Origin of the sequence: Vibrio sp. MMG023 (assembly GCF_021654215.1) — a bacterium.
GTDB lineage: Bacteria > Pseudomonadota > Gammaproteobacteria > Enterobacterales > Vibrionaceae > Vibrio > Vibrio jasicida.
In genome coordinates, this window is the sequence record NZ_JAKFZP010000007.1 from 115,343 (window position 1) to 230,215 (window position 114,873).

Consider the following 114,873-nt stretch of genomic DNA (forward strand, 5'->3'; position numbering starts at 1 on the left):
GACCCGGGGTAAGTTCTGCATCCAGTAAAAATGCTTGGTACAACCAAGATTCCAAGTTGTCATTTACTGCCCATCGAATAGGTTGTTGAAGATGACAAAGCTTCATTCCAGGTCTTTGCTTTTGTAGCCAATCGACAAACTTAAGCGTGAAGCCACGGCCACAACCTTCATAACCATGAATGGTGGTTGAGAACACGAGACGATGATATTGCTCAGTAATCTGCTTAAGCATAGGAACCGGAATCGCAGCAGCTTCATCAACCAACAACAAATCACACTCAGGTAAAGTAGAGAGTAATTCATCCGGTGCGATGAACTGAATGTAGCCCTGCCCCGCTTCTAATCGGTCTTTCTTAACGCGCTCTGCTGTTGATAGCAATCTGAGCGAGTGCTGATAAATAGGTTCAACCGCTTTGATGCTTGGCGCTGTGACGAGAATTCGTAATGGCTTTTGCTCTAGGAGCTGCGCGCACGCAATACCTAACGCACTGGTTTTTCCTCGACCACGATCGGCGGTTAATACTAAAGGACGTTTGCGATGCCCTGTCACCACTTTTTCGATAAAAGAAACCGCTTCAGTTTGCTCACTATACTGTTGTGCTTTTTCCGCTTGGATGAAATCTGGCAACGGAGGTAATGGTAAATTCTCCTTAATAACGGTGAGTTGTTGCCATTGCGTTTGCAGCCACAGTTCGGCGTCATCCGCGTCTTGGTCTCTATTGGCAACCACAATCAATAGCCCACCGCCGACGAGTGCACCAAGAGCCGAGGTAAAACTGTTGGCGTCAAACTCTTTTCTCGCGTCAAACAGCAGCACGTCACATTCACGGCCGAGCAACATATTACCTTGCTTTGCATTTACGCAGAGGGCATTTTCTAGTTGCCAATCCCCAACACAGAACCACGTTTGATTTTGTTGCTTTTGATGAAAGTCGGTAATCAAGGCATTTTGCCAATCGGCATCACCATAAATCACCACGCCATTGCGTTGAAAGGCTTTGTAAGATTGGAGCTGAAGCTGAGAAAGGAATTCAGGTTGTGCGGGCATTACGTATATCCAAGCATTAAACTGACGCCATATTATCACATCTCGATTCATGGAGACTTTGCCAAATTGCAGACATAAAAAAACCGCCCGGAGGCGGTTTCAAACAAGAACAGTTTTACTTCATTTTGCTCTCAACGAAAGCAAGAATTTCTTCCATCAAGCTGTCGTCAACTTTCTTCAAGTTAAGAGCTAGGTTGTTACCTTTACGGCTGTAGCTTGCACGACCTTTAACTAGATCAACTTTTTCCGCTTTCTTAGCTGGCTTCGCTGGTGCAAGTTCTGCAATCCAACTTTCAATGCTCTCTGTCACTTCTTTAGTAAGACGAGCCACACCTTGAGCTGTACTGCGCTGCCACAAATAACCTTCCGACGTACGACACTTATCCAACAAGTTTTGTTGTTGTTCGCCGTTCAATGTCGAGAACTGCTTATGCAGCTTAACAATCGTTGGACGACCTAAATCACCAACATTCGGGTAAGCTTGCAGAAGTTCAAGCGGAAGTGCCGCAGCTTTTAATGCGCCACTCACCAATGCTTCACTGCACTGGAACATTTTTGCTAGTGCTTTTTGGTCTTCAGCTTCGCCACTTTCAAGCTTCGCCTGCATCTCTTTACCTTTTTCGTATAGAGACAGTGGCTTGTGCGCGTTTGCAACATCAGAAAGGAATTTCGCGTGGTCCGTGTTGATGCCGTCACCAACGTAAACCAAGAAATCCTGTCCTGCTAAGATACAAGACATACGACGGCGGCTACCGTCCAATACTTCAATCTTGCCATCTTCAGTGCGACGACCAACCGCTGGATATTGTTGACCACGTTCTTTCAACGTCACCAACACATCCGATAAAGCGTGTTCGTTTAGGAAAGATTGCTCACGAGCGTTCTCTGCAAATACGCTAGTGTCTGTCGCCACTTTATCCGCAGGAATGCGCACCAATTCAAACTGAACGGTGTTCTCGCCTGCGACAGCAAGTTCGATAGTTTGTGCTTTGTCTTTTGCCGCCGTTTGCGCTTCTTGAGGTGTCGCAACACGACGTTTATTGGTTTTACCAAATAATTTCGCGTTTAATTCAGACGTTTTCAATGCCATTTATTCATTACCCCTGATTCAATGACGGCCAGTTAGAGTGCAGTACGCGCTCTAGTTCTAGTGCACTCTTATGTACCGCATCTTGTGCAGTAGCGAGCGTTTTCTTACCACCTTCGAAGTCGCCTACGGTCAAATCAAACACTGTGCTGTAGGTGTCAGCACACGTTTCGAATGCACGACTACGAGGAATAGTGGCCATCATAACTTGGTCACCTAGAAGATAGTTCATTTCAGTTAAAACAGAAACTTGCTTCTTGTTGTCGTCTTCGAACATGGTTGGCATCAGACGAACAAACTCAAGACCGTTCCAATCTTCTGGGAACATCTCATAAACCGTTGGAAGGTGTTGGAAGAAGTTTACTGTTGAAGCCCAGTCAAGACGCTTCGCTGCACAAGGAATCAATAGCGCATTTGATGCGTACATTGCGTTCCATACTAGCGGGTCAACGTGTGGACCGGTATCAATCATAATCACGTCGAAGTCATTCGCAATCTTGTCAATCAACTGCTCTTTCAACAGACGAACGATGTCTAGCGATGGGTCCTCAGAGAGTGTTTGCCATGCTTCTGCGTTGAACATTGCGTCTTCTGGGAAAGCAGAAATCGACTTCAAGTTCGGGTATTGCGTCGGTAGCAGTACGTTCTTATGTAGGAATTCTCGATCGATTTCCACACCATCTGGCACGTTACCAAGCATGATATCAACCGCAGAGTAAATGTTGTCATGTTCTGCCACACTGATTTGTGGATTTAAGAACAAACGTAATGAACCTTGAGGGTCAAGGTCAATCAAACAAATGCGGTAACGATTATCTAAGTTTAGTGCTAGGCATGCCGCCAAATGAACCGCAGTCATTGATTTACCCGTACCACCCTTTTGGTTCTGTACGTTGATAATCCACGGTTTATTTTCTGAATTCTTTTTACGCTCATGGAATTTTGGCACTTCTGCCGCGTCCATTAGCATGTGCGCTTCATCTAAAGTGATTGAATAATGGTTAGCATTATTCTTAGTAAATTGATGGCCGTCTGCCTCCATTTTACCAATAGCTTCATCCAGCTTACGACGAGTTAAACCAGAGCGGGTTTCCATCATCGCTTTAGACATTGGTGGGAAGTAATTGTCACTTCGCTCTTCCAAAACAATCTCAATACGGTCAGCTTGAACCTGCTGGGTCAGTTCCGCTAACTCCTGGAGATTTTCAATCGTTTTTTCTCTTTTCATGCCAAATTCCGTTGGAAGGATATCTGATTTTAATTGTACAGCACTAGCATTCTAAAACAACAAAAAGGTGAACAAACATTTTGAATAACCATCACATAAAAAAACACTCATAAACGCCACTTTTATGATTCTCCCATGAAAACATCACAAAATTTAATCAAATACTTGCCAATAAAGAGATTCAAACTCGACGAAATTAAAAATGTTACATCGTCACGTATTTACAATGTAAATCTAGCATTTATCTCGGAACGATTATAAAACAGCCCTAAATTACGGGCACTGTGAGATCAATCAGGTATTGGAGTGTTTATGTGGCTTTAAGTCAAAAGAGTTCTTCCCAACTAACCCTTGATCATGCGTCCAGTGCTATTTTTTGTAGGGAATGAGGTTTCTATTGGAAGAATGATCAAGGACTGTACATGATCATTCTTCCGAGGTAAGCATCAAAACTGAAAGCATGATCAAGGAAACCATGCTTCTATTTACATATCGGGCTAATTTTTCAATCAGATCAATTTATCGGAAAAATGATCAAGAACGTTTTTAACACGGAAGCATGTATTTTTCCCTCTAATTTACGGAAGAATGTAGATAGACTGGGGGATAGAGAGAAAACCAGAGCGTAAAAGCCGGAACGATGAATTAAAGCATCATGTAAAATGTAGACAAGACAATCATGATCATGCTTCCGTTGATTTCATCTTAAGCCCTGTTAAGTAGCGAGATTCAACCAAAATGGTGGAGTTTTCATCAATTGAATAATTTCCGCGCGATATTGAGAGCAGAACGATGAAAATCTTCTCTCTTGATCATCGATCCGACGTTAATATGAAGACAAGTAAGCAATAACACACGATGAGTTTTCCAAGTGAAGCCCTAGCTTCTGTGGATAAGTTGTATAAACATCATGATCATCGTTTCAGCCCTATTTTGATCATCTTTTCATAAACTTAATGATCATGCTTACGGAGAGTTGTGATCATGCTTTCCGACTTTCGATGATCATACTTTCGATAGTTACATGATCATAGTTCCGAAACGGTGATTGAAAATATCTAAATTAAACAGCAACTTACGACGCTAAAAATGTCCAGATCATTAGATCATATAATCAATTAAGATCAGATTAATCAAAAAGATCAGTTATTTAAAAACAAAGATTTTTTCTTTATTTATGATCTGTTTTTCTTTATTCTTCGGAACCATAGCGAAACTACGGCTAGTGTGATCTGGATCTAAAATGACGGCTGATGAAAAAATTCTGATTAAAGCGCCAAGAAGCCATAAGGATGGGCACCTTTTTGAGGTACACGAATCTTCTGCAGATTGGGTAGAACAATACCAACATTTCAAAGGGGTAACCAAAAGCATCTTAGAGCTGCTTAATCTTATTTCACTGCGTGGATTCAGCAGCAAAGATGGATTAGTTTCAACAACAGAAATTGTTGGTGCTACCGACGGTCAACTTACGCGTGCTGCATTACAGCAACGTTTACGAGCAGCGGTGAATATTGGTTTATTTACGCAAACACCAGTCCGTTTTGAAGAAGGCCTTGCTGGTAAAACCATGCTGCATAAGTTCGTAAACCCGAACCAATTAATTTCGGCATTGGGAGCCACCAGCCTGGTGACAGAAAAGGTTCGTCAAAGCGAGAAGCAAAAGCGTTCCAAAGCGTTAGCACAAACACAAGTGAACAAACGCTTGCTCAATGAGCACGGTCTTAACACACCTCCAATGATGAAAGATGAAGCGGATCAATTCATCGTATCACCGACCAATTGGGCAGGGATCATTGACCAAGCCCTCGCACCACCTCGTACTCGTAAGAGTTATCAGAAATCGATGGTATCGATCTCTGGCACCAAAGCCGTGATTGAAACGCGATCTTCTAAAAACATCATGACCGTTGATGATCTGATGACCTTGTTTGCGTTGTTTACGCTTACAGTTCAATACCATGATCATCACAAAGATCAGTACCACATGGATGCAGCGCATGTCCCTAACAAGACGCCGTTGTACATTACCGATATTCTGTCGTTGCGTGGCAAAAAAGACAGTGGGCCTGCTCGAGATTCTATTCGTGACAGTATTGATCGCATTGAATTTACCGATTTCCAGTTGCATGAACTGACTGGCCGTTGGCTGAGTGAGAACATGCCTGAAGGGTTTAAGAGTGATCGTTTCCGGTTTATCGCTCGAACCATTACTGCCTCGGAAGAAGCGCCTACAGAAGGTCTGGATGGTGAGATTCGAATCAAACCTAATCTTTATATCTTGGTTTGGGAGCCTTCGTTCTACGAAGAATTGCTCACTCGTGATTACTTCTTCCTATTCCCGCCAGAAATTCTGAAGCAGCATACGCTGGTATTCCAGATGTACTCATTCTTCCGTAGTCGCCTAGTACGTAAGCATACTGATTGCATGCTGTTGAGCGAGTTAAACCAGAAATTGGCACGTAATATCGAATGGCGCCGATTCTCAATGGATTTGATCCGCGAGTTGAAGCGTTTGTCAGACGGCAAGGGGACGGAAGATCTTTTTGTCGTCAATCTTTGGGGCTATCACCTAACGATCGAAACGATGATCGAGAACGGTAAGGTGATGGATTACCAAATCGACATCAAATGTGATGTCGAAGAGGTCTTGCGTTACTCACGAGCACGTACAACCAACGCTGGTAAGCGCAATATGGCGCCTACACTGCCAAATCCACTTCGCAATGAGATGGTGACAAGGCAGCAGCTAGACGAGCTCTCAGGCATCATAGACGGCGAATTTGAGCCTATTCAGCGTAAAGCACCGTCCCCTCGTGGCAATTTAGGCCGTCGAGTGAAGCAGAAAAAGCACTTGGTTGAGATCAATGCTGACGAGATCACCATTACTCTATCCAAATATACCTCTCCAGAGGCTCTAGAACGCAGTGTAACGGCTTTGTCAGCCATGACAGGGCATTCGTATGCCTCAATCAAAGAAGAGTGTTCTGACTTCATTGAGAAGCTTGATTTCTTGAGAGTAGGGGATGCTCCTCTGCCATACGAGACACTGAGTAAGACGGTGGAGCTGTTCAACAGCCAAAATAATATAAAGCATTTGACCATTGAACGTTTGATTGCGGGCTTGGCCGTTCGTCGGAAGGTATGTCGTCAGATTTTTGATGGGCACATGGACGAGATGGTATTCAGAGCACTTGATGAAATGGCCATTTAACATGTGTTGTGTCGATGCTTTTTAAGTAATAAGCATGACCAATTGATTCAGAATGTAACAATGAATTGCACTGATGGAAATCAGACTTAACTCTTACAAATCACTGACATTGATGATCGAATGGCGGACTAAGATTTATCCCGAATAGACAACCTTTTGTCCTTTCTGATGATTAATAGATTGGCTCATATTGTTACATTCATTCTGAATAGACTTCGCGAGTTTCTCCTCAAGAAACTCGCTTTTTTTTATCTAAAATTCCGCTCAAAACCTAATTTATAGTCATCAACACCTTGATCATTCTTCCGAATTAATGACGTAAGCCTTGATCATGCGTCCTTGATTCATTCCAATTCAACGATCGCATCAACGCTACATGCGACTCTATCAAGCAATTCGCTTGTTGTTGCCATTCGCTTTGATCTTGTTGCTGATTGCAAAATTCCAACGCTAATACCGTTAAATGTTGTAAGCGTTTTAAGCTCCAATCTTTAATCAGAATGTCTGTCATTGGTTGACATGCTGCTTGTTCGAGCTTGGCACTCGTGTATTGCAAGGTCTGATAGGCTTTTTGATGGTTTTGATACCTGGCATATTGAAATACTCTTAAGCAGCCATCGAGCCAACAAGCGATCGCTTTGCTCTGCTCGTCAGTCAATTCAGGACCAAACACTGATTCCGGTGCCTGATACAGGATCGCTTCCAATCTTTCAACTTGATCATGCTTCCGGTTTTCGTACCAATCCGAAATAAGATCTTGCCAAGTATTCAAGTCCATTAAGCTGCCTTAGTCCATTGTTTTACAAAGTGGTTTGGTCCAATTTGATCAAAGTCTTCTACCACAATACTGCTGCGGTTTCGGATCTCATCTGCATTTACTGAATAGTTTGGTTCACTTTCCACGAGATTGCCAAATGGCAGATCAGGATCTGGTACCGCAGAGATCAATAACTTAGTGTATGGATGCTGCGGATTTTTCAAGATCGCTTGCGTGTCACCCCACTCAACAATCTGGCCCTTATACATCACGGCGGTTTCTTCGGCGATGTAATGAGCGGTTGCCAGATCGTGGGTGATGTACAAGAAACCGATGCCCAAGTCTTGTTTCATTCGCTGCATCAGGTTTAACACGCCCAGACGAATTGAAACGTCCAACATTGATGTTGGTTCATCGGCAAGAATGATTTGGGAGCCTACTGCCAATGCGCGCGCCAAGTTAACGCGCTGACGTTGTCCACCACTCAGTTCATGTGGGAACTTATTTAATGTTTCTTCTGGTAGCTCCACTAGATCCAAGAGTTCGAGTAGTTTGCCCGGGATCTCTTTATCGTTTTTAACTTGCTTATGAATCTTAAGTGGGCGAGTCAGGTGATGACGAATCGTGTGGGTTGGGTTCAAAGAGCCAAATGGGTCCTGGAACACCATTTGTACCTTGCTGCGATAGTCCTGAATTTCTGCGCGAGCGGTAATATCGTTGATGTTTTTTCCATTAAAAAGGATTTCACCATCGCTGGCCGGATACACCTTGGTAATTAATCGCGCACAGGTGCTTTTACCGCAACCTGATTCGCCAACCAGCGCGAGAGTTTTGCCTGCATAAAGGTCAAAGCTCACGCCTTGAAGCGCACGGAAGGTTTCTTCTTTCGCGAAACCACCACCGACTTTAAATTCTTTGATCACGTTTTTCATTTGGATGATTGGTTCGCTCATGATAACGCTCCTTCAGTGGCTGACTCTTTATGCACGTCGTGGATATTCGGGAATGAAGCCCATAGTTTTTGAGTGTAAGAATGCTGAGGGTTATTGCGAATTTCGTATGAACTGTTTACTTCGACAATCTTACCGTGACGCATGATGGCTATGCGATCGCACAACTGGCTCATGAGTGCCAAATCGTGAGTGATAAACAGCACAGAGAAACCGAACTCATCACGCAGTTGATAGATTTGCTGTAAGATTTCACGCTGTACTACGACATCAAGCGCTGTGGTTGGCTCATCCATGATGATCATCTTTGGGTTGAGAGAAAGGGCGATGGCAATCACCAAACGTTGGCGCATGCCCCCGGAGAACTGGTGTGGGTACTCGCCAAGTCGATCGCAGGGAATGTTGACCAAGTCGAGCAACTTTTCTGCGCGGTCCTTGGCTTGTTCATTGGTCATGCCTTTGTGATGGCGCAGTACGTCGGCAAATTGCTCCTGAATGGTTAATACTGGATTGAGGGAGTTCATGGCACTTTGGAACACCATCGCAATCTCGCTCCAACGCAGTGTGTTTAACTCACTGTCGGATAGACTCAGAATATCTTTGCCTTCAAATAGAATTTGGCCTCCTGAGATAAACGCTGGCGGCTTGTGTAAACGGTTGATAGAGAAAGCAATGGTACTTTTACCACAGCCAGACTCTCCAGCGAGGCCAAATATCTCGCCTTTGCCAATATCGAAGCTTACCGATTTCACTGCGTTAAAGTCGCCGTGATCGGTGATGTAGTCCACACATAAGTCTCTGATCTGGATGACCGGATCAGAGTGGTATGCCTGAATCAGGTTTATGTCACTCATAAAAACACCTTACCAATACAAAAGATAATTATTATCATTATCAGGTGTGCGAGTTTTACGAAAGACAGAACCGTCTAATAAGTGAAGTGACTCGAAAGTTGAGTGTAATAAAAAGAATTTTTTCGGTTATAGAAGTGTGAAGAATCACGGGAAAAATGAGAGCTGGATCAGCTCACTTTTCGTAGGGGGAATTCTTCAAATTTAATCGCTAAAACTGTGGTTTGCAAAAACTAAATGATGAATCTATTAACGAGTTGATGAAAGGTCGGGAGGGGTCACATTTCCCCACTGTTTTTCTTACCTCTGCATTGGGGGTTTGCTATAGATTACCCATCGAAAACATGGTGTGTTCGGAGGAAATATGTCCATTAATTCTATCGACCATGAAGAGATGAGCAACATCGCTCACAAATGGGAACTCCCAGAAGAAGAATCCGTTGTGAGACCTGAGAAAATCGTGAAGTCAGCAGAAGCAAGACGACGCATTGAAGCACTTCGTGAAATCCGTGAAAGCGGTTTGAGCATCGAAGAAGCAAGGGAACTTGGCTTGATTCACTAATTCTCGCACTACGGTAATACCAATCATGGGGTAGTCATAAGACTGCCCTTTTCATTTTTTGTTTTACAACCAATTGTTTGACTTTCTCCTACAGCGTTACTAAAGATTATATCAATAGCAATATGCTTTTTGTTGACTATTAAAACAGCAACGTCAGGAGTACGATTATGGTTGATCAGATCCTTTTCTATGAGCCCGATGAATCTCACGGCTTTCTTTCTAATTTCTGTCATGCCCCGATTCAAGTCTCAGCTCAATCTTGGCCCACCAGCGAACACTACTACCAAGCCCAAAAGTTCAACGACCTCAAACTGCAAAGTAAAATCCAATCAGCGAAGACGCCTGATGAAGCTTTCGCCCTCAGTCGTCAATATCAACACTTCGTGCGTGAAGACTGGGAGGACGACAAACTCTCTGTGATGGCGTTTGTTGTGCGTGAGAAGTTTTTGCAAAACCCTCAGCTTGCCCAACAGCTGATGCAGACAGGAAACGCCTGTCTTACCGAACATTCGCACAAAGATGCCTTCTGGGGCGATGGCGGTGATGGCTCTGGTGAAAACCATTTAGGGGAGATTCTGATGAACGTACGTGCTGAACTAAAACATGTAGAGCCATATAGTCTGGTTCGCTTTGTCGATAAAGCCAAACTGCCAACTCAATGGGGCACGTTTATCATGCATGGTTTTATCGAGAACGCGACAGGAAAAGAACATCTCGCCTTGGTGTATGGCGACCCTGCAAACACTAAAGCGCCGCTGATTCGCCTGCATTCAGAATGCTTAACTGGTGATGCGCTGTTCAGTACGCGTTGTGATTGCGGCTTCCAGCTTAACCGTGCATTGCAAAACATTGTCGAAGAAGGCTGCGGTGTGCTGCTTTATCTGCGCCAAGAGGGTAGGGGGATTGGCTTAATCAACAAGATTCGTGCGTATCACTTGCAAGACGAAGGCGCAGACACGGTCGAAGCAAATGAGCGTCTTGGCTTTGCCGCAGATATGCGTGACTACGCGTTTTGCAAAGGGATGCTGGAGCATCTTGGAATCGATGAAGTACGTTTGATGACCAACAACCCACGTAAGCTTGCAGCGCTGACGAAGGTGAACATCAACGTGATAGAAAGAGTGCCACTGCAAGAGGGCAATAACCCAAACAACCAACACTACTTACAAACCAAAGCCAATAAGCTCGGCCACATGTTCGATCCCAAATTTGTCGAACAAGATTAATCACAGAGAAGATATAAAAATGAAACCGCCAGCTTCGATAAGCTGGCGGCTTTTCATTGTTGGTTAGATATGAGCGGTTAGATGTATTTTTTGATGATGTTGTCGATTTGACCCGAACTTTTGAGCTCTGCTAGGCGCTTATTGATGAAGCTCTGTACTTCCGGCTTCATGTTCGGAGAGAAGGCTAGATAGATAGAGTAATCTGGGATCACATTACTAAAAGATTGGATCTGGAAATCGCTCATCGGAAGCTCTAAACGTTTGATGTTGTATACCACCCGCGATTCCATTTCAACAAATGCGGTATCGCCAGGGGTTCTTTGCAGAACTCGATACGCTGCATCGTAATCTTTGACGCGCATTTCATTCACGGTGCCGTTATCAAAAAACGGGCTGAGGTTTGGGTAATCAAAGCCGAGTAGAAGTACGATTGAGCGGCCTTGCATGTGCTCCATATCGCTGAATTTAAATGGTGCTTTACTGCTGGAAACCAATACATGTTTTACAGTGTAAATAGGTTGCTCTGACAAATTTTCTGATTGTACCTTGCCCCAATTTGGGCTGCCGTAAGTCACCCAATTCTCTTCTCCGCCCGCTTCCAAAACGGAGATCATGCGTTTAAACGGATAAGTATGGTATTTCACTTCATAATTGGACTCGGCAAAAATTTCACTGACGATATCCGTCACAATTCCGGAATGCTGTTCACCCTGTTGTTCTATTTGAAATGGTCTGGCTTGTTCAGAAATCACGTAGTAGTTCACTTCACTTGCCATACTGTGCGTGCTTAGGGCTATGAAACTAAAGCCCAATGTCCGTAAGAGTCCTTTCATCCTAACCTCGATTATTGTCGTGACCAGACTATATTTATAGTAGCGCAAGATTAAGGGAGTGATTTCATATGGAAAAAAAAGAGCGAACTCAACGTCGGTTTAGCATCGGCAACCAGCTTATGTTGGCGATTTTTGCGTTGAGTTTTATCTTTACCGTGATTATCTCTTCTTTGAGTTTGTATCGTGATTTCAATGATGACCTTGCTCGTTTAGATATGGAGTTGAAGCAGGTTGAAACCAGCTACTTGTCTGGTTTTTCTGCCAGCTTATGGGTGGAAGATCGAGAGCTATTATTGACACAGGCTGAAGGGGCGATGCGTTTACCTTCGGTCGACTATTTACTCATTGCTACGCCGGATGAAGTGATCGTGGAATTAGGATCGCCATTAGGATCCGACAGTATCAAGCGCCAGTGGCCATTACAGTATGACATGGGCGTCAAAACTTATGATCTTGCAGAGGTTACGGTGCAATCGGATCTGAGTCCGATCTACCAAGGATTATGGCAAACTTTCTTTTTCCTTGTGATCGCCGAGGCGATCAAGATCTTCTTGCTCATTCTTGGGGTGCTTTGGGTTACCTTTCGTTTGATGGTGAAACCATTGCAATTACTCTCTGGAGCGGTGAGCGATTTCAGTGGCGGGCATGTGCCAAGCAAATTGCAACTGCCTCAGCGTTGGTTCTTTGATGAAGTAGGGTTACTAGAACACAAATATAATCGAAGCGTTGAACGAGTTCGTGAACACCAAAGTGAAATTGAAGACGCACGTGAAAAAGCCGAAGTGGCCAATCGCAAGAAGAGTGAATTCCTTGCCACAATGAGTCACGAAATACGTACGCCGATGAACGGTATCATTGGAGTTGCATCATTACTCGGTGATACTAAGTTAGATGATCAGCAGCACGAATATGTCGACATCATCAACAGTTCATCCGGCTCACTAATGGTGATCATCGATGATATTCTTGATTTCTCCAAGATTGAAGCGGGTAAGATCGAACTCGAAGCGGCGACCTACAATCTGCTGCAGTTGCTTAATGAAGTAGGCAGCTTGCACACAGTAAAAGCACAGCAAAAGCATTTACAGTTAGTGTGCGATATTGATCCGCAATTGCCGTCTGAGGTGGAAGGGGATGTTGGCCGACTGAAGCAAGTCTTGAGTAACTTACTCAGCAACGCCGTGAAATTTACAGAACGAGGCCACGTGAAACTAATGGTTTCCCTTGTGAGCAAAGAAGATAAGCTCGCACAAGTGCACTTTCGAGTTGTGGACTCTGGGATCGGTATCGCCAAAGAAAACCAGCAAGCGGTGTTTGAGAAGTTTCAGCAAGCAGATGGCAGCACCACACGTAAATATGGCGGCACTGGATTAGGATTAGCCATTTGTGCGAAGTTAGTTGAAGTGATGGGAGGGCAAATTCGTCTCACGAGTGAGCCCGGACTTGGTAGTTGTTTTGAGTTCACCATCCCTTTGATTGTCGTCAGTGATAAGCCTATCTCTCCGAGCACGCCCAACATTCCCAATATTCTCGATTTTCCGAACGGAGAAAGTAAAACGCAGAGCGTGCCTTTCTCCCCAAGAGATGAAAGTAAACCTTGGATACTAGTGGTCGAAGATACGGCTGTGAATCAGAAAGTTGTACGCATCATGTTGGAAAAATTGGGTATGCAAGTCAGTGTGGCTGAGCACGGTGAAGAAGCGTTAGAACTATGCGAAGCAAACCATTTTGATCTCATTCTCATGGACTGTCAGATGCCCGTCATGGATGGCTTTATTGCCACAGAAAATATTAGACAGATGAGCGAATGGGGCAAACAAGTGCCAATCATTGCTTTGAGTGCGAATGTCATCAAAGAAGACCAAAAACGTTGTTTTGATGTCGGAATGAATGAATTCGTCTCTAAGCCTGTGACGAAGGAGCGGTTGCAGCAAATTTTTGAGCAGCACTTACCACAAGAGCTGCAAACTCGGGATAAACCTAAAGAAGCAACTTGAAATTGATCAAGATAAGCGCGTTTCTATTCTTAAATGGTAATTCTGTATGTTATAGTGCGCGGCTAGTATTTAAAGTACCTTGAGGCTGTGAATGTCGTTCAATCTATCCTTGTTGCCGCCTGACGAGAAAAATAAAATCGAACTTGATAAACAAGCGTCGTTTTTAGTTTGGAAACTCAAAGAGGCCAAATCTGGTCCTGAGGCGATAGAAGAACAATTGTCTAAGATTAACGACGCTGGCGAAAAAGTGTTTTTTCAACAGGCAGTCGATAAGTACAAACGAGTAATGGGTGTCGCGTAAAGCGAATCGTGGCGGTAAATGAAATTACTGCGGCGGAAGAGGTGACCTCCCCATTCCTTTGCAGGGCGAAATGGAAAAAGTTTCGCTTTTTGCTAAAATCCTTCGCATTAAATTTGAATTTAGAGAGACATCCCGATGGGAAGAAGTTTTGAAGTGCGCAAAGCCTCTATGGCGAAAACTGCAGGCGCAAAAATTAAAGTTTATTCCAAATACGGTAAAGAAATTTACATGTGCGCTAAAAACGGTGGCGGTGATCCAGACATGAACTTGTCTCTGAAGCACCTGATCAGTAAAGCGAAAAGAGACCAAGTACCTGCACACGTTATCGATAAAGCGATCGATAAAGCGAACGGCGGTGGCGGTGAAGATTACGCACCAGCACGTTACGAAGGTTTTGGCCCTGGCGGCACAAGTGTGATTGTTGACTGTCTAACAGACAACGGTAACCGTACTTTCCAAGACGTTCGCCAATGTTTCGTTAAAACAGGCGCGAAGATCGGTGTTGAAGGTTCAGTTTCTCACATGTTCGATCACCAAGCAGTATTCCAGTTCAAAGGCGAAGATGATGAAGTCATTCTTGAAACGCTAATGATGGACGACGTTGATGTTACTGACGTTGAACTAGAAGACGGCGTGATCACTGTATTTGCTCCTCATACAGAGTTCTTCAAAACGAAAACTGCACTTAACGCAGCATTCCCAGATCTCGTGATCGACGTTGAAGAAATCACATTCGTTCCGCAAACTCACACGCCAGTCGCGGGTGAAGATGCAGAGAAATTCCAGAAGTTCCTAGACCTTCTAGATGACTGTGACGACGTTCAACAGGTATACCACAACGGCGAACTATAATTCGGTTCTCCAGTTGTAAAAAAGGCTTCCCAGAGGGAAGCCTTTTTTGATCGTGTTGTTTGTCTTTTCTATTGTGACTAGCGTTTAGGAGTTTCGGTACTTGGAATAACACAGCGACATGATCACGCCAAAACAGATGCCTTGAGTCAGCATCGCCGTACCACCGTAGCTAAAGAACGGCAGTGGACTGCCCATTACTGGTAACAAGCCACTTACCATGCCGGTGTTGATGAAGGCATAGAGGAAGAAGCTCATCGCCAATGCGCCACTCACTAAGCGACTGAAGAAATGCTCAGATTGGCACGCCAGCAGCATCACACGTGCCGTAATGAACAAATACAGCGCTAACAACACCACACAACCAATAAAGCCCCATTCTTCTGCGTAGGTCGAGAAGATGAAGTCAGTATGGCTTTCAGGGATAAAGCCTAGTGTACCTTGAGTGGCATTCATCCAGCCTTTACCTTTCATGCCGCCAGAACCAATCGCAATCAATGATTGGATGATTTGGTAGCCTGAACCCAATGGATCCGATTCAGGGTGCAAGAACTGCGTTACACGGCTTTTTTGATACGCTTCCATCACAAAGAACCAAAGTATTGGTGCCAGCGTTAGAATACTCACCAAAAAGCCGCCAATTATCTTCCAGCTCATGCCAGCAAAGAACAGTACAAACAACGCGTAGATCACCGTGAAGATAGCACCGTCCAAGTCTGGTTGTAAGGCAATCAAGCCCGCAGGCACAAAGGTGATCAGCAAACAGAAAGCAATTTTGCGAATGTCTGGTCGGCCACCTTCTAGATGCAGCATCCACGCGATCATAATGGGGATGGAGAGCTTGATCAGCTCAGAGGGTTGAAAGCGGAAGAAGCCAATATCAAGCCAGCGCTGTGAGCCATTGGTGCTATCACCAAACAGGGCAACGGCAGCCAAGAGCGAAACCGCAACCAGATACAAATAAGGCGCTGAACGTTGATAACTGGACGCAGGAATCGACGACATGACCAAAATACACACCAGCGTCAAACCGCATCGAGCGAGGTGCTTAAATAGCATAGCTTCATTAAATCCACTGGCACTCCAGAGAGTGAGTGAACTCAATAGCATGATCGGAATGATCGCCATCAGCAATGGCAAATCAATCCTAGGGAAGAAACGCTTGTTCATCTTCTACAACCTAAAAACGCCCCAACGCGGGGCGAAAACAACCAGAACTCTGCGAGCTCAAACTATTCCGATGCTAAGAATCCAATTTGGAAATAACAGACACCACGCAAAGGTGTGCAAGAGAGGAGTGTGCGACGCCGCCTGTTATGGGTAAGCTGACTTGGAAAGTCGTGGGAAGGATAAATACACCAGGCTGAGGTTTTGCGCCACATTTTTTATAAGATTGAAATGGAAATTGGTACAGACAGCGCAATGAAATGAGCAAAATTGGAAGGGAATCGCCTTAAGTATTGGGTACTTAAGGCGATGGCACGCTTAGGCTTGAGCTTTTTCTGGTTTGTGCGTGAAATGGTACAACGCCCACAGCACAAACAAAGTCACGGTAAGCTCCCAAGCTCGGAGGAAGGTGCTCTCCAAGCCCAGTTCATTGCTGGTCATGTACAGCTGAATCGGCAACATGGTCGCTAATAACGCGTCGGCATGGACGTCTTTGGCTGGGCCTTTCGCTTTTGCCATTGATGCGGTGATCATAAAGGCAAGCAGACCCAATACGATGGTGTAGTAACCGAACGTGGATTGATGCCCAGCCATCAGTAAGGTGAACACTACAGCCAATGCACAGCCGCCCACCTGAGTTTGAAAACGGCGGTCAACCACGTCGATAAAGCTTTTGTGTGTGGTTTGTGTGGCTGCGGCAATCACTGGCACCAAACAAAACGTTGCCGAGATGATGTCGACAATCATCAAGAACGCCACACCAAGACCAATCAATGCGAGTGAAATCGCTCGGTTCTCAAACGTAACAGGTTCTTCTTCAAATGCTGGTGGCTTGCCGCCACGTTCAACAGGGAACAGAGTCACCATGGCTTTTGCGACGACCATGGTAATCAGCATCGATAGCAGGATTTCATGAATGCGCATTGGCATGTCCATGGTGGTGTGCTGAGCAAACACCACAATCAGAATCCAGTTGAAGGTTGGCATTAGCATCTGACCTTTCTTCGGCGGTGTGGTCGCTCTGCGGCGCATAAAGTCGAAGAAGAACAAGCTAATGGTCCACACCACAAACGGATGTTGTGAAAACACTTCAGTTACCACCAATGCTGTACTTGCTGCTAATAACGTAGGTAGCAAGGTGCGAAGCAGGCCAAGCCAAGAATAGTCTTTGTTCTTGGTCATGATGATGGTTGGGTACAGCGCCAGATAAACCGGAGAATCAAGATTCAGCAGTTTGCCCAGCACCATACAAATCGTCACAGTAAGGGCAACGCGCAGTGCTTCATTGCGCTCAGAACGACTTTGAAACAGGTTTTCGAAGGTCCACATGGTTCACCCCCTAGTAGATGTAGCGGAACATCGCCACCAAGTGAATCCAAGCCGAGCCAATGACGTCCATAACAGGATTGCCGCTTTCAACGATCACACTCGCTCGTGAACCAGAAATCATTGAAGGATCCAATTCGTTAACTGTAATGCGAGTACGCACTTTCTGTTGCTCACGGATCCAACGAGTATCATTGGTCACGCTAGAAAGCTGTCCATTAGCATTGTTGGTATCGTAAATCGCACGCTCTTGGCTGCTGACTTCACCAGTAAATACTTTGCCCGGTAGGGCATCGAAGGACACCAACACTTCGCGACCATTAGTTAGCTTATCAATGCCTTTTTCGTTGAAGTCTGCACTGATCCACGCATGAGCTTCGTCCACCAGCATCAAAGACGCTGTGCCTTGTGTGATGTAGCTGCCTGATTGCAGTTGCAAGTTCGTTACCACACCTTCAGTTTGCGCCACGATTTGGGTGTGGCTTAAATCCAGCTCTGCACTGGCAAGTTTTGCTTCTGCTAGTTCAATAGCCGCTGTGCGGTCTTGAGTAGAAAGCTCTGCCTCAATGCGTTTTACTTCCGCGTTCGCCGCTTCCACCGCGCTGCTGGCGACTTGTGTATTGGTGATCGCGTCATCAAGCTCTTGCTCGGTTGCCAGCCCTTTATTGCGTAGTTTCTGGTTACGCGTCAGTTTTTGCTTCGCGTTGTGGTATTCGAATTCGCGTTGACTTTGGGTTTGTTTCGCTGCTGCCAATTGTTGCCATTTCGCGGAATCTGATTCACGTGCTTGGCGCAGTTCGGCTTTCGCTTGTGCCACTTTCAATTGGTAGCTGCTGGCATCGATAGCAAACAGTGGCTGACCTTTTTCAACCAATTCGCCGTTATTCACCATCACATCTGTGATCACGCCAGATACCTCCGGCGCAATGGTTGCGACATTGCGATGCAGTGTCGCTTGGGTGGTGAAAGGGGAAACATTATCTGAGGTGACTAAAAAAGCGGAGAACAAAGCTGCCGCTGAAAAAACAGTGTATATCGCGTATTTATAAAAATTTTCTTTCACGTCTGTACCTAGTATTCATTCGTTATTAAGCGCCGCGTTCACGGCATATTCGGGTCTCTTTTCTACGTGGGCTAGGTTATACTCATCTAAAATTGGAAAAAATAGCCAATGGAAGAAGTATGAATTCCATATTTGGAAACGTTGATGATCTGTACCTGTTTTGCTCAGTGGTTGAGCAAGGTTCTCTGCTCGCGGCAGCGAAAAAGCTCGAACTGCCGGTCTCTACTATGTCTCGTCGTTTATCGGCGCTGGAAGCACGTCTAGGATTGAGATTGCTGGAGAAGAAAGGCCGTGAGTTGGTGGCAACCGAGACAGGCTTACAGGCGTTTGATCAGCTCAGCAGTGCGATGGCGCAGATTGAATCCGGCATCTTGCAGCTCAACCAGCAAAGCCAACAAGTCGAAGGGCGAATTCGATTGGTGATGCCAAGTCGCTTCTACAATGACTTGGTCGACAAGGTGGTGGAGGATTACATCAAAACCTACCCAAAAGTGACCATTGATCTGCTGCTTAGCCAAGTGAATTCGATTCCAGAAACCGATCGCGATCTGGTGGTGACATTCGAATTGGACGGGTTAGACGACATGATCGCTCGCCCGTTGTTTAAAGCGGAGCATGCCTTTTTTGTTAGCCCTGAGTACTTAGTGCAAGCGGGCGGTAGCATTGAAAGCTTAGAGGATTTAGCTAAGCAAGATTGGGTCGCCAGTACGCACACCACGCAAGTGCCTATCTACCAACAAGACAAGTTGGTAGACATGCTCAACTGCAAGCCGCGCTTAGTGGTCAATGATATAACCGCAGTGATCAAAGCAGTGGAAAACGGCTTGGGGATCGCTTCGATTCCGATTCGTCATGTGAAACCTGAGCTGAATCTGGTGCAGGTCGCGCAGTCCTACAGCCGTGGGGATCGTCAAGCCTATTTGGTTTATCGTCAGCGCAACTACCAGCCTAAGGCGCTCAGCTTAATGATTGAGGCGATATTGCAGGCTGCCGAAACGCAAAACCATTCATCCTTTCTCAATACCATTCACTCCGCATAACTGCCATTGGTCGCATGCAAAAGCAGCGTGCGATCTTCTCCCTTAATCTGAAACCATCAAATCACGTTCAACTAAGGACAGTACATGATGGTTTCTCAATCTCGCTCAATCAAAGCTCTTAAACTGGCAAGTATGTTTATCGCCGCATTTGCACTCAGCAGCAATCTGGCTCTGGCTAACCCAAGCGAGCGCACACTCAGTCAATTCAACCAAGCGGCGCAGGGTGACTCTGGCTTAGTTGATACCGTTTACGGCGAATTATCTAAACAACTCGAAGAGCAGGGCGCAACGCCAGTGACCTTGGTGTATTTAGGCAGTGCTGAGACGTTGCAAGGTCGTGAAGCGTTTATGCCTTGGAACAAGATGAAGTTCACCGAGCGCGGTCTTGCCACAATCCAAAAAGGTTTGGATTTAATGGCGAATCAGCCAGTACCACTGCAAGAGCAGCAACGCTTACAAGGTTTGCCGGAATACCAGCTAGCTACCGCCATGGCAGCCACTACGTTTACCTCTCTGCCAGACATGTTCAATCACTTTGAGCGTGGCTACGAGCTGTACCTTTCTCTGCTCGATGAACCGAGTTTTAGCCAACAACCTTTCGCGGCTACTTCGTGGATTTACCGTTATGCCATTGAAGCGGCACTGCGCGCTGAAGATGTTCAACAAGCCAAAACATGGTTAGCGCAAATGGAACAATTGGGCGACAGCAATCTAGAAACGCAAACCGCGAAAGCGTTGCTAGCGAAATATTAGGGAGGCGCCATGATCGTATTTAATCAACTTAGCCGTGATTACGCCCTTGGTAGCCAAACGGTACGTGCATTGCGAGACGTATCTGGTGAAGTGTTTGCCGGCGAAATGGTGGCGCTGTGCGGACCGTCGGGCTCAGGCAAAAGCACCTTACTTAACGTGCTTGGCATGCTGGATACTCAATACCAAGGTCAGGTGACATTTGCAGGCAGCCCATACCCAACCGGACAAATGCAGGCTGCGAAAATGCGTCGTGAAAAGCTTGGCTTTGTGTTCCAAAAATTCAATCTTGTGCCTGTGATGACAGCGTTAGAGAACGTGGCGTATCCGCTGCATCTCAACGGCTTTTCAAAAGCAGAGCAAACCGAGCTCGCCACACAAATGCTAGAACACGTTGGTTTGGGCGAGTTTATTCATCACATGCCCGATAACCTATCAGGCGGTCAGCAGCAGCGAGTGGCAATTGCGCGCGCTTTAGTGCACAAACCGGCGTTGGTGATTGCTGATGAGCCAACCGCAAGTCTTGATAGCCAAACTGCCAACAAGGTCATCGATATTATGAAAGGGCTCGGACACGAGCTTGGTACTACTTTTATCGTCGCCACTCACGACCCTCGCATGGCATCCCGTTGTGACCGCACCATTGAGTTGGTGGACGGCAAGATTACCCAAACGCACGCAAGTGTGGAGGAGGTTTCATGGGCAAGCTAATTCCAGTTTCCGTTCGCCTTGCTTGGTTGAACCTGCAACGCAATCGCCGCCGCAGTTTGTTGTCGATGCTGATCATCGCCATTGCCGTGTTTGCGTTAACCAGTGCGGGTGGTTTTGGTCTGTATACCTACGACAGTTTGAAAGAATCGACAGCGCGTGACACGGGGCATCTGACGTTAACCACACCGGGTTACTTCGCCAAAGAAGAAGAGATGCCACTGAGTAACGGTTTAACTCACGCCGACGATATCACCAAGCAATTGATAGGCATAAACGAAGTGCGAGGCGTGCAGCCACGAGTTGAGTTCAGCGGTTTGATTTCCAACGGTAACAAATCATCGATCTTTATCGGCATTGGCGTGAACGAACGCGAATTCGATATGAAAGGGCCGTTTTTGGATGTGCGTGAAGGGCAGACGCTGTCCAACATTCATGCATCGCGTTATGACCCTGCAGAGCCAGAAGTGATGCTCGGCGTTGATTTGGCGAACAACCTAAGCGTGCACGTTGGCGATTGGATTACCTTGCTGGCGACCACTACCGACGGTGCATTGAACGCGTATGACTTCAAAGTTCGTGGCATCTATTCAACAGGCGTACCAGAGCTTGATAAACGCCAGTTGTACGTGCACATCAACAGCGCGCAATCGTTGTTGGGCTCAGACAAAGTCAGCGCGTTATCGGTCTTCCTGTTCGACACCAGTTTAACGAGCCAAGTCGAGCAACAAGTGGCTTCGGTTCTGAGTAAGCAAAAACAGAACTTTGGTGACCAAGATATTGAGATTACGCCTTGGCAAGAACGTGCGTTCTTCTATCTCAAAGTGAAAGATTTGTACGACCGCATCTTCGGCATCATGGGCGCAGTAATGGCGTTGGTGGTCTTTGTCGCGCTGTTCAACACCATGACCATGTCGGTCACCGAGCGTACACGTGAAATAGGCACCTTGTCGGCACTTGGGAGCTACCCTCGCGAAATCATTGCTGGGTTCTTGCGCGAAGCAGGGTTACTCGCGGTGATTGGCAGTTTAATCGGCGCTTTGTTTACGGCACTAGTCACCATTTTACTGATGGTCGTGGATGTGCAAATGCCGCCACCGCCAGGACGCACAGAAGGTTACCCATTGACGATTTACTTCTCTTGGGAGCTGGTAGCTGTCGCAGGATTCGCAGTATTGATGATTTGTTTGGTTGCGGCGTTTTTCTCGGCACGCAAAGGGGTGAACAAGCCAATTACGGAGGCACTGATTTATGTTTAATTTCAAATCACTATTACCAATTGCACTGCTGACGGTAAGCGGCGTTGCAAGCATGAATGTCAGTGCAAATGAAACAGCGCTAGATGCACAGCAAGTTGCGCAATTGATTGAAAAAGCCGACAGCTACCGCTTGCAAGATGATTCCTCCAAAGTGGTGTCACTGGTGCGCTTATATCAAGACCAAGAGTTAGATAAAACCCGCCTTTACCATGTGTACACGCGTCCAAATCGTGAATCGTTGGTGGTGTTCAAATCGGCAGTCGAAGCTGGGCAAAAGATGCTGATGATGGGCGACAACTACTGGCTGCAAATGCCAAAGAGCCGCCGTCCGATTCGCATTACGCCGATGCAGAAGCTTCTTGGTGAAGCGTCTATCGGCGACATCTCAACCCTGACTTGGAGCCAAGATTATCAAGGTGAATGGAGAGCGACAGAAACTGTTTCGGTGAACGGAGAAAGTGTCGCGGCTTATCACCTTGCGTTAACCGCGAAAACCAAAGGGGCGAGCTATCAGAAGATCGACTTGTGGTTGTCTGAGCAAGATGCGTTTCCAATCAAAGCTGATCTTTACTTGCGCTCGGGCAAACTCGCCAAGCAAGCGCAATACGGACGTGCAAGCGACAACGGTGAAGACTACGTCAGTGAGATGACCTTGCTTGATAGCATTCAGCCGAGCAAAAAAACCGTTATCGAGTACCAAGAAATCGTGCCTTGGCAACTGGATAACAAGTTCTACAACCCAAGCTATCTGCCTAAAGCCAATACGACTCAGCTTTAGTCTGAGCTTCGTAAATAGAACCATGAAAACGAGCAAGGAAGTCACATGAAATCGCGCCAGCCTAACCTTAACAAAAGCACCAGTTTGTTGATTGCTGCCTCATTGTGTGTGGGCGCGTCAGCCCCTGCTTTTGCTAATGACGAACTGAGTTTTGAGTGGGATTGGGTTGTCAGTTACGAAACTGCCAAGCAACGGGATAGCGCATTTATGCAGGCGCAGGGCAGTTCTCGCGATTCACTTAATGCGCTACTGGATGTGCAGGTGAACTATCAAAACTTCAGTGGCTTGTTTGCTCTGTATAGCCAAGGTTTGTACCTCAACCAACAAGGAGAGAGTGACTGGTGGAGTGAAGCTGATAACCAATTGCTGATTCGAGAGCTTGCTTGGCTAGGGGAGTGGCAAGTCGGTGATACCACTCTTGATGTGAGTTTGGGTAAGTTACGCGTGGATTGGGGCGTGGGTTATGGCTACCGACCTTTGGATCTGTTTAAGCCTTATCGACAAAATCCTGTTGGCATAGTCGCAGAAGAGGGCGCGGGTGTGTTTTCACTTTCACACTACGATATGGCCGGCGAATGGACCGTCATTGCGACCGATTCAAGCTGGGGGCAACAAGACCAAAGTGCACTTGATCAAGCCGCAGAGCAACAAGGTGTTGGTATTCGTCGTTATGCGCTGGTGGGTGACACAGAATATCAGCTGATTGGTTATTACGATGATGTTCGTCGAGGTTTGCTCGGAGCCAGTACCATTGCCGTGTGGGATGAATCCATCGCCATGCACGGTTCCATGCTGTGGCAAAAACAAAGTGTCGGCTATCAGTTTCAGCAGGGTGATCTTTACCAACCCGTTTCGGTTGAGGAGCAGGGCAGTGCATTCCAAGCCTTAGTTGGGGTGAATTGGGCAAACCAAGCCGGACATAACGTGATTGCTGAATATTGGTACGACAGCCGAGCATGGTCGAAAAGCGAATGGCAACAAGCAATAGAGCGTGGTGAATTACTCTCTCAGATCCTTGATCCTAACAACTCTTTGTTGGCTAGCAGCGCTCTACTTGCGACAAGCTACGCCCAAGGGTTTCAGCATGCCAATATCGTTCAGCATAACGTAATGCTGCACTGGAGTTGGGATGTGGAAGCGTGGGCTGCATGGAACGGTAAAGCGGATATGGGCTGGTTAAGCGATATAACACCCACATTGGATGTGATGTTGTCGCCGCAAGATGGTGGTGTGATTGTCACGCAGTGGCTTAACTACCAATGGATTGATACTGGCGATCAAAGTGTAGAAGTGGAAGTTGCCGCACGCTTTTTAACCGGAGACGACCAATCTGCTTACGCACAAATCAATGATAAGCATATGATTGTATTTAACATCAAAGGGAAGTTCTAAATGTGTTCAGCAAAATCAGTGGTGAAAAGTGGATGGTCGCGTAGCTTATTAGTGACCACGGCATTTTGTCTCTTTATCGCAGCAATGACGCTTTCTGTTTGGGGTGGCTCATTTTACGTTCATGTTATGGTGAGTTTTGGATTTGGCTATTCGGCTATCTTCTTCTCATGGCTTGTCGACCGCCTGTTTCCTACCATTCCTCGTTTGGCGGAAGTGGCTATCTCGCTGACGGCTTGCTTATTGTTCGGTGTGGTAAACGCCCAGTTTTGGCTCGAAGAATATTTCGGCATCTCAGGTATGCTATCGGTTGGACTCATGGGGTTGTTATTCAGTGCCATGTGCTTTTTCTATTTCTACTCACGCGAGCAACATGCAATCGCTCAACGAGAGTTGGAAGCCATCAAACGCGAGAAAGCAGAGCAAGATCGTGCGCTGTTGCTGAGTCAGCTTAAGCAGATGCAAAGCCAGATTGAGCCGCATTTCTTATTCAATACCTTGGCAAATATCAGTGCGCTCATGTCGCAAGATGTTGATAAAGCTAAGCTGATGCTAGAACAGTTAACCGCGCTGCTGCGTGCAACGCTCAAAAGCTCACGTGAAGAGCAAACTACCATAGACAATGAAACGGCGTTAATTGAGGCTTACTTAGGCATCCAGCAAACCCGTTTAGGTGACCGACTCAGTTACAAGATTGAGGTAGAAGAGGGGCTAGGTAGAAGCGAGTTACCGCCGATGATGCTTCAACCCTTAATCGAAAACGCCATCATCCATGGTATTGAGCCGAAGCGAGAAGGCGGTGAAGTCCGTTTGCTGATTAAGCGCGAACAACAGAACTTGCTGATTGAAGTCAGAGACACAGGTGTTGGCTTAAATCACGTGAGTGGGCACATGGGGTCAGGCGTCGGTTTAAGTAATCTCAAGCAGCGAGTTGAAGCTTTGTTCGCCGGGCAAGGAGAGGTTTCTATCAGTGAGTCTGCTCAGGGTGGCGTATGTGTTCGCCTGAGCTGGCCAATGGAATCGTAATCAAGGAAGAAAGGAATGAATACAGGGTTTACTGCCATTATTGCTGATGATGAACCGCTATTGAGGCGTCATCTTGATAAAAGCCTAGCTGAAGTGTGGCCAGAGCTAGAGGTGATAGCCAAAGTCGCGGATGGTGAACAAGCGTTGCAAGTCATTGAGCAAAACCAACCTGACATTGCGTTTCTTGATATTCGTATGCCAGTTCTGGATGGCATGACACTAGCGCAAAAACTCAATCAACTCGCCAATCCACCTTTGATTGTGTTTGTCACTGCGTACGATGATTACGCCATCAAAGCCTTTGAACAAAATGCCGCCGATTATTTGCTCAAGCCTATCTCGGATGAGCGCCTGCTGACGACGTGTGAAAGAGTGAAAGCACGCCTTGCTAAGCGAGAGCAAGAAAGCAGTAATGTGCAGATGAGCAGCCTGTTAGAACAGTTACAACAATTATCCGCGCCACAAACGCCGCAATATCTTCAGTGGATCAAAGCGACGCAAGGGGAAGATATTCATCTGATTGCCACGTCTGATGTGTTGTATTTCAAAGCGGAAGAAAAATACGTTTCTGTGTATGCACAACAAGGACAAGGCAAAGTGCAGGAGTATTTGATTCGTACATCGTTGAAAGAGTTGATAGGGCAGCTTAACCCAGAACAGTTCTGGCAAGTGCACCGTTCAAGCGTGGTGCAAGTGTGCAAAATTAACAAAATAAACAAAGACTTTGCTGGAAGGATGTTTGTTCACGTTGGAGAAAACAAGCTCCCTGTGAGCCGTGCATCTCAAAGTTTGTTCAAAGGGATGTAATCGCTAGAACTGCTCACTCTTTACACTGTAAACTCGCTGCTCATTTTTTCAGCAACAAAAACAAAAAGCGCCTAGGTCATAAGACGTTAGGCGCTTTTGTCGTTTTATAGCGACGATTTCTCCGAAGAGGTGAATGGGTTTATTCGCTGACCGTCACTTTCTCAATAATGATTGGATCGCATGGCACATCATCGTGACCAAGCTTAGAGGTCGTTTTTACTTTCGCGATGCGATTTACGACATCCATACCCGCGGTCACTTTACCAAACACTGCGTAGCCCCAGCCTAGGTTGGTGGTTGCGGTGTGGTCTAGGAAATCATTGTCTTCCAAGTTAATGAAGAACTGTGCCGTTGCAGAGTGCGGTGCATCGGTACGTGCCATTGCGATAGTGCCAACAAGGTTCTTTAGACCACGGTTTGCTTCGTTCGCGATCGGTGCGCGCGTTAGCTTTTCTGCCATGTCTTCTGTATGACCGCCACCTTGAATCATAAAGCCATCGATAACGCGGTGGAAAATGGTGCCGTTGTAGAAGCCATCTTCACAGTATTTTTTGAAGTTCTTTGAGCTAACTGGCGCTCGTTCTAGATTCAGTTCAATCTCGATATCACCGAAATTGGTGGTCATAATAATCATCTGGTTTGCCCTTGTGGGTGCTAAGTTGGCGGCATTATAGCTAAGACTTCTGAGGATAGCAGAAATAAAAACAGCGACGTTTGGCGTCGCTGTTTGCATGTTGAGTGCTTGAGGAAAGCTCTAGACCGTAAAGCGACCGACCAAGTCGTACAGCTCGTTAGCTTTGTGGTTGAGGTTGCCACTGCCTGTGCGGTTTTGGTTGGCAAGGTGTGCCGATTGGCTGCTTTGTTGAGAGATGACTTCGATGCGTTGTGAAATCTCTTGCCCAACTTGGCTTTGCTCTTCAGTTGCCGTTGCGATCAGGGTGTTCATGTCCATGATGTTAGCAATTGCGGCTTGGATTTCTTGCAGTGCGGCAGAGGCAGCTCGTGCTTCCTCAACCGTTGCTTCACCACGCGCTTGGCTTGAACCCATGGCTTTCACTGCCGCATCCGAACCAGACTTCAATTGCTCAATCATTTGGTGAATTTCGCCAGTGCTGTCTTGAGTGCGACTCGCCAGTTTACGGACCTCATCGGCAACGACTGCGAAGCCGCGACCTTGTTCGCCTGCACGGGCTGCTTCAATGGCTGCGTTCAGTGCCAATAGGTTGGTTTGCTCGGCAATGTCTTGAATCACTTCTAGCGAAGAAGAAATGTTTTGTACATCGCTCTCTAAACGAGAAATCACCGTGCTGGCTTCCGATACTTCTAGCGCGAGCGCTTCGACGGAGTTCGCTGCGGAATCAACAATGTGTTTCGCTTGCTGTGAATTTTCATCGGCGTCTTTGGCGGATTGCGCCGCTTGGTTAGCGTTGCTGGAAATCTCGTGCGCCGTTGCTGTCATCTCGGTCATTGCCGCAGCGACCTGTTCGGTTTCTTCACGTTGACCTGAAGCCAACTCGTCCACTTGCGATGCTCGCTGTGACATGTCGTTGGTCTCTGAAACCACTTCTTGCCCGACATGGCTAACGCTCTTGATGATGCCTTGCAGGCTTTCAACGAAGATATTGAAGTTACGGCTCAACTGAGTGAACTCCGGCACGCTTGATTCTTCCATCCGCGCGGTTAAGTCTGCATCGCCTTGCGCGAAAGAGTGAATTGAGGTATCAAACTGCTCAATAGGCTTCATGATGCTGCGGTTAACAAACACCGCGAAGACCGCTACGATAGCTGCAATCGAGACACAGAACAGAGCAATTGCCGTCAGTGTGGTGTTGAGGGCCTGATGCGCGGCTTCTTCCATGTTTGCCACAATGGCGTCGATATCGTCAGTGTAGAAACCCGTTCCCAACATCAAATCCCATTCAGGAATAAAGACCGAGTAGCTCAATTTTGGTAGCGCTTCGTTCTGACCGAGTTTCGGGAAATAATAAGTCGTGAACGCACCTGTTTTGGAATTTTTGATCAAATCCTGAATCAGGTAATTGCCTTTCTTGTCCTGCAAGTTATAGAAGTTCTCTCCGATGCCTTTGGTGTTTTTACCCACCACGACACGCACGCCTTTTGAATCGTAACCGAAGATGTAGCCGGATTGGCCAAACTCCAACTGTTTCAAGATAGGCAGTGCTTCTTCAAGCGAGGCATTTTGAGCGAGTAGTGGCTCGACGGCGGAGCGCGCCATTTGGACGTAGTTTTTGAGCTCGGCTTTTTTCATCTCCATCATTTGACTTCGAGTCTGCTCAATCTCGTGTTCGTTGTAGGCTGTGGTTTGTAGATAGGTGAACCACATCATGCCTATTGCCATGGTTAGAATTGGAATTATTGAAAGGATATATAGTCGTTTTCTGATCGTCAGATTCATAGAGACGTCCTTCTCTCGGCGCAGCGTTACAAGTGACAAGCTGAATAAGCTTGCCTGATAAAATTATTAATACTTATTGTTGTAATGCTTAGAGATTAACCGAGTTAATCAATCAGAAGTACAGGAAGTTTATAAATTTAGACTAAGGTCGTAGCATTTTTAAGCAGGATCACAATTAACGTGAACACGAACCGTTATTGCAGCGGGAAGTGCCCGTTAACCAGTAGGAGACGCGGTAGCGGTTTTTGGCAAATTTGAGGTAAAGCCAGTCCGCCACAGATTTGATAATGCGCCAACGCAGCGGTGCATACAACCAACCGCGACCGACCAGTTGCCATGCACGATGAGTCACGTCCAACCCAAGCAGCAGCTCACCCTTATCGTTGAGTGCGTGCAAAATGGTGTTGGCTTGCTCCGGATCGATCTGCGGATAAGCGGCGAACGCCTCGCTGTAGATGTCGACGGTTTTGATGTGCTGCTTGGCATCGCGTTGTTTTAGCGCCTTCATCTCTTTGGCGCACAAGGGACAAGTGCCATCGTAAAATACGGTCAGTTTGGTCATGATTGAGCTCATTATTGGCGGTTCTTATCCCTTTTACGCGATTATTTTTCTTTTAGTTCATTGTCTTGCAAGTAATGCAGCCAATTATCACGGATGTTGCCGTAATTGAATTGGCAGAACTCTTTACGATCGCGTAAGTAATCTTTTTCTACCTCATCTAACAAGGCTTTATATCGCTCTGGATTGCTGCCGTAAACTAGACACAGGGTAGAGAAGTAGCGCTGCAGATCGAAACTGTGCTCGTCAATGTACTCGCCAAAATCGTAGTAGTCCGGTCTGTCGTCGGATTCGAATGCGAACATGTCTGCAGCACTGATCGCCACATCGGCACCTTCATCAACGTAGTCAATCAACAAAATGGTCGCGAAGTTATCGACCGCATCTTCCTCTTTACCCAGTACCGGAATGTTTTGATCGGCAATGTAAGCGTGTCCGGCTTCGTGCAATAGCGTGTGCAGCAAAGTATCGAGCGCGCCCGTTTTCGGTGATTTACCGTAACGTTCTTGGTATTTGTTGTTGGTGAAGTAGTTGAATGATTCCAGATAGAAGGTGTAGGGAATATGGATGGTGTGGGTTTCTGGATCGTAAAGTGGACCGTCTTCGCCACCGTAGGTCAGTATTAGTGGGTTATCAAACGGGAAGTAATCATCAGAAAGCTGGACAAAGATGTCGTTCACTTCACTGCTTTCAATCACTTGCGCAGCAAAGCGATCATCGGCAGTTTCCGCTGGGAGGTATTCGATTTTAATGTTTTCGCTCGCAGACGTTGTGGCAGCAAACAACAGCAGAGAGGCAAAGGCAGAGTGACTTTTCATTTTCGGAATCTTGTTATTTGTTTGGTTTGCTTGAAAATTATACATAGTTTTTATAGTGTGCGCGCTGGAGGGCACATTCATGAACAATCCATTATTACTGCAACCCCGCATCCAATAGGCGTCGTTGACTGAGAACGCAGCAACAACGACACGAGAAATCGTTCCGTGGCATACATTTACTCTATTAAGGTAATTGCCATGAAAAAACATTGGTCCAAATTTCAGTACCTGCACCAAGTGGTGCAAAACCAAAACATCCACATCAAAGGCACCCACAGTTATTACAGCGATTGTTGGGATAACGGCTTTGAAGATTCGGTCGTGCGTTATCTGCATGGCGATGAAATCAGTAAAGCGTGGCAGCCGAGGTGGGAAGTCGATCAGCTCTACATCGGTGATTACGTTTGTATCGCGGCTGAAGCGGTGATTTTGATGGGCGGCAACCACAATCACAGGACGGACTGGTTCTGTCTGTATCCGTTTCTTGATGACATTGAGCAATCTTACCAAGGCAAAGGCGATACCGTTATTGGTGATGCGGCTTGGATTGGTATGCGCGCGATGATCATGCCTGGTGTCAAAATTGGGGAAGGTGCAGTCATCGCGGCAAACAGTGTGGTGACTAGAGATATCCCGCCTTATACCGTGGTGGCAGGATCGCCCGCAAAACCCATCAAGCTTCGCTTTGAGCAAGACACCATCGATAAGCTGCTCGCGCTGCAAATCTACACGTGGGATGAAGATAAGTTTGAGGCGCTTCGCTCTTTCGTCTGTAACAATGATATAGAGCAGTTAATCATTGCAGAAGAAAAGTATAAAAGTGGCGAATAGCACTGAAATGAGGAAAATTTTCAGCGATATGTTATAATCTCGCTCCGTTGTAACGAGAACACTTGTTGCAAGCTTGAGAATTTCCTTGGATTCGGCTCGTTTTAATCATCATGAGTCAGAGTTATTGAACTACGATAGGATACAAGCAAACCCAGATGTTAGAGCGCCACCACGGCGCTCTATTCGTTATAACGGTAAGGAACTTTGCCCAATAGTGAGGATGACTTTCTGTTTAAGTAAGGGAGCCCGATAGCGGTTCAGAAAGTCTCTCTCGGACAATACTCACAACACTATATGTCCATCCACATCAAGCAGTCATTTTTGCTTTGAATGTGAACCGGATAAGAAGGAGCTTAATCGGCTCCTTTTACATTTTAGGGCTTGCGAATAGCGCATAAATCAGAACATCGCTTAACGACCGTCCCTTAAACTAGCCTAAGGCGCATTTAACACAACCTTTTGAGTATTTTCGAAAAAATATAGCGAGAAAATTTGCTATTGAGCGAAGGTTAAACTAACACTCAATCATTACGGAGGATGAAGAGAACAATAATAAGAGGCGATATGAATCATTTGATATCTGTAGGTGCACTGGAGTCCTTTTTGGTTGCGATCAGTGTGCTTTTTTTGGGGCATTTCATTAATGCTAAGCTACCGATCTTAAAGAAATTCAACATACCTGAGCCGATTGTAGGGGGCTTGATAGTCGCCTGCGCCATTACTGCTCTTCATTTCAACGGTATCGATCTGGAATTCGATTTGCCGTTGCAGAATACATTTATGCTGATGTTCTTTGCTACTGTTGGTTTAGCAGCAAACTACACTCAGTTGATGAAAGGGGGCGCGAAGGTCTTTATCTTCTTAGCGGTCGCGTCGTTCTACATCATCATACAAAACGGTGTCGGTGTTTCATTAGCGGCGGCATTGGGTTTAGATCCGCTGATGGGGCTTATCGCAGGTTCGATTACTCTTTCAGGTGGCCACGGCACAGGTGCGGCATGGTCACAAACGTTCCAAGACGTGTATGGATTAAATAACGTGTTGGAAATCGCGATGGCGTCAGCAACATTCGGTTTGATCATCGGTGGTATCATCGGTAGTCCGGTTGCTCAGCGATTGATCGAAAAGAACAAGATCGAATCTGAGTATGGTCCTGGGGGCAGAGATGCCAAAACCCACGAAAAATTCCCAGAATTGGTGACGTACAACGAATACGAAGAAGACAAAGTAACCGCGAAAAAAGTGGTTGAGAAATTGTTCTTCCTATTGATCTGTGTGACAGGCGCTAAGTACGTAGAGCAATGGGTGAGCACTTACGATATTCAATGGCTGATGATTCCAGACTTCGTCTACGCATTGTTCATTGGTGTGATCATCACTAACTTCTTGGAAGTAACTAAAGTCCGTAAGTTAGATACAGAAACGGTCGATATGCTAGGTACGGTATCGTTGTCTCTGTTCTTGGCAATGGCATTGATGAGCCTGAAACTGTGGAACATTTTCGACCTAGCGATCCCATTCTTGGTGATTCTGGGCGTGCAGTCGGTGATTCTGGCTATCTTTACCTACTACGTAACATTCAAGGTGATGGGTAGTAACTATGATGCAGCGGTTATCTCTGGTGGTCACTGTGGTTTTGGTTTGGGGGCAACCCCAACAGCGGTAATGAACATGGGTTCTATCGTTAACCGCTTTGGTCCATCACCACAAGCTTTCATGGTTGTACCGATTGTTGGTGCCTTCTTCATCGACATCGTTAACTTGATCATTCTGCAAGGCTACATTTCGTTCCTTGGCTAGATTGATAAAAAATACTTATAGAGGCCACAGTTTATCTGTGGCCTTTTTTTATATTTATTGATGATGTGAACGGGTGGAATAAAAAATTTTTCTATGTAAATATCTGAATAATAAGGAAATAACCAAATATACCTATTGGTAGGTAGATAAAGTTGTTGACGTGAAAATAATATGATCTTAGAGTAACAACCACTGACGAGGAGCTGGTTCCCAAACCACCTCCTTTTTTAATAAAAACACTACCTACTTACTAGTAGGTAGGTTAATGAGAGAAAGGAAACGTATTATGTTCAACACATCTTCAATTGCACTTATCGTAGGCGGCTCATCAGGTATGGGTAAAGCGACAGCAGAGCGACTTCTTAAAGCTGGTGTATCCGTCATGATTCTTTCGCACGATAAAAACAACCTTGCTGAAGCAAAGCAGGATTTAGAAAGTGTGACCAAAGGCCAGGTAGAAACCGCTCAAGTTGATCTGTATGACCCAAGTGCAGTGAAAAGCTTTATCGAACAATTGAATGCTGAAAAACGTCATATTGGTTACTTGGTTAATGCTGCTGGCTTCTTTAAACCGGTCGATTTCCTTGACCACTCAGAGCGTGATTACGACCTACAACTAGACATGAACCGGTCGTTTTTCTTCATCACTCAGGCTGTGGCGAAAAATATGAAACAGCACGGCGGCGGTGCGATCGTAAATATCGGTTCTATGTGGGCTCACCAAGCAATTAAAGCAACGCCATCATCAGCGTACTCAATGCAAAAAGCGGGTCTTCATGCTCTGACGAAAAACCTAGCAATTGAACTTGGTGATCACGGCGTACGCGTAAATGCTGTAGCACCAGCTGTTGTGATGTCGACGATTTACAAGTCATTTATCGCGGAAGAAGAAATCGAATCAGCACTACAAGGCTTCAATGATTTCCACCCGATTGGCCGTATCGGTTCAACAGAAGATGTGGCAGACGCGATTGAGTACTTACTGTCAGACAAATCGTCTTGGGTAACTGGCACAGTGCTTAATGTCGACGGCGGTGTAATGGCTGGCCGTAACTAACATCACTAAACGTGCGAATTGGGGCCTTTCACTCCATCCCTAAAGGCCCCAATTAAAAATTCAGTAGTAAACACGACATCAAATAATAACAAGGACATATCATGGATAACTCACCACTAAACGGCATTAAACTCGATGACCTAGCGGCTTACACTCAAGTGATCACTGAAGACGCAACGCAGGCGATCTCTGAATACGGCATTGTTGCTGAATGGAAAGGCGGCGTTCACAGTGAAATCCGTACTTTGAATCAAAAGGTTGGCGGAAAAGAAATCGTAAAAGACTTCAGCTTTGAAGTTGGTGAGCCAGAAGAGTTATTGGGCAACAATGCATACCCAACACCTCAAGATTACCTATTGGGCGGCATGGCTGGTTGCATGATGGTGGGTTTTGTTGCGGGTGCGAGTGCTCGTGGTATCAAGCTAGACGCTGTGAAGCTAACCATCAAAGGTGCCCTGGATTTACGTGGCTTCCTAAATGTGAGCGAAGAAGCGCCGGTTGGCTTTGATGAAATCCAATTTCAATTTGAAGTAAAAGGTGAGGGGACTCAGGCTGATTATGACGAAGTCATTGCGAGCGTACAGCAGTTCTCTCCAAACTATCGCACCATTAGCGATGCGGTCAAAGTTTCAGCCATCGTTGCATAACTAAAATATTAATCAAAATCACGCACGCTTTTTCACTGCTTTGAGCCTATATTTCGATATAGGCTCTTTTTTTATTAAGCAGTACCGAGTACAAATTATTGCGCTGATACGCAGTCTTTGACCTTCAATCGATTTTTGTTGTCTCGGTTGGTAATCACTTGTTGATGGTCGTCAATCGTGCCCAGATTTTTCGCCAAACGATCATACAAGACAACATTGACCGTTGCCGCCAAGTTCATGCAGCCATTGGTGGGAACATACACTACGTGGTCAGCCTTATCGACAACCTCTTGCGGCAGTGAGCCATCTTCTGGGCCAAAAATATACACCGCGTTTTCTGGGTGAGTAAAAAGAGGCAACGCCGTAGCGCCAACTGCCAACTCAACACACACCACTTTCACGTCTTCAGCAAGGTGAGCGGTGAGATCGTCCATTTCGATCAAATTGATCCGTTCGTGCATGTTCTTCGTGTCGGTTCGGAATTTTACTGCACGATTATAGCGAGTACCGTTATAACGAACTTGTGTGGCGTCATAACAACCTGCTGCGCGCATTACCGCTCCCACATTGGTTGGATCTTTCGGGTTATACAGTCCAAGAATGACCGTTGACTGTGCTGTCATTGCTGTTGTTCTACTTAATGGTTTCAAGATAAGAGCTTGATGCTCGTTGAGCGTGGGATTATGGACTTAACCCGCCAGAAGTACTATCACAATATTTTTTTAGAAGTAGAAGTAGAAGTAGAAGTAGAAGTAAAACTAAGGGACGAGTGGGTTACGGGGAGCAACAACCTCCCCATAAATGAATGGATAGAGCAATTTAACGAGCGGCAAGCTTTTCGATAACACTCTCTGCTGCTTCTAATGCGCCCTCAATAAATCCACCGAACTCTTGTGCTGATTCTGTTCCCGCAAAGTACATGCCCTGTTGGCTTAATTGCTCCAGTGATGCGTTGAGCCCATAACGCGGGTGATGAGTTGGCATGGTGTGATCCTTTTCAACCGCCGTGTATGCCTCTTTCGACCAGTCGAGCAGTTTTACTTCAGTGACGTTATACGCCTCGGGGCCAAAGAGTCTCGCTAGTTGCTCAACTGCCATGGTTTTCAATTTGGTGGCGCCTAGCTGTGCGCGATCTTGAGCATCGTAACCGATAAAACCGAACAGGGCGGCATGGCCATTTTCAGCACTGGCGTCATGAATTTCCACCAATGGACCAACTTGGCTGTTTGCGTAACCAGACAATCCGTTTTCACGCCAGAAAGGTCGGTCATAAATGGCGAAGAATTTCGCGTGAGCGGCCATCCATGTGGGCGTTTTTTCCAGCGCATTTAACGCTGTTGTTGGAAGGGTGGGCGTCAAGCGGATGTTATTGGCAATCAAACGATGAGGGAGAGCGAAGATGATGTTCTCACTCTCTAAGGTCAGCCGCTCTGCTTGGTGGATAACATCGACGCTATATCCTTGGCTTTCAGTATGACTCACTGCGTGCACTTGATGCTCATATTTGATGTTTTCTGGGTTGAGTAACTTTGCTACTCCTGCTACCAATTGCGCCATGCCACCCGATACTCTCATGGATTGAGGAGAAGAAAAGAATTGATTCGACACTTGACGAATACCAGCCTGCCCGGCTTGTTCGATTAACATATCGCCAGTTTCGTACTGTTCTACGATCGGAAGCGATAAGTTGTCGACAAGCCTCATGACACGATGATTCATCTTGGGCCAAAACCAAGATGGGCCGAGGTCAAATTGGTCGTGTTGACTGTTTGCTGCCAAGCTCGCAGAAGAAAGAATTCGACCTCCGAGTCTGCTTCTCGCCTCAAGTAGCAAGTAGTTATGCCCCGCTTTTTCTAGGTACGCTGCGGTGTAGAGACCGCTCAAACCGCCTCCGATAATAATAAAATCGTATTTCATTGTTTGCCTTTAATGTTAGTTATCTACTGGTAGGTAGGTTAAGTCTTTTTTGAAAAAGAAACAATACCTACCGGTAGGTAGACAGGTTTGTGAGGGCATGCTATCTTTTGCAAAAATGTTTAAGGTGGAAGCCACATGAAAGAACTTAGCCCGACGGCTGCAAAGATTGCCGACCTTGCTGAAAGCTACATACAAAGCCGAGGTTTTAATGGTTTTAGCTTTCGCGACATCCAAAATGAGCTGGGTATTAAGACCGCGAGTATTCATTACCATTTTAAAACCAAGCAAGACTTGGCTGAAGCGGTGTTTGAACGCTATCTCGCAAACTACGAAGCGGCGTTAATTCAGATCGAGAGCCAACCAAGCAGTGCTGAGGAAAAAATTGAAGCGCTGGCTGATATTTTTATTGGTGTACGCGAGCAAGATAAGTTGTGTTTGTGTGGTATGTACGCTTCTGACTTTTACTCTTTGGCAGATGGCCTAGAAGGGCTGCTGTCGCGTTTTGTGCAAACGAATGAGCAATGGCTACAAAAAATCATTGATCAGGGTGTAGAGAACGGAGAGTTCGACTTACGAGTGGAATCAGCCCAAGTTGCAAGGCTAATCTTTGTTGCACTGGAAGGCAGTATGTTACTTTCTCAGTTTAAAGATGCCGATTACATTCGCAGCGTGAAGGCGAGTTGTCTCGCACTCCTTAAACGCTAAGATTATTCATAATACTGCCCGCGATAAGCGCGGGTATTATTTTAAATTTAACAGCTATCTACTAGTAGGTATGTAATGATTAAAGACAAAAGAACGCTAGAGATGAACGGCATTGATGCTGCAGGCACAGAACAATTTGAACGGATTCTCGAAGATATGTTGACCTTTCTTCCCAGTGCAATGAGCGATCTCGATCAACTGCTACTGCTCTATCCGGACTTTATGATGGGATGGATTTTTAAGGCGTACAGCCATGCGAGTGATGGGCGTCGTTCTACTTTACCCATCCTGGCTAAAATGGTTACGCAGTTGGATCAGTTCGCGCAATCGGCCACCAAGCGTGAAGCGCTGCACATGCATGCGTTGAAACAATGGAGCCAAAGCAATCTGAAGGGGGCTCTGGATACATGGCAACATATTCTGAGTCTTTGGCCTTTGGATATCATTGCCTACCGCCAATTTACAGGGCAAACATTTTGGTTTGGCCAAAAGCAACGGGCACTGCACGTTTCTTTGCAAGTCTTACCCTATTGGGATGAGCAGACGCCAGGATATTGGATGTTTGCTACTGCTCATGCCTTTGCACTCGAAGAGGCGGGGGAATATGAATTGGCAGAAGCGTTTGCGCGCCAGACGTTAGGGTTGAACCACCAAGATCTAATCGCCAAGCATACGATGGCTCATATTTTTGAGATGCAAGGCGAGGCGAAAGAGGGCATTGAGTTCTTACAAGATCATGCGAATACGTTTTCAAATCACAATGCGTTTCGCGGCCATCTTTGGTGGCACCTTGCGTTGTTCCATCTTGAGCAAGGCAATATTGATGGCGCCTTGGTTTTGTTTGATCAGTACATCTACCCTGCAGAGTCTTCGATATACCTTGATATCCAAAACGCAGCTTCGTTATTGGCTCGCTTGGAGTTCATGGGAGCTGATGTTGGAGAACGTTGGCATCGATTGAGTGCCGGAGCACTAGAGATTTCTGCCGACAGCACTATCATGTTTACTGAAATTCACAATGCCATGGTGTTAGCGAAAACCGATCATCATGACCAGTTAGATGCCAATATAACGCAAATTATCAGTTCGCCACTACAAACTCAGGAAGTGGAGTTTATGACAGGCAGCAAGTTGATGCAGGCCATCAAGGCGTACCACAGTTCGAACTACCGTCATTGCATTGAGTTGATTAACCAGGTGAGAGATTTGCACAGCAAGCTGGGGGGAAGTCACGCGCAGCAAGACGTCATTTCACAATACCTGCTGATGGCCCATGCGCATATACAACAGTGGGACCAAGTGGCGTGTCTGTTGAAAAATCGCTATATCGCAAGAGCACAAGCGCTGCCAGCAGAACAGATAAAGCGAGAGTTGGCTCAGTTCGATGAAGTGAAAAACATCGACACTCTGCTGCCTAGTTTAGTCAAAGTGGTTTAGCGCAAATGCTGCCTGGGTGCGGAAATAAAATAGGTGCGGAAATAAAATGGGTTCGGAAATAAAAAAGCGAGGACAGTACCTCGCTTTTGATGGGTTTGTTTTGCTTGTGCTTGTTAGTTCACGGTGCGGCTGAACTTGATGCTAGCTGTCCAAGCAAGCACACCAATGAAAGCGTAAACCCCAACGTTCATCCAACCTGCATCTGGAATCGCGCTGAACGGGTTTGGCGCAAGAATCGCGTGCAGTGGTAGATAGAAAATCGCTGAGAAGAAATCATCCAGACCATAGAAGTTGAACATCGCAATCGGCATCCAGCGTAGCGCGTAAATACCAATCAAGATAACCAACAGTGGTGAGTTCACTTTCTGTGAGATTGCCATTGCAGTCAGTGCAAGCGGCAATAACAACACGCCAGCCACCACCATTCGAAGCAAGAATTCAATCCAGTTCAGCAGCACGAAGCCCAATGATGCTTGGCGATACAACAACGCCAGCTGGTGGTCCGTTGAAACATTCAACATCCACAGCATAAAGTCGGCAGCGAAAACCAATACCGAACACACTAACGGAATCACCAATAAACCAAACGTCAGCTTCACCAGATGGGTTTTCACGTCACTGACAGGCATACTGCGCCAAAACATGATACTGCCCTCTGAGCGCTCTTTACGCAGCGTTCTTGGGAAGTATTGAGTGCCAAGCAAGATAGACAACAAACCAATGCCACCTGTGATCAGCATGTTGACGTCATCGCCTAGCTCTTTGTGGATGTCACTGACATCACCGCCAAAGCTCATTTGGAAGAACATATTGTGTTGCAGTGTCGAGCTGCTCATTAAGCTGACGAACAGCAGCACGCCACAGGCAAACATAAATAACGGCACGCGTGTAACCAACGGGTTCTCTAGCCATTCTTTACGCAACATCGCGACAATCGATTTCATTATGCTGCCTCCTTCTGCAATGCCAAGAACAGATCCGCAAGCTTGACGCCATACACATCACCCAGCCCAGCAACTTGCTCTGCGTATTGGGAAGACAGCAACCATTTAGTCGTGCCTAAGCCCTTTTGTGATGACAGTGGTTTCAGCACTTCGATTTGTGCGCGATGCTCATCACTGGCATCGAGAATGAAGTAATCTTCGCTGATGCTGTCCATTGAGGTTTGCAGAACAGGTCGACCGTGTTTAAGAATTAGCACGTCCGTCAGTAGGTGTTCGATTTCCGATACTTCATGGCTCGCTATGATCAGCACACGCTCGCCATCGTGGAACCATTCCAGCAAATGACGGTAGAAGGTATCGCGATAAACCAAATCTAAGCCAAGCGTTGGCTCGTCCAGAATCAGAATCTGTGTATTGGTCGCGATGACAACGGCCAAGAGCAATTGCACCTTCATGCCTTTGGATAGGGATTTGATGCGCGCGCGCGGCTTGATGTCGGTTTGACGCAGCATGCTATCGGCTTTGCTGCGATTAAAACCTGGGTGTACGCCCTCGGTGTAATCGAGCAGCTGAGTAACCGTCATCCAGTTTGGCAACACGTTCACATCCGAGATGTAAGACAAGCTTTGCATGATTTTGTCGCGTTGCATGATTGGCTCAAAGCCGTTGATGCGAATGGTGCCCTGATATTCGTGTGCACCGAGTAGGGCGTTAATGAGAGTCGATTTACCCGCACCGTTATGACCTAGCAAGCCAAGCACTTGACCCGCTTGTAGATCAAAGCTCACGTCATGCAGCGCTTCACCCTGCTGACGATATTGCTTGGAGACGTGTTTTACACTGACTAATGCGCTCATTGGTCACCTTCAATATGTGTTTGGATTTGTTGGATAAATTCATCAAGTGACATATCCAGACGTTGTAGTGTGCCGGCGATCTGCGGAATTTGTTGTTCAAGGAAACGGGCTTTTTCATCAGCAAGCAGCTGTTTTTTTGCTCCTTGGGCGACAAACATGCCTTGCCCACGTTTCTTCTCAATCAATCCTTCATCAACCAATAACTGATAGCCCTTCATGACCGTCAGGTGGTTGATCTTCATATCCGCAGAGACACTGCGTACCGAAGGCAAAGCTTCGCCTTCTTGCCAGATGCCTTGCAATATTTGCTGGGTGATCTGGTCAGCCAACTGACGGAAAATCGGTTGGCGATCATGCCAATGCGTCATGATTGGTTTCCTTGGCTGAATTGGTGTTATATATATGTATAACACCTTGGCACTGGGATAGAAAGCACCAATCTTCTAGCGCCGTTTTCTCAATTACTTTTGTCGATGGAAATTCGACAAAGTTTGCACCAGAGTTTCACGCAAAATTTGCACGCAATCGCATACGTTTTTGCCCTCAAAAACTGGCAAAAAATTGTTCACTTCTCATAAGTTGAGAAGAGCGAAAAAAAACAGAAAATTGCGCCACAAAACTTGGTGAAAAAGTGTGTTTTTTCATTGAGTGAGAATTGGGTGAATATCCGAGCTATTGCTTTCTTATTTAATGAGAATTGAGTGGGTTTGGACCCTAGAAAACCACACGTTCAGTAGGCACTCTGACCTGCCTAAATACCGCTCAGCCGGCGAGTTGTTACTCAAAGGATGAGAAAAAGGAGGCAAAGAGGTTTTATGAATCAGGTCATTTCTGTCGGTCCACAAGAGTCGTTTCTCGTCGCTATTTGTGTGTTGTTCTTGGGACAATTCGTTAACGCTAAATTACCGATCTTAAAGAAATTCAATATTCCCGAGCCAATCGTGGGTGGTTTGATTGTAGCTTGTGCGATCACCGCGATGCATTTCAATGGCGTGGATTTAGTTTTCGATTTACCGCTGCAAAACACTTTCATGTTGATGTTCTTCGCCACTGTTGGTTTGGCTGCGAACTACACCCAGTTGATTAAAGGCGGCGCTAAGGTGTTTATCTTCTTAGCCGTGGCATCGGTGTACATTCTTATTCAAAACGCGGTAGGTGTCTCTTTGGCAACCGCGCTTGGCTTAGACCCGCTAATGGGCTTGATTGCAGGTTCGATTACGCTGTCTGGCGGTCATGGTACGGGTGCAGCATGGTCGCAAACCTTCCAAGATATGTATGGCTTACACAACGTACTAGAAGTGGCAATGGCATCCGCTACCTTTGGTTTGGTGATTGGTGGCATCATCGGCAGCCCAGTAGCGCAGCGTTTAATAGATAAGCACAACCTTGAATCTGAATACGGGCGTACTAACCAGACTCACGAGCGTTTTCCTGAATTGGTGACTTACAACGAGCACGAAGAAGACCGAGTGACCGCGAAGAAAGTGGTTGAGAGCTTGTCGATCATCCTGCTGTGTGTCACAGGTGCTGGCTACTTAGAAGGTTGGGTGAGCAGCTTTGGCATCAAATGGTTGATGATTCCAGACTTCGTTTACGCGCTGTTTATTGGTGTGGTGATCACCAACATCATGGAAGTGACCAAAGTACGCAAAGTGGATGTTGAGACGGTCGATATTCTTGGTACGGTTTCGCTGTCTCTGTTCTTAGCTATGGCGCTAATGAGCCTAAAATTGTGGAACATCTTCGACTTAGCAATCCCGTTCCTCATCATTCTGGCAGTGCAATCGGTGATTCTGGCGGTCTTCGCTTACTACGTAACATTCCGTGTGATGGGCAGCAACTACGATGCCGCAGTCATCGCAAGTGGTCACTGTGGCTTTGGTCTGGGCGCAACCCCAACGGCAGTAATGAACATGGGCTCTATCGTTAACCGCTTCGGTCCATCACCACAAGCCTTTATGGTGGTGCCTATCGTTGGCGCGTTCTTTATCGACATCGTCAACCTAGTGATTCTGCAAGGCTGTATTTCATTTATCAAGTAACCGGCCTCGCTTCACAAAACAAAAGCCAGTCCCGAGAGACTGGCTTTTTTGATCGGCTTAGAGTAATAGGCATCAACAATTTAGATTACTGGAATGAGCTATGTCCTTTAAATTTATCAATGACTAATATTCGGTTTGTTGAGGACGCTACTGATGCGAAATCGTCGGACATTTATCATCAGTAATTTCCTTTTCTCCTTATAAGACTCTAGCTAATTGCCCGTCGCATCCATCATCGCGACGGGCTTTTTTTATTCCTGCCAAACGGACGTTGCGACGGAATTACAAGAACGCTTTGTATGGCAGTTCTGGTTCGTTTTTGAAGATGTCGCTAAAGCCACGGAAGTGTTGGTAGTGCATGCGACCTTTATCGGTAGGGAAGGTGTATTTGCCCCCGACTTGCCAGAAGAACGGTGCGAACTTGTATTGCAGACGGTCTTTCTTCATGTTCCACAGCACTTCGATTTCGCGTGGGTCGTTTTGGAAGTTCGCCCAAATATCGTGGTGGAATGGCATCACGACATCACAATTCAACGATTCTGCTGCGCGTAGGATGTCAGAAGATGTCATCTTGTCAGTCACGCCGCGTGGGTTTTCACCGAATGACAACAGTGCCACGTCGATTTGGTATTCGTTGCCGTGCGCTGCGTAGTAGTTTGAGTAGTGCGAGTCACCAGAGTGATAAACCGAACCGCCTGAAGTTTCAATCAGGTAGTTCACCGCGCGTTTGTCCATGCCGTCGAGGATTTCTTTATCGTAAGATGAAGTGCCCTCTGGCAGCGTGACAAGTGCAGTACGGTCGAATGAATCCAGTACGCGGATCTTCATGTCGTCGACCTCAAGTACATCACCCACTTTCGCGACAACACAACGCTCTTCTGGCACGCCCCAGCCCATCCATAAATCGACACACGCTTGTGGACCGATGAACTTCACGTGGTCACCACAGTTTTGCAGTACCGCCGCCGCGACGTTAACGTCGATATGGTCAGCATGGTCATGGGATGCCATCACAGCGTCGATCTCTTTGATAGCAAATGGGTCAAGCGGGAAGATAGCGGTACGTAGGTTTGGTTGCAGCGCTTCGACACCGCCCATACGCATCATTTGGTGCTGGTTCTTCATGAACGCGTTCTTTTGCGTCTTTTTGCCCGTACCACACCAGAAGTCGATAGAGATGTTGGTGTTGCCCTCACTCTTCAACCAGATACCTGTACAACCTAGCCACCACATCGAGAATGTATTTGGTTCTACCACCGTATTTTCGATCTCTTCGTTTAACCAAGTACCCCACTCAGGGAATGTATTTAGGATCCAAGATTCACGAGTGATTTCATTTACTTTACTCATAGCAACACCTTTTTGTTTCACAATTTTTATTAAATTTGGGATGTAGGGAGCCGAGCGCCTTAATTTGTGGTTAAGGCACTGAGCTGAATTATTTTTATTTATTTGAGAAAGAGGCTAGGGCGCGTTAGACCAGAATGACCTGTGTCCCTTTTGCTTCTATCGCTTTGATGACCTCTGGGTTGGCGTTTTTGCCAGTGATCAGAATGTCGATTTTCTCGGTAGGACAGAACAACATGCCCGTTCTGTGACCCACTTTGGAGCTGTCTACCACGACGACGAGCTTGTCGATTTGCTCAAGCATTTGCTGCTCTGCCACTGCAGTTAACATGTCGGCTTTGTAGAGTCCGGCTTCGGTTAACCCTTTACCCGAGGTGAACATCCAATTGCCTGCGTAACTGCCAAGCGAGTTGGGCGCCGGATTTAAGAACAGTTTTTGTGAACGGTTGTATTGACCGCCAATGATGATCACATCGTCATGGTCTTCATTGATCAGGTAGCTTGCCAATGGGAAGTAGTTGGTGACGATCTGCACGTCTTGCCCACACAACTTCTGCCCAAGTAGGAAAGCGGTCGAACCGCAGTTAATGACCACGCTGTCGCCAGGCTGACAAAGCTCAGCGGCTTGCATCGCAATCAAGGATTTTTCTTCGTAATACTCAGTGCTGTTGATGTTCAGCGGTGACCATTTTTTCTTTTCTGCTTCGACGCGTTCTGCGCCGTTGCGTACTTTGCGTAGTTTGCCTAGCTCATCCAGCTTAGAGATATCACGGCGAGCCGTAGCTGGAGAGACGTTAAAGCTCTCAATAATGTGTGAGACGTTAATCGTCTGATTTTCTTCTAGTAAAGACAGAATGCCATTGTGTCTTTGTACTTCATTCATACCCATCACCCTATTTGATTCAAATTCACCGAAATGTGTATCTAGTGATTATTTGGTGATTACTTGTGATTTGTTTTGATTCTATTAATCACGCTCTTGATTGTCAAATTCAAGACTGATGAAAATCTGAACCTCATCACAAGAATTTATAAGTTATTGTATTTATTGATAATTTAATTTTCGTGTGTGATCCACTTACCATTTGTAGGGTTTTTTGGAGGGCAAAATTGATAAATATCAAAATAATCACAAATGAGCATTGCGTGATTACTTTTGATTGTTAGAGTTTGTTTCGTGAGCAAAAACTGAGTAGATTCTACGACATCAGATGGAATCACTCTGACCTACATACGATTACAAATAAAAAACACTCTAGGGGTAAAGATATGGAGTTCTTGTACGACATCTTCTATATTTTTTACAGCCAAGTTATGACCAAAGCCCCACTACTGCTGGGTTTGGTAACATGCATTGGCTATTGGTTGCTGAGAAGAGACGCCACCACCATCATTAAAGGTTCCATCAAAACGATCGTGGGTTTCATGCTGGTTCAAGTGGGTGCGGGCACCCTAGTTGCTGGCTTCAAACCTGTGATCTCCAAACTTTCCGAATACCACGGGCTAACCGGCTCGGTCATTGACCCTTACACCTCCATGATGTCTACCATGGAAGCGATGGGCGACAACTACTCTTGGGTGGGTTACGCCGTTCTATTGGCATTAGGTATCAACATCCTCTTGGTACTGTTCCGCCGCTACACGGGTATCCGCACCATCATGCTGACTGGTCACATCATGTTCCAGCAAGCAGGTCTGATTGCCGTGTTCTACTTTGTGCTTGGCGCAAGCATGTGGGAAACCATCATTTACTCTGCGGTGTTAATGGCGCTGTACTGGGGTATCTCCTCCAACATCATGTTCAAGCCAACTGAAGAAGTCACCGGCGGGGCGGGCTTCTCTATTGGTCACCAACAACAGGTCGCGTCTTGGATTGCAACAAAAGTAGCGCCAAAACTGGGTGATAAGAACGACAGCGTTGACCACCTAGAATTGCCTAAATGGCTACACATCTTCCACGACAGCATCGCAGCAACAGCGATCGTGATGACGGTGTTCTTCGGCATTATTCTGCTTTCATTCGGTCTTGATAACCTTCAAGAAATGGCGGGCACCACACACTGGACTATCTACATCTTAGAAACGGGTTTGAAATTCGCTGTGGCGATTCAGGTGATTGTTGCCGGTGTACGTATGTTCGTTGCTGAGCTGTCTGAAGCGTTCAAAGGCATCTCTGAGCGCGTGATTCCAAACGCGGTATTGGCGATTGACTGTGCGGCTATCTACGCATTCTCTCCAAACGCAATGGTATTTGGTTTCATGTGGGGTGCGCTTGGTCAATTCGCGGCAGTACTGGCAATGCTGGCATTCGATGCGCCAATCATGATCATCCCTGGCTTCATCCCAATGTTCTTCTCTAATGCGACCATCGGCGTATTTGCTAACCACTTCGGTGGCTGGAAAGCGGTGATGAAGATCTGTTTCGTGATGGGCATCATCGAGGTACTAGGTTCTGCTTGGGCTATCCACCTATTTAGCCAACACGGCACAGAATTCAACGGCTGGATGGGCATGGCTGACTGGGCGCTTGTATTCCCACCAATCATGCAGGGTCTGTCTGCATCGAAAATGTTCTTCTTCGTTCTTGTTGGTCTGTCTCTGGTTTACATGTTCTTCGCTTCTCGCAAGCTACGTGCTGAAGAGGACGCGCAAGGCACAGTAGAAATCAGTGAAGAACCAGAAGTGATTGAAGCGGTAGAGCAAGCAATCAAAGCGAGTGACGGTCTGCGCCCAGTAAGCATCCTAGCGGTATGTGGTAACGGTCAAGGTTCATCGATGATGATGAAAATGAAGATCGGCAAATACCTAGAGAAGAAAGGCATTCCTCACGTGATGGACTCATGCGCAGTGTCGGACTACAAGTCGAAGCTCGCGAGCACGGACATCATCGTATCGTCGAAGCACCTGTCTGCAGAGATGGAACCAGGCGAAGGCAAGTTTGTACTCGGGGTGCAAAACATGCTTAACCCTAACTCCTTCGGGGACGAGCTACTCGACATCATCAATAAAAACTTTGTACCAGCAAAATAAAAAAGCATGACCAAATATCTCTCAATGAAGAGATAAGAAACCAATAACAAACAGCGGATAACAACAGTGGTGCCGGGCTTCAAAAAGCCAAAGTCACGGCACCCAAACTGGAGATAGAACAATGGGATTAAAACAATCACTGATCGACAACAACTCAATCAAACTGCAAGCGCAGGCGTCGAATTGGCGTGAAGCTATCAAGATTGGTACGGACATGTTGATTGCCTCTGGTGCGATTCAGCCTTCTTACCACGACGCCATCATCAGCAGCGTGGAAGAGTTAGGCCCTTACATCTGCATCGCGCCTAACTTGGGACTGCCACACGCACGCCCAGAAAACGGCGTGATTCGTACTGCTTTCGCACTGGTTACGCTAGAAGAGCCAATCTACTTTGAAGGCGAAGACGAGCCAGTTGATGTGCTAATCACGCTAGCGGGCAGCTCTTCCGACGAGCACATGGAAGGTCTGATGGAAGTGACCCAAGTGTTGGATGATGAAGACAGTGAAACGGGCGTGGATTTGGACAAGCTTCGCCGTTGCCGCAGCAAAACCGATGTATTCAACGTGATTGATGAAGCTCTGGCTGTCACAGCCTAAGGAGAAATCATGTACAGCGAACTGAAACAACGTGTGCTCGACGCCAACCTCAAACTGCCGAAATACGGCTTAGTGACCTTCACTTGGGGCAACGTGTCTGAGATTGACCGCGAGCGCGGCGTGATTGCGATTAAACCGTCGGGAGTGGAATACGATGGTATGCGCGCTGAGCACATTGTGGTGGTCGATTTAGACGGCAATGTGGTGGAAGGCAACATGAATCCATCCAGCGATACCGCGACCCACATTGAGATCTACAAAGCGTTCCCACAAGTGGGCGGCGTGGTGCATACCCACTCACGCAGCGCAACGATTTGGGCGCAAGCGGGGATTGATATTCCGGCACTGGGCACGACTCATGCCGACTACTTCTACGGCGACATTCCGTGTACTCGTAAGCTTTCACAACGCGAAATTGCCGAAGAGTACGAGAAGAACACTGGCTTAGTGATAGTGGAAGAGTTTCGTCAACGCCGCATCGACCCAATGGCTGTGCCAAGCGTGATTGTAGCAGGGCATGCGCCTTTCTCTTGGGGAACCAACGCTGACGATGCCGTACACAACGCAGTGGTATTGGAAGAGATTTCTGCCATGGCATTAGCAACGCGTTCACTCAACAGCGGCATCAAGATCCAACCTGAGCTTTCAGACAAACACTACCTGCGTAAGCACGGTGAAAACGCCTACTACGGGCAGAGGTAACGACATGTACAAAGTGCTTGCTTTAGATTTAGACGGAACCGTCCTCACTGATGACCACAGCATTCACCCTGAGGTGAAAAAAGCGATTCAAGAAGCGCAGCAGAAGTGTCACGTGGTGATTGTCACCGGACGCCATCACACCGCGGCACGCCCGTATTACGATGAGTTGGGTCTTACCACGCCTATCATCTGCTGCAACGGCACTTATGTTTATGACTACCACAATGACCGAGTGCTCAAGCACAACTCCATTGATAAGGAAGACGCGCTAACGTTCATCGCCTTGGCGAAGGAGTTTCAGGTCAAGATGGTGATGTACGTAACCGATGCCATGACGTACTCAAACTACAACCCAATTCACTACATGGAAGCGTTGGAAAAGTGGGCGAAAACCGCGCCAGAGCACCTTCAACCGAAGATCTACAAAATCGACTCGTTCAGCGAAGAAGTGCGCAATACCGAGTTCGTGTGGAAATTCGTGGTGGAAGGTTTACCAAGCTCGGTAGAACGCTTGATTGAAAACCCATGGGTGAAAGAGAAATTTAACGGCGAACGCTCGTGGTCGAATCGCATCGACTTCGCAGCAAAAGGCAACAGCAAAGGCTTAAGACTGGCGGAATACGTTTCTGAGCTGGGTTATCACCCGAATCATGTCATTGCCGTGGGCGATAACCACAATGATATTTCCATGCTCCGTTACGCCGGATTAGGCGTTGCCATGAATAACGCAGACGAGACGGTATGCTCAAGCGCCCGTTTGGTGTGCGAAACCGATAACAATAACGACGGCTTAGCTCGCCTGATACGTGAAAAAATTCAAGGATAAGCATCATGACCAAACCAATGATTCAAATCGCTCTAGACCAAACTAACCTAACTGACGCCGTGGCGGTTGCAAGCAATGTACACAGCTACGTTGATGTGATTGAAGTGGGCACCATTCTCGCGTTTGCAGAAGGGATGAATGCGGTCTCGACGTTACGTAAGAACCATCCAGACCACATTCTGGTTTGCGATATGAAAACCACCGATGGCGGCGCGATTTTGTCTCGCATGGCGTTTGAAGCAGGCGCTGACTGGATTACGGTTTCAGCCGCAGCGCATATTGCGACCATCGAAGCGTGTAAGAAAGTCGCGGATGAGTTTAGCGGCGAAATCCAAATCGAAATCTACGGCAACTGGACGATGGAAGATGCGCAAGCGTGGGTGGATCTCGGTATCACTCAAGCGATTTACCACCGTTCTCGCGATGCAGAGTTGGCAGGGATTGGCTGGACAGATGCTGACATCAACAAGATGCGTCAACTCTCTGAGCTAGGTATCGAGCTCTCTATCACGGGCGGTATCGTGCCAGAAGACATCTACCTGTTCGAAGGCATCAAAGCGAAAACCTTTATCGCTGGTCGTGCATTGGCGGGCGACAAAGGGCAAGAAACCGCAGAAGCATTAAAAGCGCAAATCGACCGTTACTGGAACTAGGGGGCGACATGTATCAGAACCTACAACGTCATCGTGTTGGCTTGTATGAGAAAGCGTTGCCGAACGAGTTGAGCTGGGAAGAAAAGCTCAGCGTGACCAAAGAATTAGGCTTCGACTTTCTTGAGATCTCGGTGGATGAATCAGACGAGCGCCGCAGCCGCTTAGATTGGGATGACGAGACGATTTATGCCCTGCGTCACCAGTGTGAACGCTACGGCATGCCATTGCAGTCAATGTGTTTGAGCGCGCACCGAAAGTTCCCGTTTGGCTCGGCTGATCCGAAGATCCGAGAGCAAGCCGTGCTGCACATGGAAAAGGCGATCGCATTGGCGTACAAACTTGGCGTCCGTACTATTCAATTAGCTGGCTACGATGTGTATTACGAGCCAGCAAACCGTGCCACGCATTTGCGTTTTATTGAAGGTATGAAGGAAGCTGCGAAACTGGCTGAGCGCGCAGGAGTGATGCTTGCTGTTGAAATCATGGACACTGATTACCTCAACTCATTGAGTAAGTTTGAGGTGCTCAATCGCGAAGTAAATTCGCCGTATTTCACCGCTTATCCAGACGTGGGCAATATCTCGGGTTGGAACTATGACGTGTGTACTGAGCTGAAATTGAGTAAGCCACACATTACCCAAATCCACCTTAAAGACACCTATCGCGTGACGCCAGAATACAAAGGTCAGTTCCGCGATCTCGTGATTGGCGATGGTGAAGTGAACTTCGATGCCATCTTCCGCACACTCAAAGAGACAGACTGCGTCGTGCCACTGGTGATTGAGATGTGGGCGCAAGATGAACATTGGCGTGCGCACATTCAAACCGCCCAACAGCGCTTAAATCAAGCGTGTGATCATGCGGAATTACCAAGGTTGTTTGCCGCATAATTCTCTCTTAACTGTATAAACAGTTATACCCAAGTAACCTCGAGATGCGTGGTTCAGCGAAAGTGACTTGGTTTGCAGACGCGGCAACGATTTGAAGATCTAGTGGTTCTAAATCAAAAATCGTTAACAAAGTATGGAAGCCAAGGCAATTCGCCCTTCGGGAACGAGTCACGGAAACAATTTCTTCGTCAAACGACTTGGAAATAGCTGTCTATTACGCTGCTTCGTTTTCCTTGAACTTGAGTCAGTGACTCGTTCTGAATCCTGCATCTTGAAGTCACTTGGGTATATATGCTCCGGTGCTCGTTATTGGGCACCGTTTTCCCATCGTGGGAACGTGCAGTTTTTAACCCTCGTGAAAACTGCACTCTTTCGTTTCATTGATTGACTTACCATCAGGGTTGGCGCAAAGTTGCGCTTTGTCGTTATGAAACCCCGTTAATCTGAATGAAATTACTCCATCTGCAACTTTTCTGGTACGAAAAACATCACACCCTATTGGAGATGGAAGACCTACCAATTCTCACCCTAGCTCAAGAACAAGAACTGCGTGAGTGGGCGAAAACACGCCGCAAAATCCTCAGCTACGAAGTGCATCAACAACCTTGGGTAAAAGTGAACGTCGACGGTTTCTCATCGATTTTAGAGCTCAAACCAAATGGCACGTTGGTGGAAAAAGACTTGTTCAGTGAGCGTGGTTTACAGGGCTTATGGAAGGTCAGCGACGGCTTCTTGTTCATCAAAGTCATCAGCGGTGAATTCATCGTCGAATACCAAATTGTTGGTCATACAGAAAACAATGTGCACAGTGGTATCGAGTACATCAATGGCAAAATCAGCACCTACAGCAAATTTGCCAAACTCGCGAATAATTAAGCCGATTCAATTCGATGTAGAGAAAGGAGCCAAAGTGCTCCTTTTTTGTTGTGGATAGAAAATCCCAACTATTCTTACTTCAAGCAATGAAATCAATGCGTTAATATCCAAGTCATTACCTTATTTCAAACAGTAGCAGGAGGCATGAATCGTGTCTGAAAAAATATCGACGTCGGCGCTGGCAAAAATGCGTCAGATAGAAGCCAAGCTGCTGTTTGCTGATCTGAAACGTGCAGGCTACATCGTTCGCCAAGACGAGAAATGGATTTTGACCGAAGAGGGCGCCAAGTTCGGCGGTGAGTATGTCGATCACCCTAAATTCGGGCAATTTATTGTTTGGCCGACCAACTTGCACATCGAGCTTGCTGCAACGTCTGGTAAAACCTACAGCGCAACCCAGTTGGGCGAGAAGCTGAAGCTCAATGCTAAGCGCATGAACCAGCTGTTAAGTGAATTAGGCTGGATCAGCAAATCCGAAGAAGGTTGGAGTTTAACCGAAGCCGGAATCCGCGCAGGTGGTCAACAGAGAGCCGATAAAGAGTCGCAGAACACCTTTGTGGTGTGGCACGACGTAGTGCTGCGTAACAAGCGACTCAAGCAGTCTGTGATTGAGTTTTTAGGACAAGATGCCGAGTCCCATTCCACAGATAAGTCGTTTTCTAGTTTTCGCCAGAAGTTTGAAGCTAAGCACCGCACTTTAGATGGGCATTATGTTCGTTCTAAAGGAGAACTGCTTATCGATAACTGGCTGTATTTGGCTGGTGTGGTGCATGCTTACGAGCGCCAACTGCCGATCGACCAAGACGTGACAAGTGATTTCTACCTACCAGGCGGCAAAGTCTATTTGCAGTTTTGGGGCAGCGATTCTGGCGAGATGTTAGAAGCGGAGCGAGAGAAGATTCGTGCGGTTTACGAGCAGCATAACTTCAACCTCATTGAGGTCGAACCGAGTGAGTTAGATAAGCTCGATGAGGTATTGCCGAAACGTCTGCGCCAGTTTGGTATTCAAGCTTATTAAACGCCTCGCTAACGGTTGTTTAAATTCCTACACCTTCAAACCTGCCAGTCTTTAAAAACGAAAAAACCCGTGATGACTCACGGGTTTTGTGTATTCAGCGTTTATCTTTGGTTGTTATCCGAAGGATTAGAAACCTTTGATGTTTTCCGCTTCTAGCTCAGAGAAGTACTTAACTGTCTTCACTTTAAGCTCTTGTTGTGAAGGCTCATCACAAACGATCACTGCTTTAGGGTGTAGTTGAAGTGCAGAAACCGTCCATAGGTGGTTTACGCTGCCTTCTACTGCTGCTTGTAGAGCAAGTGCTTTGTTGTGACCAGTTACTAGGATCATCACTTCTTGAGCGTCTAGTAGCGTACCAACACCGATAGTTAGTGCGTACTTAGGAACTTGGTTGATGTCGCCATCGAAGAAACGAGAGTTCGCGATACGAGTGTCTTCAGTTAGTGTCTTGATGCGAGTGCGAGAAGACAGAGAAGATGCTGGCTCGTTGAATGCGATGTGACCGTCGTTACCTACGCCGCCCATAAATAGGTTGATCTTGCCGTAAGACTTGATTTTGTCTTCGTAGCGTTGGCATTCCGCTTCGTGATCTTCCGCGTTACCGTTAAGAAGGTTGATGTTCGCTTCTTGAATGTTTACGTGGTTGAAGAAGTTGTTGTACATGAATGAACGGTATGATTCTGGGTGATCCGCAGGGATACCGATGTACTCGTCCATGTTGAAAGTCACAACGTGTTCGAAGCTCACTTCACCTGCTTGGTAAAGTTCGATCAATGCTTTGTAAGTTGCTAGAGGAGTGCCACCAGTAGGTAGACCCAGAACGAACGGACGCTCAGCAGTTGGTTTGAAGTCGTTGATGCGCTTAGCGATGTGTGCTGCTGCCCACTTGCCTACTTGTGCTGCTTGAGCTAACGGGATAAGTCTCATTTTGTGCCCCTAGTTATTGGAATTTAAGATGTCCTGAAACATTAATTCGCATTATAAAATAAGTAATGGCGATCTGCTATTGTTTTAGGTCAAAATTTTGCTTTTTCTTTAACCAATGTTGCTTTTCTCAACAGTTTTCACGTTTGCTTCTTGCGATTACTCTCTTATATAGAGGGCGTTAGACTAGTTGATTAGCGTTTAAAATTTATGACTGAAAAAAAGTTTTTTGGCTGAATGAGCGAGCTAAATTGAACCGAGTTGCGTAGGAGAAAGAGAAGAAAAATGCCGAAGTTATGATCTCACGCAATCTATGGTGTGGCACGGCGTTTCTTCCTTAACCATACTTAAAGTGTGTTTATTGCTGAGGGAATCGCAATGAAAAACGACTTAGACGCAACCAAAGTGCTGCAAGCATACGAATGTGTGATGAACAACGGCACGCCTACCGAGTTTGGCAAGATGTATGAAGGGGTAGAAGCCTTTTCTGATTACGACGGCTATAACGTGTTTCTGAGAGGCAATGGCGTGGAGCTCAAAGTGGGTTTTCACAACACCTATCAGCTGGAGTACGACCAAGAGCATCTTAAAGACAGCTTCTTGAAGAAGGTCGCTATGTTGGCGAAATGAGTGCTTGCCGGATAAATAGGTTTACTAAAAAATGAAAAAGCCCTTTGGTGAAACACCTCTGGGCTTTTGGAAAAGAAAAATTTTTGCAACTCCACAGAATGAAACACTCTGAGGATTAACCAAGCATTAAGGCTTGGCAGAGTCGGTTAATCGTCTTCTGCTAGGCTCTCTTCTGCGTAGTCATCTGACGCCTCTGGTTTGTTACGACCATTTAGCGTGTGGAAGCGTTTGCGACCACGAGCTAATTGTGTGTATTTTAACCAAGTGCGCTCGATCTTAGTTTTCGCTTTGCCTGGGTTTTCCAGAACTTTTACGAAGTGTTTCTCTTCGCTGTTCTCAGGTGTCAACTCGCCTGACTCTAGGCCAAGCATAGTATCCCCATAAATTGTTAGGATTTCCTCTTCCGAAAGAGTAAAATCGCCAGACTTTGCAAAGCCGCGTGGGAATTTTACGTTGTCGTAAAAACGTTTTTTGCCATGACGAAATTCAGTGTCAGACATATCAACAGCCTCTGTAACCGTTATTGATGAATGTGATGAATTACGGCGAAAATTAGGCGCAAAGCTAACAAAAGAAAAACAAAACTTTTTTGTCGTCAAAATTTTAATTAGTTGTTAATCTGGTTTTATATTGACCAGGAGATGGTTTATGGATGTAAAGGTCTTTCGAACATTTTTAGAGCTGGCAAAGGTTCGTCACTTCGGACGAGCTGCTGAGAACTTGTACATTACTCAAGCCGCAGTGAGCGCACGCATCAAACAACTCGAAAGTTATTTCGATACGCAGTTGTTTATTCGTGATCGAAATAACATAAAGTTGACCTCCGCAGGTGAGCGTTTAATAGGCTATGCAGAGGTGATGGTCACCACTTTGCAGCAAGCCAAACTCGAATTATCCCTCGAAGATGGCAAAGCGTTACAGCTCACCATGGGTGGTACGCCGAACATTTGGGATGCTTACCTGCAAAACTGTTTGAGTGTCGTAACGGACTCGTTTGGTGGTTACGGCTTTATGGCGGAAGTCATGGGACGTGAGATGCTAAGCCGCAGCCTGTTGGAACGTACACTCGATATGGCTTTCGCCTTCGATCAAATCAAAGCGGATGAGCTTAACTGCAAAAAAGTTGCTGACGTGGTGTTGATGCTGGTGTCTACCGAACAAGATTCTCTTGATACGGTGTTTAACAAGAAATACGTTTACGTTGATTGGGGTACGCGCTTCGCTTCAGAACACGCGGAACGTCACCCGAAAATCCCAGCGCCTTACCTTCGCACTTCTACCGCTCGTATCGCGTTAGACTTCGTTTTAGAGAAAGGTGGCAGTGCATACCTACCAGCGTCTCTGGTAGAGCCGTTTATTGCAAGCGGGCAGCTCCACAAGGTGTCTGGCGTAGAAGATTGGTACCGTCCTATCTATTTGAGCTATCGCAAAGCCAGCACGTCTGTAGAAGCGATTAAGCAGGTTGAAGAAATCGTAAAAGAGATTGACCCGCTAACGGCGTACAGCTTGCAACAAATTGCGGACATTCCAGCAGACGAGTAATTTCTGCTTTTGCGATCCAGTGCAAATTTAAACGAAAGCCCTTTGGTATAAACCAAGGGGCTTTTTGTATTGGTTTGCGTAAATTTACAGATGTTTATAAATTCAGCGTGATGCTTGAAGCGAGAGTCATGGCAGAATTTAGGCCCATGAAGAACCTGCTTTACGCCAGTTTTTGATGAAGTGTGCCATCCAGTGCCGCTTTGCCTGCGCCAGAAAATGCGAGAGAAACACAAGCTGCCAATAATGCGAGACCAAATTCGTAACCGTTGTTCGACATGAACAAACCATTCTCGAAATGAACCGAGAAAATCGCAATCACCATGGTGAATGCTAGAGCCACAGCCGCTGGTCGAGTTAGAAGACCAAGCAAGATGAATAAGCCGCCAAAGAATTCTGCGCTGCCCGCAAGGAGTGCCATCAACATGCCTGGGCCTAAACCGACCGATGCCATCCACTGACCTGTTGCTTCAAGGCCGTATCCGCCAAACCAGCCGAAAAGTTTTTGTGCACCGTGCGCCATAAAGATAATGCCAACCGGAATGCGAAGGGTGAGTGCGCTGTAACCTGCATTTGAAGTCGTGATTTTGTGTAGCAGTGCTTTCATGATTTTATCCTTCCTCGGAAATTCTACTTATTTGGGGTGATCGCCCCTTTGTTGTTGGAGCAAGTTTAGGTAGTGGGTTCAGAAGAAAAAATCGGGACAATTTGATGCTCTCGTTCGAGAAATTTGATGGAACATTTTTAACGTAACAAATACAGAGTTTTAGGCTGTTTTTAGGATCTGTTTATTGTTCGGTACTATGGTGTTTTTGTTTATGGAAGTCGCAAATTTTCGAATAACTTTCCGAGCGTGTTTTGTATATTGAAATAAGAATGTCGTAAATGCTGAGCAAAAAAAGAGCACATTTCTGTGCTCTTTTGTTTTTACGATTAACAAGGGAGAAAGGAGTGTTTAAAGATTCATTAAGCTTTCAAGCGAGTCCTCTACGCTATGGTAGTGGTAGGTGCGTATACTCACACCATCCGACGCATTGATTTGAATTTCTGAAATCTCGTTATCAGAGTCGCGCTCAATAATCCCTATAGAGTGCTCGACTGATTTACTGGTAATAACCTTGTGATTTCTAAGTACAATCACGCACGTATGTAAGTCCATGCCAATTCCCTTTAGCCGACGTTGTTGTGTTGTTCTGATTTAACTTTAGTGCACAAATTTACTAATGCCAAAAATTCTCAATATTGAGTTCCGAAAATGGCTAATTTACAGTAACCCTTCGTTCTACAATGAAGTTATACCGTTTGAGTTGTAACCGAACATACGGCTCTATAGAGCACCCAATGCGAAAGCAAGGACAGCATCATGCTTATCCATCCCCATACATTGTTGACGTTCGAGCAGTGCCAAAAAGCGCGCATGGCACGTGACAGCCGTTTTGACGGTCGTTTCTACGTTGCAGTCAAAACCACTGGGATTTTTTGTCGACCAATTTGTCCAGCCAATCTGCCCAAAGAGGAAAACGTTGAGTACTTCACTGACAAGACGCAGGCACTGAAGGCCGGATACCGCCCTTGCTTACGTTGCCGCCCAGACAGTGCGCCAGGATCATGGGCTTGGAAAGGGGTTGAAACTACATTTCAACGTGCGATCAAAATGATCGATCGTGGTGAGTTGCACCATAGGTCCCTCGCGGATCTCTCCGATCGTCTCGGGATCTCAGATCGTTATTTGCGCATGCTGTTCGAGCAATATTTGGGGATGTCACCTAAGCAATATGCGCAGTATCAGCAGTTGATGTTTGCTAAGCAGCTTCTGCATTCGAGTTCGATGTCAGTCACTGAAGTCGGCTTTGCAGCAGGTTTTAACAGCACTCGACGCTTCAATGATGCGTTTCAAAAGATCCTTCAGCTAACGCCTTCTCAAGTGCGCAGAAAGGAGTTTGATGGCGTGGGGACGAATCGAATCGTGCTCCCTTATCGCGGTGCTTTGAACTGGCAACACATGCTCGATTTTTATCGTCTGCGTGCGATTGAGGGGATGGAGCAAGTTACGCAAAACACCTACCAGCGCAATGTTGTGCTGGATGATTGCCATGCACGATTCAAGGCTACTCAAGGGGAGGGCTACCTTGAGATAGAGTTTGATATTGAAGATGTTACTAAGCTGCAAAACCTTGTGTCTGGCGTGCGTCGAATGTTCGATCTCGATGCGGATATTTGCACCGTCGAGCAGCACCTGGAATACATTGCGCCTGGATTGGTGAAAACCCACGGGATTCGGATTCCGGGCGTCTGGAGTGCGTGGGAAGCCGGTGTACGTGCCGTGTTGGGTCAACAAGTGTCGGTCAAAGCCGCAATTGGGCAACTTAACTTGTTAGTGGAAACACTCAGCAGCGATCAGCATGCGCGCCACTTTCCAACGCCAGAAGCGATTGCTAATGCCGATGTTAGCTTCTTGCGTATGCCGCAAAGCCGTAAAGACACGCTCGTGCGATTTGCTCAGTACATGCAGCAAAACCCAGAAGCCGATCCGCAGCAATGGCTGGAGTTAAAAGGCATTGGTCCGTGGACGGTGAGCTATGCGCAATTGCGTGGCCAATCTCAGCCCGATTGTTTTTTAGATAAAGACTTGGTGGTGAAGAAAGCCATGCCAAACTATCCGTCATTGAATGCTCATACTGCATCGCCTTGGGGCAGTTACGCGACTTTTCACTTATGGAATCAATCATGAAATCACTTTATACGGTAATGCCAAGTCCGTTAGGCGCTGTGACTATTCAAGCTAACGATCAAGGTTTGCTCGGAATTTGGTTTGAAACGTGTACCACCAAACCAGACGATTTGGGTGAGCGTGATGATCAACATGCCGTGCTCAGCCAAACCGTTACTCAATTGGAAGAATACTTTGCTGGGCTGCGTAACGAATTTGACTTGCCCCTTGCTGCGACAGGTACGGATTTCCAAACTCAAGTATGGTATGCACTAACGACCATTCCTTATGGTGAAACATGGAGTTACCAAGATCTGGCGAACGCCATCGGCAATCCGAAAGCGGTACGTGCGGTGGGACTGGCGAATGGTAAAAACCCAATCTCGATTGTAGTGCCTTGCCATCGTGTCATCGGCAAAAGTGGCAAGCTTACTGGCTATGCTGGCGGTGTCGAGCGCAAACAGCGATTATTGGCATTGGAGAAGGGCTCACCACTTTAAGTGAGGCCATTCTCAGAATCCGGCAAGGTTTACCTTATTTGCTTCGATTTTGTGTAGGGTTGTTGAGCTAATGAACAATCCAGAGCAATGAAAAAGGATAATAAGGATATGTCTTTCAAAACGGATTTTGATGCATTCATAAACCAAAGTTGGCAGCAGCATGAAGCGCAGCCACAACAAACATACACTCAATTAGAACAAGCGCTTAGTGAGGTGGAAGACACTAACCATGCTGAGCGTATCTTACCCTTGATGCTGCACACTTCCATCGGTCATCTGCACGACCCGAAGCAGTTTCTCACCAGTTTAGATAAGCTCGAAAATGGCGTAGCGAGTCCGTGTATGGTGCGTCAGAGAGCCAAAACTGTCGCGCAGTACTTTGTGGATCAAACGACGGACCATATCGTTGACTTGGAAGATGTCGATCAGCGCCGCGTTTTTGCTCAGATTGCCAACGAGCTATCTGCGATGAACGAGCTAGAGCAAGCTAGCACATGGTTAGCCAAAGCAGCCAACGGCATAGATTCAGACCAAACTGCCGAGCCGTTGGCACGTTCAATTGCCATTACGGGTAACAACCTTGCCTGCCAATATGAAGAGCTTGAAACGCGCTCTGAAGTGCAAGTACAACACATGCTAGAGGCCGCGACACTGGCGCTTGAATACTGGAAAGTTGCTGGTGGTTGGATGCAAGAAGAGCGCGCAGAATATCGCTTAGCCATGAGTTTGCTTAAAGCTGGTCACCCACTCAAAGCCAAAGTGCACGCTGAACGCTGTGAGGCAATCTGTCGACAAAATGGTGAAGACGCTTTCGAGCTTTTCTACGCGCATGATTTGCTGATGCTGGTGCACTATCACTTAAGCCAACAAAACAAGCTCAAGCTGGCTGAAGGGGACCAACAATACTGTGAGAATTCGCCTCTAGTGTAGTCTTATGTTATTGACAAGGAAAAGCCCCGAGAATTTATCTCGGGGCTTTGGTTTTTGTCATGCGTTAGAAGATTATGCTGATTGTGGCGTTGGCTGATATCGCCCTGGTTTGTGGTTCATTGCCAAGATTAAGTTGGTCGCCACCGCGCCAAGTATAGATAGGGCGATCAAATGAATATCGACGATAAAAAGAGACATCACCACGATGGTGCAGTCGAGCGCCATTTGAACTTTGCCTGCACGAATGCCAAAACGTTCCTGAAGGTAAAGTGCCAATATGTTGAAACCGCCCAAGCTCATCTTGTGGCGGAAAATTACCAGCATTCCCATACCAATCAGGCCTCCCCCTAGGAGGGCGGCGTAAACGGGTTCAATACGAGAAATTTCAATCACATGGTGCAGGTGGTCTACCGCAAAGGACACGATCGAAACCGCAATAAAAGTGTTGATGGTAAAACGCCAACCCATGCGCATCACAGACAAAATGTAGAAAGGTAGGTTCAGTGCAAAGAAGATCTGACCAAAGCTAAAATCACTCACTTTAGTGAGGAAGATAGCAAGACCAGCAGTGCCACCTGTCAGCAGTCCCACTTTGCTAAAAAAGATAACCCCAAGTGACACCAACGCACTACCGAGCGTCAGAGCCAAGAGATTCTCTCTAAGGCTATGATCTTTATCCATAAAAGTATTTTCCTTGGTTTTAAAACCGTTTTAACTGCAAGCGCGCAACCAAAACGGATGCGGTTGGCAAAACGCCAACCAAATAGTGATAAATCGATGAATAAAATGTCGTGAAAAGTGATTGATGTCGAGTTTTTGACCTAGATTGCGCGGATGTTAACTGTTTAACAGACTTTACACATTAAGCTAGATGACCACTGAAGCAACAAGGGAAAGTCATGATTAAACAAGTGGGTAGTACCACAATTCAGCCTTTGCATAAGCTCTCTTGTCATTGCGGAAAAGTACAAATCGAACTGTCATTACCAAATGGAATCGAGAAGCCTAGACGTTGTGATTGTTCTATGTGCCGACGTCGTGGCGCGATTGTGGCATCAGTACCTTTGAATGGGATTCGCATCATCCAAGGTGAGGAGGCACTCAAGCTGTATCAGTTTAATACCAGCACGGCTAAGCATTTTTTCTGTGGTGAATGCGGTATCTACACGCATCATCAGCGCCGTTCTGACCCGAGTGAATACGGTTATAACGTTGGTTGCTTAGAAGATGTAAATCCTTATGAGCTGGGAGATATTGAGGTGATGGATGGCGTGAACCACCCATCAGACCGGTAAGAATATTCAATATTGATCAAGGTAGGTTAAGTGAACAAACTGCCATTCATCCAAAGGTGCGCCGCAATACTTGCGGCATAACCTAGCGCAATCACCGGTGCCCATTTTAAATGGCCAAAGAAGGTGTATTGTCCCCTTGCTGCCCCCATTAATGCCACGCCAGCCGCTGAACCAATCGAAAGCAAGCTACCACCCACGCCTGCAGTCAGCGTGACTAACAGCCAGTTCCCCATCGACATGGTTGGCTCCATCGTTAATACAGCAAACATCACTGGAATGTTATCCACGATAGCAGAGAGAATCCCCACCATGACGTTAGCCCAGATTGGGCTCCATTCGGTGTACATCACGTTGGAAACTAACCCAAGATAACCGAGCAAACTCAAACCGCCGACACACATGACGACACCATAGAAGAACAGTAAAGTATCCCACTCTGCACGAGATACACGGTGGAATACATCAAACGGCACCACTGAACCTAAACGCTTTAAGGCATAATCATCGCCATTGGCAATCGCTTCGGCCGCTTTTTTAGCAAGTGAATGTTTTAGTGTTCGACGCAGGAAATAACCGAAAAACTGCAGGTACGCCAAGCCCATCATCATTCCGATTACTGGCGGGAAGTGAAGTACCGCGTGGAAAGATACCGCCGTCGCGATAGTGAGAATAAACAAGCCTACAATTCGTCTTGCTCCACGTTTCAATTCAATATGTTCATGGACCGTATCTGGCTTAGTGTTTGGTACAAACAACGACATGATGAACGCAGGAATGACGTAGTTGATCAATGACGGAACAAACAACGGCATAAATTCAGCAAAACTGACGTGTCCTGCCTGCCAAACCATCAGGGTCGTTATATCACCAAATGGACTGAATGCGCCGCCAGCGTTCGCCGCAATGACGATGTTAATACAGGCAAGGTTCACAAACCTTGGATTATCGCCAGAAACTTTCATCACCACCGCACACATTAACAGGGCCGTGGTTAAGTTATCCGCGATAGGTGAAATGACAAATGCCAAGCCGCCTGTAAGCCAAAATAGCTGTTTGAAATCGAAACCTTTACCGACCATCCATGCTTGCAGAGCATCAAACAGCCTCCGCTCTTCCATTGCATTGATGTAAGTCATCGCTACTAGTAGGAACAATAAAAGTTCGGCGTATTCCAGAAGGTTGTGTTCCAGTGCGGCTTTAGCGACGTCAGCTTGGTTGTGTTGGGCAAAGGTGTACCCAATCAAAATCCAGATTAATCCTGCGGCGAGCAGTACTGGTTTGGATTTTCGCATATGCAGGTATTCTTCCAGCATCACCAGAATGTAAGCAATGGTGAAGAGAATCAGTGCGGCATAGCCGACGGCAGAATTGACGAGGTTGAGGTCACTGGTGGACGCTGCAAAACTGGGGCTTGAAAAGAGTAAGCAGCAGAAAGCGACAATTGGATAGATTGACATAGACATTTCTCCTTGTCTGACTGGAGAAATTTTAGCCACAAATTAATAAGTTAAGTGTGAGAAAGCTCGAATTAACGGTAGGAGTTTTGAATTGATGTAGTTTGCGCCACTACTTTCTGAGTGACGCAATACTTGCAGCGCCAAATAGGAATACTGCAGCGTATAAACCGTAAGTTAGCCAATGGCTAATTTCTAAAAAAGGAACGAGTCCTTGACCTGCCCACATACCGCCTCCGTTTAATGAGCATTTTGTTGATGTCGAATAAATCTAAAGTAAATGAACAATGTTTTTTGTGAGTGAAAGCAAATTACGTAGCATTAGAAGTGATAATGTTGGCGAGTGAGAGAGAGCTCTCATTTTTGAGAGGCTTGCTTTAACCCCAAAGTGTTAGAGCAAGCCATACATAGTGCTGAATGGATTTAGCGCAGCAATAGTTTTTTCAGTGGAGTGGCTTCGATGCCTTTCACAAGCAGCAGAGTGACCACAATCGTTGCTGGGTAAATAAAGGCGTCTTTAGCTAGGTTTTCTAGCCCCAACATACCTGCGATGTTCATCATGATGATGATCACCAATAGGTGGCTCACGTAGATGCCTAGAATGCTCGGTGACCATTGAAATACCCATGGCATATTGCCGAAGTTTGGGTGAGCAAGAAGCCACATGAATGCACCCAACGACCAAATTACGGTACCAAACAAGAAGTCGTGTGAGTTAAATGCGATTTCATAATTCATAAGGTAATAGGCTTCGCCAAAATGCAGTGCCACACCGATCAATATTAAGCGAATGGTGTTATTGCGCGACCATTGCCACTGATGTTGTCTTGCTAAGTAACCAAGCACCACCAATAAAGTACTGAAGAACGGACCATTACGTGTAAAGAAGGGCGTTGGTAGTTCAGTGAGTGTGACGTAGCTGCCTGCAAACACACCGTAGACGTAAAGTAATACCGCCGCAGGAAGCAACAGTTGTACCATGTTTATGCGAACCAGCAACGCAATAATAGCCACGGCGATGACAAGTGCAGGAATGAACCACAAATGCACCAAGCCACCTTCTAAGAGCGAGTTCACTGGGTTCGACATCAGGTAACCCCAATAACCCTGTCGCTCGACGAGGTAACCTGCTTCTGCAACTACTTGCCAGCGAAACGGCATTAACAGACAAATCAGGCTCCAAATCAGCCATATTTTGAGCAGAGGCTTGGCGTAGTTTTTCAGTGTCTCAACGGGATTTATGCTGAGTTTAGGCTGGATTAGATATCCGGAGATGAGAAAAAACAGTGGTACAGCAAAGCGAGCCAATTGGTTAAGCATGTACCCAACCCAAGGTACTTCATCCCATTGCCAATACGTGAGAGCCATCTGACAGTGAAGCCCAATGATCGCAAACATTGCGATGATGCGGGCAAATTCTAAACTGGCAATTTTCTTTGTTGTTGCCATAAGTGCTTACCTAAAAAAGTGAAAAATCGCTGCGAAATTAGCAGTTAACGATTCAGTTCTCGCGGTAAAAAATCAACTCATGTGCAATTGACGGCAACCAGTTTGCGAAATTCAGACCCATCTCTAATTTCTAAAATCAAGATTCATTACTTCTTTCAATGTATTGAGATCAAGGCTGTGTCTGATCATGATGGTTGGTTTGACCAGTAAACTTAATATTGCAAAAAAGTACGGTCGTGCTAAAAATGCAGTTATGAAAAAAGGAAAAGTAACCAAAGAACTTATTCTGCAACGTGCATTCCAACTGGCGAGCGAAAATGGATTGGAAAGTCTTACCATTGGTGAGTTAGCGAAGCAGTGCGGGATGTCGAAAAGTGGTTTGTTTGCCCACTTTAACTCGAAGTTAAATCTTCAACTGTCGGTATTAGAACACGCCAATCTAGTATTTGCTGAGCGTGTGATTGCGCCTGCACGTGAGTTAGGTGATAGCAATATTGAACGTAAAGTACGTGGCTTACTAGACACTTGGATGACGTGGAACCACTCTTTTCAAGGCAGTTGCATGTTCCTTGATGCTTGGAACGACACCGCAGAAGAAGGTTGTGCGTTGCAAGCAGCATTGCGTAAATCAATTGATACTTGGTTGAATTACCTAGAAATTCAGATCAAGAAAGGCAAAGAAAACCAAGAGTTTGTGGCGGACTTAGACACGCGACAAGCGACCTTTGATTTATACGGACAGTACTTAAGTGCACACGTATTTTACTCGATCAAAGGGGAAGAAGAGAGCCAGAGATTGTTCTGGCAAGGCATCGATAACTTGTTTACTCGATGGAAGCGCTAACCCCGCGGTAACGGGTATAGTAAAAGATTCAAAATGAAGAGCGACAACGAGCGCTCTTTCTTATCAGCATAAAAAAGCACGACCGTTCTATTTTGTGCAAGGCTGATAGTTAAGGAAACGATCATGAGTGAGAAAATTTACTTCAACACTTCGCAGAAATTCAGTGTAAAGCGCAGTTTAATCAACATCAGCACGCGTTTGCACCATACGCTCGCACCCTCACACGCAAAAAAGACTGCGCGTAAATTGCTGCTTACCCCTGCGCGTACGCAGCCAAAAAACGCTGAGCCACAGGGGCTTATCAAAAGTGAAATCCAAGGTCATGCCGGGGCAATTAAAATCTATCAGCTTGGAAGCGGTCCGGTATGGATTCTTACTCACGGTTGGTCTGGAACTGCCAGTCAGTTCTATCCGTTGATGGAGCACATTGCGGCATCTGGTTACACCGCATTAGCATACGACCATCCTGCACATGGTGAGAGTGATGGTCAGTACGGACACATCCCTGCGTTTGTTCGTGGCCTAGAGGATGTATTGGATTCGGTGGAAGACGTAGCAGGTTTAGTTGGGCACAGCATGGGCACTGCGTCGGCGCTGGAATGTCGCCACAGTAAACTAGAGAACAAACCTCTATTGTTGATAGCTCCGGTTCTGAATTATGTAGAAAACCTGTTTGGTAGCATTGCACGCTCAGGATACTCCATGAAGTTATTCAAAGCGGTGGTGTCTGAGGTTGAGGACCAGTTTGGCTATCCACTGCAGTCGATTGACCCAGAAAAGCGTCTAGCAGAGCGCGAAGCAAAAACCATCATTGTTCATGATGAGCAAGACAAGTTCACTAAGCACAGTGTCTCTGCGCAAGCAGCGAGTGAGATGGCACGAGTTGAATTAGTGACGACTCAAGGCCAAGGTCACGGTCGCGTGATGAAGTGTGAAGAGGTGTTCCAGAGTTTCGACCGTTTAATTGAAGCTAGCTGATTATTGAAAAGCACTTAATAGATTCTGTTAGAACAACAAAGGACAGCCGAAGCTGTCCTTTTCTTTTATAACTCTATTGAAAGCGAGTGATGTTGAATCACAACGCTTTTATCAGTGCTTAGTTACAGTTAGCTGGACCAACTTCTTTCCAAACACCCCATTCGCCAGACTTACTAGGATCTTGTCCTTGTGTCCACCATTTCGCTTCCCAAGTCTTACCTGCGTAAGTCACTTGGTCACCGCCAGTGTAAACAGCTGTTGCATCCCATGCGTTAGTACAAGTGCCACCACCTGTGCTGTGCTTAGATACAACAACGGTTGCACTTGCTGAAGATGCTGCTTGGCCATCGCTTACGCTTACTGTGAAGCTTAGGCTAGTGTCTTGCGGGTATTCTGCTGCTGTGAACGTCACTTTCGCACCGTTAACGGTTGCGTTTAGACCTTGAGGTAGCGTCCAATCGAACGTGAGTGTGTCGTTGTCAGCATCGCTAGAAGCGGAAGCGTCAATTACAACCACGTCACCAGCTTTCGCACTTGCAGGTGCAGAGACCTGCGCAACAGGTGCTGTATTTGGTGGATCAATCACGCCAGCAGGCTTAACCGTTACCACAACAAGATCAGAAGCGCTTGCGCCGTCATTGTCTGTCACGGTTAGCTTGAACGTTAGCTGTTCTTCTGCAGTCACTTCTGCTGCATCAAAGCTTGCTGTCGCAGTGTTTGCGCCAGATAGAGCCACTGCTGTACCTGATACTTGCTCCCAAGCGTAGCTTGCGATTGTGCCATCAGAGTCTGTTGAGTTGCTGCCATCAAGCACAACACTTGCAGGGCCTGTTACTGCTTGGTCCGCACCTGCTGCTGCCGTTGGTTTACGGTTTGGTGGAACAACGACACCACCCGCCATACCTTCGTGCATTGCATTCAGGATGTCGCCGTTATCTGCGTCAATTTCCCAAGAGAACAGACCTGCAAGACCTAGCGACTTCGCGTAGTTACCTTTCGCAAGAATAGAGCGGTGGTCATCAAATGTGATCAGCTCACCTGTTGAACGGTTCCACACCCATGGAGCTTCTGCTTGTGCATCGTAACCGTATTCAAAGCCGTTGATACCAGTATTGTTTGCACCAAGCATGAATGACTTAATGCCTTTGTAGTCAATCACGCCATCTTCCCAGACGCCTTGAGTCGTGCTGCCTTTCAGTTTGCCTGTTGCAGTACCTGTCATTGGGTCATTTGGATCGGTTAGCGTATCAGGTGTTACGCCTTCCCAGCCACGGCCATACATTGCTGTACCTAGTACAAGTTTGTTCGCAGGAACACCTTGAGCTAGAAGAAGTTGGATACCGTTGTCGGCTGTATATGCAGGACCTTTGTACGCTTCACCGTTCTCATCTACACCGCTGCCGTCACACTGACCTGGGCGCATAAATGAACCACAGTAAAGTGCCGTTTGGTGACCAGGTACGTTGTTCCAACCGCCGTAGAAGTCGTAAGTCATTGCGAAGATGTAGTCCATGTACTGAACAGCGTCTGCGTAATCAACATCTTCAATTTTGTCGTAACCTACACCGATTGCAGACGTTAGCTCGTAAGTACGGCCTGTTTCTGCTTCTAGCTCATCCAACATTGCACGTAGTTCACGCATCAATGCGATGTAAGCAGGGCCATCGTTTACTGGGTCACCTTTATCTGCTGCGGCACCGCCACCACCAGGGAATTCCCAGTCGATATCAACACCGTCGTAGAATTTCCATGTTTTTAGGAATTTCTTCACAGATGCGACAAACGTGTCACGGTTGGTCTTGTCAACGAAATCGAAGAATGGGTCAGACAGTGTCCAACCACCGATCGATGGGATGATTTTTAGATCAGGGTTACGTTGCTTCAATGCCATTAACATCGCGTAGTTACCCTTGATCGGCGTGCTGTATTCGTGACCAGCTTGCGCGAAACTCTTTTGATAAGCTGCCCATGGGTCATGGATAACCACTTCGTAGTCGTTCACACCACGACAAGCGGTTTGCAGTGCGTTGAAGCTATTGCCACCAACCGATTTCACTGATTCATTTGGACCACAAATTGGGATGAAGCCGTAAAGGATGTGAGTCAGGTTGTCGACCGGCATATTATCAACCGTGTAGTCACGGCCATAGATGCCCCACTCAACAAAGTAAGTACCCATGACAACACTTGGGTCGGTGTTGTAGGTTTTGTTGTTCGGGTCAACGTTCATAGTTAGCGGCGGTAAATGAGAACCGTCTGTATCCGCAATCGTAATCTCTACTGGTGCGCTTTTCGCACAGCCTGTTGCGTCACACGCTTCGATTTCCATTTGGTACAAACCACCTTGGCCGTATTCAAACGACGCAGTAGTTTGGCTACCAGTGATAGGGCCTGTAGCGACTTGAACTCCATCAAAGTAGATATTGTAAGTGTCACCAGAAGTACCACTCCACTGGTTAAATTTCACGTTGATCTTAGCTAGCTCATGGTACTTAACCATGTCGTTGTAGCCAGATGTGGTTTCCATTGCCAGTTCAATTTTAGAAAATTGCAGGTTATTAGAACCATACATGTCGATACTTGGTGCTGTTGGAGCCGCATTTGCAGCGCCAGAAAGAGCTAGGGCAACCCCAGCTGCACATAGGTTAAATCGAATCATAACTTCTCTCTCAATCCTTGATTTTATGTTCATTCACGAACACAAGCTGCTCTTGCGACAGAAAAGACAACCGATTCACACACTGTGCAAAAGCATCACATTCAGCATTTCAGAAGCTTTTTTTTTTTCAAAAAAAAATAAATCAAGATTCGACTCTGTTACACAAATCTCACTACAAGAAACATTGTTTTGCATAGAAAATACAATATTGAGCCAATAATTTATAAATATTTTGCATGCATTTAATTAATTATCTACTCAGTCTGGTGGTGTTATTTTGCGAGTGAAATTAAATTTTTATTATGTAACAGAGCAAGTTACGTTAGAAATTGCCAGTAACGGCCCTGTTGAATTTGGGGAAAGATACGTATGATTGATGGGGTCGATAACAAGATTACTTGCGATTGAAGTGCTCGCTCAATGCGGCTCGGCGTTTGGACGCGGCACCAATTTCTGAACCTTGTACGGTGTGCTCGAATCCTTTAAGCACAAAGCGTTGGTCAGGTAGCTTTGGTTCTACGCGACGTATTTGGGGAGAGAGGTGAGAACCAGACAATTGGTAGGCTGTTTTACCTAGTCCGGTGTTTAGGGTGACAACTTTGCCATCGAACTCAAACTGGGTAGCGACGAGGCGATGGTTGCGAAAGACACCGTCGGGCGTAAAGGAAAGTTGTTCGGTCTGATAAGGCGGCGCACCAATTTCAATCCATTCGCCATACACTTTATCTGGATCGATATAGTCGAGATAAGAAGCGTAAAGTTGGTAGCCGAGAAAGCTCAACAGCGCGCAGCCAAACGTCGCAAATCCTCCTTTGATGATTCTGAACTGATGACGAGCCCAAAATGAAGGTTGCGGTTCTGGTTTCTTCTGGCGTTTTCGGCGCGGTGTGGTCGTCATGATCCCTGCTTGTTTTCCTTTTTTAATATGGTGAGAAGCTTACGCTGCAAAAACAAACAATCTCGCCTTTGCGACACCTAAACTATGATCTGATGTCCACTTTTACATTCCGAAACACAGTTATTGAGTATTCGATAGCTCAAAAAAGGTCAATTTAGAGACTTGAGTCGTAAACCGAAACAGGGTAAAAAAGAGCTGATTTTTGATAAGGAAACCAAAGAATGAGTATTAAGGAAAACAGTTATTTTGCTGGTGGCGTAAAGTCACTGGGTTTTAGCCAACAAGGACAGGATGTCAGTGTCGGTGTGATGTTGCCAGGTGAATACACGTTTGGTACACAAGCTCCTGAACGTATGAGTGTCGTCAAAGGTGCACTGATCGTAAAGAAAGCTGGAGAGGTTGATTGGGTGACTTACAACAGCGGTGAGTTTTTTGAAGTCGAAGGTAACTCATCATTTGAGCTTCAAGTTAAAGACGCAACGGCTTACCTATGTGAGTACTTATAAGCACAGCGCCATCTCTGACAAGTGATTGAAGACTGATTTATATAGAAGCTACCTGCGGGTGGCTTTTTTTATGCATGTTATTCAGATGCAACGGTTTTTGGCAATAAAGCGTTAATTATGTATATACTTAAAACAGGTGCACCCATCGACCAAGGAGGATGAGATGGCAGTACAACCTAAACATTCCGATCTTCCTCCTCGCTATGAGGCAACGGATTTTACTAATGAGCAACGTCACCGCTTTACTAAGGTGGCCAACGCGGCTCAAAAACGACGTGCTTTCTATAAGCGAGCGATTGAGAAAAGCCTTGTCGGCAAAATGAAAGAGCGAGCGCTCAAACCTGTTCTTGTCCCACGAGATGATAAACCAAGCAATATCGGCCAAGTGATCTGGCTTGTCACGTTTTTACTTGTTGGCTTATGGGCCATGTATATGTACGCCTAACTTAGGCTCTGCAGTTTGGTTTATAAGCTGGCGTCACGCTGCAATGAAGTCACATTTCCCATTGCGCCAACCAACGAGTGTCTTTGATGACGCAACTCTTCTGCATGTGAGCAATGCTCGTAATATGCATACTGGTTTTTGCCAGTGTGCTTCGCAGCGTACATAGCTTTGTCTGCGCAACGAGTCAGTTCAGATAAATCTGTTGCATCTTGGCCGTAAATGGCCGCTCCTACACTCATGGTTAACTCATTGATGTTGTCGTCCGTTTGATAGCCTTTTTGGAACAGGTTGACGATACGCTCCAAAATATTGTCTAGGTCTTTCTTACCGCGCACGTCGTAAAGCATTAAGACAAACTCGTCACCAGCAAAGCGAGCAATCGAGTAGTCATGCTTGTCCGTTTTTCTGTCTTTATTACGAATGTTGTTTTTTAAGCGAGTCGCAAAGTGCTTTAACACACGGTCGCCGACATCGTGTCCGTAGTTGTCGTTAATGTGCTTGAAGTTATCGATATCTAAAAAGACTAAAGCCGTGACACTTTTGGTCTCAACTTGTTCCAACTCTTCTAACTTGGCACGTGCCCAAGTTTCAAAACTCCAACGGTTGGCTAATCCTGTTAACTGGTCAAGGTAAGCCAGTTCTTCAATCCCTTCGCGATAAAGGGTCTGAATGTAGTTCACGACTTTAGAGTAATAGTAAGAGAAGGTATGACAAACAAAGCAAATCGCCACAAGGGTGAACATAAAGCGGCGTTCGGTCATGTCACTGGCGGTGGGTACACTCTCTAAAAAGGTTAAACCGAAAAAGATGATGAGGGAGTACGTCACGCTAAACAGCAGACCGACTTTGAATTCGTTGATCAAGATAATGGCGGCCACTATCGGGTAGAGCCAAAGCAGTCGACCTGAAGGGGCGTCGTTATAAAGCAGTAGCAACAGTCCATCAAACATCAATACGCCTGTGAGCAACAGATCTGCGTATTGGTGGTGACCACGGACTTTGATCAGATAGCTGATGGTTAAGCATGCCAAAGCACATAAACCAATGAGTAAACTGAGCCCCCAATTTCCTTCAAGGTAGTGTAGGGCAGAGCCATAGGTTAGAAATGCAGTGGCGATGCTAGAACAGAGAAAAACTATCTTCTTTTTTCTTGTCGATCGGATATCCGCCATTTCTTCTAGGCGTGCTCCGGCCAATTTCGACATTGTGTATCCCTACTTTAGACTTATTTAATGCCTATTCTAGGTCGTAATTAAGTAGTACATGGAATAGCAAAGCCCTTAATTGTGATATGAAGCATGTTTGTTATTTATGTGACTTGTTGAATTTGTAAGAAATTTACGAAGTATGAAATGTTTCATGATTATGAAATGTTTCATGTCATCATGAGTGGATTGCTCTTATTTTGCACAAATTAACGTGATAGAAATTAAACAATCCTGTGAAATGAAAGCGATTTCAAAATGTAAAATCTAACAAGCGCTATTTTAACTATCTGATTTTACGAACTAATAAATATTTTGAGTTTCACGCGTTGTTTCATGTCATTTTGAACACGATGGCCATGTGAAGCCGTAGCGGCTTTTCAAACGTTTCATTCCTTAAGATCCCTATTGAAATAATTACACCTACTAAAAACTTAGGGAAATCACATGAAAAACTTAAAGGTTTTACCTCTCGCGCTTGCAGTGGCCGCTTCGCTTGCTTCTCTCTCTACTTTTGCTGCCGATTCTGATGTAGAAGCTCTGGAAAAACGCATTCAAGAACTGGAGAATCGCATCGATCCTAATTATGTTGATGATCAACAACCGGCTGTACTGACTCCGGATATTGAGATTCCTTATGGTGTTGTCTTCTCCGGCTATGCTCGCTACGGCGCACATTATCAAGCTGGCGACCAGAAATACGTGATGGTTGATGGTTCATTTAATGGGTCATCAGCAATTGGTCGATTAGGTAACGAAGGCAACGGCGGTGAATTCCAGTTAGCGAAAGCGTTCAAGAATGACAGCGGTGCGATCTGGGATGTGGTTGTGATGTTCGATCACTGGGGTGATGAAGTAAACCTTAAAAAGGCTTACGCAGGGGTAACGAATGTTTTCGAAAGCCAGCCGAATGCTTACATTTGGGCGGGTCGTGATTTCCATCAACGTCCACAACAAGGCATCAATGACTACTTTTGGATGATGCATGATGGTCAAGGTGGTGGTATCAATAACCTTGAGCTTGGCTCTGTGAAGCTGGATTTCGGTGTGGTTGCAGCGGTAGAAAATTGTAGCCCAGAAATTGTCGATCCAGGTTCAAACCCTTCTATCTCATGTACGGGTGGTGCAGGAACGGGTGACAGCGGCGCATACGCTTTCACTTCTAAATTGCATGGTATCGACATGGGTTTTGCAGATCTAGAGTTGTACGCAAACTACGGCTTTGATTCCGAAGCGATTGATAGCTCTGAGCACATAGACGCGTACCAATTGGGTGCGGTGATTTCTCGTGCACACGATAGTGGTTCAAACCGTTTAGTATTGCGTTATTCAGACAATGCCGATAACGGCGTATTCTGGAAAACAGAAGACCTCACTACGATTTATGCAAGTTTCGAAGGTAATGCCGATCTCGGTGAAAAAGCCGCGATTGAATACCTATTGGCTTACCACGATTATTCCGTTGATGGTTCAAGTGCGGTGGAAGATGAGCGCACCAACTACAGTGCTATCGTACGTCCGATGTACTTTTGGAACGATGCACACTCTACGTGGTTAGAAGCAGGCTACCAGATGGTCGACTACGCACGTGCTGACGATGACAACACAGGTTGGAAAGTCACCCTATCACAAAACATCTCGTTTGATTGGGGCGCTGGTGCTCGACCAATGCTGCGCTTCTACGCAACAGTCGGTGAGGTGGACAACAAAGCGACTGGCATCAACGATCCTAAGCAAGATACGGTTAGCCTAGGTGCGATGTGGGAAGCTTGGTGGTAAGCCATCTCAAATTACACTCTTAACTCTCTCTATTTTGTCATGGCGCTCATTGCAGCCAGTTGAGTGCCAAACTGTCCATTCTTAACCCTATTTTGAGCCGCATTTGCGGCTCTTTTTTAGTTTCTTACTCGCCGTTTTTGATTCATGGATCGATATTAAAGAGTTGTGAAATCAATGCCTTTGCTTGGTTTTATTTGAGCGTAAAATAACCATTTCATGAAACGGTTTCATGAAATGAAAGCAAACTGCCACGCGCCTCATTCTTTCAAACATTGCCCGAATTTAAAGGGATTTCGGTGTGATTTCTCTCACGATAACACATCAGTGAATCCGAAATACTAGCTGCCATGAAAGCGGTTTCGAGGAGCTTGTCTCGAAGCAAGATTGAATCTTGAGGTTCAAGTGGAAGAGGTTTCTTGTGGCGACGATTAAAGATGTATCTGAATACGCTGGTGTTTCTCAGGCTACGGTTTCTCGTGTGATCAACGGCACCAGCCGAGTGAGTCATGATAAAAAGCTGAAAGTCGAAAAAGCGATTCAAACACTTGGCTATCGTCCTAATTCTATTGCGCAGGCATTGGCATCAAGCCGTACGGGCAGCATTGGCATCATAGTGCCGGAGCTTGGTGGTCCATTTTACTCTGGCATCTTACACAGCATGGAAGAGCGTCTACGTCGTTTTGGCTACCACGTGATTGTTACAGCGGGTTCTAACTCAGAACAAAGTCAGCGTGAATCAGTGGAGTTCCTGCTTGGTCGACGCGTTGATGCCATGATTTTGCACGCACAAAACCTAACAGATGATTATTTAATCGATCTTAAAGAAAAGGGTATGCCGGTGGTGTTAGTTAACCGCTTCATCCCTGAAATGGCACAAAGCTGTATTGAGATCGACAACGAATTTGGTGGCCAGTTGGCGACCGAATACTTGTTGCGTATGGGGCATCGCAACATAGCGTGTATCACCGGCCCTCTGGACAAGTCCGATGCACGGGGGCGTCTACAAGGTTACCGCAAGGCTCTTGAAGAAGCGGGAATGGAGTATGACGAAGCATTGGTCTCAGAGGCCGGTTTTACCGAAGAGTCTGGGGAAAGCGCAATGCGCAAGTTGTTGAAGCGCGATTGTCATTTTACTGCCGTATTTGCTTGTAATGATCACATGGCCTTTGGTGCTTATGAAGTGCTTAAAGCCCATGGCGTTGATGTTCCTGAGCAAGTATCTCTGGTTGGATTTGATGACATTTTGTTTGCGCGCTACCTCACGCCAGCCCTTACCACAGTTAACTTCCCTATTGAGCAAATGAGTGCTGAAGCTGTCCAGCTCGTGATTCAAATCCTCAATAAAAACAAACGAGATGTGAACTTCAAATTATCACCGGCCTTAGTGCCAAGAAGTTCGGTCAAGGAACTGCATACCCTATAAAACGATAATTAAGGACAACAACATGAAACTGAAAACTTTGACGCTTGCGATGACCGCTGCATTGGGTGTGGCTGCGACGGTAAACGCAGCTGATGAATCCAAAATTCGCTTTGATGGCTTCCCAGATTTCGACAGCAGTTTGAAAGTGCTGCTACCGGATTTCGAGAAAGAAACAGGGATTAAGGTTGATTACCTGATGAATAACCACGGTGACCACCACACGAAGCTGACTACTAACTTGGCGACGGGCTCTGGCGCAGGGGATGTGATTGTTGTTGATGTAGAAAAAATTGGTCCATTCGTTGCTTCTGGCGGTTTAGTCAATCTGTCTGAAAAATACGGCGCAGACAAATACGCAGAAAGCTTTGCGCCTTATGCATGGGCACAAGGTAAAGGTGCTGACGGCGATGTGTATGGTATGCCAGTCGATCTAGGTCCTGGTGTTATGTACTACCGCACAGACATTTTTGAAAAAGCGGGCATTGATATCAACGAAGCGATCAAAGATTGGGATTCTTACATCGCGGCGGGTGAAAAACTTAAGCAGCAAAACGTTCAATTGATTGCGTCGGCTGCGGATGTGGCACAAGCGATCATCTTCACCACAGTACCCGAGGGGGAAGGTCTTTACTTTGATAAAGACGGCAACCCAGTAGTGACGTCAGAGCGCTTTGTTCACGCTTTTGAAGTAGCGAAAGAGATCCGTGATAAAGGCTTGGACGGTCGTATTCTTGCGTGGTCAAACGAATGGTACGAAGGCTTCCGTAACGGCACATTTGCAACACAGCTTTCTGGTGCTTGGCTACTTGGTCACCTAAACAACTGGATTGCGCCAGAAACAGCAGGCAGCTGGGGCGTATCTAACCTTCCTGATGGTATTTACGGAAGCTGGGGCGGCTCATTCCTATCGATTCCTACGCAATCTAAGCACCAAGATGACGCTTGGAAGTTGATCGAATACATGACAACTAAGCGTGAGATTCAACTTAAACACTTCGACACTATTGCAGCATTCCCTGCAAACACCACAACTTACGACGACCCAATGTTTGAAGAGAAAATTGAGTTCTTAGGTGGTCAGCAGGCGCGCTTACTGTTTGCAGAAGTGGCACAAAACATCAAACCAGTGGCACCAGCAAAAGGCGACCACGTTGCTCGCTCTATCATCTTAGAAAATGCACTGATGGAAGTGTTGGATGAAGGCAAAGACATTGAAACGGCATTGAAAGATGCAGAGCGCATGATCAAGCGCCGTACTCGCAACATGTAAGCAATTTGCTATTTGGTAAGCAAGGAGGGCACCACGCCCTCCTGATGAGAGGTCGTTACTATGAATCAGGCAGCGAGCAAGGTAATGGAAACATCAGAGCGTGAGAGTATTTTTTCTCGTCTAAATTTGAAAGCGCTTACACCGTATGGATTCCTACTGCCGTTTTTGATTATTTTTTCCGTGTTTGGGATTTTCCCGTTACTGTTTTCTATTTTTCTTTCCTTCCATGAGTGGAACCCTGTTGAAGGTTTGGGGGCGATGGATTATGTGGGTTTTGAGAATTACCACATTGCACTGACCGACCCGTGGCTTTGGCGTTCATTAAAGAACACACTCTGGCTAGCTGTAACTTCTGGTGTCGCGCAACACTTGGTGGCATTGCCTGTTGCGTACATCTTGGTGTCGCTAGGAGACCGCTTCCGTCATTGGTTGACGTCGGCTTACTTCTTGCCGTTCATCACTTCAACGGTGGCTGCGTCGCTCATCTTCTTTAACATGTATTCGCCAAACTCAGGGATCATCAACCAAAGCTTGATGGCGTTGGCAGATAGCACGCTGTTCGGCTGGGCATTCTCTTGGGTGAACGACTTCCAGCCAATCCGTTGGTTAGATGACGCTACTATGGTTAAACCTTCTATCGCCATCATGGTGTTCTGGAAGTACACCGGTTTCAACATTGTGCTTTACACCACTGGCTTGATGACGATTCCTAAAGACATCCTAGAAGCGGCACGCATGGACGGTGCAAACGCATGGCGTCGTTTCTGGAGCATTTCATTGCCAATGATTCGCCCATTCATCTTCTTTGCGGTCACCATGACCATCATCGGTAACTTGCAGTTGTTCGAAGAACCTTTCGTCCTAACGCGCGGTACGGGTGGTACAGGCCAATCAGGTTTAACCATCTCTATGTACCTCTACAAAGTGGGCTGGGAGTGGTTAGAGATGGGGACTGCGTCAGCGATTTCATGGTTACTGTTTACCTTGATTGCAGGCTGTACGGCGATTCAATTCTTCTTCTTCGGTAAGAAAGGTCTAGGGGAGCAATAAGATGACTACAACTACCTTACCTGCGGCGCAGCGTTGGCGTCCAAGCGATCGCAGCATCGAGATCTTTACCAAGATATTAATGGTGATGCTCGGCACTGTGTTGGTGGTGTCTGCCATCATGACTGTATTCCCATTCATTTGGTCGGCGTTGCTATCGACGCGTGACCGTACTGAAATCTTCGGCACAGGCATCAGCTTTGCGATTGGTGACAGTCTCGCGGTGAACTATGCAAAGCTACTGGAAATCATGCCGTTTTGGCAGGCGATGTTTAACTCCATCTACATTGCTTTCTTAGGCACCACGATTTCACTGCTGTTTTGTAGTATGGGCGGTTATGCGTTTGCGGTGTACAAGTTTAAGGGCAAAAACTTGCTGTTTGGCATGTTAGTTGGCTCGATGATGATTCCACCTGTACTGAGCTTGATCCCGTACTTCATGATCGTGAAATTCCTTGGCTTGCTCGATAACCACCTTGCCGTTTGGTTACCGTTCACGACCACACCATTTGGCATCTTCTTAATGCGTCAGCACGTAGTGGCATCGATTCCGAAAGAGCTGTTAGAAGCGGCGAAGCTCGATGGCGCGGGTGAATTTAGAACTTACTGGAGCGTGGTATTGCCACTGATGAAACCGGCTCTCGCAACCCTAGCAATCGTGCAGTTTGTCTTCTTCTGGAACATGTTTATGCAGCCACTTGTGGTACTGACAACGCCAGAAAATTACGTGATTACGCAGGCACTGCGAAGTGTGCAGGGCATTCCGAATACGCCGTGGGGAGCGGTGATGCTCGGAACGACCATCTCCATTTTACCGTTAGTGATTACTTACTTATTTGCCTCTAAACAGATGATCAGCGGTTTGACCTCTGGTGCCGTCAAGGGCTAAGCGAAATAAAAGGTTTTATAACAATGAATAAATTCCAATTACCACAAGATTCTAAACTACGCAGCCCAGAGTTCTTATTCGGTGTCGCAACGTCTTCTTATCAAATTGAAGGTGGCGCACAACTGGGTGGGCGTACGCCTTCAATCTGGGACACCTTTTGCGATAAGCCAGGTGCTGTCGATAACGCAGACAATGGCGACGTGGCGTGTGACCATTTCCATCTTTGGAAGCAAGACATCGAGATGATCCAAGGTTTGGGTGTGGGCGCTTACCGTCTATCGATGGCGTGGCCTCGCATCATTCCTGAAGATGGTAAGGTGAATGAAGAAGGCTTGAAGTTCTATGAGCAAATCATCGATGAGTGCCACGCTCGCGGTTTGAAGGTTTTCGTGACTCTATACCACTGGGATCTACCGCAATACCTTGAAGACAAAGGCGGCTGGCTAAACCGAGAAACAGCCTACAAGTTTGAGGAATACGCAAAAGTAGTTAGTGCTTACTTCGGCGACAAAATTGATTCGTACGCAACATTAAACGAACCGTTCTGCTCTGCTTATTTAGGTTACCGCTGGGGCGAGCATGCTCCGGGTCTTAAGGGGGAACGTGAAGGTTTCTTGTCTGCGCACCACTTGATGTTGGCCCATGGTCTTGCGATTCCACACATGCGTAAGAATGCACCCAATGCGATGCACGGTTGTGTCTTCAATGCGACGCCAGCTTACCCATACAGTGACGCAGACATTGGTGCGGCAGAATACAGTGATGCAGAAGGCTACCATTGGTTTATGGACCCAGTACTGAAGGGGGAATACCCTCAAATTGTGTTGGATCGTCAGGCGCATAACCTACCTATGATTCTGGAAGGTGACCTCGATATTATTCAAACTGACTTGGACTTTATTGGCATTAACTTCTACACCCGTTGTGTGGTGCGCTACAACGAACATGGCGATATTGAAACAGTACCTCAACCGGAGCAAGAGCACACATTCATTGGTTGGGAAATTCACCCACAAGCGCTGACGGATTTACTCCTGCGTTTGAACGACCGTTACCCGAACCTACCACCACTTTACATCACTGAAAACGGCGCGGCTGGCGATGACCATTGCATTGACGGCGAAGTGAATGATGAGCAACGTGTGCGTTACTTCCAGCAGCACCTAGAAGCGCTAGATGCAGCTATTAAGGCTGGTGTGAAGGTCGATGGTTACTTCGCTTGGAGCCTAATGGATAACTTTGAGTGGGCTTATGGTTATAAGCAGCGCTTTGGCATTGTTCACGTGGATTACCAAACACAAAAACGCACCTTAAAAGCGAGCGCAATTGCTTATCGCAACATGCTGCTAGATCGAGCAGAGGAGAACCAGTAATGGCAAAAGTCGAATTCAAAAACATCAAGAAATCCTACGATGATGTTGAGGTTGTGAAACACTTCGACTTTACGGTTCAAGATGGCGAGTTTGTGGTTTTTCTCGGTCCTTCGGGCTGTGGTAAGTCGACTACACTACGTATGCTTGCGGGGTTGGAAAGCATCACTGGTGGTGAGATTTACGTCGGTGACAAGTTGATGAACAAAGTCGATGCCAAAGACCGTGACCTTGCGATGGTGTTCCAAAGTTATGCACTGTACCCACATATGACGGTTTACGAGAACATCGCTTTTGCCCTTAAGCTAAAAGGGATGCCAAAAGACCAAATCGATGTCGAAGTACGCAAAGCTGCGAAAATGCTTGAGCTTGACGCGTTATTAGAACGTAAGCCAAAAGAGTTGTCTGGTGGTCAACGTCAACGCGTGGCAATGGGTCGTGCAATGGTACGTACGCCAAAAGTATTCCTGTTTGATGAGCCGTTGTCGAACCTAGATGCCAAGTTACGTGGCGTCATGCGTGAAGAGATCAAACACCTTCACCGTGAACTGAAGACCACTACCATTTACGTGACACATGATCAGATTGAAGCCATGACATTGGCGGATCGCATCGTGATTCTAAAAGATGGTTATGTGGCTCAGGTCGGTACACCAACAGAAGTGTTCCAACGCCCGGCAAACAAGTTCGTGGCGCAGTTCATTGGTAACCCATCAATGAACATGCTGGATGCGAAGCTAGTGGGTGAGGAAGGCAACTGGGAAGTGGAATTGGGCGAGGTTCGTATTCCGTTGCCAGAACGTTTTAAAGCGCATGCGTCTAAGAACTTAGCTTTGCACTTTGGTGTTCGTCCAACGGATATCCATCTGCGTGCAGAACAGGTAGATCACGATCGCGTACTGCCGTTCCCTGTCAAAATTAAAGACAAGGAGCTACTGGGCGCCAGCATTCTATTGAAGACTGAAATCGCGGGCCAGCCTTTGATGGTGGAAACTCAAGCCGCAGAAGTGGATGTGGACACACTCACACTTTACTTAGATTTGGATGCTATTCATCTATTTGATGCGCTGAGTGAAAACTCGCTCGCAACATTCTAAACCCCCGATATGAAAGCCAGTGCGCGTTTGCGTACTGGCGACTTATCTAGTTCTCATTTCCCTTATCAAAACGTTGTCGCGCTCCCCGTCGCAACTTATATTTTTATTATTAGCTTGCTGGGAAAATTCCTACAATGAAAAAAAATAAAAAAGCGGCATCCATTTATGATGTGGCAAAGTTGGCGGGGGTTTCCCCGAGTACCGTTTCACGTTTCCTCAATCGCACGACGTATGTCTCTGACGAGAAAAGTCAGAATATTGAAAAGGCGATCAAATCACTCGGTTACAAACCGAACTATCAAATGGGACAGGGCACCAATACGCGTTCAATGACGATAGGTGTGCTGATCCAGCATCCTGAAAGTCCACATTCCAGTCGTATCTTGAATGACATGGAAAAGGGGCTCAATGCACAGGGGTATTCACTTGTGATTGCTACAGGGCATTGGCAGCGTTCACTGGAATCTCATGCTTTGGAGTATTTGGCAAAGAGTAATGTAGACGGTGTAATCATCGTGACGGGCAGTTTAACGGAAGAGCAGATTCTCGATTATGCCCAGCGAATTCCCGTCGTTGCTGTTGGATATGACGTGATAGGTGACAAGGTTCGATCGATAAATATAGATAATGTATTGGGCGGATACATGGCGACGCTGCATCTAATGCAACAGGGCCATGTGAATATCGCCCATATCAAAGGGTTGTTGAATCAACCGGATGCGGTGGCTCGTTTTGTAGGATACAAAAATGCCCTGCAAGAAGCAGGTATTAAAGTGTTGCCAAAATTGGTCAAGCAAGGCGATTTCAGCAGTGAAACCGGTTATGAAAAAACCGTTGAGTTGATTGAATCGAAAGTGCACTTTTCAGCACTGTTTGCCGCCAATGACCAAACGGCCTATGGGGCGATAAAGGCATTGCATGATCATGGTATTCGTGTGCCTCAAGATGTCTCTGTGATTGGTTTTGATGACTTGCCAACTTCGCAATATTTCACACCCGCGCTTACCACAATGCGTCAACCGATTGAAGAAGTTGGTGCAGTTTGTGCTGAGTCCATTCTCAATTTGTTGAGCGGAGATAGGCACGAAGTTCGTCTGCCACCGATTGATCTGATTGTCCGTCAATCGACTGTGTCTAAGTTTCGTTCTCCGAGTTAAAGTGCGTCTCTAATCCATTAGAAAATATTTTGCGAAACAGGCGAAATATCGCTGTATTTGTGACCAAAGTCCGTCTAGAATTCGCGCCTGCATTTTGTTGATTAAATACACAATCAACAAACATAGCCAAATTCTAAGAAATCTAATTTTTTGAACTGCCTCACAGTTTTCTGTGGGGCAGTTTTAGTTGTAGGAAAGGTCCCAAACACATGCCTAAAAGCCAGAATATCAACCAACGTATGTCCATCGTGGCATTGGCTTGGCCGATACTTGTCGAAATTTTGCTACGGACGGCTTTAGGAACCAGTGACGTATTCATGTTGAGTGGTTACTCAGACAAAGCCGTGTCTGCGGTCGGCGTTATCACTCAATTAACGTTTTTCCTGATCATCGTATCCACCTTTGTCAGTAGTGGCACGGGCATTTTGATTGCGCAATATAACGGTGCAGGGCGTGAAAGAGAGTCGGTCGATGTCGGTGTCGCCAGTGTTGCGTTATCGGTCATTGTTGGTGTTTTCTTAAGTGTACTCGCCGTGATTGGCGCGGTGTTCTTTTTGCCGTATTACGGCTTAGAAGCTCAGGTTGAGCAATATGCGCGCGAGTACCTGCTGATCAGCGGTGCGATGACGTTCAACGTCACCATCGGTATCGTCTTTACCACGATTCTGCGTAGCCACGGTTATTCACGCTCGCCAATGGTAGTGAATCTGATTTCTGGTGTGTTCAACATCATCGGTAACTACATTGCGCTGTACCAGCCGTTTGGTTTGCCTGTTTATGGCGTTGAAGGTGTTGCAGTAGCGACAGTGGTCAGCCAAGTAATCGGTACGTTATTGTTGGGCGTGATTTTGAAACGCAGCAGCATTGAACTGCCTATGTCCAAGGTAAAACAAGTGCCGAAAGACGTGTTCAAGAAGATCTTAAAAATCGGTGGCATGAACGCGGGTGAGGTGCTGTCTTACAACATGGCGCAGATCTGTATCGTGTATTTTGTAGTGCAAATGGGGACGTCATCACTTGCGGCGTTTACTTATGCGCAAAACATCGCGCGTTTCTCGTTCGCCTTTGCGTTGGCCATTGGACAGGCGGCTCAAATTCAGACTGGCTATTACATAGGTAAAGGTTGGGTAACCAGTATTCTGAAACGCGTGCAGATTTATTTCTTAGTTGGCTTTGCTGCATCAACGGCGGCAACGTGTTTGATCTACCTGTTCCACGAAGAGATTTTGAGTGTATTTACCGATCAGCCTGAAATCTTGGCATTGGCGGGTGCATTGGTGATGGGCTCAATCGTGCTAGAAGCGGGCCGCGTGTTTAACCTTATCTTCATCTCGGCACTGAAAGGGGCTGGTGACATCAAGTTCCCAGTACAGATGGGTATTCTGAGCATGTGGGGCTTGGGTGTGGTGTTCTCTTACATCTTGGGTATTCATTTGGGCTACGGCGTGATTGGTGCGTGGATGGCAATTGCTCTGGATGAATGGGTACGCGGTATCATTATGGCAAGACGCTGGCGCTCTCAAGTATGGACCAAGTTTAAGGTAAGTTAACCTTATCCTTTCTCGCTCTAAAACGTAAAAAAGGCACTGAAATTCAGTGCCTTTTTGCTATCTATTCTGCATTGATAAGTCGCTTTAAAACTCACACTCTGCTTGGAAACACATACGCTCTTTGTTGTACGGGTGGTCCAACTCCAACATCTCCGCGTGTAAATGCAGACGGTCGGCTTTTTCGCCATACAAGCCGTCGCCAACCATCGCCATGTTCAAACCCATGTGGTGAGCACTGTGTACACGCAGTTGGTGGGTTCGTCCTGTTTTCGGGTACATGTACACCTTGCTGCGTCCGTCTTTCACTTCAATCAGCTGCCAGTAAGTTTCTGCAGGTTTACCGTGTTCAAAGCACACCAGTTGACGTGGACGGTCATCCGGATCGCCGCGCATCGGTAGCGAGATTACACCTTCAGGCTCGGTCAAGACACCTTCTAGCAGCGCCATGTAGCGCTTCTGTACGCCGCGAGTGATGAACTGTTTTTGCAGGCTCTTGTTTGCTCGTTTGGTTAAGGCAAATACGAGAATTCCCGACGTCGCCATATCTAAGCGATGAATTACGAACGGCCCTTCGACATCTGGGAACATCGCTTGCAGGCGTGTGTATGCTGAATCCTTGATGGTTTTCCCCGGAACGGAAAGCAGGCCCGAAGGCTTGTTGACGATCACCATGGCTTCGTCTTGGAAGAGAATTTCCAGTTCTTTATCTTCCGCCCAGTTCTCTGCTAATGGGTTTGGTTCGACATCCAAACCTTGCAGCATGTGCCCCAAAATAGGTTGGCATTTGCTGTTGCAAGATGGGTAGAACTTCTTGTGCTGACGTACTTCAGATTTCGGCGATACGCCCCACCAAAACTCCGCCAAGGCAAGTGGCTGATAACCATGTTTGTATGCGAACTGAAGCAGTTTAGGCGCTGCACATTCACCTGCACCTGCTGGTGGTACTGGATTGGTGGTAGGAGTAAAAATGTCCACCAAATCACGCTCGGCACTGTGGTTGTCCAAGAAGCGGTATTGCTTATGCAGTTTGTGCTGCAGCGCATTAGACAAATCTTTGCGCTGCTCTTTAAGTTCTGCCAGTGTTTGTTCTAGCTCGGTTAAGCGCGCTTCTTTGATTGCGAGCTTTTCGTCCCAAGCTTGTTTGAGGTACTTGAGCACATTCTTCTCAGCCACACTCTGTTTACCCAAATCATCCAGTAGCACTTTCAATTCTTCTGGGGTCAGTGTTTGTTCGCCATGTTTGCGCTGCTGTTTACGTTCGGCACGACCAGCAATCATCACTTGGCGATGGGCATTCTCTTCTTGCTGATACGCTTCACGGTCGGCTTTGATTTCTGCTTTCAGTTGTGCCAGTTCAGGGTTGGCAGCAAAGGCTTTGTATTCCGCGTTCGCAGCATTGATGGCATCTGTCTCACCTCGGAAGAAACCTTCTTCTGTCAGCATGTCGAATACGGGTGGAACAAAACCTGGAAGCAAGTTTTGATCGGCAATCTTGCCAGAGAAAGCGCTGAAATAACCAAGCTCACCTTGCGGGTTACGTACTAGCAAAACACCGAACATCTTGCCGCGTCCGTTTTGCTCATCCTCAAGACCGAAATCGTGTTCGAAGTCAGTTTGTGTCATTAGGTGCTGCTGCAATTGCCCGGCAGCCAATACACACAATGGGTGAGGCGTGTAGTAGAACGGAAACGTAAACTGCGCCGGCAAGTCGTAGCCAGAAATGTCCGCAGTAAATCGAGTAAAGCATTGTTCAGGCGAGTGCATGAGAGTGAGTCCGCGCGAAATAAAAATCGAGCACGGATTGTACCTGTTTTGGCAGTGATTGCTATTCGAAGGCGCTCCTAGGCTAGCTTTGTCGGCTTGCCTTTACTTCCTATCTCAATGATTTTCATCGCTTAGAGCGCAGAAATCAGGATTGCGTTTGAAATGATTAATTTGAGTGATGTACTGTTTTGATTGATAGTTGAGAGCATGGTTCTCGAATGACTCATTAGATGCAAAAGGAAAAGCATGTCTAAACTGGTGTTGGCATTGATACGATTTTATCAACGCTATCTTTCCCCACACAAAGGCTTCCGCTGCGCTCATGCGGTGTATTACGGCACGGATTCTTGTTCTGCTGCCATCAGTAAAATGATTCAACGCAAGGGAGTGATCTCTAGCTATAGCAGCGTTCAAAACCAATTCGAACGCTGTCGACATGCGCATCAACGTCTGCAAAATGGGGATTCTTCCCGTAACCGAAAAAGGCGTAAGAACAAAGACTCATCTTGTGTGACAGATATGGGGTGCAACTCTTTGGACTGTCTTCCTAGTGATGCGTGTAGCGGTGGTAATGATTCATCTTGTAGTTGTTGGTAATGGACTCAACTCTAAAAATGAAAGGAAAGTGATGACGACAGATCAGCTCAAAACACTGTTTGAAAATGACGTAAGGCACAAACTCGAACCGCTTGAAGCTTTACGTTTAGAAGCACTGCGTCGACGCAAGTTTCTAGGTTTGGCGGTTCTGGGTTTCTTTGGCACAGTCGTGTTTGACCTCACTACCTCCGCCATGATGTTTGTTCTTTTGGCATTGATGCTCGGCGGTTGGGCGTACTTCAATCAAAAGCACAATCAGTTTCGCACCACCTACAAGCAGCACATCATGCAGAGCTTGTTAGCGCACATTGAGCCCTCACTCACATGGGACCCAAATCGTAAACTTTCCAAAGAAGCCTTCGAGCGCAGTGGTTTGTATTTAGACCGTTGTGATGGTTTCGAGAGTGATGATTTTATTTCAGGCACCATTGGAGAGGCGAAGGTGGTGATATCTGAGATAGAAGCGTCGAAGCTCATCAGTTCAGGAAGCGATAGTTCGAGTAAGCATCACGTGTTTTTTGCGGGGTTGTTTTGTGAAATAGACGTTCCGATGAATGACGACGTTTGCACCTTTGTTTTGAGTGACCGCGATGATGGGCCAACGCTTCGTGAAAAGCTGTGGGACCGTTTCTTCAAGATTCAGATAGGTAAAAGAGTGCGAATGGGTCACCCAGAGTTTGACCAACAGTATGAGGTGTACAGCGACGATTTAGACACCGCAAAGCAACTGCTGACGGATGAATTTATCGAGCGTGTGCTGACTTTTCATCGTGAGAGCGAGTTTTCTCGCTTGTCGTTTTCTCAAGTGAACGGAAAGCTCTATATTGCCATTTCGCATTGGAAAGAACTGTTTGAGCCAAAATTGGATGAGCCAGCGGGGGAGTTTGAAGCCGTTGCTGAGATTTATCGCGAACTCGATTTCTTGATTGGCACCATTCACAGTCTGGGGCTGGCCAAACCAATGGTTCAGTCCATGGCGGAATCTAGTACCTTGGCTACCGCCTAATTTCCTCATTATCTCAAGCTGATTCCTGAGTGATACCCTATCATTTCAGCTTGAGATTCACCCAATATCCTGTACCTTACCAAGACTATTTTTTGCAGCCTGCTTTCATTCGATGAGTGACCTGCGCTGCTTTATTTGAGTTTAAGTTCATGTCACAAGCTAGCATCAAATTTATTGCCACCGATATGGATGGCACCTTACTTGACCAATACGGTCGTTTAGACCCTGAGTTCTTTGATCTGTTTTTGCAGCTAGAAGAGAAGGGCATTCTATTCTCGGCGGCATCGGGGCGTCAGTACTACAGTTTGCGCGATACGTTTGCACCGATTCAAGACCGTATGATTTATGTGGCGGAAAACGGCACCTTGGTGATGTACCAAGATAAAGAGCTATATAGCTGCACCATTCCAAAAACAGAAATTGATGCGATCATCCAAGCGGCTCGTGAAATTGAAGGCACGCACCTAGTGCTGTGTGGTAAGCGTTCGGCTTACATTGAAACCAAAGATCCTAAAGCGTTGGAAGAGTTCCAGAAGTACTACCATCGCTGTGAATACGTGCCAGATCTATTGGCCGTTGACGATGAGTTTATCAAGGTAGCGATTTGTCACTTTGGTGGTTCTGAAGAGTTGGTTTTCCCAACCATGAGTGCGAAGTTTGGTCACAGTCATCAAGTTGTGGTGAGCGCGAAGATTTGGCTAGACGTGATGAATGCAGAAGCATCAAAAGGCGCGGCGATCAAACACCTTCAAGATACCATGGGGTTTGGTCCAGAAGAGACCATGACGTTTGGTGATTACCTGAATGACCTAGAGATGCTGCAAGTGAGCGAGCATTCCTACGCGATGGAAAACGCGCACGAAGCGGTGAAGAAAATCGCACGTTTCTCCGCACCAAGCAATCGTGACTCGGGCGTAATGAAAGTGATCAAAGAGAAAGTGCTTTAATCTCTGCCTCGCCAGTTTCGAACATAAAAAAGCCCCGCTACGTAATGAGCGGGGCTTTTGTTTATCTCAAGTTAAGTATCTGCAGCTAAGTAGCTGAAGCTAAGTATGCGTCTGCTTAGCGGACGTATTTCGCTGTCGCGCTGACAAACCAATGTTGCAACTTGCCATCTGGGCTCTCTACCCACAGGTCATTATGGTAGCGGTAGATGCGACCATTCACGGTGAGGGCTAGCGTGTTGTCACCGGTTTGCTCCATACGAATAAACTGATCAGAAGTCACCAAAAACGGTTCCAAATTATCCGTGTTTGCGCCTTTGTACACCACAAAGTAACCAAACATATTGCCGGCATCTGGATCTGTCGAATGAATGCGATGGCCAACCAGTGTGTAGTTGTCATTGAGCGCTTCTTTGAGGGTTTGTGCACCTACGGTTTCGTGAGAAGGGATAAATACCCAAGCCAGTACACCTGTCGCGATCACTAGCAGTAATAGTACTGCTCGCATGAAGTTTTTCATCATGGCTATCCGTTTAACGTTGGAATTTCATTTTGTACATGCGCTTATCCGCTAAATTGATCAGGAAGTCAATGTTGTCTGCGTCTTGCGGGTAGCTAGCGACCCCCAAACTTGTCGATAGGCCATTGGCTTGCTCAGAGGAGAGAATCGGCTTTTCAAACACCACATTGATATGGTGCGTGACTTCATCGATTTTCGTTTGATCAATAGAGTCGACGATCACGGCAAATTCGTCGCCGCCCATGCGGTACACGGCAAAGTCATCCAGCGCCATTTGGCTTAGACGAGTTGCGATTTCTATGAGCGCAATATCGCCAGCTTGATGGCCTAAGGTGTCATTGATGTCCTTAAAGCCGTTTAAATCGAGCAGCATGAGTGAGAAAGGCGAGTTGGTTTCTTCCTTTCGGTGTAAATCAATAAACAGCGCGCTTCGGTTAGCAAGCTTGGTGAGCGGATCGCTCAATGCCATTTTTTTGTGGAACTTGGACTCACGTTTATAAAAATACGTCAGCAGTGCCACGGTTAGGACAAAGATACCGAGCAATACGTATTGCGCTTGTAGCAAGTTATACGCTTTCTCTTGTTGATGTTTGTAGAGGGGACTGGCAACACGAAAATGCAGAGTGACGTAATCGATCATTTGCATGTAGAGGTTTTGAGTTTCACGATAAAACTGACTCGCGGCGACGCTACTGCCCGTTTTCGCTTCTACTAATATTGGTTCGAGTTGTTGGAATTGGTCAAACAGAGAAAGAAAATAAACTCGAACCTCTTCTCGTGAGAGAAAAGAATCGGCTTCTTTATTGTTAATCAGCAAATCAAAACGGCTCCACGCTAGCTCGTATTGCAGCTCAGCGGAATCGATGTTCATCACGCTTTCGTTCAAGCGTCGAGCTTCCCCTACCAGTTCAGATAATTCTTTCGAAAGATGGAACAAGAACCAAGTGGCTTGGTTTTGTTGATCCGAATAGGTTTTAGTGAGCGCTCGAGTTTCTTGCAGTAGTAGTACGTTTGCGAACAACAGTGTGGATGCAAATATCAGTAGGAGTAACTTGCTCTTGGTTGAAAATGGCCCCTGATGAGGGGGATTGGGCTTTGCTTTCATTGTTATTCTTCTTTCGCGCTGATCCTGTTTATTTGCCATACCATTTGTGAGTGGTATAGGGCGACATCAATTTCCGGATATTCATCCATTGAGTAGATCAGCCAGTATGGGCCTTTATTTCTTACTTTAATGTAATGATGGTTTTGCTTATACGCCACGATCGGTTGATAGCGCAGGATGTCTTCGCGCGAGAGGTTTGAATGGTAGTCATTAAGTGCACGAACTTCGACACGCTCAGGTACTTTGCCAAAGGCATGTTGTAGGAGGGTGCTAAGTTTTACACCGTCAAATTCTGCTGGGCTGTCTAGCCAAGGAAGTTGTGTGGTGTAAGTGGTTTGAGGCAAGGACTCTAAGTCTTTTAGTGCCACAACGACATTGGGTTTCTCAGGACTGCTAAACTGTATTGTGTTTGCAAAAAGTATTGGTGCAAACAAAAGCAAAGCGAGTGCTAGTGTTTTTCTCATCTTGTGCCCTTTGATTTTTATTGCCGGCATTGCAACTAGAGCGAACATCGCCAGTTAAAATCTCGGTCATATATTTATTAATAATAGAGCCAACCTGATGGTTTTATATAATACGTTATGGGTGAAAAGTAACCGTTGGTGGAATATACGTCAAGGTTAATGAGAGAGTTAAAAATAGAACTATTGGATGAATATATCATTTCGTTCATTTTGTGTGCAACTCGCACCACGTTGTCTAACTTTCGCGACACATTCAACTCAATCGGAGATGCGATATGTTTGATTGGTATTACAAGGTTATCCTCAATTACACCAACTTTAGTGGTAGAGCAAGACGCCAAGAGTATTGGTACTTTACGTTGGTGAATGTGTTGGTCAATTTAGTCATGGCTATCATCGATAGGGTGATTGGTAGCCTGATGCAAATGGATAATTTTGGTTTTTTCGGTGTGATTTATGCGCTGTTTATCATGATACCGTCGATAGCGGTCACCGTGCGTCGCTTACATGATTCAGGACGCTCAGGTTGGTGGGCTCTTATCGCCTTTGTTCCAATTATCGGTATTTTGGTGCTGTTGTACTTCTTGATTCAAGACAGTGAAGAAGGCTCGAACCAATACGGTGCGAACCCTAAATATCAATCATGATGATGAGAATCGAGTGGGTTTAGATGCCTGAGCCCACTTGGAAATAAACCGCGCTGTCCTCATCGCTGAAGGCAAAGTCCATACCTGCTTGTAACCCATAACGGCGAGCGATGAGGTAACGAAAGCCGACGCCATAAGCGTATTCGGCATCATTTTCGAATAACGACTCATTTGTTGATGCGTAACCAAAACCGCCAAAGATATTGGTCGACCAGCGGGTATTCCATTGGTAAGTCAGTTGAGATTCTACTGATAAGGTTTCGTCACCTTGATAGCGATTTCTCGCCACGCCACGCAGTTCAATGTCTGGGTAAGACGCTGGTGGTAAAAAGCGCTCGTCAGTGTAGAGTGCCTTGTATTGTCCACGCAGTGCCAACGACCAATCGTCTGCCAGTTCCCAATAATTAATCCCCTCTACATCCAACTGCTCGTATTCGTAATCACTGCCAATGGCGTCGTTGTACCAAAGGTACTCCGCTTTGTAGTTGTAGCCCTCGGTTGGACTAAAGAAGTTGTTTCGGCTGTCCCATTCCACTGTTAAGCCCAATCCAGAAGTGGTGGGTGAGGTATTGGTCAAGGTTTGCAGCAGCTTATCTGCAACAGGAGAGTTAGTGATTTTTTGGTCGGTGACGAAATAGAGCTGTTTCACCCCGATAAACAACGGGGCATCAATAATGCGGTATTGAAGATGGTTGAGCATGCCGCCGCCAGTAATCTCGAAATCTAACCCCTTACCATTAAATACGTTATCTAGCCCAGGTAAGGAGGATTGTGGATAGAAGGTCATATTAAAGTCGCCATATCCGACGCCACCAAGGTAACGAACCGTGTCTTGCGCCCAGGTCCGGCGGTGACCAAGAAAGCCCATCCAAGTACCGTTTTCAGTCGCGAAACCACCTACCGCGGTGATTGCAGGTGTTAACAGTTGAGCGCCCCCATCGAGAGATGTTTCGGCTAACTCACGTCTTTTCTCTTGTTGCTCATCGGATTCATGCAAGAACACGCCAGTAAAGCCCAAACCGTAGCCGACGGCAGGCTCAGTAATCACAATCGGAACAGGTAGAAAGCCATAGGCGTTTTCAGCAAGGTATTCGCCCATATCTAATTGCCCATCGATGGGATCGAAGAAGCTTATTGCCTCGACAATAGGAGAGGTTGCTAACAACCCGAAGCAAGTCGAGGTTAACAGGGCTGACGTTGGTTTTTTCATACAGTGTTAGCGATAATTGAATGATGTTCAATTACAAGTTAGACGTCATTTCGCCAAATTGCAATGGGGGCTGTGTAAAGGGGAGGTGAGTGTTTTTAGAACACAAAAAGCCACCCAATGAATGAGTGGCTTTGTATAGGACAAGATATTAAACCGTTTGGTTTTTCATCGCTTTTTGTTTTATCACCAGCAAGTACTACGCAAATAAGTGCTTCGCATGGAAGTTTAAGTGCTCAGCAATAAAGCTCGAAATAAAGAAGTAGCTGTGGTCGTAACCTGATTGCATTCGCAATTCAACTTCAGAATCATGAGCTTTTGCTGCCGCCAGTAACGCATCTGGTTTCAATTGCTCAGCAAGGAAGTTATCTGCATCACCTTGGTCGACTAAAATCGGCAATGGGGATTTGTTTTGCTTAAGTAATTCGCTCGCATCGTATTGTTTCCAACTCTCAATATCCGTGCCTAGGTAAGCGGTAAACGCTTTTTGGCCCCAAGGACATTGCATTGGGTTACTGATTGGGCTGAACGCTGAAATTGAGCGGTATTGGCTCGCGTTTTTCAAACCAATCGTGATTGCACCGTGACCACCCATGCTGTGACCGGAAATCGACTTCACATCTGAAACAGGGAAGTTGCTTTCTATGATCGCAGGCAGCTCTTTGGTGATGTAATCGTACATATGGTAATGACGTGACCACGGTTCTTGCGTCGCGTTTAGGTAGAAACCTGCGCCTTTACCTAGGTCGTAATTTTCGTCGTCTGCCACGTCGTCACCGCGAGGGCTTGTATCTGGTGCCACAATCGCGATACCCAACTCTGCTGCCATTTGAAATGCACCGGCTTTCTGCATGAAATTCTCGTCGGTACAAGTCAGGCCAGATAACCAGTAAACCACTGGAACTGGGTTTGATTTTGTTGCATTAGGTGGCAAGAAAATCGCAAAGCGCATGTTGCAATTGAGTGTGCGAGATTCGTGCGTGTACTGTTTATGCCAACCACCGAATACTTTGGCTTGGCTTAGGCTTTCAATGGTCATGGATAATCTCTCGATAAAACAATGTTTATTTAAAAACAGTGAGTATTTAAAACAATGATTTTCTAACGGCGGACAAGACCGTTAAGACAGTGGATGGCTCTCTTCCCGAGGAAAACGTGTCCAGAGAGAAGAGAGCTTATTTCAAATTTTCAAATATCAATCACATTACGTGAGTTGTATCTTGGATTATTTATCCATGTGAAGAACAGTACGGATAGATTCACCTTTGTGCATCAATTCGAATGCTTCGTTCACGTCTTGTAGACCCATAGTGTGCGTGATGAATTCTTGGAGACCGAATTCGCCAGCCATGTAACGGTTTACGATTTCTGGAAGTTCAGAGCGGCCTTTAACACCACCGAAAGCAGAGCCACGCCATACACGACCAGTTACTAGTTGGAATGGACGAGTTGAGATCTCTTGACCTGCGCCCGCAACGCCGATGATTACCGACTCACCCCAACCTTTGTGACAACACTCAAGAGCTTGACGCATCACGTTTACGTTACCGATACATTCGAATGAGTAGTCAACACCACCGTCTGTCATCTCAACGATAACGTCTTGGATTGGTTTGTCGAATTTCATTGGATTGATGCAATCAGTTGCGCCAAGTTGTTTTGCTAGCTCGAACTTGCTTTCGTTGATGTCGACACCGATGATTTTGCTTGCACCAGCCATACGTGCACCGATGATTGCAGAAAGACCGATACCGCCAAGACCGAATACAGCAACTGTGTCGCCTTTTTCAACTTTAGCTGTGTTAAGTACCGCACCCATACCAGTGGTTACGCCACAACCTAGAAGACAAACTTCTTCAAGTGGCGCTTCTTTGTTTACTTTCGCTAGTGAGATTTCTGGAAGTACAGTGTACTCAGAGAAAGTAGAACAACCCATGTAGTGGAAGATTGTCTCACCATTTACAGAGAAGCGGCTTGTGCCATCTGGCATTAGGCCTTTACCTTGTGTTTCACGTACTGCCTGACATAGGTTAGTTTTGCCAGATTTACAGAACTTACACTCACCACATTCAGCTGTGTAAAGTGGGATAACGTGGTCGCCAACTTCAACGCTTGTTACGCCTTCGCCAACCATTTCAACGATACCGCCGCCTTCGTGGCCAAGGATTGAAGGGAAGATACCTTCTGGATCGTCACCTGATAGAGTGAATGCGTCAGTGTGACAAACACCAGTTGCTACGATACGAACAAGAACTTCGCCAGCTTTTGGAAGTTGTACATCAACTTCTTCCATTTTTAGCGGCTCACCTGCAGCCCATGCAACCATTGCTTTTGATTTAATGTGAGTTTGACCTGGTTTGATTTCAAGTGCCATTGGATGTTTCCTTTATATTCTCAGTATGTAGAGTGACGTCATAAGCGTAGTTGAGAGTTTCTCTCTACGCTGCGTCGTTTTGTTGGTGCCCATTTTAGGTGTTTCACGAAAAATGATAATCCGGTTAAATTGAAAATGATTTTTACGTATGTGTAATAATGGGCGATTGGAGCCGTTATTTATGCAAGCAAATAAGTAGCAGAAAAATCGCATTGTCGTTTGACCTCAACTACGGTTGAGGTTTTATTGTGTCGCCCATTGCGAAGAAACAGCGAGTTAGGATCACAATGAACAACACAGATTTACAGGTTTACTTAGATAAAATAGGTGTTGCACAAGCCTTAGACATCAGCATTAATTTATTGTTCAAGTTGCATATCAATCAACAGCGGAAATTTCCATTTGAAAACTTTGATATTGCATTGGGGAGAGGCGTATCTATCTCTGAGCGAGACATTATCGACAAGCTGGTCTATCACAACCGTGGGGGATATTGCTTTGAATTGAATGGATTGCTTTTAAGAGTACTGCAAAAGGTGGGGTTTGATGCTAGACCGCTTTTAGGTCGCGTGCACTTGTCCGGTACGCCCTCAGGTAGAACGCATCAGTTTACTTTGGTCACAATGGGCGATGAAAAATGGATTGTCGATGCTGGCTTTGGCTCGAATACGCCGAGAGCACCATTGCCATTCGTACTTAACCAAGCTATTCATACCGATATTCAAACATTCCGCTTTATTGAAGACGATCGCGTTGGATATATGTTGCAAGTTCAATCATATGACAATGAAAACCAGTGGCTTGATATGTATAGCTTGGATTTTGAACATGTGTTTGATGGCGACATTGTTTGCGGTAATCACTTTGCTTCTACGTCACCCACGTCGCGCTTTACGTCTAGTCGCGTAGCCACGCTGCCTACGGAATCGGGGATCATCACACTGGCAAATCATACGTTAAAGTATCGAGAAAATGACAAAGTGGTCGAGGTAGAGCTTAACGGAGGCCCTGAGTATCTATCGGCATTAAAAGCGCATTTTGGTATTGAGCTAGATGCCGAGTACCAAGACTTAAAACCGTTACCTCAGCTATAACGATTCTGAATGACTGAGCCATTGATGTTTAGTTGGAAGTATAGTGAACATCAATGGTTTAAATCAGTCTATGATACATCGATTATTGGTTTAAGTTATTGATTAAAAAGAGTGTGAACGAGAGTCACAAATTCTATTTAGTTACGATAAGTTGTAAGAAAGTCGCAACTTAATTGTCATTTTTCCCACCTAAGCTCCTCGCCCGATTTCAAATTATTACTCTTTATCGGGATGGGAAAAATGAAACGCAGTACATTGACCGTACTCTCCGTTCTGATTGCAGCTACTCTAGTTGGTTGTAATTCAGACTCTTCAAGCAGTGATACACCAGAGCTCGAAGCGCCAGTTCAAGTGGCGTTTATGCCAGACATCCACTTCCACGATGTATATGGTGACTTCCAAGACGGCTCTTTCCAAGGTCTCTACACCAATGACAGCGGTAAATATGCGACGATTCGTACCATGCAGTCGCAGATGGAATCGACGCGGTTGTTTAACGAAAACTATTTCGCGATGATCGCTGCACTGGATGACGTGGTAGAGCGCGGAATTAAATATGTTGCGCTACCAGGGGATTTCAGTGATGACGGCCAACCTGTGCACATGCGTGGGTTAGTGAAAATCTTTGACCATTATCGTGAGACTTATGGTCTTGAGTTTTTTGCTGCACCGGGCAACCATGATCCCAACAAACCTTTTACCGTGGCAGCGGGCAAATCTGATTACCTTGGTGAGGGCGGCAAGAAACAACGCATCTTTAGCCGAGGTAAGGATGAGTGTGTTGATTACGAAGGCGAGTGGGGGATCATTCCCGGTGAAGGCGACAATTTAGACACCATCTGTACGGAAGAGGTACAAGAGTGGGGCTACAAAGAGATCATGGATATCCTTGGTACGCATGGTTTCTATCCTCAAGAAGATTATTTGTATTTCGAAACGCCCTACAGCAGTGAAGAAGCTCGTAACAACTATTCATATGAACTTGCCGCCGAAGAAGCCGCTTATGATAAGCGCATGTTTGAGATTTGCCACCAAGGGACGGGCGGTGAATACAAACAAGACGGTTATACCAACTGTGCGGTGGTGCCAGATACCAGCTACTTGGTAGAGCCAGTAAAAGGCTTGTGGTTGTTGCCGATAGATGCAAACGTCTACAAGCCAAAAGACACCTTGGTAGAAGATTCCATCAGCGGCGATGACTTCGATGGCTCCAGCAGTGCAGGCTACAACATGATGCTGACCCACAAACAGCACGTGATTGAGTGGATCAGTGAGGTCGTTAAAGCGGCAAAAGAGCAGAACAAAACACTTGTGTCGTTCAGCCATTTTCCAATGACGGATTTCTATAATGGTGCATCCGAAGACATTGAAGACTTGTTCGGAGAAGGAAGCCATCAGTTATCTCGTGAGCCAAATGACGATACCAGTAAAGCACTTGCAGCGACGGGGTTGAGCATTCACGTTGGTGGCCACATGCACTTTAACGATACGGGTAAAAAGAGTTACATGATCGATGGCGTTCAACACACGCTTTTCAACATTCAAGCCCCTTCTCTGGCGGGCTACATTCCAGCTTATAAGCTATTGAACATCCGTCCTGATCATCAAATCGAAGTGGAAACTGTCGTGATCGACAAAGTTGAAGGCTACAACGAGTTGTTTGAGCACTATGCGAGGGAGCATGACCATCTCACAGAACAAGCTGGTGATGACGAAACGGCAAAAGCGAGCATTTGGAATAAAGAGATTCTTGAAGCTGAAAGCTATTATGCTCTGACTGATTGGCACATCCGAGAACTGACGCGTCTGCGCTTCCTACCAAGTGATTGGCCACTGGAAATGCGTGAAATGCTTTTGCACATGGATGGTGATGATATGTTGATCATGTCTCAGCTTTCTACTCAATTTACCGTGTGTCAGTTAGCGAAAGAGCTAGGGTACGACATCGTTAATTGTGATGAAAACGCGGTCGTAGATTATGAGCAATTCCAGAAAGATTGGCAGGCGGCGACGCAACAAGCTCAAGCGATTGCTCAACAGGGAGGCTTTAATCTTGATGACTTTGCTACATGGAATGGTGAAGAGCTAGCAACAGATTTCTACCGCCTGCGTAATGCCGATGAACTGGCTTTCCGCGATATTGAAGAAGCACAGCTATTGCAATACGAGTTGTTAAGTCGAGAGCTGGCGGAGTTCGCGGGAACGGTCGATTCTGAACTTGGTGACTTAGGTGAATACTCGGTTGGTGAAGTCTTCCGATCCCGTTTTGGTAGCCTATTTGTGATCCTAGAGAAGTTTGCAACGGGACAAGCCAGTGACCACTTCTTGATTGATACTGAGCAGCAAACATTGACGGATTTAAAAGGCGAAGTGAAGCGAGATATTCTCAAACACTGATTTGCCTATATGCAATAAATGGAAAGCGCAGCTCAGTCTGCGCTTTCTTTATTTGCGCTATATCTCAGTAAGTTATTTGCCAAAAGTTTACCTTTAATTATGAAGAATAGATGAGGTAAATCATGCGCTTCGAATACTTATTAGATGATGACGTCACCCCCGCACTCGATGCCAAGCTAAGAACGTTACTCGCTACTTGTTTTACCAAAGAACAAGATAAAATCTTCCGAACTCAGCGCTATTTTCAAGAGATGCCACGCCATCGTTACCTTATTTGGGATGACACTCAACTTGCGGCTCATATTGCAGTACATGAAAAGCAGGTGATGATTGACGATCAATCTTTTCCGATCAGCGGCATTGCCGAAGTTTGCGTCCAACCGGAGTATCGCGGCAAAGGGTTAGTGAAAATGTTGCTCAAAGTGATTCATCAAGATGCACTCGAGAGAGGTGATGCTTTTTCTGTGTTGTTTGGGCGAACACAGGTTTACCAATCGAGCGGATACCAACCTACCGACAATCTAAAGATGGAAGTAAAACCTCGCGAATGGATGAGCACAGAAGACACCATGGTGCTGTCCCTAAATATCATTTGGCCACAACAAGCGGTGCATTTAGTCGGCTATCCTTTTTAAACAGGTTTTCTCTGCATTTAACTTTGTGTGAGAATAAGCAATAAATAGAATTCCATAGGAACCACAACCATGGCGAATTGGGAAGGCGTGAGCGAGTTCGTTGCTGTCGCAGAAACCAACAGCTTCACTGGCGCAGCCAACAAGTTGAAAACATCGGTGGCGCAAATCAGCCGTCGTGTCTCTGCGCTTGAAGAACGTCTAGCCGTTAAATTGCTGCACCGCACTACGCGAAAAGTCTCACTGACCGAAGCGGGGCAGCTCTATTATCAGCAATGTAAACACCTTGTCGAAGGTCTAGAGTTGGCAGAGTTAGCGGTCACGCAAATGCAAGCAGAGCCGAAAGGTTTGCTCAAAGTAACCGCTCCTGTGACTTACGGTGAGATGAACTTAGCGCCGTTGCTACACCAGTTTATTGAGAAATATCCGCAGGTGAATCTGGATTTGAATCTGACCAACCAAAAGTTAGATTTGATTGAGCAAGGTGTCGATGTGGCGATTCGTCTCGGACGTTTGCAAGACTCCAGTTTGATTGCCAAGCGTTTGTCATCTCGACAGCTTTACGTGTGTGCTAGCCCAGCGTACTTAGATCGCTCTGGCGAACCGCACACCTTGTCTGAGCTGAGTCACCACCAATGTTTGGTCGGTACTGCTGATTACTGGCACTTTAAAGAGCAAAAACGTGAAAAGTCTTTACGCGTTTCTGGCCGAATTAAATGCAACAGTGGCTTTGCCTTGGTTGACGCGGCAAAACGTGGTTTAGGTTTGGTGCAACTGCCCGATTACTACGTGCAAGAAGCGTTAGATAACGGTGAACTGGTGGAAGTGTTAACCGATTACCGCGACGATCGTGAAGGTATTTGGGCGCTGTACCCACAAAACCGAAATCTGTCGCCAAAAGTGCGCTTACTGATTGATTTCTTGGCTGAAAATATGAACTAGGAAAAGTGTCCCCAGCACTTTGCTTATCAGGGGTTATTGATTCGCAAAGGCGGGGACTTGCAGGATGCTGCTTAGTTATTAAATATGTCGTTCAATTTGTAAAACACACTCGGTTGGTAGTATTTGAAGCGTGCTGTCAATTGACCTTCTTTTATCTCAGAAAAAGTACTTTCGACGCCAAACGTAAGTTCCTCACTCATACGCAGAAAATCACGAGGCATCGTTTTATCGTCTGGGTGATTCATTACAACGGCTTGGTGGCGAGTTTGGGCGTGAATATGCTCAAAGCTATGCGCTGTATTTACTTCCCAGTGAATATTGTCACGGTAATAAGTTACGAGTGAGAAGTCTTCGACATCGAATACTCTTTGTGTAATGGCTGTTCTGTGTTTTAAATCAACGCCAATGTAGTTATCATTTAATAGCTCGTTATTAAATATCAGAGTAATATCTGCGACTTGATTACTAGTATCGGTTTTTTCTTGATAATAAACGGAAAATGTTTCATCAGATTCAGACCAGCGACATTCCATCTCATAGTGAAAACCAGACATCTCATTCAAATGATAGTCGGATTCGCAAAGGTCATGTATCTGGTCATAAGTTTTCTGAAAATGGTCGGCTACGGCTTGATACATCGGAACGACAGGTTCAATCGGATTAATAGGTTCTCCGGGCTCTATGGGGTGAACAGGTGTTTCTGGCTCAATCGGATGCACAGGATACTCGGGTTCAATTGGATGGACAGGCTCACCCGGCTCTATAGGGTGAACCGGGGGCGCGGGTTCGATTGGCTGAATAGGTTTTATTCCAGAATCAATGCCGTTGTCACCGCTTGTGTCTGAGGAATTACACGCAACCAAGAATGGCAATATACTCGCAAGCAAAAGAGTTTTTTTCATATTTTTACCTAGTCATTATAAATTCGTTTTGATGAAAAATAAGAACACTCAATTACTATTCCATTATCCTCTTTATTATTTTTTAATTTAAAGAGAAGAGTGATTCCTGACATTACGGTTAATGCCTTTCCTAATATTATTTAAGCCAACTGACGTTTAGATATAAACAGAATAAAAAGTAAACTTCAGATTTACGATAGAACTATATTCGTATATTACCTCCTCTTTTTCTAAACTGCCTTTATGCGTATTCAGTGATTAATGTCTTTTTCAGCCAATCGGTGGCAATACCGTTGGCTCGAATTTCTGATGTAATCATGTCTACTCGAAACAAATGCCCTTTTTCCCCAAGGCTCGTTTGAGCAATAGCTACTTTGTGTGAGTTTTGGTTCGCTAATGCCAGTGGGATGATAGCCCAACCTATATCTTGGCTTACAAGCTCTATGCTTGTTTCAATATCATCAATTCTGATCTTGTTGACTTCTTCGAGGTCGAGGAAGCGATTGTCCAAATTGAATACACTACTTCGCGTTATTTGGGTGGTGCCTACCAAATCACTTGGTACGACAACTTTATTTTTCAGAGGGTTACCCGGCGCGCAAATTAAACAGGTCTTCACGTGATCAATAGTTTGATACTGGATCGTACTATCGAAAAAATGCCTTCCAACAATCAATGCTAGGTCTACTTCATCCTCTTCGAGCATGGCAACCACATCTTGGGTTGGACGTTTATGGAGCACTAATTCCACTTGAGGAAACTGTTGCTGAAACCCAATGATGATTTGGCGCATCTTGTCATCCAGTAACCAGTCATCAATGGCGACCACGACTTTATCCTCAACACCTTGAGCCAAGTGTTCCGCATGGCGCAAAAATTTTCTCTCTGCAGCGAGCACGCTTTTGGCGTAACCGAGTAAATTATCTCCTTCTGCGGTGAGCTTTGGTTTATAGCCGTCACGTGAGAATAACTCGACCGATAAATCGATCTCTAAATCACTGATGGCATTGCTAATCCAAGACTGCGCTTTACCCTGCTTTCGCGCTGCAGCAGAAAAGGAACCAAGCTCAGCGGCATTTACAAAGGCTTTTACTTTATCGGTGTTCATGCTTGCCTCGTCGTTATGGTGGGTAGATTATCGACAGCTTAACGAGGTTAAAAGATAGACTCTATATGGATTTGTTATAGTGATTGAAGTGGAGTTTTTAGAGAGAGAAATGAGTTTGGTTGTAATTTATTGATATTTATAGGATATAAGAAATAAGCGCTGAGCTTTTGACCAAAAAACTCAGCGTTATCTATAGTAAAAGTAATATAAAGTTACATTTACTGCTCGTTTAATTCTGCATCTTCGCGCTTGATGACCTTGTGGCCGTCTTCCGATACGCCTTGTTTCCAGTAACTGCTGAGGTAAAGGTTTTCACGTTCCACTTCTTTTTCGTTACGGAAGTATTGGCGTAGCGCACGCATCGAGTCGAACTCACAGGCACACCACACAGCAGCTTCACCTGTTTTCCATTCCAGTGAGCGAACCTTATCTTCGAGTGATTGCTCGGTGATCCAATGGATTTCCATACCTGCTGGTGCTTCGAGAGTTTGGATATCTGCTTCAGAGATCACACTGATCACCGCATAACCTGTTGCGTCCTCTGGCAGAGTGCGAATCTTTGCAGACAGCGCTGGCAGTGCAGTCATGTCCGCCGCCATAAAGAACCAGTCTGCTTCTGTATTTAGGTTCGAGATGCTGCCAGGGCCAGCGATGTTAATAGTGTCGCCTTCTTTGGCAGACATTGCCCAACGCGCGGCAAAGCCACATTGTAGGTCTTTGGTGATGTGACGTACGAAATCGACTTCAATCGTGCATGCTTGCGGGTCGAAGCGACGAATGGTGTAAGTACGCATGACAGGGCGGTTGTCTTCTGAGAAGCCTTGAATATCGGTGCCGCCGGTTTCGTTGAACAACAGCTTGATGTAGCTGCCTTCGCAATCTTGTGGGAAGTTGCCTAGCGCGTCACCTTGCAGGGTAATGCGCTGCATGTTCGGTGTGACGGTTTGTGTGTTGATGACAACGAGGCTTTTTGGTTGTGGTTTCTTTTTCATTTTAATTCACATTTCACTACGTTTGATAACTATTCTCTTTCTCATCTAAGATTAACAGCATCTCAATAAGGCAGATAGTGTCTTTATCTAAATTTACACTCTGATCTGAGAATCGGCGATTTAATTTCGGTACGCCTGGCTCAAATGAACACTTCGTCGTCTCGCTTTATAAGATAGTCACTGGACAATAAAAAAGGGCACCGAAGTGCCCTTGAGAGAATAATGGAGCTTGTTTACTGCGTTTGTTCTAACAAATGCGTCTTCAGGAATCGATCCATCGCTTGGTAACCATCAAGACGGTTTTCTAGTGAACGGAAGCCGTGACCTTCGTTCTCCTTAACGATGTACTCCACTTCAACGCCGCGGTCACGCAGAGCATTAACGATTTGGTCAGATTCACTCTTCACCACTCGTGGGTCTTTCGCGCCTTGCAGAACCAACAGTGGTGCTTTGATTTGGTCTACGTGGAACACCGGTGAGTAAGCTTTCATCATCTTCGCGTCTTCTGGATCTTCCGGATTGCCCACTTGCTCATGCAGCATGGCTAGGAAAGGTGCCCAGTATGGTGGAATAGAATCCATGAAGGTGAACAGGTTAGACACGCCAACGTAGTCGATGCCACATTTGTACAGGTCTGGCGTAAACGTCACACCAGCCAATGTCGCGTAACCACCGTAAGATGCGCCGTAGATGCACACTTCGCCATCTTGTGCGTAACCTTGGTCAATCGCCCATTTTACGCCGTCCGTGATGTCGTCTTGCATCGACTGACCCCATTGCTTGAACGACTTCTCCCAAAACTCACGGCCATAACCCGTTGAGCCACGGAAGTTCATTTGCAGTACCGCGATACCACGGTTGGCAAACAGCTGAACTTCTGGTTGGAAGCCCCAATGGTCACGCGCCCAAGGACCGCCGTGTGGCAAGACCAATAGTGGTAAGTCTTTCGCTTCACGACCTTTTGGCAGTGTTAGATAACCATGAATGGTTAAGCCATCACGAGCGGTATAAGTGATTGGCTTCATCTCGGCCATGTCTTCTGGTTTATGCCAAGGTGCGTTCGCAGCTAACTTCTCAAGTTGGTCTGAATCGCGATCGTAGTAGTAGTAATTTGGACGGTCGGTGTCGCTGTAGGTCACGACAATCATTTTTCTCTCGTCGCGAGTCGTGTTGTTCACCGAGATTTCAACGCCCGGAAGCTTTTCTTGCAGACGCTCAAAAGTCTCTTCATAACCTTTATCAAGGAAATGGTACTGACGCTTGTCCGTTACATAAGAGATCGTCGTGAGCTTGTTCAGTGCGTTTGAGTAACTCGCATTTGTGACGTCCACTTCTGGATGAGAGAAGATCTCGCGCACTTCTTTGTTTGCTTTCACATCGTATTCAATGATCGCGGATTTATCGCGGGTAATACGAGAAGCAACATATAGGTTCTTGTTGTCTGGTGTGAACGAGATTGGCGAGAAGTCTTCTTTGAAGGTGAGGTTCTTCAATGGACGGAACTCTTCATCCACAGTGTCACGATAGAGGACTGCGGTGTTTACGCCGTCTGAAGTTGAAATCACACGAATGTTACCATCGTGGTCCGTACCCCAGTAACGCACGTTGCCTGGGTTTTGCGCAACCAGCGTGTTCTCACCGGTTTTCAAGTTATGACGATAAACATCAAACACTTGCGGGTTACGTTCGTTAGTCGTGATAAGAATGTCGTCAGGCTGACTTTCTAAGGTGTCGATAACATAAGCCACGACATCGGACGTTGGTGTGATGGTTTTCTCTTCGCCCGTTTTTACGTTTACCGTAACGAGGTAGAAGTTTTCATCACCACCCGTGTCGCGAGAATAGATGATGGTGTCATCGCCAACCCAGTAATAGTAAGCGATGTCGCGATCGGCAATGGATGTGATGCGCTTGACTTGATCGGCTTTGCCCACGGGATGAACAAAGACGTTTTTACGATCTTGCCACGGTTTCATCATCGAAATGTAATCGCCAGCTGGGGAGATTTGGTAGCTCGATACTTCTGAATTACGGAAGAAATATTCCACCGGATATTCTGGCGGAATGACCTCTGCAGTCGTGGTGGTCGAGGTTTGGCTACAACCCGAAACGAGTAAGCCAAAAGCGGTAGCAAGAATGAGCTTGCGAGTACGCATTGTGTAACGCTCCTTGTGTGACAGACCTGTCAGCATCGTGCTTGTCGGTCAGAGTGAATCGATTGTCGCGGCAAAATACAGCGCCGTGACAAAGCAGTGATGAAGTGCGCCCAATCGCTAACTTAGCTCAGGCGAGTGCTTATTAAGTTTTCATGTTTTAGTCACTGCTGTTGCTACTATGACCCAATCCATCCGTGGAAGTGGCGATTATTTGTACTTACCGAACAAAGGACTAGCTAAAACTTGGCATAAGTCACACTTATCTTTCATTGTTTTATCATTTATATCATTGGGATAGTCGACAGAAGTAGAAGCGCCGCCATGCCATAGTTGAAGCCTTTTACGCGTTTAGACGTGGTCAACCAACGTTGAAGTTGCATGCCTGCCGCCGTCCAAAAAGTCACAGAAGGCAGGTTTGCTAAGCAGAAGATGCCAGCGATAAAGGCCAGTTCTAGCCAAGATCCGCCACTGCTGTATACGGTGATGGCAGTGAGTGCCATGGACCAGCCTTTAGGATTCACCCATTGAAACGCCACTGCACCCCAAAAGCTCATTGGTCGGTAATCATCTTTGACTTCCGTTTTGCTGCTGGTTGCTATTTTGTACGTGAGGTACAACAAGTAAGTCAGGCTCATTACCTTCAGGACGCTATGCGTGATCGGATACGCATGAAACAAGCCCATAAGACCAATGCCAACCAAAATCAGCATCGCAGCGAAACCCAGTGTGATGCCTAACATGTGTGGGATAGTGCGCTTAAAGCCGACGTTAGCGCCAGACGTCATAAGCATGATGTTGTTCGGTCCTGGAGTGAAGGTCGAGACAAACGCAAACAGTGCCAACGCACCAAGTTGATGGTATTCCATAATGTGTTCCTGCATTTCTGTTTTGCCTGCGAATCAGCAGGCAAAGGATTACGTTTTCTGACCGGTCGAGAACAATGATAGGTAGAAGCGCCATCAATTTTGTGCTTTTATTTGACGAATACTCACTCGCTAAACAACAAAAGAGCATCATGGATAGATTTGACGAAAGAATATTGCAAGCGCTGAAATCAGACGGAAGAATCTCCAATGTGGAGCTGTCTGAACGAGTTGGATTATCGCCATCCGCGACCTTGCGCCGAGTGCAAGATTTGGAGCGAAAAGGCGTGATTAAAGGCTATAGAGCGGTGCTAGATAATCAACAAATGGGCGTCGGTTTTGTCGCGTATGTGTCGATAGGCTTGGCATCGCATTCTAAACACGCGCAACTAGGCTTTGAAGAGCACGTTCGATTTGTCGACCAAGTTGTCGAGTGCCACAACATTACGGGTTCTAACGAGTATCTATTAAGAGTCGAAACTCAAGACCTAGCGGCGTACAAAGCGTTTCATGCCGATGTTCTTGGGGAATGCGAACACGTAAAAGCCATTACAACCATGGTGGTGATGGACACGCCAAAAGATGAGCGATAGCTCGTATAGAGAACATTGTTTTGTGGCACATCAATTTGAAGTGACTCGAAAGAGTCAGTCGAGTATGAGTAAAGTCCACATAAAATGCTGGAAAGCAGTCTGCAATCTGACAATTCCAGTATTTATTCTCACCTTCTAAATAATCTCATCCTGCTAGTTTTTCTACGTCGCTGCCCGGTTCGCGTGCAGTGGATCTGAAAATTTAAGGATGAATGATGAAATCATACGTAACCCTTCCTCTTGCAAGCTTGGGCGCAGTTGCGGCTTTAAGCTCTTTTAATGTCAGCGCTCATGGCTGGGTCGAGTTTCCAAGTGCACGTCAAAATACTTGTTATTTAGATGGCGGCTTTTGGACCAATGAAATCCCAAACCAAGCTTGTCAGGCCGCTTATGACGAGTCGGGCGCATATCCCTTCGTACAACGTAGCGAGATTGCTGCAAACGTGCCGAACTACCGCGATATGGCGCATGTGAAAGCGATTGTTCGTGACGGTGAACTTTGTTCAGCGGGTGATGCTGCTAAGAAAGGTTTGAATATCCCATCTCCAAATTGGCAACGTACTAACGTGACGCCAGATGCAAACAATCAAATCGAATTGGTGTTCTTCGGCAAAGCACCGCATAACCCGTCTTACTGGGAGTTCTACCTTTCTAAGCCAACATATGATGATGCGCAACCACTGACTTGGGATGATTTAGAGCTGATTGATACTGCTGGCGATGTGTATGTGGATGCAGAAAAACGCTACCGTATGCAGGTAACCTTCCCAGCCGATCGTTCAGGTGATGCGATTCTCTATACTCGTTGGCAACGTATTGATGTGGCAGGTGAGGGCTTCTACAACTGTAGTGACATTACCTTGAACGGCAATGGTACAACGCCTCCAACCGATCCAGTAGACCCAACCGATCCGGCAAACAACCTGACTGCTCTGGGTTACTTTGTCCCACAAGGCTTTGGTCCGGTAGAGGCGGGAGATACGGTACGATTCCGCACGTTTAATGCAACGGGCAGCGAGATCGTCGATCTGTCACTACCAATCAGTGCAAACAACACCACAACGTGGGCTGCGGAGTTAGCTGATCAGTTTAACTCGCAGCAAACGGGCGATTGGTACGTGGGTATTTGGCACGAAGCAATGAACCACTATATGTTCGATACCAACAACATCTACGCAAACCAAGTGTTGGCTCCGAACGCTAACTTTAGCTACGCGTTGTCATTGATTAAAGGTGATACTACACCGCCGGTAGAGCCGACCAACCTTTGGAGTAAAGATGCAGTGTACAACCAAGGTGACGTCGTGACACACAACGGCCGTGAATGGACAGCGCAGTGGTGGACGCGTGGTGAGGAGCCTGGAACTACAGGTGAGTGGGGTGTTTGGCGTTAAGCTTCATTCTTTCCAAATACGCAAAACCCTTCTCAATTGAGAAGGGTTTCTTGTTTTAATTCAGGCCGTTTTCGCCTTGCCAAGGTTGCCAGTTCATCATCGCATGATCGGCCAATTTGAGCATCGGAATGTCTTCGTGGGTATCGCCGTAAGCATAAATTGTTTCGTATTGGTTCAAGTCGAAAGCACGTTGCACACGCTCGACCTTTCTTTCCAAACTGCAATCACCACTTTGGTAACGACCACTAATGTGTTCGCTTTCGCTGAGTAATTCACTACATAGTAATTGGTAGCCGTGTGTTTGGCTCCATGGTTTTAAGTAGGCGTTAAGTGATGCTGAGACCACGACAATGGTGTCGCCTCGCGCTTGGTGCCATTCCAGTTTCGCTTGGGCTTCTGGGCGAATGTGTTTCTCAATCACCTCTTTTGCAAACTGGGCTCCTAACGCTTCAACTTCTTGCGTTGTTCTTCCTGCAAAGGCGATGAAACTGGCGATAGGGCGCATTCGCTTAGCTGGGATAATCCCTGCCTTGTAGAGTGCATAGAACGGTAGAATCACAACGTTTCCGACCCACTTGCGCAGGCCAAAAACAGAATAGTGGAGGAAGGCGCTAAACATATCCTCATCGGTGATGGTGCCATCAAAATCAAACAGTGCGAGAGAGGGCTTTTGGCTATCTGACAATCCGCTGCCTTATGGTTTAGTGTGCGTGTCCGTGAGAGAAGTTTATCACCATCACGCCCGCTGCGATAAGTGCCATGCCAATCCAAAGGCTAGTATCCATGTGCTGGCGGTAAACCAATTGCGAGATTAAAGTCACCGATACAATTGCCAAACCTGCCCAAAGAGCGTGAACAATGCCAACTGGCATGCCGCCTTTCATCGCCTGCGCCAAACAGACAAAGGCAGCTAAGTGGCCAACTAATACAAGGGTTGCAGGCAGCGGTTTGCTAAAGCCATCAGTGGCTTTAAGTGCAACGTGTGAAAGGGCTTCTGCGCCCACGCCTAAAAGTAAGAAAAACCAGCTCATTGTTATCATTCGTCATCGGTTAATTTGGAATGGGGCTAGTATATTGATGTCGAATAAAATGATAATCCCATAAAAATTCAAATGACTTTTACTTGGTTGTAATAATAAGCCAGTCTTACATACGCTTACATCAACTCGTTGCCGCAATCGTTACACTGCCGCCGTCTTGGAAAAGGAGCGTGTACAGATGCATAAAGCAATAGCGAGTATTGCAATGGTGCTTGCACTGAGTGGCTGTGGTGGCGAAGGAATAACGACAAACTCTGTGCCTAAGTTTAAAGATCACAGAGCGAACTATGAGGTGGACGGTATCGATCTGCTGCATCGTTCGATTACGGACACCATCAGCGACGATTTACTAGGCTTTGAGGCCGAGAACTTGTCTCGCAAAGTGACTTACACGCTCGATCGACTCTCATTAAACATTTTGCGTGATTTTAATGTGAGTACCCTCGCGGAGTTGGAAGCTCTAGTCCCGAATGTTGGTGATAACAAAACCTCTCTGATTTTTGAGTTTCACTTGATGCGGCTAACGCCTGAAATGGTGATGGTCAGCTCATCGAACGAGATTGAACACTTCTTTTATGAAGCGGAGATCATCGAAACCCGTTTTGGTATCTCAACCTATAAATTCACCGAAGCACCAACGCGTGTTGACATGGTGGTGTATCCAGAAGGCATTGCGATTGAGGCGTTCAACCAAGGTTATCAAGCTGAATATGATGCAAGCAAAGGCACGTACAAGGTGCGTTTGCAGTACGACGATAATGGTGAAAAAAGCCAATATGATGAGCTGATAGTGGACTTAAACAATGATCAAGTTCGGCTGGAGATAGGCACAACGACGATGGAAGGGCTAGAAGTCAAAGACAGCGTTGAGCAAAGCCATCGATTCGAATACAACCGCAAACAAAACACACTCTCACGCCAATAACACGTTTTTATCTATGAACATTGAAGTGGTGACTAGGTTCATTTCTGAGTAACGGTTGGGAGACTGGCTCGGAGTCATGACTTCAATTTCTTTTGCGCCTCACCTAGACCCTTTATTGCGCACATGGGGAAAGTTAGGGTTTCTTTCCCCGTTTTTCTTTAGCGAAAATAAGATGTTGCCAATTCTGAACACCATGTTACGAGCGCTTTTGTCGTGATTTGATGCTCCATTCCGATAGGGTGAAATAGGCTAAACGGCACCTTTATGTTATTCGCGAGAAGTGAAGTATTAATCTTTTTTAACTTTTTTTTGTGGGCATAGCGTTGACCAACGGACAGTGGAAGAAGAGTCCATCCACCATTTTCTAGTAATCTGACTAATAAAGCGTGGCTGCTTACGACTCGAGTATGTGTCGAGAAAGCTTGAATCATCCCCTCTCCGTTGACATGGTTATGCATAAGGTACTGCACCTCAAGCTGTGCATCTTCGAGGCCAAAATCAGTTTTGTATGCTAGGTCGCTATTTGGATTGACGAACAGACCATAGGCAACATAACCAAGATGTTTATAAGCGCATGGATACTCGGGTTCAATGCTTCCTTTTGCAGGAAGTATCGCGAAATCTAATTTATGCTCTGAAACCGCTTTTATTGCTTGTTCTCTATTTGTCTCTAGCCAATGTATACGCATTTGAGGGAATTGCTCTAGGCTTCGCCGTTCCAGCTCTGCGATAAGCTCAATTGGAAAGTCCATGTCGTACCCCAACTTCATTTCCATTTTCGGCTCATCAAACATGGCTTGACTAAATTCTTGCAGCTTTTGATTTTGACGAAGCACTAGACGGGTTTGTGGGTATAGGTGCTCAGCTCTTGGAGTCGCAAGGGCTTTACGCCCTTCAATAATGAATAACTCGAACCCTAAGTCATCTTCATAAGCTTTTACCAGTTCACGAACCGTCGTTCGGTCTTTTCCTAGGTGACGTCCAGCGGCGCTATATGAATGGTGTTCATAAACGGAGACAAAAGCGTAGAGTTGATCGAGAGAGTGCAAATGAATTTCCTTACATTATGAACGTAATATCCCCACATAAGTGGTTTTTAAGATAGTAATTATCCATCCATAATTGGTGCAAATTCTGTTATTAAATTTGCGAGAGAGATGTCCTTTAACTCCACATCTTACGCCAAAGTGCAGCCACCAATATTTAGCGCTGATCTATTCAAAGTTATTGTGACCGTAGCAATCCCAGTCACACTGCAAACCATTTTGTTCTCAAGCAAAGGGGTGATTGATCTCGTCATGATCGGGCAGCTTACTGAACAAAATATCGCAGCAATTGGTGTGGCGAGCCGCGCACTATTTGTGGCAACAATATTTTTAGCTGGTGTCACCGCGGGTGGAGCGATGCTGACCGCGCAATATTTTGGGGCCAAAGACCAGAAGGGAGTGACACGAAGTACTGCATTGACTTGGATAATGGCGACATTGGCGTCGTTCATCCCATTGTTTGCTTTTCACTTTTATGGTGATGACATCATAGGGCTGTCGACCAAATCGCCGGAAATCATCGCGTTGGGCCATCAGTACTTGCAGGTATCGAGTTGGAGCCTGCTCGCTGTCGCCTTTGTCGGTAGTGTTGCTGCTGGTTTACGAGCCATGCACCAAGCTGCGTTAAGTACCTGGTTTAGTGGCCTCGGCATTGCGTTAAATGTGTTGTTTAACTGGGTGCTGATTTTTGGTCACCTAGGGTTTCCTCAGCTTGGCTTAAAAGGTGCAGCGATAGCAACGGTCCTGAGCTCCATGCTGGAAGTGGCTGTGATTTATGTGTTCTTAAAGGTTAAGGCGCATCCTCTAAGATTTGGCACTCAAGCACTCAAAGATGCAGTTCAGTGGCGCTATGTTCGATCGTTTTTCGCTTTATCAACCCCGACAACACTTAATTTCTTAGCGTGGTCAGGTGGTTTGTTTGCTTATACCGCCATTATGGGGCAAACCGGAGAGGCAGGCTTGGTGGTGCTTTCTGTGATTACACCGATAGAGGCTTTTTCTCTCAGTTTTTTGACGGGTATTGCGAATGCTTCTGCCGTCATCGTTGGGAATCAACTTGGAGCGAATAAGCCTGAACTAGCCTATGCCCAAGCGAAAGGATTTACTGTTATTGCCATTGGTGTGACTCTGGTTGTGTCGATTTCTTTGTGGTTCCTGCAATCCTCGGTGTTAGACCTGTTTACGGCGTTATCTGCAGAAACAAGACGAATGGCAGAGCAGTTTTACATGATTTTGTGTGTCGGTATTTTGTTGCGTTCTTTGCCTACGCTAATGGTCGTTGGTGTATTGCGAGCTGGTGGGGATGTTAAATTTTGCCTTTACCAAGACTTATGCACTCAATGGTTGTTTGGTATTCCATTAGCGGCTCTTGGTGCTCTTGTGTTCAGCTTTTCTGCACCGGTCGTGTTCGCGATGTTCTTTTTAGAGACGCTGTTTAAGTGGGCGGCGTGTTTACACCGATTTCGCAGTCGAAAGTGGATGAATTGTTTAGTTAAAGAAGGGTAATAGTAATGAACTTACTCAGTGTTTATGAAGCTTATGGTGTGACCATCGCCGTGCTTGTGTTCGTAATGATCTATTTATTTATTCACGTGAAATACATTCGCCACCATGCGATGCACAAGCGCTTTCTTGCGGCGCTTTGGGAGTTGATGAAGAACACCATTCACGGAGAGCACATCCGCACCATGGGTTACAAGCATGAAAAGGAAACAACAACGTCAAAAGAAAAAAATAGCTAGGAAGGCTCTTATCGGGGCTGCTTTGATACAAGTCTAGAGCGATTCCACTTGTATCTTTTTGGGGAATGGTGAGCATACCTTCCCCTTTTTTATTTCTAAAATGATAGATGGTTATTGATAAAAAACTGCCAACCAAATTGTCTCTTGTTCTGGGTCTGTCCAACTGACGCGATGCTTCGTATGCGCCGGAATGTTGATATGGTCACCGGCTTCTAAACGTTTTACCGATCCATCTTCATAAGTCAGTTCGCCTGCGTCTTGCAGCACCAACACCCACTCATGTTCTTCTTGAACGTACCACTTGCCCTCTGGCGTGGTTTGCCCCTTTGAGGCAATACGCTCGATGCGCAGTTGTTTATGTGTGAGTAAATCTTCGAACACTTCTTCACTCAGATCACTGGGTAGGTCTTTAAACAGATTCATAATGCCTCTTCCTAAATAACGATCAATCCAAATGGTGCGAGCAGTTGTTCTTGCTGCCAGTCACAGATCTTAACACCGTATAAAGAGACGCGGCGAATGTCCAAGCCTTCTAAGTCGACGTGGGTAAGATCGCTCTCTTCTATATTAAAGCTGCCCCATTGTTCTCGACTGAATTCTCCTCTCGATAAGTCAGAGCCTTTAAAGCTCGCGCCCATCAAATTGGCACCGTTCCATCGGTTTTCAAATAGATCACATTTCTCTAGCAGTGCGCGCTCAAAATTGGTGTAAGCCAAGTTGCAGCCCGTGATATAGGCGATACAAAAGAACACCGTGTTGCTGACGCGATTAGCGAAGTTGGCACTTTGAAAGTTTGCGCCCTTCAAATCGCATTTGCGCAGTTCGATGCCGACGCAATCTGCGCCATTGAACTGAGACATGGTCAACATGCAGTTGCTAAAGCTGGCATCTTTCAGTTTGGCATAACGGAAACTGCAGCCTTCTATGTCGCTCGGCTGGATAAAACGGCAGTCAATAAACTTGGCATCACTCAGATCGGCGTGGTCGAAATTGCACTGATAAAAGCGGCAGTTTTCAAAGGTGGTGTTTTGCAAATCGTGATGAGAAAAGTCTTCCTGTTCGAAAGTGAGATCGGTCTTAATCATGGCTTTTTATCTTTTCTTTGTTCGGTTGGAAGCAGACTAACACCCTAAGTGACTGATTTTCCAGAAATATAACTTGTTGTATTTCAGTGGCTTACAAAGGCCGAAAATCGCCAATTTAAGCGGTCAAATTGGCGATTTGAAGTGGGTATTTTTTGAAAATAACCCGAGCATATCGAGAAAAAAGTTTTGTTGAGCACAGAGGCTCTCAGGGGAGACGGAATGAGAACTGCGACGCATGCTTCTCACACGCACAGTTTGCATTACAGGATTGTGTCCTATTTGCATAATTTGTTGATCAAATTGGCGTTTTTGTATACGTAAAAGCTATATTTTTCACAAATTGATTTCCATCAAAATAGTAGGGTTTCTATATGCTAGATTGCGCGCAGCTCAAGAAAATAGTGATACTCGCGTGCTTCAAGGTTTTGGATTCATTAAGGAACTGCCCGAAAGGGAAGAGTGCAGCTGAGTACAAAAAGAAACAAAGCCCTACAAAAGGAAATAACAATGAAAAAAACAATCTGCAGTTTAGCAGTGGTTGCTGCGTTAGTGTCTCCAAGTGTTTTCGCTCACAGTGAAGGTGACTTCATTCTACGTGTTGGTGCGGCATCGGTTGTACCCAATGATAGCAGCGACAAGATCTTGGGTTCTCAATATGAGTTAGAAGTTAATTCAGACACCCAGCTGGGTTTGACGTTTGGTTACATGTTTACCGACAACATCAGTCTAGAAGTACTGGCTGCGACACCATTTAGCCATGATATCTCTACTGATTTGGTTGGCAAAGATATCGGTAGCACCAAACACCTGCCACCAACGGTTATGGTTCAGTACTACTTTGGTGACTCACAAAGCAAATTCCGCCCATACGTGGGTGCGGGTCTAAACTACACCATCTTCTTTGATGAAGGCTTTAACGGTACGGGTAAAGGCGCTGGCCTTTCTGATCTGAAATTGGATGATTCATTCGGTCTAGCTGCAAACGTTGGTGTGGACTACATGATCAACGATAAATGGTTCCTAAACGCATCAGCGTGGTACGCAAATATTGAAACAGAAGCGACCTACAAAGCGGGTGGCGCGAAACAAAAAACTGACGTTGAAATCAACCCTTGGGTATTCATGATCAGCGGCGGTTACAAGTTCTAAGAAAAAGCAGTAGCAAAAGAACAAAAATATTATTGGCATGACTTTAAGGGGCAGTTGCGGGGATTGCCCCTCTTTTTTTATTTCATTTTCTTCTTCTACTCATCTCTCCTCTCTCTTCCTATTTCTAGGATTTTTCTATTTGTAAACGCATCGATTAAAAAATGAATTTTCTGTTAATTCTCGATTGCTGAGAAAAGCGAAAAATTACTATAACTAGGTTTTGAAATTGTTCTGATAAATTCGATGACAAGCGTTCGGTTAATTATTAATCGAACGTCAAAATAAATATTACAAAATGAAGCTAAGGACTGGCTGACTAAGGAAAATTACTCGTAAAGCGTGGAAATTTTACGCGAGTATTTTTCAGTTTTGCTGTCGTTAGCTGAGAAAAATGTCTTTATTTTTCAATCGATAGACAGGAAGAACTTAAAATGAAAGGAACCACACTCATTGCAGTATTTGCTTCGGCAGTATCATTGTTCTCATACAGTGAGAAAATAAGTGCGGCAGAGAAATTTATTACTATCGGCACAGGTGGTCAAACGGGTGTTTATTATGTAGCAGGCCAATCGATTTGTCGTTTTGTAAACCGTGGTGCGGCAGACCACAGCATTAAATGTAATGCACCAGCCAGCGGTGGTGGCGTGGCAAACGTCAATGGTTTGCGCAGTGGCGAATACAATTTCGGCATCATGCAGTCAGATCACCAATACAAAGCCCTAGAAGGTGTGGCTCCTTTCCAAAATAACCAACCAATGACGGACATTCGTGCCGTTTTCTCACTACAAAGTGAAGTGTTCACCATTCTTGCGCGTAAAGACGCAGGCATCACCAATTTCGACGATTTGAAAGGCAAGCGCGTCAACATTGGTAACCCTGGTTCTGGTCAACGCGATACGTTTGAGCAAGTGATGCAAGCAAAAGGCTGGTCACAAGATGTGTTCAGCTTGGTATCGGATCTAAAACCAGCAGAACAAGCTTCTGCAATGAGTGACAACAACATCGATGCAATGAGCTACTTTGTTGGCCACCCAAATGGCGCGATTCAAGAAGCCTCAACCACAACGGATGCGGTGTTGGTGCCAGTGACTGGTCCTGAAATCGACAAGTTACTTGCTGAGCGTGCGTACTTCACCAAAGCAACCATTCCGGGTGGAATGTACCGTGGCAACCCGAACGATACGCAATCTATCGGCGGCAAAGCGGTGCTCTCTACCACAGCAGAGACGGATCCAGAGTTGGTGTACCAACTGACGAAATCTGTGTTCGACAACCTAGACCGCTTCAAGCGTCTGCATCCAGCATTTAAAGATCTGAAAGAATCAGAAATGATTGAAGTAGGTCTGTCTGCACCACTGCATGAAGGTGCGGTGCGCTACTACAAAGAGCGCGGCTGGTTGTAAGTAACTCTTAGAACCTTCGATTTTTAGCAAGCGCTGTGATGGATTCGC

At 46.1% G+C, this 114,873-nt stretch carries 111 protein-coding genes (1 of these 111 running past the window's edge); 63 read left to right on the top strand and 48 right to left on the bottom strand.

What is annotated here, in order from left to right; translation table 11 throughout:
- The 3 genes from L1076_RS21525 to L1076_RS21535 form a co-directional block, all read right to left on the bottom strand.
- Positions 1-1,048 carry the 5' portion of a GNAT family N-acetyltransferase gene (locus tag L1076_RS21525; protein ID WP_237304439.1) on the bottom strand. 971 nt of this gene lie to the left of the window's left edge, so 1,048 of the gene's 2,019 nt are visible here — the first part of the coding sequence; its start codon is at positions 1,046-1,048; the stop codon falls past the left edge of the window.
- A 115-nt stretch (positions 1,049-1,163) separates the two neighbouring features.
- Entirely contained in the window at positions 1,164-2,138 is a 975-nt protein-coding gene (locus L1076_RS21530) for a ParB/RepB/Spo0J family partition protein (RefSeq protein WP_012130357.1), read from the bottom strand.
- Positions 2,139-2,145: 7 nt separating this feature from the next.
- Positions 2,146-3,363: an AAA family ATPase gene (locus L1076_RS21535; protein ID WP_038871606.1), complete on the bottom strand. Its 1,218-nt coding sequence runs from the start codon at positions 3,361-3,363 to the stop codon at positions 2,146-2,148.
- 1,243 nt (positions 3,364-4,606) lie between these two features.
- Here L1076_RS21535 and L1076_RS21540 point away from each other — a divergent pair.
- Complete coding sequence (locus tag L1076_RS21540; protein ID WP_039973879.1) at positions 4,607-6,577, top strand: replication initiator protein RctB domain-containing protein; 1,971 nt, start codon at positions 4,607-4,609, stop codon at positions 6,575-6,577.
- A gap of 310 nt (positions 6,578-6,887) precedes the next feature.
- On the opposite strand, the gene L1076_RS21545 is transcribed toward L1076_RS21540, so the two are convergent.
- From L1076_RS21545 to L1076_RS21555, 3 genes are read right to left on the bottom strand one after another with little or no spacing between them, the layout of a single operon-like run.
- Positions 6,888-7,355, bottom strand: coding sequence for a hypothetical protein (locus L1076_RS21545; RefSeq protein WP_054756553.1), 468 nt, complete (start codon positions 7,353-7,355; stop codon positions 6,888-6,890).
- A complete protein-coding gene (locus L1076_RS21550; protein ID WP_038869897.1) occupies positions 7,355-8,287 on the bottom strand; it encodes an ATP-binding cassette domain-containing protein in 933 nt (310 codons plus the stop codon). Before L1076_RS21550 ends, L1076_RS21545 begins: the two co-directional genes overlap by 1 nt.
- The gene (locus L1076_RS21555) at positions 8,284-9,138 is read right to left on the bottom strand and encodes an ABC transporter ATP-binding protein (protein WP_104036140.1); all 855 of its coding nucleotides are present in this window, start codon (positions 9,136-9,138) and stop codon (positions 8,284-8,286) included. Before L1076_RS21555 ends, L1076_RS21550 begins: the two co-directional genes overlap by 4 nt.
- A 361-nt stretch (positions 9,139-9,499) precedes the next feature.
- Between L1076_RS21555 and L1076_RS21560 the strand changes: the two genes are divergently transcribed.
- Entirely contained in the window at positions 9,500-9,697 is a 198-nt protein-coding gene (locus L1076_RS21560) for a hypothetical protein (protein ID WP_038869893.1), read from the top strand.
- 167 nt (positions 9,698-9,864) lie between these two features.
- Positions 9,865-10,923: a GTP cyclohydrolase II gene (gene ribA / locus L1076_RS21565; RefSeq protein WP_237304440.1), complete on the top strand. Its 1,059-nt coding sequence runs from the start codon at positions 9,865-9,867 to the stop codon at positions 10,921-10,923.
- Between the two features lie 77 nt (positions 10,924-11,000).
- On the opposite strand, the gene L1076_RS21570 is transcribed toward ribA, so the two are convergent.
- Positions 11,001-11,756, bottom strand: a complete 756-nt coding sequence (locus tag L1076_RS21570) for a transporter substrate-binding domain-containing protein (protein WP_038869892.1) — start codon at positions 11,754-11,756, stop codon at positions 11,001-11,003.
- A gap of 68 nt (positions 11,757-11,824) precedes the next feature.
- On the opposite strand from L1076_RS21570, the gene L1076_RS21575 reads away from it, so the two are divergent.
- From L1076_RS21575 to L1076_RS21585, 3 genes are all read left to right on the top strand, one after another.
- The gene (locus L1076_RS21575; RefSeq protein ID WP_039973875.1) at positions 11,825-13,753 is read left to right on the top strand and encodes an ATP-binding protein; all 1,929 of its coding nucleotides are present in this window, start codon (positions 11,825-11,827) and stop codon (positions 13,751-13,753) included.
- A 91-nt stretch (positions 13,754-13,844) separates the two neighbouring features.
- Positions 13,845-14,054 carry a DUF3283 family protein gene (locus L1076_RS21580; protein WP_038869889.1) on the top strand — a complete coding sequence of 70 codons (210 nt, stop codon included), beginning with the start codon at positions 13,845-13,847 and terminating at the stop codon, positions 14,052-14,054.
- Between the two features lie 135 nt (positions 14,055-14,189).
- A complete protein-coding gene (locus L1076_RS21585; protein WP_038869888.1) occupies positions 14,190-14,906 on the top strand; it encodes a YebC/PmpR family DNA-binding transcriptional regulator in 717 nt (238 codons plus the stop codon).
- Between the two features lie 84 nt (positions 14,907-14,990).
- Here L1076_RS21585 and rodA read toward each other — a convergent pair whose 3' ends face one another.
- From rodA to L1076_RS21600, 3 genes are all read right to left on the bottom strand, one after another.
- Positions 14,991-16,073, bottom strand: coding sequence for a rod shape-determining protein RodA (gene rodA / locus L1076_RS21590; RefSeq protein ID WP_045406521.1), 1,083 nt, complete (start codon positions 16,071-16,073; stop codon positions 14,991-14,993).
- 315 nt (positions 16,074-16,388) lie between these two features.
- A complete protein-coding gene (locus L1076_RS21595; protein ID WP_237304441.1) occupies positions 16,389-17,399 on the bottom strand; it encodes a DUF2955 domain-containing protein in 1,011 nt (336 codons plus the stop codon).
- Positions 17,400-17,409: 10 nt separating this feature from the next.
- On the bottom strand, positions 17,410-18,459 hold the full coding sequence (locus L1076_RS21600; protein ID WP_005443462.1) for an HlyD family secretion protein: 1,050 nt from the start codon (positions 18,457-18,459) through the stop codon (positions 17,410-17,412).
- Positions 18,460-18,578: 119 nt separating this feature from the next.
- Here L1076_RS21600 and L1076_RS21605 point away from each other — a divergent pair, with 119 nt between their 5' ends.
- The 8 genes from L1076_RS21605 (at position 18,579) to L1076_RS21640 (ending at position 26,216) form a co-directional block, all read left to right on the top strand.
- Positions 18,579-19,499, top strand: coding sequence for a LysR family transcriptional regulator (locus L1076_RS21605; protein ID WP_237304442.1), 921 nt, complete (start codon positions 18,579-18,581; stop codon positions 19,497-19,499).
- Positions 19,500-19,583: 84 nt separating this feature from the next.
- On the top strand, positions 19,584-20,252 hold the full coding sequence (locus L1076_RS21610) for a hypothetical protein (protein WP_039973871.1): 669 nt from the start codon (positions 19,584-19,586) through the stop codon (positions 20,250-20,252).
- Between the two features lie 9 nt (positions 20,253-20,261).
- The gene (locus tag L1076_RS21615) at positions 20,262-20,960 is read left to right on the top strand and encodes an ABC transporter ATP-binding protein (protein ID WP_005374479.1); all 699 of its coding nucleotides are present in this window, start codon (positions 20,262-20,264) and stop codon (positions 20,958-20,960) included.
- Entirely contained in the window at positions 20,948-22,216 is a 1,269-nt protein-coding gene (locus L1076_RS21620) for an ABC transporter permease (protein ID WP_237304443.1), read from the top strand. The genes L1076_RS21615 and L1076_RS21620 overlap by 13 nt, the downstream gene beginning before the upstream one ends.
- Entirely contained in the window at positions 22,209-22,994 is a 786-nt protein-coding gene (locus tag L1076_RS21625) for an outer membrane lipoprotein-sorting protein (RefSeq protein WP_005448874.1), read from the top strand. The genes L1076_RS21620 and L1076_RS21625 overlap by 8 nt, the downstream gene beginning before the upstream one ends.
- 45 nt (positions 22,995-23,039) lie before the next feature.
- Positions 23,040-24,386, top strand: a complete 1,347-nt coding sequence (locus L1076_RS21630; protein WP_237304444.1) for a hypothetical protein — start codon at positions 23,040-23,042, stop codon at positions 24,384-24,386.
- Entirely contained in the window at positions 24,387-25,409 is a 1,023-nt protein-coding gene (locus L1076_RS21635; protein ID WP_237304445.1) for a sensor histidine kinase, read from the top strand.
- Between the two features lie 15 nt (positions 25,410-25,424).
- Positions 25,425-26,216, top strand: a complete 792-nt coding sequence (locus L1076_RS21640; RefSeq protein WP_237304446.1) for a LytTR family DNA-binding domain-containing protein — start codon at positions 25,425-25,427, stop codon at positions 26,214-26,216.
- Positions 26,217-26,355: 139 nt separating this feature from the next.
- On the opposite strand, the gene L1076_RS21645 is transcribed toward L1076_RS21640, so the two are convergent.
- The 4 genes from L1076_RS21645 to L1076_RS21660 all read right to left on the bottom strand — a co-directional run bounded on the left by L1076_RS21645 (position 26,356) and on the right by L1076_RS21660 (position 30,009).
- Positions 26,356-26,850, bottom strand: a complete 495-nt coding sequence (locus L1076_RS21645; protein WP_237304447.1) for a peptidylprolyl isomerase — start codon at positions 26,848-26,850, stop codon at positions 26,356-26,358.
- Between the two features lie 120 nt (positions 26,851-26,970).
- A complete protein-coding gene (locus L1076_RS21650; protein WP_237304448.1) occupies positions 26,971-28,632 on the bottom strand; it encodes a methyl-accepting chemotaxis protein in 1,662 nt (553 codons plus the stop codon).
- Between the two features lie 175 nt (positions 28,633-28,807).
- Entirely contained in the window at positions 28,808-29,194 is a 387-nt protein-coding gene (locus L1076_RS21655; protein ID WP_237304449.1) for a DUF393 domain-containing protein, read from the bottom strand.
- A 41-nt stretch (positions 29,195-29,235) separates the two neighbouring features.
- On the bottom strand, positions 29,236-30,009 hold the full coding sequence (locus L1076_RS21660) for a DUF4344 domain-containing metallopeptidase (RefSeq protein WP_039974069.1): 774 nt from the start codon (positions 30,007-30,009) through the stop codon (positions 29,236-29,238).
- A 198-nt stretch (positions 30,010-30,207) separates the two neighbouring features.
- Here L1076_RS21660 and L1076_RS21665 point away from each other — a divergent pair, with 198 nt between their 5' ends.
- From L1076_RS21665 to L1076_RS21680, 4 genes are all read left to right on the top strand, one after another.
- Positions 30,208-30,840, top strand: coding sequence for a CatB-related O-acetyltransferase (locus L1076_RS21665; protein ID WP_039973855.1), 633 nt, complete (start codon positions 30,208-30,210; stop codon positions 30,838-30,840).
- 564 nt (positions 30,841-31,404) lie between these two features.
- A complete protein-coding gene (gltS, locus tag L1076_RS21670) occupies positions 31,405-32,640 on the top strand; it encodes a sodium/glutamate symporter (protein WP_038869865.1) in 1,236 nt (411 codons plus the stop codon).
- A 286-nt stretch (positions 32,641-32,926) separates the two neighbouring features.
- Complete coding sequence (locus tag L1076_RS21675) at positions 32,927-33,697, top strand: SDR family oxidoreductase (RefSeq protein ID WP_237304450.1); 771 nt, start codon at positions 32,927-32,929, stop codon at positions 33,695-33,697.
- Between the two features lie 101 nt (positions 33,698-33,798).
- Positions 33,799-34,344, top strand: a complete 546-nt coding sequence (locus L1076_RS21680; RefSeq protein WP_038869862.1) for an OsmC family protein — start codon at positions 33,799-33,801, stop codon at positions 34,342-34,344.
- Positions 34,345-34,439: 95 nt separating this feature from the next.
- Here the strand turns inward: L1076_RS21680 and L1076_RS21685 are convergent, their stop codons facing one another.
- Together L1076_RS21685 and L1076_RS21690 are read right to left on the bottom strand one after the other, a co-directional pair.
- Positions 34,440-34,967, bottom strand: coding sequence for an RNA methyltransferase (locus L1076_RS21685; protein ID WP_038880074.1), 528 nt, complete (start codon positions 34,965-34,967; stop codon positions 34,440-34,442).
- Positions 34,968-35,163: 196 nt separating this feature from the next.
- Entirely contained in the window at positions 35,164-36,261 is a 1,098-nt protein-coding gene (locus L1076_RS21690) for an FAD-dependent oxidoreductase (RefSeq protein ID WP_237304451.1), read from the bottom strand.
- A gap of 135 nt (positions 36,262-36,396) precedes the next feature.
- Here L1076_RS21690 and L1076_RS21695 point away from each other — a divergent pair, with 135 nt between their 5' ends.
- Together L1076_RS21695 and L1076_RS21700 are read left to right on the top strand one after the other, a co-directional pair.
- Positions 36,397-36,966: a TetR/AcrR family transcriptional regulator gene (locus tag L1076_RS21695; protein WP_010644408.1), complete on the top strand. Its 570-nt coding sequence runs from the start codon at positions 36,397-36,399 to the stop codon at positions 36,964-36,966.
- A 75-nt stretch (positions 36,967-37,041) separates the two neighbouring features.
- Entirely contained in the window at positions 37,042-38,403 is a 1,362-nt protein-coding gene (locus tag L1076_RS21700) for a tetratricopeptide repeat protein (protein WP_237304452.1), read from the top strand.
- Positions 38,404-38,516: 113 nt separating this feature from the next.
- On the opposite strand, the gene L1076_RS21705 is transcribed toward L1076_RS21700, so the two are convergent.
- The 3 genes from L1076_RS21705 to L1076_RS21715 are packed head-to-tail and all read right to left on the bottom strand — an operon-like array spanning position 38,517 to position 40,572.
- Positions 38,517-39,347, bottom strand: coding sequence for a hypothetical protein (locus L1076_RS21705; protein WP_051117172.1), 831 nt, complete (start codon positions 39,345-39,347; stop codon positions 38,517-38,519).
- A complete protein-coding gene (locus L1076_RS21710; RefSeq protein ID WP_237304453.1) occupies positions 39,347-40,204 on the bottom strand; it encodes an ABC transporter ATP-binding protein in 858 nt (285 codons plus the stop codon). Before L1076_RS21710 ends, L1076_RS21705 begins: the two co-directional genes overlap by 1 nt.
- The gene (locus tag L1076_RS21715) at positions 40,201-40,572 is read right to left on the bottom strand and encodes a GntR family transcriptional regulator (protein WP_041059386.1); all 372 of its coding nucleotides are present in this window, start codon (positions 40,570-40,572) and stop codon (positions 40,201-40,203) included. Before L1076_RS21715 ends, L1076_RS21710 begins: the two co-directional genes overlap by 4 nt.
- Positions 40,573-41,019: 447 nt before the next feature.
- On the opposite strand from L1076_RS21715, the gene gltS (L1076_RS21720) reads away from it, so the two are divergent.
- The gene (gene gltS, locus L1076_RS21720) at positions 41,020-42,246 is read left to right on the top strand and encodes a sodium/glutamate symporter (protein WP_005448891.1); all 1,227 of its coding nucleotides are present in this window, start codon (positions 41,020-41,022) and stop codon (positions 42,244-42,246) included.
- Positions 42,247-42,528: 282 nt separating this feature from the next.
- On the opposite strand, the gene ulaG is transcribed toward gltS (L1076_RS21720), so the two are convergent.
- Positions 42,529-43,596: an L-ascorbate 6-phosphate lactonase gene (gene ulaG, locus L1076_RS21725; protein WP_237304454.1), complete on the bottom strand. Its 1,068-nt coding sequence runs from the start codon at positions 43,594-43,596 to the stop codon at positions 42,529-42,531.
- 124 nt (positions 43,597-43,720) lie between these two features.
- Positions 43,721-44,476, bottom strand: a complete 756-nt coding sequence (ulaR, locus tag L1076_RS21730) for an HTH-type transcriptional regulator UlaR (RefSeq protein WP_038869808.1) — start codon at positions 44,474-44,476, stop codon at positions 43,721-43,723.
- A 386-nt stretch (positions 44,477-44,862) separates the two neighbouring features.
- On the opposite strand from ulaR, the gene L1076_RS21735 reads away from it, so the two are divergent.
- From L1076_RS21735 to L1076_RS21770, 8 genes are all read left to right on the top strand, one after another.
- Positions 44,863-46,623: a PTS ascorbate-specific subunit IIBC gene (locus tag L1076_RS21735; RefSeq protein ID WP_005434683.1), complete on the top strand. Its 1,761-nt coding sequence runs from the start codon at positions 44,863-44,865 to the stop codon at positions 46,621-46,623.
- Between the two features lie 121 nt (positions 46,624-46,744).
- Positions 46,745-47,221, top strand: a complete 477-nt coding sequence (locus tag L1076_RS21740) for a PTS sugar transporter subunit IIA (RefSeq protein WP_237304455.1) — start codon at positions 46,745-46,747, stop codon at positions 47,219-47,221.
- A gap of 9 nt (positions 47,222-47,230) precedes the next feature.
- A complete protein-coding gene (locus L1076_RS21745) occupies positions 47,231-47,923 on the top strand; it encodes an L-ribulose-5-phosphate 4-epimerase (RefSeq protein WP_237304456.1) in 693 nt (230 codons plus the stop codon).
- A gap of 4 nt (positions 47,924-47,927) precedes the next feature.
- The gene (locus L1076_RS21750; RefSeq protein WP_237304457.1) at positions 47,928-48,749 is read left to right on the top strand and encodes a Cof-type HAD-IIB family hydrolase; all 822 of its coding nucleotides are present in this window, start codon (positions 47,928-47,930) and stop codon (positions 48,747-48,749) included.
- A gap of 5 nt (positions 48,750-48,754) precedes the next feature.
- Positions 48,755-49,402, top strand: coding sequence for a 3-keto-L-gulonate-6-phosphate decarboxylase UlaD (locus L1076_RS21755; RefSeq protein WP_038880142.1), 648 nt, complete (start codon positions 48,755-48,757; stop codon positions 49,400-49,402).
- A gap of 8 nt (positions 49,403-49,410) precedes the next feature.
- On the top strand, positions 49,411-50,292 hold the full coding sequence (locus tag L1076_RS21760; protein WP_038898432.1) for an L-ribulose-5-phosphate 3-epimerase: 882 nt from the start codon (positions 49,411-49,413) through the stop codon (positions 50,290-50,292).
- Positions 50,293-50,739: 447 nt separating this feature from the next.
- Entirely contained in the window at positions 50,740-51,168 is a 429-nt protein-coding gene (locus L1076_RS21765; RefSeq protein ID WP_038869804.1) for a hypothetical protein, read from the top strand.
- Between the two features lie 151 nt (positions 51,169-51,319).
- On the top strand, positions 51,320-52,186 hold the full coding sequence (locus L1076_RS21770) for a glycerol kinase (RefSeq protein ID WP_045406462.1): 867 nt from the start codon (positions 51,320-51,322) through the stop codon (positions 52,184-52,186).
- Between the two features lie 126 nt (positions 52,187-52,312).
- Here the strand turns inward: L1076_RS21770 and nagB are convergent, their stop codons facing one another.
- Positions 52,313-53,113 carry a glucosamine-6-phosphate deaminase gene (nagB, locus tag L1076_RS21775; RefSeq protein WP_005434699.1) on the bottom strand — a complete coding sequence of 267 codons (801 nt, stop codon included), beginning with the start codon at positions 53,111-53,113 and terminating at the stop codon, positions 52,313-52,315.
- A 375-nt stretch (positions 53,114-53,488) separates the two neighbouring features.
- Here nagB and L1076_RS21780 point away from each other — a divergent pair, with 375 nt between their 5' ends.
- A complete protein-coding gene (locus L1076_RS21780) occupies positions 53,489-53,740 on the top strand; it encodes a DUF3081 domain-containing protein (protein ID WP_009706732.1) in 252 nt (83 codons plus the stop codon).
- A 146-nt stretch (positions 53,741-53,886) separates the two neighbouring features.
- Here the strand turns inward: L1076_RS21780 and L1076_RS21785 are convergent, their stop codons facing one another.
- Positions 53,887-54,240: a DUF413 domain-containing protein gene (locus tag L1076_RS21785; protein WP_005434702.1), complete on the bottom strand. Its 354-nt coding sequence runs from the start codon at positions 54,238-54,240 to the stop codon at positions 53,887-53,889.
- 148 nt (positions 54,241-54,388) lie between these two features.
- Between L1076_RS21785 and L1076_RS21790 the strand changes: the two genes are divergently transcribed.
- Positions 54,389-55,282, top strand: a complete 894-nt coding sequence (locus L1076_RS21790) for a LysR family transcriptional regulator (protein WP_237304458.1) — start codon at positions 54,389-54,391, stop codon at positions 55,280-55,282.
- A gap of 160 nt (positions 55,283-55,442) precedes the next feature.
- Here the strand turns inward: L1076_RS21790 and L1076_RS21795 are convergent, their stop codons facing one another.
- Entirely contained in the window at positions 55,443-55,886 is a 444-nt protein-coding gene (locus tag L1076_RS21795) for a DoxX family protein (protein WP_038869797.1), read from the bottom strand.
- A 348-nt stretch (positions 55,887-56,234) separates the two neighbouring features.
- A complete protein-coding gene (locus tag L1076_RS21800; protein WP_038869796.1) occupies positions 56,235-56,438 on the bottom strand; it encodes a hypothetical protein in 204 nt (67 codons plus the stop codon).
- Positions 56,439-56,642: 204 nt separating this feature from the next.
- On the opposite strand from L1076_RS21800, the gene L1076_RS21805 reads away from it, so the two are divergent.
- From L1076_RS21805 to L1076_RS21815, 3 genes are all read left to right on the top strand, one after another.
- Positions 56,643-58,010 (top strand): AlkA N-terminal domain-containing protein, encoded by a 1,368-nt coding sequence (locus L1076_RS21805; protein ID WP_038869794.1) that lies wholly within the window; start codon positions 56,643-56,645, stop codon positions 58,008-58,010.
- Entirely contained in the window at positions 58,007-58,489 is a 483-nt protein-coding gene (locus tag L1076_RS21810) for a methylated-DNA--[protein]-cysteine S-methyltransferase (RefSeq protein ID WP_237304459.1), read from the top strand. Before L1076_RS21805 ends, L1076_RS21810 begins: the two co-directional genes overlap by 4 nt.
- A 108-nt stretch (positions 58,490-58,597) precedes the next feature.
- Positions 58,598-59,419 (top strand): hypothetical protein, encoded by an 822-nt coding sequence (locus tag L1076_RS21815; RefSeq protein ID WP_237304460.1) that lies wholly within the window; start codon positions 58,598-58,600, stop codon positions 59,417-59,419.
- A gap of 72 nt (positions 59,420-59,491) precedes the next feature.
- Here the strand turns inward: L1076_RS21815 and L1076_RS21820 are convergent, their stop codons facing one another.
- Positions 59,492-60,100 carry a YitT family protein gene (locus tag L1076_RS21820; protein ID WP_038880163.1) on the bottom strand — a complete coding sequence of 203 codons (609 nt, stop codon included), beginning with the start codon at positions 60,098-60,100 and terminating at the stop codon, positions 59,492-59,494.
- Positions 60,101-60,318: 218 nt separating this feature from the next.
- Here L1076_RS21820 and L1076_RS21825 point away from each other — a divergent pair, with 218 nt between their 5' ends.
- Complete coding sequence (locus L1076_RS21825; RefSeq protein WP_038869788.1) at positions 60,319-60,714, top strand: GFA family protein; 396 nt, start codon at positions 60,319-60,321, stop codon at positions 60,712-60,714.
- 26 nt (positions 60,715-60,740) lie between these two features.
- Here L1076_RS21825 and nhaD read toward each other — a convergent pair whose 3' ends face one another.
- The gene (gene nhaD, locus L1076_RS21830; RefSeq protein ID WP_038869787.1) at positions 60,741-62,171 is read right to left on the bottom strand and encodes a sodium:proton antiporter NhaD; all 1,431 of its coding nucleotides are present in this window, start codon (positions 62,169-62,171) and stop codon (positions 60,741-60,743) included.
- A gap of 420 nt (positions 62,172-62,591) precedes the next feature.
- Entirely contained in the window at positions 62,592-63,617 is a 1,026-nt protein-coding gene (locus L1076_RS21835) for an acyltransferase family protein (protein ID WP_237304461.1), read from the bottom strand.
- A gap of 253 nt (positions 63,618-63,870) precedes the next feature.
- On the opposite strand from L1076_RS21835, the gene L1076_RS21840 reads away from it, so the two are divergent.
- Both L1076_RS21840 and L1076_RS21845 read left to right on the top strand, forming a co-directional pair.
- On the top strand, positions 63,871-64,461 hold the full coding sequence (locus tag L1076_RS21840; RefSeq protein WP_095760365.1) for a TetR/AcrR family transcriptional regulator: 591 nt from the start codon (positions 63,871-63,873) through the stop codon (positions 64,459-64,461).
- A 123-nt stretch (positions 64,462-64,584) separates the two neighbouring features.
- On the top strand, positions 64,585-65,439 hold the full coding sequence (locus L1076_RS21845) for an alpha/beta hydrolase (protein ID WP_054756584.1): 855 nt from the start codon (positions 64,585-64,587) through the stop codon (positions 65,437-65,439).
- Positions 65,440-65,557: 118 nt separating this feature from the next.
- Here the strand turns inward: L1076_RS21845 and L1076_RS21850 are convergent, their stop codons facing one another.
- Positions 65,558-68,098: a glycosyl hydrolase family 18 protein gene (locus tag L1076_RS21850; protein WP_095760317.1), complete on the bottom strand. Its 2,541-nt coding sequence runs from the start codon at positions 68,096-68,098 to the stop codon at positions 65,558-65,560.
- Positions 68,099-68,492: 394 nt separating this feature from the next.
- Complete coding sequence (locus L1076_RS21855) at positions 68,493-68,996, bottom strand: DUF2850 domain-containing protein (protein WP_039975230.1); 504 nt, start codon at positions 68,994-68,996, stop codon at positions 68,493-68,495.
- Between the two features lie 221 nt (positions 68,997-69,217).
- Between L1076_RS21855 and L1076_RS21860 the strand changes: the two genes are divergently transcribed.
- Together L1076_RS21860 and L1076_RS21865 are read left to right on the top strand one after the other, a co-directional pair.
- Positions 69,218-69,502, top strand: coding sequence for a pyrimidine/purine nucleoside phosphorylase (locus tag L1076_RS21860; RefSeq protein ID WP_005448986.1), 285 nt, complete (start codon positions 69,218-69,220; stop codon positions 69,500-69,502).
- Between the two features lie 163 nt (positions 69,503-69,665).
- Complete coding sequence (locus L1076_RS21865) at positions 69,666-69,947, top strand: hypothetical protein (RefSeq protein ID WP_237304462.1); 282 nt, start codon at positions 69,666-69,668, stop codon at positions 69,945-69,947.
- A gap of 20 nt (positions 69,948-69,967) precedes the next feature.
- Here L1076_RS21865 and L1076_RS21870 read toward each other — a convergent pair whose 3' ends face one another.
- Positions 69,968-71,152: a GGDEF domain-containing protein gene (locus L1076_RS21870; RefSeq protein WP_237304463.1), complete on the bottom strand. Its 1,185-nt coding sequence runs from the start codon at positions 71,150-71,152 to the stop codon at positions 69,968-69,970.
- Positions 71,153-71,599: 447 nt separating this feature from the next.
- Here L1076_RS21870 and L1076_RS21875 point away from each other — a divergent pair, with 447 nt between their 5' ends.
- From L1076_RS21875 to L1076_RS21915, 9 genes are all read left to right on the top strand, one after another.
- Positions 71,600-72,931: a carbohydrate porin gene (locus tag L1076_RS21875; protein WP_038869775.1), complete on the top strand. Its 1,332-nt coding sequence runs from the start codon at positions 71,600-71,602 to the stop codon at positions 72,929-72,931.
- A 418-nt stretch (positions 72,932-73,349) separates the two neighbouring features.
- Entirely contained in the window at positions 73,350-74,354 is a 1,005-nt protein-coding gene (locus L1076_RS21880) for a LacI family DNA-binding transcriptional regulator (protein ID WP_045424808.1), read from the top strand.
- 22 nt (positions 74,355-74,376) lie between these two features.
- Entirely contained in the window at positions 74,377-75,624 is a 1,248-nt protein-coding gene (locus tag L1076_RS21885) for an extracellular solute-binding protein (protein ID WP_038880189.1), read from the top strand.
- A 60-nt stretch (positions 75,625-75,684) separates the two neighbouring features.
- The gene (locus tag L1076_RS21890) at positions 75,685-76,674 is read left to right on the top strand and encodes a sugar ABC transporter permease (protein WP_038869770.1); all 990 of its coding nucleotides are present in this window, start codon (positions 75,685-75,687) and stop codon (positions 76,672-76,674) included.
- Position 76,675: 1 nt separating this feature from the next.
- Complete coding sequence (locus tag L1076_RS21895; RefSeq protein WP_038880193.1) at positions 76,676-77,560, top strand: carbohydrate ABC transporter permease; 885 nt, start codon at positions 76,676-76,678, stop codon at positions 77,558-77,560.
- A gap of 23 nt (positions 77,561-77,583) precedes the next feature.
- Complete coding sequence (locus L1076_RS21900) at positions 77,584-78,933, top strand: GH1 family beta-glucosidase (RefSeq protein WP_042600346.1); 1,350 nt, start codon at positions 77,584-77,586, stop codon at positions 78,931-78,933.
- The gene (gene ugpC / locus L1076_RS21905; RefSeq protein ID WP_038869766.1) at positions 78,933-80,027 is read left to right on the top strand and encodes a sn-glycerol-3-phosphate ABC transporter ATP-binding protein UgpC; all 1,095 of its coding nucleotides are present in this window, start codon (positions 78,933-78,935) and stop codon (positions 80,025-80,027) included. Before L1076_RS21900 ends, ugpC begins: the two co-directional genes overlap by 1 nt.
- Before the next feature lie 134 nt (positions 80,028-80,161).
- Positions 80,162-81,184 (top strand): substrate-binding domain-containing protein, encoded by a 1,023-nt coding sequence (locus tag L1076_RS21910; RefSeq protein WP_038869764.1) that lies wholly within the window; start codon positions 80,162-80,164, stop codon positions 81,182-81,184.
- 209 nt (positions 81,185-81,393) lie between these two features.
- A complete protein-coding gene (locus L1076_RS21915) occupies positions 81,394-82,734 on the top strand; it encodes an MATE family efflux transporter (protein WP_237304464.1) in 1,341 nt (446 codons plus the stop codon).
- An 84-nt stretch (positions 82,735-82,818) separates the two neighbouring features.
- Here the strand turns inward: L1076_RS21915 and L1076_RS21920 are convergent, their stop codons facing one another.
- Positions 82,819-84,498, bottom strand: coding sequence for a pseudouridine synthase (locus L1076_RS21920; RefSeq protein ID WP_237304465.1), 1,680 nt, complete (start codon positions 84,496-84,498; stop codon positions 82,819-82,821).
- 246 nt (positions 84,499-84,744) lie between these two features.
- Here L1076_RS21920 and yidD point away from each other — a divergent pair, with 246 nt between their 5' ends.
- The 3 genes from yidD to L1076_RS21935 all read left to right on the top strand — a co-directional run bounded on the left by yidD (position 84,745) and on the right by L1076_RS21935 (position 87,048).
- On the top strand, positions 84,745-85,095 hold the full coding sequence (yidD, locus tag L1076_RS21925) for a membrane protein insertion efficiency factor YidD (protein ID WP_237304466.1): 351 nt from the start codon (positions 84,745-84,747) through the stop codon (positions 85,093-85,095).
- A 31-nt stretch (positions 85,096-85,126) separates the two neighbouring features.
- Positions 85,127-86,101 (top strand): DUF3137 domain-containing protein, encoded by a 975-nt coding sequence (locus L1076_RS21930; RefSeq protein WP_237304467.1) that lies wholly within the window; start codon positions 85,127-85,129, stop codon positions 86,099-86,101.
- A gap of 149 nt (positions 86,102-86,250) precedes the next feature.
- Complete coding sequence (locus tag L1076_RS21935) at positions 86,251-87,048, top strand: Cof-type HAD-IIB family hydrolase (protein ID WP_038869755.1); 798 nt, start codon at positions 86,251-86,253, stop codon at positions 87,046-87,048.
- A gap of 115 nt (positions 87,049-87,163) precedes the next feature.
- On the opposite strand, the gene L1076_RS21940 is transcribed toward L1076_RS21935, so the two are convergent.
- From L1076_RS21940 to L1076_RS21950, 3 genes are read right to left on the bottom strand one after another with little or no spacing between them, the layout of a single operon-like run.
- Positions 87,164-87,568: a hypothetical protein gene (locus L1076_RS21940; RefSeq protein WP_237304468.1), complete on the bottom strand. Its 405-nt coding sequence runs from the start codon at positions 87,566-87,568 to the stop codon at positions 87,164-87,166.
- A gap of 10 nt (positions 87,569-87,578) precedes the next feature.
- Positions 87,579-88,670 (bottom strand): GGDEF domain-containing protein, encoded by a 1,092-nt coding sequence (locus L1076_RS21945; RefSeq protein WP_038869750.1) that lies wholly within the window; start codon positions 88,668-88,670, stop codon positions 87,579-87,581.
- A 2-nt stretch (positions 88,671-88,672) separates the two neighbouring features.
- The gene (locus L1076_RS21950; protein ID WP_038869748.1) at positions 88,673-89,134 is read right to left on the bottom strand and encodes an oxidoreductase; all 462 of its coding nucleotides are present in this window, start codon (positions 89,132-89,134) and stop codon (positions 88,673-88,675) included.
- 275 nt (positions 89,135-89,409) lie between these two features.
- On the opposite strand from L1076_RS21950, the gene L1076_RS21955 reads away from it, so the two are divergent.
- Complete coding sequence (locus L1076_RS21955; protein ID WP_038869746.1) at positions 89,410-89,781, top strand: DUF805 domain-containing protein; 372 nt, start codon at positions 89,410-89,412, stop codon at positions 89,779-89,781.
- 19 nt (positions 89,782-89,800) lie between these two features.
- Here L1076_RS21955 and L1076_RS21960 read toward each other — a convergent pair whose 3' ends face one another.
- From L1076_RS21960 to L1076_RS21970, 3 genes are all read right to left on the bottom strand, one after another.
- Positions 89,801-90,991 (bottom strand): BamA/TamA family outer membrane protein, encoded by a 1,191-nt coding sequence (locus tag L1076_RS21960; protein ID WP_039975482.1) that lies wholly within the window; start codon positions 90,989-90,991, stop codon positions 89,801-89,803.
- Positions 90,992-91,187: 196 nt separating this feature from the next.
- Entirely contained in the window at positions 91,188-92,027 is an 840-nt protein-coding gene (fghA, locus tag L1076_RS21965) for an S-formylglutathione hydrolase (RefSeq protein WP_038880216.1), read from the bottom strand.
- A 186-nt stretch (positions 92,028-92,213) separates the two neighbouring features.
- Positions 92,214-93,362: an S-(hydroxymethyl)glutathione dehydrogenase/class III alcohol dehydrogenase gene (locus tag L1076_RS21970; protein WP_005428461.1), complete on the bottom strand. Its 1,149-nt coding sequence runs from the start codon at positions 93,360-93,362 to the stop codon at positions 92,214-92,216.
- Between the two features lie 287 nt (positions 93,363-93,649).
- Between L1076_RS21970 and L1076_RS21975 the strand changes: the two genes are divergently transcribed.
- The 4 genes from L1076_RS21975 to L1076_RS21990 all read left to right on the top strand — a co-directional run bounded on the left by L1076_RS21975 (position 93,650) and on the right by L1076_RS21990 (position 98,427).
- The gene (locus L1076_RS21975) at positions 93,650-94,456 is read left to right on the top strand and encodes an arylamine N-acetyltransferase (RefSeq protein ID WP_237304469.1); all 807 of its coding nucleotides are present in this window, start codon (positions 93,650-93,652) and stop codon (positions 94,454-94,456) included.
- A 240-nt stretch (positions 94,457-94,696) separates the two neighbouring features.
- Positions 94,697-96,853: a metallophosphoesterase gene (locus L1076_RS21980; RefSeq protein ID WP_237304470.1), complete on the top strand. Its 2,157-nt coding sequence runs from the start codon at positions 94,697-94,699 to the stop codon at positions 96,851-96,853.
- 122 nt (positions 96,854-96,975) lie between these two features.
- Positions 96,976-97,488 (top strand): GNAT family N-acetyltransferase, encoded by a 513-nt coding sequence (locus L1076_RS21985; protein WP_038869736.1) that lies wholly within the window; start codon positions 96,976-96,978, stop codon positions 97,486-97,488.
- A gap of 69 nt (positions 97,489-97,557) precedes the next feature.
- Positions 97,558-98,427 carry a LysR family transcriptional regulator gene (locus tag L1076_RS21990; RefSeq protein ID WP_038869734.1) on the top strand — a complete coding sequence of 290 codons (870 nt, stop codon included), beginning with the start codon at positions 97,558-97,560 and terminating at the stop codon, positions 98,425-98,427.
- 71 nt (positions 98,428-98,498) lie between these two features.
- Here the strand turns inward: L1076_RS21990 and L1076_RS21995 are convergent, their stop codons facing one another.
- From L1076_RS21995 to L1076_RS22015, 5 genes are all read right to left on the bottom strand, one after another.
- Positions 98,499-99,329 (bottom strand): hypothetical protein, encoded by an 831-nt coding sequence (locus L1076_RS21995; RefSeq protein WP_237304471.1) that lies wholly within the window; start codon positions 99,327-99,329, stop codon positions 98,499-98,501.
- 241 nt (positions 99,330-99,570) lie between these two features.
- Positions 99,571-100,437 carry a LysR family transcriptional regulator gene (locus L1076_RS22000; protein WP_050566710.1) on the bottom strand — a complete coding sequence of 289 codons (867 nt, stop codon included), beginning with the start codon at positions 100,435-100,437 and terminating at the stop codon, positions 99,571-99,573.
- Positions 100,438-100,655: 218 nt separating this feature from the next.
- Entirely contained in the window at positions 100,656-101,429 is a 774-nt protein-coding gene (locus tag L1076_RS22005; RefSeq protein WP_237304472.1) for a siderophore-interacting protein, read from the bottom strand.
- Positions 101,430-101,662: 233 nt separating this feature from the next.
- Complete coding sequence (locus tag L1076_RS22010; protein WP_237304473.1) at positions 101,663-103,585, bottom strand: S9 family peptidase; 1,923 nt, start codon at positions 103,583-103,585, stop codon at positions 101,663-101,665.
- A gap of 281 nt (positions 103,586-103,866) precedes the next feature.
- Complete coding sequence (locus L1076_RS22015; protein ID WP_039975475.1) at positions 103,867-104,451, bottom strand: LysE family translocator; 585 nt, start codon at positions 104,449-104,451, stop codon at positions 103,867-103,869.
- 149 nt (positions 104,452-104,600) lie between these two features.
- Here L1076_RS22015 and L1076_RS22020 point away from each other — a divergent pair, with 149 nt between their 5' ends.
- Positions 104,601-105,041, top strand: a complete 441-nt coding sequence (locus tag L1076_RS22020; RefSeq protein WP_027726611.1) for an Lrp/AsnC family transcriptional regulator — start codon at positions 104,601-104,603, stop codon at positions 105,039-105,041.
- 215 nt (positions 105,042-105,256) lie between these two features.
- Positions 105,257-106,435 carry a lytic polysaccharide monooxygenase gene (locus L1076_RS22025; protein ID WP_237304509.1) on the top strand — a complete coding sequence of 393 codons (1,179 nt, stop codon included), beginning with the start codon at positions 105,257-105,259 and terminating at the stop codon, positions 106,433-106,435.
- A 55-nt stretch (positions 106,436-106,490) separates the two neighbouring features.
- On the opposite strand, the gene L1076_RS22030 is transcribed toward L1076_RS22025, so the two are convergent.
- Complete coding sequence (locus L1076_RS22030) at positions 106,491-107,120, bottom strand: HAD family hydrolase (RefSeq protein WP_237304474.1); 630 nt, start codon at positions 107,118-107,120, stop codon at positions 106,491-106,493.
- Positions 107,121-107,136: 16 nt separating this feature from the next.
- Entirely contained in the window at positions 107,137-107,466 is a 330-nt protein-coding gene (locus tag L1076_RS22035) for a multidrug efflux SMR transporter (RefSeq protein WP_005434828.1), read from the bottom strand.
- A gap of 187 nt (positions 107,467-107,653) precedes the next feature.
- Here L1076_RS22035 and L1076_RS22040 point away from each other — a divergent pair, with 187 nt between their 5' ends.
- Positions 107,654-108,400 carry a hypothetical protein gene (locus L1076_RS22040; RefSeq protein ID WP_237304475.1) on the top strand — a complete coding sequence of 249 codons (747 nt, stop codon included), beginning with the start codon at positions 107,654-107,656 and terminating at the stop codon, positions 108,398-108,400.
- 158 nt (positions 108,401-108,558) lie between these two features.
- On the opposite strand, the gene L1076_RS22045 is transcribed toward L1076_RS22040, so the two are convergent.
- Complete coding sequence (locus L1076_RS22045) at positions 108,559-109,449, bottom strand: LysR family transcriptional regulator (protein ID WP_038869717.1); 891 nt, start codon at positions 109,447-109,449, stop codon at positions 108,559-108,561.
- Between the two features lie 108 nt (positions 109,450-109,557).
- Between L1076_RS22045 and L1076_RS22050 the strand changes: the two genes are divergently transcribed.
- A complete protein-coding gene (locus tag L1076_RS22050; protein WP_237304476.1) occupies positions 109,558-110,952 on the top strand; it encodes an MATE family efflux transporter in 1,395 nt (464 codons plus the stop codon).
- A gap of 5 nt (positions 110,953-110,957) precedes the next feature.
- Positions 110,958-111,188, top strand: coding sequence for a hypothetical protein (locus L1076_RS22055; protein ID WP_038869716.1), 231 nt, complete (start codon positions 110,958-110,960; stop codon positions 111,186-111,188).
- 111 nt (positions 111,189-111,299) lie between these two features.
- On the opposite strand, the gene L1076_RS22060 is transcribed toward L1076_RS22055, so the two are convergent.
- Both L1076_RS22060 and L1076_RS22065 read right to left on the bottom strand, forming a co-directional pair.
- The gene (locus tag L1076_RS22060; protein ID WP_237304477.1) at positions 111,300-111,611 is read right to left on the bottom strand and encodes a cupin domain-containing protein; all 312 of its coding nucleotides are present in this window, start codon (positions 111,609-111,611) and stop codon (positions 111,300-111,302) included.
- Between the two features lie 11 nt (positions 111,612-111,622).
- Positions 111,623-112,273, bottom strand: a complete 651-nt coding sequence (locus tag L1076_RS22065; RefSeq protein WP_102389039.1) for a Qnr family pentapeptide repeat protein — start codon at positions 112,271-112,273, stop codon at positions 111,623-111,625.
- A gap of 507 nt (positions 112,274-112,780) precedes the next feature.
- Between L1076_RS22065 and ompW the strand changes: the two genes are divergently transcribed.
- Both ompW and L1076_RS22075 read left to right on the top strand, forming a co-directional pair.
- Positions 112,781-113,422, top strand: a complete 642-nt coding sequence (ompW, locus tag L1076_RS22070; RefSeq protein ID WP_042601106.1) for an outer membrane protein OmpW — start codon at positions 112,781-112,783, stop codon at positions 113,420-113,422.
- A gap of 431 nt (positions 113,423-113,853) precedes the next feature.
- A complete protein-coding gene (locus tag L1076_RS22075; RefSeq protein ID WP_020195112.1) occupies positions 113,854-114,825 on the top strand; it encodes a TAXI family TRAP transporter solute-binding subunit in 972 nt (323 codons plus the stop codon).
- Positions 114,826-114,873 lie beyond the last annotated feature (48 nt).

What these genes read in the sequence shown, in the direction of transcription:
- L1076_RS21530 (WP_012130357.1), bottom strand. Translation starts at nt 2,138, where the DNA reads ATGGCATTGAAAACGTCTGAATTAAACGCGAAATTATTTGGTAAAACC.
- L1076_RS21535 (WP_038871606.1), bottom strand. Translation starts at nt 3,363, where the DNA reads ATGAAAAGAGAAAAAACGATTGAAAATCTCCAGGAGTTAGCGGAACTG.
- L1076_RS21540 (WP_039973879.1), top strand. Translation starts at nt 4,607, where the DNA reads ATGACGGCTGATGAAAAAATTCTGATTAAAGCGCCAAGAAGCCATAAG.
- L1076_RS21545 (WP_054756553.1), bottom strand. Translation starts at nt 7,355, where the DNA reads ATGGACTTGAATACTTGGCAAGATCTTATTTCGGATTGGTACGAAAAC.
- L1076_RS21550 (WP_038869897.1), bottom strand. Translation starts at nt 8,287, where the DNA reads ATGAGCGAACCAATCATCCAAATGAAAAACGTGATCAAAGAATTTAAA.
- L1076_RS21555 (WP_104036140.1), bottom strand. Translation starts at nt 9,138, where the DNA reads ATGAGTGACATAAACCTGATTCAGGCATACCACTCTGATCCGGTCATC.
- L1076_RS21560 (WP_038869893.1), top strand. Translation starts at nt 9,500, where the DNA reads ATGTCCATTAATTCTATCGACCATGAAGAGATGAGCAACATCGCTCAC.
- ribA (WP_237304440.1), top strand. Translation starts at nt 9,865, where the DNA reads ATGGTTGATCAGATCCTTTTCTATGAGCCCGATGAATCTCACGGCTTT.
- L1076_RS21570 (WP_038869892.1), bottom strand. Translation starts at nt 11,756, where the DNA reads ATGAAAGGACTCTTACGGACATTGGGCTTTAGTTTCATAGCCCTAAGC.
- L1076_RS21575 (WP_039973875.1), top strand. Translation starts at nt 11,825, where the DNA reads ATGGAAAAAAAAGAGCGAACTCAACGTCGGTTTAGCATCGGCAACCAG.
- L1076_RS21580 (WP_038869889.1), top strand. Translation starts at nt 13,845, where the DNA reads ATGTCGTTCAATCTATCCTTGTTGCCGCCTGACGAGAAAAATAAAATC.
- L1076_RS21585 (WP_038869888.1), top strand. Translation starts at nt 14,190, where the DNA reads ATGGGAAGAAGTTTTGAAGTGCGCAAAGCCTCTATGGCGAAAACTGCA.
- rodA (WP_045406521.1), bottom strand. Translation starts at nt 16,073, where the DNA reads ATGAACAAGCGTTTCTTCCCTAGGATTGATTTGCCATTGCTGATGGCG.
- L1076_RS21595 (WP_237304441.1), bottom strand. Translation starts at nt 17,399, where the DNA reads ATGTGGACCTTCGAAAACCTGTTTCAAAGTCGTTCTGAGCGCAATGAA.
- L1076_RS21605 (WP_237304442.1), top strand. Translation starts at nt 18,579, where the DNA reads ATGAATTCCATATTTGGAAACGTTGATGATCTGTACCTGTTTTGCTCA.
- L1076_RS21610 (WP_039973871.1), top strand. Translation starts at nt 19,584, where the DNA reads ATGATGGTTTCTCAATCTCGCTCAATCAAAGCTCTTAAACTGGCAAGT.
- L1076_RS21615 (WP_005374479.1), top strand. Translation starts at nt 20,262, where the DNA reads ATGATCGTATTTAATCAACTTAGCCGTGATTACGCCCTTGGTAGCCAA.
- L1076_RS21620 (WP_237304443.1), top strand. Translation starts at nt 20,948, where the DNA reads ATGGGCAAGCTAATTCCAGTTTCCGTTCGCCTTGCTTGGTTGAACCTG.
- L1076_RS21625 (WP_005448874.1), top strand. Translation starts at nt 22,209, where the DNA reads ATGTTTAATTTCAAATCACTATTACCAATTGCACTGCTGACGGTAAGC.
- L1076_RS21630 (WP_237304444.1), top strand. Translation starts at nt 23,040, where the DNA reads ATGAAATCGCGCCAGCCTAACCTTAACAAAAGCACCAGTTTGTTGATT.
- L1076_RS21635 (WP_237304445.1), top strand. Translation starts at nt 24,387, where the DNA reads ATGTGTTCAGCAAAATCAGTGGTGAAAAGTGGATGGTCGCGTAGCTTA.
- L1076_RS21640 (WP_237304446.1), top strand. Translation starts at nt 25,425, where the DNA reads ATGAATACAGGGTTTACTGCCATTATTGCTGATGATGAACCGCTATTG.
- L1076_RS21645 (WP_237304447.1), bottom strand. Translation starts at nt 26,850, where the DNA reads ATGATTATTATGACCACCAATTTCGGTGATATCGAGATTGAACTGAAT.
- L1076_RS21650 (WP_237304448.1), bottom strand. Translation starts at nt 28,632, where the DNA reads ATGAATCTGACGATCAGAAAACGACTATATATCCTTTCAATAATTCCA.
- L1076_RS21655 (WP_237304449.1), bottom strand. Translation starts at nt 29,194, where the DNA reads ATGACCAAACTGACCGTATTTTACGATGGCACTTGTCCCTTGTGCGCC.
- L1076_RS21660 (WP_039974069.1), bottom strand. Translation starts at nt 30,009, where the DNA reads ATGAAAAGTCACTCTGCCTTTGCCTCTCTGCTGTTGTTTGCTGCCACA.
- L1076_RS21665 (WP_039973855.1), top strand. Translation starts at nt 30,208, where the DNA reads ATGAAAAAACATTGGTCCAAATTTCAGTACCTGCACCAAGTGGTGCAA.
- gltS (WP_038869865.1), top strand. Translation starts at nt 31,405, where the DNA reads ATGAATCATTTGATATCTGTAGGTGCACTGGAGTCCTTTTTGGTTGCG.
- L1076_RS21675 (WP_237304450.1), top strand. Translation starts at nt 32,927, where the DNA reads ATGTTCAACACATCTTCAATTGCACTTATCGTAGGCGGCTCATCAGGT.
- L1076_RS21680 (WP_038869862.1), top strand. Translation starts at nt 33,799, where the DNA reads ATGGATAACTCACCACTAAACGGCATTAAACTCGATGACCTAGCGGCT.
- L1076_RS21685 (WP_038880074.1), bottom strand. Translation starts at nt 34,967, where the DNA reads ATGACAGCACAGTCAACGGTCATTCTTGGACTGTATAACCCGAAAGAT.
- L1076_RS21690 (WP_237304451.1), bottom strand. Translation starts at nt 36,261, where the DNA reads ATGAAATACGATTTTATTATTATCGGAGGCGGTTTGAGCGGTCTCTAC.
- L1076_RS21695 (WP_010644408.1), top strand. Translation starts at nt 36,397, where the DNA reads ATGAAAGAACTTAGCCCGACGGCTGCAAAGATTGCCGACCTTGCTGAA.
- L1076_RS21700 (WP_237304452.1), top strand. Translation starts at nt 37,042, where the DNA reads ATGATTAAAGACAAAAGAACGCTAGAGATGAACGGCATTGATGCTGCA.
- L1076_RS21705 (WP_051117172.1), bottom strand. Translation starts at nt 39,347, where the DNA reads ATGAAATCGATTGTCGCGATGTTGCGTAAAGAATGGCTAGAGAACCCG.
- L1076_RS21710 (WP_237304453.1), bottom strand. Translation starts at nt 40,204, where the DNA reads ATGAGCGCATTAGTCAGTGTAAAACACGTCTCCAAGCAATATCGTCAG.
- L1076_RS21715 (WP_041059386.1), bottom strand. Translation starts at nt 40,572, where the DNA reads ATGACGCATTGGCATGATCGCCAACCGATTTTCCGTCAGTTGGCTGAC.
- gltS (WP_005448891.1), top strand. Translation starts at nt 41,020, where the DNA reads ATGAATCAGGTCATTTCTGTCGGTCCACAAGAGTCGTTTCTCGTCGCT.
- ulaG (WP_237304454.1), bottom strand. Translation starts at nt 43,596, where the DNA reads ATGAGTAAAGTAAATGAAATCACTCGTGAATCTTGGATCCTAAATACA.
- ulaR (WP_038869808.1), bottom strand. Translation starts at nt 44,476, where the DNA reads ATGAATGAAGTACAAAGACACAATGGCATTCTGTCTTTACTAGAAGAA.
- L1076_RS21735 (WP_005434683.1), top strand. Translation starts at nt 44,863, where the DNA reads ATGGAGTTCTTGTACGACATCTTCTATATTTTTTACAGCCAAGTTATG.
- L1076_RS21740 (WP_237304455.1), top strand. Translation starts at nt 46,745, where the DNA reads ATGGGATTAAAACAATCACTGATCGACAACAACTCAATCAAACTGCAA.
- L1076_RS21745 (WP_237304456.1), top strand. Translation starts at nt 47,231, where the DNA reads ATGTACAGCGAACTGAAACAACGTGTGCTCGACGCCAACCTCAAACTG.
- L1076_RS21750 (WP_237304457.1), top strand. Translation starts at nt 47,928, where the DNA reads ATGTACAAAGTGCTTGCTTTAGATTTAGACGGAACCGTCCTCACTGAT.
- L1076_RS21755 (WP_038880142.1), top strand. Translation starts at nt 48,755, where the DNA reads ATGACCAAACCAATGATTCAAATCGCTCTAGACCAAACTAACCTAACT.
- L1076_RS21760 (WP_038898432.1), top strand. Translation starts at nt 49,411, where the DNA reads ATGTATCAGAACCTACAACGTCATCGTGTTGGCTTGTATGAGAAAGCG.
- L1076_RS21765 (WP_038869804.1), top strand. Translation starts at nt 50,740, where the DNA reads ATGAAATTACTCCATCTGCAACTTTTCTGGTACGAAAAACATCACACC.
- nagB (WP_005434699.1), bottom strand. Translation starts at nt 53,113, where the DNA reads ATGAGACTTATCCCGTTAGCTCAAGCAGCACAAGTAGGCAAGTGGGCA.
- L1076_RS21780 (WP_009706732.1), top strand. Translation starts at nt 53,489, where the DNA reads ATGAAAAACGACTTAGACGCAACCAAAGTGCTGCAAGCATACGAATGT.
- L1076_RS21785 (WP_005434702.1), bottom strand. Translation starts at nt 54,240, where the DNA reads ATGTCTGACACTGAATTTCGTCATGGCAAAAAACGTTTTTACGACAAC.
- L1076_RS21790 (WP_237304458.1), top strand. Translation starts at nt 54,389, where the DNA reads ATGGATGTAAAGGTCTTTCGAACATTTTTAGAGCTGGCAAAGGTTCGT.
- L1076_RS21795 (WP_038869797.1), bottom strand. Translation starts at nt 55,886, where the DNA reads ATGAAAGCACTGCTACACAAAATCACGACTTCAAATGCAGGTTACAGC.
- L1076_RS21800 (WP_038869796.1), bottom strand. Translation starts at nt 56,438, where the DNA reads ATGGACTTACATACGTGCGTGATTGTACTTAGAAATCACAAGGTTATT.
- L1076_RS21805 (WP_038869794.1), top strand. Translation starts at nt 56,643, where the DNA reads ATGCTTATCCATCCCCATACATTGTTGACGTTCGAGCAGTGCCAAAAA.
- L1076_RS21810 (WP_237304459.1), top strand. Translation starts at nt 58,007, where the DNA reads ATGAAATCACTTTATACGGTAATGCCAAGTCCGTTAGGCGCTGTGACT.
- L1076_RS21815 (WP_237304460.1), top strand. Translation starts at nt 58,598, where the DNA reads ATGTCTTTCAAAACGGATTTTGATGCATTCATAAACCAAAGTTGGCAG.
- L1076_RS21820 (WP_038880163.1), bottom strand. Translation starts at nt 60,100, where the DNA reads ATGGATAAAGATCATAGCCTTAGAGAGAATCTCTTGGCTCTGACGCTC.
- L1076_RS21825 (WP_038869788.1), top strand. Translation starts at nt 60,319, where the DNA reads ATGATTAAACAAGTGGGTAGTACCACAATTCAGCCTTTGCATAAGCTC.
- nhaD (WP_038869787.1), bottom strand. Translation starts at nt 62,171, where the DNA reads ATGTCAATCTATCCAATTGTCGCTTTCTGCTGCTTACTCTTTTCAAGC.
- L1076_RS21835 (WP_237304461.1), bottom strand. Translation starts at nt 63,617, where the DNA reads ATGGCAACAACAAAGAAAATTGCCAGTTTAGAATTTGCCCGCATCATC.
- L1076_RS21840 (WP_095760365.1), top strand. Translation starts at nt 63,871, where the DNA reads ATGAAAAAAGGAAAAGTAACCAAAGAACTTATTCTGCAACGTGCATTC.
- L1076_RS21845 (WP_054756584.1), top strand. Translation starts at nt 64,585, where the DNA reads ATGAGTGAGAAAATTTACTTCAACACTTCGCAGAAATTCAGTGTAAAG.
- L1076_RS21850 (WP_095760317.1), bottom strand. Translation starts at nt 68,098, where the DNA reads ATGATTCGATTTAACCTATGTGCAGCTGGGGTTGCCCTAGCTCTTTCT.
- L1076_RS21855 (WP_039975230.1), bottom strand. Translation starts at nt 68,996, where the DNA reads ATGACGACCACACCGCGCCGAAAACGCCAGAAGAAACCAGAACCGCAA.
- L1076_RS21860 (WP_005448986.1), top strand. Translation starts at nt 69,218, where the DNA reads ATGAGTATTAAGGAAAACAGTTATTTTGCTGGTGGCGTAAAGTCACTG.
- L1076_RS21865 (WP_237304462.1), top strand. Translation starts at nt 69,666, where the DNA reads ATGGCAGTACAACCTAAACATTCCGATCTTCCTCCTCGCTATGAGGCA.
- L1076_RS21870 (WP_237304463.1), bottom strand. Translation starts at nt 71,152, where the DNA reads ATGTCGAAATTGGCCGGAGCACGCCTAGAAGAAATGGCGGATATCCGA.
- L1076_RS21875 (WP_038869775.1), top strand. Translation starts at nt 71,600, where the DNA reads ATGAAAAACTTAAAGGTTTTACCTCTCGCGCTTGCAGTGGCCGCTTCG.
- L1076_RS21885 (WP_038880189.1), top strand. Translation starts at nt 74,377, where the DNA reads ATGAAACTGAAAACTTTGACGCTTGCGATGACCGCTGCATTGGGTGTG.
- L1076_RS21890 (WP_038869770.1), top strand. Translation starts at nt 75,685, where the DNA reads ATGAATCAGGCAGCGAGCAAGGTAATGGAAACATCAGAGCGTGAGAGT.
- L1076_RS21895 (WP_038880193.1), top strand. Translation starts at nt 76,676, where the DNA reads ATGACTACAACTACCTTACCTGCGGCGCAGCGTTGGCGTCCAAGCGAT.
- L1076_RS21900 (WP_042600346.1), top strand. Translation starts at nt 77,584, where the DNA reads ATGAATAAATTCCAATTACCACAAGATTCTAAACTACGCAGCCCAGAG.
- ugpC (WP_038869766.1), top strand. Translation starts at nt 78,933, where the DNA reads ATGGCAAAAGTCGAATTCAAAAACATCAAGAAATCCTACGATGATGTT.
- L1076_RS21910 (WP_038869764.1), top strand. Translation starts at nt 80,162, where the DNA reads ATGAAAAAAAATAAAAAAGCGGCATCCATTTATGATGTGGCAAAGTTG.
- L1076_RS21915 (WP_237304464.1), top strand. Translation starts at nt 81,394, where the DNA reads ATGCCTAAAAGCCAGAATATCAACCAACGTATGTCCATCGTGGCATTG.
- L1076_RS21920 (WP_237304465.1), bottom strand. Translation starts at nt 84,498, where the DNA reads ATGCACTCGCCTGAACAATGCTTTACTCGATTTACTGCGGACATTTCT.
- yidD (WP_237304466.1), top strand. Translation starts at nt 84,745, where the DNA reads ATGTCTAAACTGGTGTTGGCATTGATACGATTTTATCAACGCTATCTT.
- L1076_RS21930 (WP_237304467.1), top strand. Translation starts at nt 85,127, where the DNA reads ATGACGACAGATCAGCTCAAAACACTGTTTGAAAATGACGTAAGGCAC.
- L1076_RS21935 (WP_038869755.1), top strand. Translation starts at nt 86,251, where the DNA reads ATGTCACAAGCTAGCATCAAATTTATTGCCACCGATATGGATGGCACC.
- L1076_RS21940 (WP_237304468.1), bottom strand. Translation starts at nt 87,568, where the DNA reads ATGATGAAAAACTTCATGCGAGCAGTACTATTACTGCTAGTGATCGCG.
- L1076_RS21945 (WP_038869750.1), bottom strand. Translation starts at nt 88,670, where the DNA reads ATGAAAGCAAAGCCCAATCCCCCTCATCAGGGGCCATTTTCAACCAAG.
- L1076_RS21950 (WP_038869748.1), bottom strand. Translation starts at nt 89,134, where the DNA reads ATGAGAAAAACACTAGCACTCGCTTTGCTTTTGTTTGCACCAATACTT.
- L1076_RS21955 (WP_038869746.1), top strand. Translation starts at nt 89,410, where the DNA reads ATGTTTGATTGGTATTACAAGGTTATCCTCAATTACACCAACTTTAGT.
- L1076_RS21960 (WP_039975482.1), bottom strand. Translation starts at nt 90,991, where the DNA reads ATGAAAAAACCAACGTCAGCCCTGTTAACCTCGACTTGCTTCGGGTTG.
- fghA (WP_038880216.1), bottom strand. Translation starts at nt 92,027, where the DNA reads ATGACCATTGAAAGCCTAAGCCAAGCCAAAGTATTCGGTGGTTGGCAT.
- L1076_RS21970 (WP_005428461.1), bottom strand. Translation starts at nt 93,362, where the DNA reads ATGGCACTTGAAATCAAACCAGGTCAAACTCACATTAAATCAAAAGCA.
- L1076_RS21975 (WP_237304469.1), top strand. Translation starts at nt 93,650, where the DNA reads ATGAACAACACAGATTTACAGGTTTACTTAGATAAAATAGGTGTTGCA.
- L1076_RS21980 (WP_237304470.1), top strand. Translation starts at nt 94,697, where the DNA reads ATGAAACGCAGTACATTGACCGTACTCTCCGTTCTGATTGCAGCTACT.
- L1076_RS21985 (WP_038869736.1), top strand. Translation starts at nt 96,976, where the DNA reads ATGCGCTTCGAATACTTATTAGATGATGACGTCACCCCCGCACTCGAT.
- L1076_RS21990 (WP_038869734.1), top strand. Translation starts at nt 97,558, where the DNA reads ATGGCGAATTGGGAAGGCGTGAGCGAGTTCGTTGCTGTCGCAGAAACC.
- L1076_RS21995 (WP_237304471.1), bottom strand. Translation starts at nt 99,329, where the DNA reads ATGAAAAAAACTCTTTTGCTTGCGAGTATATTGCCATTCTTGGTTGCG.
- L1076_RS22000 (WP_050566710.1), bottom strand. Translation starts at nt 100,437, where the DNA reads ATGAACACCGATAAAGTAAAAGCCTTTGTAAATGCCGCTGAGCTTGGT.
- L1076_RS22005 (WP_237304472.1), bottom strand. Translation starts at nt 101,429, where the DNA reads ATGAAAAAGAAACCACAACCAAAAAGCCTCGTTGTCATCAACACACAA.
- L1076_RS22010 (WP_237304473.1), bottom strand. Translation starts at nt 103,585, where the DNA reads ATGCGTACTCGCAAGCTCATTCTTGCTACCGCTTTTGGCTTACTCGTT.
- L1076_RS22015 (WP_039975475.1), bottom strand. Translation starts at nt 104,451, where the DNA reads ATGGAATACCATCAACTTGGTGCGTTGGCACTGTTTGCGTTTGTCTCG.
- L1076_RS22020 (WP_027726611.1), top strand. Translation starts at nt 104,601, where the DNA reads ATGGATAGATTTGACGAAAGAATATTGCAAGCGCTGAAATCAGACGGA.
- L1076_RS22025 (WP_237304509.1), top strand. Translation starts at nt 105,257, where the DNA reads ATGAAATCATACGTAACCCTTCCTCTTGCAAGCTTGGGCGCAGTTGCG.
- L1076_RS22035 (WP_005434828.1), bottom strand. Translation starts at nt 107,466, where the DNA reads ATGAGCTGGTTTTTCTTACTTTTAGGCGTGGGCGCAGAAGCCCTTTCA.
- L1076_RS22040 (WP_237304475.1), top strand. Translation starts at nt 107,654, where the DNA reads ATGCATAAAGCAATAGCGAGTATTGCAATGGTGCTTGCACTGAGTGGC.
- L1076_RS22050 (WP_237304476.1), top strand. Translation starts at nt 109,558, where the DNA reads ATGTCCTTTAACTCCACATCTTACGCCAAAGTGCAGCCACCAATATTT.
- L1076_RS22055 (WP_038869716.1), top strand. Translation starts at nt 110,958, where the DNA reads ATGAACTTACTCAGTGTTTATGAAGCTTATGGTGTGACCATCGCCGTG.
- L1076_RS22060 (WP_237304477.1), bottom strand. Translation starts at nt 111,611, where the DNA reads ATGAATCTGTTTAAAGACCTACCCAGTGATCTGAGTGAAGAAGTGTTC.
- L1076_RS22065 (WP_102389039.1), bottom strand. Translation starts at nt 112,273, where the DNA reads ATGATTAAGACCGATCTCACTTTCGAACAGGAAGACTTTTCTCATCAC.
- ompW (WP_042601106.1), top strand. Translation starts at nt 112,781, where the DNA reads ATGAAAAAAACAATCTGCAGTTTAGCAGTGGTTGCTGCGTTAGTGTCT.
- L1076_RS22075 (WP_020195112.1), top strand. Translation starts at nt 113,854, where the DNA reads ATGAAAGGAACCACACTCATTGCAGTATTTGCTTCGGCAGTATCATTG.